This is a genomic window from Micromonospora sp. DT62, assembly GCF_049847285.1.
Classification (GTDB): domain Bacteria; phylum Actinomycetota; class Actinomycetes; order Mycobacteriales; family Micromonosporaceae; genus Micromonospora; species Micromonospora reichwaldensis.
In genome coordinates this window covers 334,609-448,424 of sequence record NZ_JBNCOB010000001.1, presented here as the reverse complement: position 1 = coordinate 448,424, position 113,816 = coordinate 334,609, and the positions used below count along the sequence as shown (strand labels likewise).

The window sequence follows — 113,816 nt, the reverse complement described above, 5'->3', positions numbered from 1 at the left end:
CGTCCGGCGGCAGCGGTCCTGGTTCCGCCGCGACCCGCGGATCCACTGGCTGGACTCGTCGGCGCCGGAGCTGGTCCCGGCCGCCCTGCGACTGCTCCCCGCCGCTGCGCGATGATGGGGGCGTGCAGTTCACCAAGGGCCACGGCACCGGCAACGACTTCGTCATCCTCCCCGATCCGGACAACCGGCTCGACCTGACCCCGGGGCTGGTCGCGGCCCTCTGCGACCGGCGGCGCGGCCTCGGCGGCGACGGCGTGCTGCGGGTGGTCCGGGCGGCCGCGCACCCGGAGGGCGCCGCGACGGCCGGCGAGGCCGAGTGGTTCATGGACTACTGGAACGCCGACGGGTCGTTCGCGGAGATGTGCGGCAACGGCGCCCGGGTCTTCGTCCGCTACCTGGTCGCCTCCGGGCTGGCCGAGCCGGCGGAAGGGGCGCTGCCGGTGGCCACCCGGGCCGGCGTCGTGCGCGCGCTGGTCACGGCCGACGCCATCGCCGTCGAGATGCGCCGCCCCCGGCTGTACGACACCGCGACCGCCACCCTCGGCGGGCTGACCCTGCCCGGCACGGCCGTGGACGTGGGCAACCCGCACCTGGTCTGCGCGCTGCCGGCCGGGCTGGAGCTGACCGCGCTCGACCTCACCCGGGCCCCCGACGTCGACCCGGCGGTCTTCCCCGCCGGGGTGAACGTGGAGTTCACGGCCCCCGGCGAGCCCGTCGACGACACCGACGGCCACGTGCTCATGCGCGTCTACGAGCGCGGCTCCGCCGAGACTCTCTCCTGCGGCACGGGCGCCTGCGCGGTGGCCGCGGTGGCCCTGCGCGACGCCGGCCGGGACACCGGCGTGCTGGCGGTGGACGTCCCGGGCGGACGCCTCTCGGTCACGGTGACGGAGGACTCCTGCTGGCTGGCCGGCCCGGCCACCCTGGTAGCCACCGGCACCCTGGACCCCACCACCCTCACCACGTCCCCCTGACCCACCCTGGCCCCGGCCCCCGCGCCGCCCTCGACCCCCCCTGACCCCGTTGATCATGAAGTTATTGCCGGGGAGAGCGTTTTCCTAGGGCAATAACTTCATGATCAACGCGCTCGGGGCGGGCCGGGCGGAGCGGTTGGGTGGGTGGGGTGGGTGGAGCGGGCGGGGTGGGCGGGGTGGGTGGGTGGGGTCAGGGGGTGGCGCTGGCTTCGGCGGCGATCTCGGGGAGGTCGGCGGGGCCCGGGTCGGCGGCGGGGGCGGGGGCCGGGTTCTGGGCGGCGGCGCGGACCGCTGCGGCGACCGCCGGGGAGACCCGGGAGTCGAAGACGCTGGGCACGATCACCGTCGGGTTGATCTTGTCCTCGCCGACCACGTCCGCGATGGCCCGGGCCGCCGCGATCGCCATCTCCTCGGTGAACTCCTCGGCGTGCGCGTCCAGCATGCCCCGGAAGACACCCGGGAAGGCGAGCACGTTGTTGATCTGGTTCGGCTGGTCGGAGCGGCCGGTGGCGACGACGGCGGCGTACTTGCGTGCCTCCCGCGGGTCGACCTCCGGGTCCGGGTTGGCGAGCGCGAAGACGATCGAGTCCTTGGCCATCGTGGCGATGTCGTCGCCGGTGAGCAGGTTCGGCGCGCTCACCCCGATGAAGACGTCCGCGCCGCGTACCGCCCCGGCCAGGTCGCCGGAGTAGTTCTCCTTGTTGGTGTTCTCAGCCAGCCACTGCCAGGCCGGGTTGAGCCCGCTCTGGCCGCGGTGCAGGGCGCCCTTCCGGTCGTACGCGATGATGTCGCCGACGCCCTGGCGCAGCAGCAGCTTCATGATCGCGGTGCCGGCCGCGCCCGCGCCGGAGACCACGACCCGGACGTCCGCGAGCTGCTTGCCCACGACGCGCAGCGCGTTGGTCAGCGCGGCCAGCACGCAGATCGCGGTGCCGTGCTGGTCGTCGTGGAAGACCGGGATGTCCAGCGCCTCGCGCAGCCGCGCCTCGATCTCGAAGCAGCGCGGCGCGGCGATGTCCTCCAGGTTGATCCCGCCGTACGCCGGGGCGATCGCCTTGACGATCTGCACGATCTCGTCGGTGTCCTGGGTGTCGAGCACCACCGGCCAGGCGTCCACCCCGCCGAAGCGCTTGAACAGCGCGGCCTTGCCCTCCATCACCGGCAGCGACGCCGCCGGCCCGAGGTTGCCCAGGCCCAGCACGGCGGAGCCGTCGCTGACCACGGCCACGGTGTTGCGCTTGATGGTCAGCCGGCGGGCGTCGGCCGGGTTCTCCGCGATCGCCATGCAGACCCGCGCCACCCCCGGGGTGTACGCCCGGGACAGCTCGTCGCGGTTGCGCAGCGCCACCTTCGAGCTGACCTCGATCTTGCCGCCGAGGTGCAGGAGGAAGGTCCGGTCGGAGACCTTGCGCACGTCCACGCCGTCCAGCGCCGTCAACGCGTCGACCACCTGGTCGGCGTGGCTGGCGTCGGCGGTGTCGCAGGTCAGGTCGACGAGCACGTGGGTCGGGTCGGAGTCCACCACGTCGAGCGCGGTGACGATCGCCCCGGCCTCACCCACGGAGGTGGTCAGCCGGCCGATCGAGGACGCGTCCGCCGGCACGGCGATCCGAATCGTGATCGAGAATCCGGCACTTGGAAGTCGGGTGATGGCCACGGGGTCCCTCCGTCGACGCTGAACGGCTGCCCCGCCTTTCTACTCGCCCCGGCGGGCCCCTCCGGCATCCGCCCCCACTTTTGTGGCCCGTTCGAGCGGGCATATAGCGGGTGCGTTCCGCGTTGGCACATGTCAGGATTGCTCGGTACGTGACAGAACGGACAGGAGACCGGCTTGCACAACCAGGAGACCCTTCTTCCCTACGAGGACGACGAGCTCGACGCCACCACCGGTGAGTTCGAGCTGTCGGAGCGGCAGGCGCTGCGGCGGGTCCCCGGCCTCTCCACCGAGCTCGCGGACATCACCGAGGTCGAATACCGCCAGCTGCGCCTGGAGCGCGTCGTCCTCGTCGGCGTCTGGACCGAGGGCTCGCAGAGCGACGCCGAGAACTCCCTCACCGAGCTGGCCGCGCTGGCGGAGACCGCCGGCTCGCAGGTGCTCGAGGGGCTGATCCAGCGGCGCAACCGCCCCGACCCCGCCACCTACGTCGGCCGGGGCAAGGTCGACGACCTCGGCTCGGTGGTGCTCTCCACCGGCGCCGACACGGTGATCTGCGACGGTGAGCTGTCGCCGTCCCAGCTGCGCAACCTGGAGCAGCGCACCAAGGTCAAGGTGGTCGACCGCACCGCGCTGATCCTCGACATCTTCGCCCAGCACGCCAAGAGCAAGGAAGGCAAGGCGCAGGTCGAGCTGGCCCAGCTCGAATACCTGCTGCCGCGCCTGCGCGGTTGGGGTGAGACCCTCTCGCGGCAGACCGGTGGTAGCGGTCGTGGCGGCGGCGCCGGCGGCGGCGTGGGTCTGCGCGGCCCCGGTGAGACGAAGCTGGAGACCGACCGGCGCCGGATCCGCCACCGCATCTCACGGCTGCGCCGGGAGATCAAGGGCATGCGGACCGTACGCCAGACCAAGCGCGCCCGGCGTTCCCGCAACGCCGTGCCGGCCGTGGCCATCGCCGGCTACACCAACGCCGGCAAGTCGAGCCTGCTCAACCGACTCACCGGGGCCGGCGTGCTGGTCGAGAACGCGCTCTTCGCCACCCTCGACCCGACCACCCGCAAGGCCACCACGGCCGACGGGCGGCTCTACACCCTCTCCGACACGGTCGGGTTCGTCCGGCACCTGCCCCACCAGATCGTCGAGGCGTTCCGCTCGACCCTGGAGGAGGTCGCCGAGGCCGACCTGGTGGTGCACGTCGTCGACGGCACCCACCCGGACCCGGAGGAACAGGTCCGGGCGGTCCACGAGGTGCTCGCCGAGGTGGGCGCCGACCGGCTGCCCGAGCTGCTGGTGGTCAACAAGACCGACGCGGCCGACGAGGAGACGCTGCTGCGGCTCAAGCGGCTCTGGCCGGAGGCGGTCTTCGTCTCCGCGCACACGGGTCGCGGGATCGACGGGCTGCGCGAGGCCGTCGAGACACGGCTGCCCCGCCCGGCTGTGGAAATCCGCGCGGTGCTGCCGTACGACCGGGGCGACCTGGTGGCCCGGGTGCACCGTCAGGGCGAGGTGCTGAGCACCTCCCACCTGCCGGAGGGCACCCTGGTGCACGTGCGGGTCGGCGAGGCGCTCGCCGCCGAGTTGGCGCCGTTCCGGGCGGACGAGGGCCAGGCGGTCGCGGGCGCCCGGTGACGCCCTCCCGGCGTCACGCGTCGGAAACGCCCGGCATGCGACACTGATTCAATGCGCCGCGCTGTTTCTTCGGTCACGGTCGCCCTCGGCTTGCTGGGGGCGACCGTGGCGTGTACCGGAGTCGCCCTGGCGGCGGCGCCCGCCTCGGCCGCGTCCCCGCTCGCGGCCGCCCCCGGCAAGAAGCGGTGCACGGTCACCGACGAGCGGCTGCGGGAGCTGTCGGGCCTGGTGGCCACCAAGAGCGGCTACATCGTGATCAACGACGGCACCGACGTGGAGAGCCGCAAGCGGGTCTTCTTCCTCGACACCAAGTGCGGGATCGCGAAGGAGCCGGTCCGCTACTCGGGTCAGGGGCCGTTCGACACCGAGGACCTGGCGCTCTCCCCGGACGGCGCGACGATCTGGATCGCCGACACCGGTGACAACGTCACCAGCCGGGAGCGTCGCCCGCGGGTGGCGCTGTGGAGCATGCCGGTCAACGGGTCGAAGCGGCCGGTGCTGCACCGCCTCTCCTACCCGGAGGGCAAGCCGCACGACGCCGAGGCGCTGCTGATCGGCGACGACGGCAACCCGTTGATCATCACCAAGGTGATGTCCGGCAAGGCCCAGATCTTCACCCCCGCCGAGAAGATGAAGAGCGGGGACACCCCGGCCGTACCGATGAAGAAGGTCGGCGAGATCAGCCTGCCGGAGACGGACACGGACAACCGGCTCGGCGCCCCCGGCCGCGTCGCGATCACCGGCGCGGCCCGGTCCCCCGACGGCTCCCGGGTGGTGGTGCGCACCTACGCCGACGCCTTCGAGTACGACGTGACCGACGGCAACGTCGTGGCGGCCCTGACCGGCGGCAAGCCCCGGGTGACGGCGCTCGCCGACCCGTTCGGTGAGGCGATCAGCTACAGCCCCGACGGCAAGACCTTCCTGACCGTCTCCGACGGCGGCCAGCTCGACGAGGACGCCCCGATCGACATCCTCGGCTACACGCCCTCTGCGGAGGGCGCGAAGCCGGTGGCCGGCGGGGGCGACGCCCCGAAGAAAGCCAGCCAGTCCTGGGTCGACGGCCTGAGCCTGAGCGACATCACGTACCTGATCGCGGCCGTGGGGGTGATCGGCGCGCTGATGGTGGCGGCGGGTGTCTTCGGCATCCTCCGGTCCCGGCGCAAGCCGGCGCCTCTTCGCGACGACGACGGTGCCGACCGCGACGACGTCCTCGCCGACGACCGGCGTGGACCGGCGGACGACGGCTTCGGTCCGCCGGGCGACCGGGGCCGGGGCGTCTACGGCGGTGCACCGGCGGCCGGCGTCTACGGCGGCCCGGCCGGTGGGCGCGGCGGTCCCGCGCCGGCCGGCGGGGGACCCGGTGGCGCCCGCCCGGCCGGCGGTGGCGTCTACGGTGGCGCCCGTCCGGTTGCTGGCGGCGGGGTCTACGGCGGCGGTCGCCCGCCCGTGGACGGGCCGCCCGGCCCGGGTGTTCCGCCGCCGGGTGGCGGCGGACGTCAGGGTGGTGGCGGACGTCAGGGTGGCGGACGTCAGGGTGGTGGCGGTGGTCGTCAGGGTGACGGTCGTCCGGGCAGCGGTGTCTACGGTGGCGGCGGACAGCCGGGCGGCAGCGTCTACGGCGGTGGCCGGGCGGAGCCGCCGCGTCGGGGCGACGAATCGGACCCCCGCGGCCAGCGGCCGGTCCGCCGGCGCGACGACGGCCCCGACGACGGTCGCGGCTACGGTCACGTACCCGGTGGTGGCCGGGGCTACCGGGGCGACCGCTACTGAGGCTGGGCCTGCTGGAGACGGCTGGGCCTGCCGGATAGGGCAACGACGGACACTCAGGGCCCGCAGTCGAGCGGCACGGCGCCCGGGTGACCGCCGAGGGCGGCCACCCGGCGCGGTGGCGGATCAGATGCGGCGCAGCACCGCGACGACCCGGCCCATGATCGTGGCGTCGTCGCCGGGGATCGGGTCAAAGGCCGGGTTCTGCGGCATGAGCCAGACGTGCCCGTCGCGGCGGCGGTAGGTCTTCACGGTCGCCTCGCCGTCGAGCATGGCGGCGACGATGTCGCCGGCCTCGGCGGTCGGCTGCTGCCGGACCACGACCCAGTCGCCGTCGCAGATCGCCGCGTCCAGCATCGAGTCGCCCTTGACCTGGAGCATGAAGACCTCGCCCTCACCCACCAGCTCGCGGGGGAGGGGGAAGATGTCCTCCACGGCCTGCTCGGCCAGGATCGGGCCACCGGCCGCGATCCGGCCCAGCATCGGCACGTAGGCCGGGGTGGGACGCTGCGAGCGGGCCAGTTCGTCGTCGACCTCGGCGGGCGCCCGGACGTCCACGGCGCGCGGCCGGTTGGGGTCGCGGCGCAGGAAGCCCTTCTTCTCCAGCTCCTTGAGCTGGTAGGCGACGCTGGACGGCGAGACCAGGCCGACGGCCTCGCCGATCTCGCGCACGCTCGGCGGGTAGCCGTGCCGCTCGACCCAGCTGCGGATGAACTCCAGGATCCGGCGCTGCCGGGCGGTGAGATCCACCGTCGCGGGGTCGGGGAAGGCACTGACCACCGGGGTGACCGGGCGCACGGCGGGCTGCCCGGTCCGGCTGCGCGCGGCGCCCCGGCGTCGGGTGGCCGGCGGTCCCGCCTCGGTGATCTGCTGCGGGCTCTTCGGCCGGCTGGCCCGATCCTCGGTCACGTCCGTCCTCCCTGGTCGGCGCTGGGTGCCTTGGCGGCTCGTGGTGCGTGCGGTGGTGCGGTGCGTGCGGTGGTGCGCGGTGACCGGCGGACGGAGGATTCCGCGCCCGGTTGTTCAAGACCGTATAGGTGAGATCGGTCATTTTCAAACATCTGTACGACCTTGCTCGGCGTGTCGGGGTGAAAAACCGCTCCACTCGTACTCGTGTTCTGATAAATGGTACGCCGGGTCGAACGGGTGTTCGACTTTCGTCCGATCGTCGGCCGTTTCGCACCGGCCGGACCGGTAACCCGCGGGGGCGTCGGACGGTTGGTCCTGCGGCGGGCGGCGGTGCCGGTCGACCCGGGAGTCGGGTGACGCGCCGGACACGCCGGCCAACTTGACCTCCGATCCGCAGCGGCCTACGGTCAACCCCTAGATGTAGTAGTCACACGGGCGTAAGTCGCCTACAGGTTGGGTTCGACTACCCACCGCACTCCGGCACCGTCGACACGGCGAAGACCATCGGCAGATGGCTCCGTCGCGCTGACGCGTGCCCGGCGAGCGGTCGGCGGACCCGCGATCGATGAAGGAGGTCGGGTGCGATGCGGTGTCCGTACTGCCGACACGCCGACTCCCGGGTGGTCGACTCGCGGGAGGCCGACGACGGCCAGTTGATCCGCCGGCGGCGATCCTGCCCGGAGTGCGGCAAGCGGTTCACCACCGTCGAGGAGGCGGTCCTCGCGGTCGTCAAGCGCAGCGGGGTGACCGAGCCGTTCAGTCGTACGAAGATCGTCGGCGGGGTGCGCAAGGCGTGCCAGGGCCGGCCCGTGGACGACGACTCGCTCGCGCTGCTCGCGCAGAAGGTCGAGGAGACCGTCCGGGCCAAGGGGGCCGCCGAGATCCCCAGCCACGAGGTGGGGCTGGCCATCCTGGGTCCGCTACGGGACCTGGACGAGGTCGCCTACATGCGGTTCGCCAGCGTCTACCGGTCGTTCGACTCGCTCGCCGACTTCGAGCGTGAGATCGAGACGCTGCGAGCCGGCGCGCGCGCCCGGGAGGGCGCCGGGGCCGACGCGGCTGAGGCCGCCGGCCGTACCAGTTGAATTCTTCGCAGTTTGTTGACAGTCGGATCGGGCGGCGGGTGGCCGTGCGGACGAGGGGGCGGATGAGATGTCGGGGGACGGTGTGACAACCAGCAGGGCACGCAACAAGGCCGGCGCGGGGCTCAAGATCGAGCGGGTCTGGACGACCGAGGGGGTGCACCCCTACGACGAGGTCGCCTGGGAGCGCCGCGACATCGTCATGACCAACTGGCGGGACGGCTCGGTCAACTTCGAGCAGCGCGGCGTCGAGTTCCCGGAGACGTGGAGCGTCAACGCGGCGAACATCGTGACCACCAAGTACTTCCGGGGCGCCGTGAGCACCCCGGAGCGGGAGTGGTCGCTGCGGCAGCTGATCGACCGGGTGGTCACCACCTATCGCACGGCGGGTGAGGAGTACGGCTACTTCGCCGGCCCGGCCGACGCCGAGATCTTCGCCCACGAGCTGACCTGGATGCTGCTGCACCAGGTGTTCAGCTTCAACTCGCCCGTCTGGTTCAACGTCGGCACGCCCTCGCCGCAGCAGGTCAGCGCCTGCCTGCCGTACGACTCGCTGGTCAGCACGCCCGCCGGCCTGGTGCCGATCGGCAAGCTGGTCGAGGAGAACGCCGTCGGCACCAAGGTGTACGACGGCAACGGCGGCCTGACCAGCATCGTCGCCGTCAAGGCCAACGGGGTGCGTGAGGTCATCCGGCTGCACACCAAGGCCGGCTACCAGCTCGACGTCACGCCGGACCACGTGGTGTGGAAGAGCACGGGCCAGGGCACGGGAAGTTGGGTCGACGCCGGCACCCTCGAGCCCGGCGACCAGCTCGAGTGGCACCGCACGTACGCGTACGGCGAGAGCGAGATCGACCTGCGGGAGATCCGCGAGGCCGCCCTCGCCGGCTGGTTGCAGTCCGACGGGTTCGTGGGCCAGTACGACGAGGGCACGAACCGGTCGCTGACGATCGAGGCAATGACGGTCAACGACGACGAGTCGGACTGGGTCAACGTCGCGCTCGACGAGGTCTTCGGCACCGCGCACCGGCACGAGCGCGTGGTGCCGACGCAGAGCGACGAGTTGGACTGCCGGCGTACCCGACTCTACGGCGAGCACCTGCGTCCGTTCGTGGAGAAGTGGGACCTGCTGACGCGCGGCGTCGACATGGAGGTGCCGCAGCGGCTCTTCACCGCGCCGCTGCCGGTCGTCGCGGCGTACCTGCGCAGCATCTTTCAGGCCGAGGGCTACGTCTCGGCGCGCGAGCACTCGACGCTCGTCGCGGCGGACATGGTCTCGGAGAAGCTGATCCGTGGCGTGCAGAGCCTGCTGCTACGGTTCGGGATCTTCTCCCGCGTGGGGCGCAAGGCGGACCCGCGCCCGGACCGCAAGGACTGCTGGTCGGTCCGGATCCAGAACGACGGCGACCGCGACCTCTTCGCCACGCACATCGGGTTCGTGGGCGCGGAGAAGATGGCCAAGCTCGAGGCGAGCTTCGCCAAGCCCGGCCGCTCGGCTGGCGACGTCAAGCGGCTGGAGATCGACCACGTCGAGCCGCTCGGCACGATGGAGGTCTACGACATCCAGACGGAGAGCGGCGAGTTCCTGGCCGGCAATCTTCGGGTGCACAACTGCTTCATCCTGGCCGTCGACGACTCGATGGACTCCATCCTGGACTGGTACAAGGAGGAGGGGCTGATCTTCAAGGGCGGCTCCGGCTCCGGCGTGAACCTGTCCCGGATCCGCTCCTCCCGCGAGCTGCTCTCCTCCGGCGGCAACGCCTCCGGCCCGGTCAGCTTCATGCGCGGCGCGGACGCCTCCGCCGGCACCATCAAGTCTGGCGGCGCCACCCGGCGCGCGGCGAAGATGGTCATCCTCGACGTGGACCACCCGGACATCCAGGAGTTCGTGGTCACCAAGGCGCGCGAGGAGGACAAGATCCGCGCGCTGCGCGACGCCGGGTTCGACATGGACCTCGGCGGCGCCGACATCGTCAGCGTGCAGTACCAGAACGCCAACAACTCCGTCCGGGTCTCCGACGAGTTCATGACCGCCGTGGAGAACGGCGGCGGCTTCGACCTGCGCGGCCGGCTCGACGGCGCGGTCATCGAGACCATCGACGCCAAGAACCTGTTCCGCAGCATCTCCCAGGCCGCCTGGGAGTGCGCCGATCCCGGCCTGCAGTACGACGACACCATCAACGACTGGCACACCTGCCCGGAGACCGGGCGGATCACCGCGTCGAACCCGTGCTCGGAGTACCTGCACCTGGACAACTCCTCGTGCAACCTGGCCTCGCTCAACCTGATGAAGTTCCTCCGCGCCGACGGCGGCTTCGAGGTGGAGAAGTTCGTCCGGTCCGTCGAGTTCGTCATCACCGCGATGGACATCTCGATCTGCTTCGCCGACTTCCCGACCGAGAAGATCGGCGAGACCACCCGCGCCTACCGGCAGCTCGGCATCGGCTACGCCAACCTGGGCGCCCTGCTGATGGCCTCCGGCCTGCCCTACGACTCGGAGCAGGGCCGCTCGGTCGCCGCGGCGATCACCTCGCTGATGACCGGCACCGCGTACCGCCGCTCGGCCGAGCTGGCCGGAGTCGTCGGCGCGTACGACGGCTACGCCCGCAACGCCGAGCCGCACAAGCGGGTCATGCGCAAGCACGCCGCCGCCAACGACGAGATCAAGCCCTCGGGCACGGTGGCCACCGCGATCGTCCGTGAGGCGACGAAGCAGTGGACCCAGGGCAACAAGATCGGCGACAAGTTCGGCTGGCGCAACTCCCAGGCCAGCGTGCTCGCACCGACCGGCACCATCGGCTTCATGATGGACTGCGACACGACCGGCGTGGAGCCGGACCTGGCGCTGGTCAAGTTCAAGAAGCTGGTCGGCGGCGGCTCGATGCAGATCGTCAACCAGACCGTGCCGCGCGCCCTGCGCAGCCTCGGCTACCCCGAGGAGCAGGTCGAGGCGATCGTGGAGCACATCGCCGACCAGGGCCACGTGGTCGACGCCCCGGGCCTGAAGCCGGAGCACTACCCGGTCTTCGACTGCGCGATGGGCGAGCGGTCCATCGCCCCGATGGGCCACGTGCGGATGATGGCGGCCGTCCAGCCGTTTGTCTCCGGCGCCATCTCCAAGACGGTCAACATGCCGGAGCAGGCGACCGTCGAGGACGTCGAGAAGATCTACTTCGAGGGCTGGAAGCTGGGCCTCAAGGCGCTGGCGATCTACCGCGACAACTGCAAGGTCGGCCAGCCGCTGTCGGTGGCGAAGTCCAACAAGGCCACCGAGGCCGCCCCCGCCGAGGTGGAGAAGGTCGTCGAAAAGGTCGTCGAGTACCGCCCGGTGCGCAAGCGGCTGCCGAAGAAGCGCCCGTCCCAGACGGTCAGCTTCTCCGTCGGCGGCGCCGAGGGCTACCTCACCGCCTCGTCCTACCCGGACGACGGCCTCGGCGAGGTCTTCCTCAAGATGTCGAAGCAGGGCTCGACCCTGGCCGGCGTGATGGACGCCTTCTCGGTGGCCATCTCCATCGGTCTCCAGTACGGCGTCCCGCTGGAGACGTACGTCAGCAAGTTCACCAACATGCGCTTCGAGCCGGCCGGCATGACCGACGACCCGGACGTGCGGATGGCCGCCTCGGTGATGGACTACATCTTCCGTCGCCTGGCGCTGGACTTCCTGCCGTACGAGCGCCGCGCGGAACTGGGCATCTTCACCGCCAGCGAGCGGGCCGCCCAGCTCCGGGCCGAGGCGGAGGCGGAGGCGAGCGGTGCGGACCTCACCGCGATGGCCTCCTCCGCCCCGGTCGAGGCGCCGACCGAGCCGAAGACCGGCCCGATCGCCCAGCCGGCGCAGGAGACCGCCGACGTCGCCGCCGCCAAGCCGGCGCCGTCCGTGGGTTCCAGCACCGAACTGCTGGAGGCCGTGATCGGCAAGGCCGCCGACGCGCCGCTCTGCTTCACCTGCGGTACGAAGATGCGCCCGGCCGGTAGCTGCTACGTCTGCGAGGGCTGCGGCTCCACCAGCGGCTGCAGCTGACGTACGAGTGACAAGGTGGGCCGGTGGACATCCGCCGGCCCACCTTGCTTGCTCCGCGACAAGCAGGCCCAGCCACAAGGCCCGCGCGTCGGCGGCACGGCGTTAGCATCGAGTCCCATGATCGTATGGATCAATGGCACCCACGGCGCAGGCAAGACAACGACCGGTGCCCTCGTGCAGCAACTGATCCCCGACTCGCGGGTGTTCGACGCCGAGAAGGTCGGCGAAACACTCATGGACATCACGCCGGGGCTGCCCGAAACGGACAATTTCCAGCACTGGCCGCCGTGGCGGCAGTTGGTCGTCGAGACCGCTCGACGCGTCCTCGACTACACCGGCGGCACCCTGGTGGTGCCCATGACTGTCCTGGTCGAGCAGTACTGGCGTGAGATCAGCGCTGGCCTCGCCCAACATGCCATCCCGGTGAGGCACTTCGTCCTCCACGCCGACCGCGACACACTCCGCGGGCGCATCGAGGGGGAACATCCCGTCCCTTCACCATTCCGCCTCAGGTACCTCGATGCCTATTCGGAGGCGGCCCGCACGTGGTTGCACGCCGAGGCCGAGGTCGTCAACACCACGCATCTCACCCCCGCACAGGCCGCCCTACACATCGCAGTGGCAGTCGAGGGTGAGAGCTGAGGGAGCGCGAGGGCGCGCCGGGTCCCGGTCGTGAGGCGTCGACTGCGATCATCCGAACATGACGATCGCCGAGAGCTACGTCGAGTTCGCCACCCGGGAGGCGCGCGGCGTTTCCCTGACGTACGAGCGACTGTCCCTCGCCGTCTCCCGTGACGAAGAGGTGCTGGCCCTGCTCGCCGCGCTCCCGCAAGCAAAGCGGCAGCCGAACCTGCTGTTCGGCGTCGTACGGCTGCTCGGCGGGCCGGTCGACGACCCGGCGGCCTTCCGCGACTTCGCGCTGGCGAACTGGCCGGCGATCGAGGCGGAACTGCGCACCCGCGCGACCCAGACGAACGAGCCCGGCCGGTGTGCCGTACTGCTGCCCGTGCTCGCCGCGTTGCCGCAGCCGCTGGCGTTGCTGGAGGTCGGCGCGTCCGCAGGGCTCTGCCTCTACCCCGACCGGTACGCCTACCGCTACGGCGACCACGCGCTCGGCGTGGGCGAACCGGTCCTCGGTTGCGCGGCGACCGGCCTGACCCCGCCGGACCGGCTACCGGACGTGGTGTGGCGGGCCGGCCTGGACCTGAATCCGCTGCGGGTGACCGAGCCGGCGGACGTGGCCTGGCTCGATGCCCTCATCTGGCCGGAGCACACGCACCGCCGCGCCCGGCTGCGGGCCGCCGCGGCCGTCGCCGCGGCCGACCCGCCGCTGCTCACCCGCGGCGACCTGGCGGACGACTTGCCCGCACTGGCCGCGCGGGCGCCGGCGGGCGCGACGCTGGTGGTGTTCCACACCAGCGTGCTCTACCAGGTGCCGGCGCCGCGCCGGGCGGTGTTCGCCGACGCGGTACGCCGCCTGCCCGGCCACTGGATCTCCAACGAGTCCCCGGACGTGCTGCCCCACGACGCGTTGCCGGAGCCGCCGGACGAGGCGCTGTACAACGTGCTCGCGCTGGACGGCCGGCCACTCGCCTGGACGAGCCCGCACGGGCAGGCGATGACCTGGTTCGGGTGACCCGACGGGCTGCCGTGCCGTGCGCCGGCACGGCAGCCCGCGTACGTCACTGCTGCTTCTGCTGGCAGGGCACGCAGAAGCGGGCGTGCGGCAGCACCTCCAGGCGCTCCCGGGGGATCGCGGCGGAGCAGCGCTCGCAGATGCCGTAGCGGCCCTCGGCGAGGCGGCGCAGCGCCCCGCTGACCTGCTCGATGCTCCGCCGGGTGGCGGCGATCAGCGCGCTCTGGGTGTGCGCCTCGCCCGGGTCGCCGGTGTCGGCGGTGAGCTGCGTCAGCCGGACGGTCTGCGCCTCGAAGTCGTTGGCCAGTGTCGTACGCAGGTCGTCGAGCCACTTCTGCTCGCTGGACTGGGTGGGCGTGGTCATGGCGTAGCTCCTCGGGAAAAAGAAAAAGGGCCGAAGCCGGATAGCTTCGCCCTGGTGGCCGTTCGCAAGAGTTGCAATCGGTTCACGGAGGGCCACGTCCGGCGGGGCTCGGCAGTCGGGAGGCGACCGAGCCGGCGCACGACGGTGCGACCGCGGATCGCACCACCCGGGTCGCCACGGTCACCCGCAGGGCACACCGGCAGGCAGCAGCGGGCGCCGCCGTCACCACGACGGCGGTGCTGATCTGCTGACCGGTCGAACACATGCAGCCACCATAGGCCGGGCGGGGCGGAAAGCCAACGTGCTTCCGTGCGGCCCGGTGCCCGGGGCCACCCGGCGGGCGTGCGACCTGATCGGCCGGCGTCGGGTTCCGCCCGGGAACCAGGGCCGGCATCGACCGGTCAGGCCGCCGGCATGTCCCGCATCCGCCGCAGCGGGGAGAGGACGACGAAGAGCGCGGCGCTCCACGTGCCGAGGACGCAGATCCACAGCGTCGGCCGCAGCCCGAGCTGGCTGGCGAGCGTGCCGCCGGTGAGCGCGCCGAGCGGGATCACGCCGAAACAGACCCAGAGGAACGCCGCGTTCACCCGGCCCAGCAGGGCGGGCGGTGTGATCCGCTGCCGGTACGTCAGGGTGGCCACGTTGTAGAGCACCGCGTTGGCGGAGAACGCGGCCAGGCCGATGCCGTAGAGCAGCATCCCCCAGCCGGGCCGAGCCAGGGGCATGAGCAGGTAGAGCGGGCCCGGGGCGGCCATCGCCACCCAGATCACCCGGGCCGAGCCGAGCCACGCGGTCAACCGACCGGCGAACGCGCCGACCACGAGGCCGCCCACCGCGCTGACCGAGAAGACGAGCCCGACCAGCGCCGGCGTGGCGTGCAGCTCCTCGAGCAGGAAGACCACCTCGATGGAGCCGGACGCCATGACGAAGAAGTTCGAGGCGGTGGTGCAGGCGAGGATGCTGCGCAGGATCGGCTGGCGGCGGATGAAGCCCAGCCCCTCGGTCATCTCCACCCGCAGGGGCACCCGGTCGCGCTGGGGCGCGGGCTCGCTCGGGGCCTCCCGGATCAGCAGCAGGGTCAACCCGCTCACGGCGAAGGCGAGGCCGGTGACGACGAAGGTCCTCGCGGCGCCGACGAGCCCGACGAGCACGCCGCCGATCGTCGGGCCGACGAGCTCGGCGGAGTCCTGGCTGACGGTGAGCTTCGCGTTGGCGTCCACGAGCCGGTCCGGCGGCACCAGCCTCGGCAGCATGCTCTTGTGGGCCACGGTGAACAGGACGGTGAGCACACCGGAGAGCCCGACCACCGCGTACAGGAAGCCGAGGGTGAGCAGGTCGGCCAGGGCGACCACCGGCACCGACAGCAGCAACGCCGCGCGGCCCAGGTCGCAGGCGACCATCAGCCGCCGTTGGTCGACCCGGTCGGCGAGGATCCCGGCGGGCAGGGAGAAGATCAGGTACGGCAGCCAGGCGAGCGCGGTCAGCAGCGCGACCTGGAAGACGCTGGCGTCGAGCGTGCCGACGGCGAGCAGCGGCACCGCCACGTTGGAGATCCGGGTGCCCAGCTCGCTGACCGTCTGCCCGGCCAGGAGCAGCCCGAAGTTGCGGCTGCGCAGCAGTGAGGGCCGTTTCGGGGCGGCACCTCCGGTGGGCCTGGCGGCCTGCTGCGTCACGTCGGCTCCCCGGACCCCGTCGGTGTACGCCGGGACGCCGACGGCATCGTGCGGGCTGCTGCGGAGGGCGGGCACCCGGCCCGTTGATGGCCCATCGGGTCAGCCTGGCGGTCCCGTCCGGATCGGCGCCACCGGTTATCCGCTTGGTGGGGCGCGGGACCCGGCGGTTCCTAGAATGCGTCGATGACCGGAGAACGACGACCGCTGGCGGACCGGCCGTTGACTGAGCCGCACCCGTCCCGGCTGCCGCCGGAGTACCCGGACCGGGAGCGGATCCTCGCCGCGCACGCCACCGCCCTGGCCGCCGGTGAGGCCGGCTACCCGGACCCGGCCACCGGTCTCTTCGTACTCAGCGCGGGGTTCCTGGCCCGGCGCGGCACCTGCTGCGGTCGTGGCTGCCGGCACTGCCCGTACGTCGACGACTGACGCACCACGACAGGCGTCGATGGGCGGTAGTCTGCGGTCCAATGGTTGATGATGACGAATACGCGTTCCGCATCCTCGGCCCGGTGCAGGTCCACGCCGCCACCCACCAGGTGACGTTCTCCCGCCGGCAGCAGCGGGACCTGCTCGCCCTGCTCCTCATGCGGGCCGACCGTGTCATCCCCGTCGGGCACATCGTGGACGCGATGTGGGGCGAGGACGCTCCGCGTACTGCCGGTACACAGGTCAAGAACATGGTCTCCAGGCTGCGGGCCGTTCTGTCCGACGACGCGCAGCCACTGGCCACCGTCGAGTGGCAGCCGGCCGGCTACCGGCTCCGGATCCGGCGTGGCCGGTTCGACCTCGCCGACTTCGACAGCCTGGTGGTCCACGCCCGCGCCGCCCCACCGCTGGAAGCCGTCCCGTTGCTACGGGAAGCCATGCGGCTGTGGCGGGGCAGCCAGGCGCTCGCCGGGGTACGGGCGAACTATGCCAGTGACGCCCGCGCGCACCTCGACGAACGGCGTACCGAGGCGTTGGAGGCACTGTTCGACGCGGAACTCGCCTGCGCGAACCACATGATGATCGTCTCCGAGTTGACAGACGCGGTGGCGCAGCATCCCAGCCGCGAAGGACTGGTCGCCCAACTGATGACCGCCCTGCATCGCGGCGGGCGAACCTCGGACGCGCTCGACGCGTACCGGCGGGCCCGTCGTGTGCTGATCGACAACTATGGGCTGGAGCCCAGCCCTCGGCTGCGGGACCTGGAACGACGCGTCCTGCTCGGCGATCCGGCGTTGGACGCGCCGGCCCCGCCAAGCGTACGGCCCACCCTGACCGCTGGTGGACACGGCCGGGACGAGCCCTCGACCCCGCCCGCCGGGGTGCCGGCGCCCGGGCCCTGTGTCGCCCCGGGCAGCGACCTGGCGGCACCGGGCGCGCCGGCACCAGCCCAGTTGCCGCTTGGCATCCGCAACTTCACCGGCCGGGATGACGAGTTGGCCGACCTGGACGCGCTGCTCGACGACCCTTCGTCGACCACTGTGGTGATCTCCACGTTGGTAGGGGGCGCGGGTGTGGGCAAGACTGCGCTGGCTCTGCACTGGGCGCACCGGGTCGCCGCCCGGTTCCCCGACGGGCAGCTCTATGTGAACCTGCGTGGCTTCGACGCCGATGCCGACCCGATGAGCCCGACCGAAGCCCTCCGGGGGTTCTTCGAGGCGTTCGCCGTCCCGCCGCACCGGATTCCGGTGGGCGTGTCAGGTCAGGCGGCGCTCTACCGCAGTCTGCTCGCCGGGCGACGCGTCCTGGTGGTACTCGACAACGCGGCCGGTGTCGACCAGGTCCGTCCGCTGCTGCCGGGTGCCCCCGGCTGTCTCGTCCTCGTGACCAGCCGTGACCGGCTGACCAGCCTGGTCGTCGTCGAGGGTGCCCATCCGATCACCGTCCCTCTGCTGACGACGCAGGAGGCACACCGTCTGTTCTCCGCCCGTCTCGGCACCGCGCGCGTCGACCCGCAGGCCCACGCGGTCGACGCGATCGTCGTCCGCTGCGCCCGGCTGCCCCTGGCGCTCGCCGTGGTCGCCGCGCGTGCGGCGCTACGGCCGCGGCTCCCGCTGGCCGCGATAGCTGAACAACTCGACCAGTTGGGTCCGCTGGAATCGCTGAGCACCGCCGGTTCCGGCGTCGACGTACGGGCCGTCTTCTCCTGGTCCTACGGCCGGCTCACGCCGGGGGCCGCGCGGCTGTTCCGATGGCTCGGCCTGCATCCCGGTTCGGAGATCACGGCTGCCGTGGCGGCGAGCCTGCTCGGCCAGCCGCTGGACGCGGTACGCGCGCCGCTGACCGAACTCGTCGACGCCCACCTGGCGGAGGAGTGCGCTCCGGGCAGGGTCGTGCTGCACGATCTGCTACGGAGCTACGCGGCTGAACTGAGCGCGGCGATCGACCCGGCGCCAGCACGGCGAGCAGCCGTGGGCCGGCTGCTGGACCACTACCTGTACACCGGCGACGCCGCGGCCGGCCAACTGCATCCGCACCGGTACCGGATCCTGCTACCGCCGCTGGATCCCGACGTGACCGTCGAGCCGATCGTCGACCGTGGGCAGGCCCTCGCATGGTTCGACCGGGAACGCCACCTTCTGGTGCAGGCGGTGGAGCAGGCCGCTGCCGCCGACCGTGGCGAGCACACCTGGCGGCTGGCGACCACGATCGGGATCTTCGTGGACCGCCGTGGGCGCTGGGACGACTGGATCGGCGCTCTGCGCACCGCGCTGGCCACGGCGGAGCGACTCGACGACGCGGTCGGGCGGGCACACGCCCACAGTGGACTGGGTCTGGCCGGCAGCCGGCTGGGGCACCGGGAGGAGGCCCATCGCCACCTCGCGAAGGCGCTCGCGCTGTTCGACGGGCTCGGCGATGCCCTGGGGCTGGCCTACACGCACCTGCGGATGTGTGCCGTCTGCGATGGCCTGTCCCGGCCCGGGGACTCCCTCACCCACGCGCGACTGGCCCATGATCTGTTCGTCGCCGAGGGCCACGACGCTGGTCGCGCGCAGGCGTTGAACAATCTCGGCTGGTACCTCGCCGAGCTGGGCTCCTACCGTGAGGCTGCCGATCGGTGTGCGGAGTCGGTGGCACTGCACCGGAGGCTCGGTGACCGGCAGGGTGCCGCGCATGCCCTCGACAGTCTCGGTAACGTCCACCACCGGCTCGGCGAACTCACCCGGGCGGCCACGTACTACGCGCAGTCGGCACAGGTGTTGCGGGAGACCGGCGACCTGTCCCACGCGGCGTTCGCGCTGGTCCATCTCGGCGACGTACGCGAGGCGGCGCGGGATGTGCCGGGGGCCCGGGCCGCGTGGTCCACGGCGCTGCGGCTGTTCGTCGAGTTGTGTCATCCCGAGGGCGACCGGGTCGCGGCGAAGCTGCGCGGTGTCGGTGGGCCGATCCCGTAGACCGTCGGGGACGGCTGACCCGCCTCGCCGGGTGCCGGCTGTGTGAGCGGTGGGCCATCGGTCGTGTGCCGCCTGTGTAACCGGTTGGCCTGACGCTGGGGAGAGAGGGCGCCGTGCCCTCGGGCGCCGGGTTGGTCCACCCGTTCGCCCACGGGGAAGTCCGTCGACGGAAGGCACACATCATGACAGCACTACGTCGTGTGGTCGCGGTGACCGTGATCGCGCTGCTGGGCCTGGCTCTGCCGGCCACCGCGGCCCATGCCGACTACACCTTCTATCGCACTTCGCCCCACGTGGGTGCCTGCTGGAACAAGGTCACCGCGTACGGCGGCGTCTACCAGGTGAACAACAACCTGCTCAACGGTACGTCCGGCACCCACTCGGTCCGGGTCGAGGTCCACCGACCCGGGGTCGGGCTGATGTCCTCCCAGACCTACAGCGCGGCTGCCGGCGTGTGGAAGGTGGGTGCGGTTGCCAGCGTCGGCATCTACCACAACGACTCCTACCGGGTGTACCTCAACGGCACCAAGATCCTCGACCTGGCCGCCGCCGGGTTCCCGCACTACATGCAGAACTGCCAGACGGTCGAGTCGCCGTCGACGAAGGTCCGACTGGCGATCAGCTATGGCATGGCCCAGCTCGACGCGCTCTACGTCGGCTGCGCCGCGGGCACGTACCGGATGGGCACCGTGGCCCCGACGACGCTCTACCACGACGGCACCACCTGCGGGCAGAGCCGGGTGTACAAGCAGCCCGCCGGAACGAAGGGCTACGACTGCTCGGGTCTGATCTACAAGATGTTCCAGCACGCCGGCGTGTACTTCCCGTGGAGCAGTTCCAGCGCGATGAAGAGTGGCGTGCCGCAGGTCGCCAAATCCCAGATCCGCGTCGGCGACCTGCTTGTCACGAACGGCCACGTGGCGATGTACCTCGGTGACGGTGACGGTGACGGCGTTCCGTCGGTGCTGGAGGCGACTCCCAAGTGGCAGAACCCGGACGGCTCGTGGACCGGGGTGATGATCAGTGACGCCCGCCCGTACCTGACCAGTTCCTCCTACACCGCGCACCGCGTCTCCGGCACCTGAACCGACTGGGGCACCCCGAGACGGTCCCGCCCAGCCGAGCCGGCGGGGCGGGACCACCGTCGGGTGCGGGATCCAGGTGACGGGAACCAGCGGGAGACGCCGCCCCGGCGACGCCGGGCCGAGACTCTTGCATCGCCGGTGGAAGGCCGTACGGTTTCCGGCGGGTGTCAGGCCGGGCGACGGAGGAGTGAGTGTGGGCGGGCGGATCGTGGGCGCCGGGGTGGCGGTGCTACTGGTGACGGGTTGCGGTGCGGAGGCGGAACCGGTGGCCGTGCCGCCGCCTGGGCCGGCCGCGGTCGACGTGGCCGCCGCCTCGTCCGGCGGGGCGTGTCGGCTGCTGGACTTCGGGGTCATCGAGCAGCACGCGGGCTTCCGCTTCGACGTCGCCGCGGCCAGCAGGACGGGCGACAGCCACACCTGCGTGGTGCGCGCCGGGCAGACCACCCTGCCGGAGCTGACGCTGACCGTCACCGAGACGTCGATCGACGCGGCGACCTTCACCGCCGACGTGGTGCCGGAGAAGGCGGCCAAGGTCTCCGGGCTCGGCCAGAAGGCGTACCAGCGGACCACCTCGGCGAAGGGCGCTTCTGGTCCGGTCGTGGAGGTGTGCTGGCTGGCGGCCGGGGGCAGCCTGGCCAGCCTGCGTTACGCCACCTCCGGCGCCACCGACAGGAGCGAGGCCGAGAAACTCACGACGGCCCTTGTCACCCTGGCTCGGACCCTGGACACCCGCGCCCTCTGACCCGCGCCCGGGGCGGCGCGGGCCGGGTCGAGGACAGCGCGGGGGCGGAGGCGGATCAGTGGGCGGCGACGAAGACGCGGGAGGCGATCTCGCGGGGGAGCCTGATGCGGTCGCCCGAGCGGTCGATCGACACCCCGTCGCGCTCCTGCGCCACCGTGACGGTCGCGCCCGGGTCGACGCCGGCGGCGTGCAGCTGCCGGAGCACGTCCGCGTCGGTCTGCACGCTCTCGCAGATGCGCCGCACGACGACCGGCCCCGACAGCCCGGGGAACGCCAGGTTGCGCTCACCCTCGATCGGGGCGGCGGTCGTCTGCTCCGGTGTGCCCAGCTGGTCCAGCCCAGGGATCGGGTTGCCGTAGGGGGAGCGGGTCGGCCGGTTCAGCAGGTCGTAGACCCGCTTCTCGACCGCGTCGCTCATCACGTGCTCCCACCGGCAGGCCTCCTCATGGGCCTCCTCGTAGGGCATCCCGATCACGTTGACCAGCAGCAACTCGGCGAGGCGGTGCTTGCGCATCACGGAGACCGCGTTGCTGCGGCCGTGCGCGGTGAGCGCCAGGTGGCGGTCGCCCTCGACGGTCAGCAGGCCGTCGCGCTCCATCCGGGCGACGGTCTGGCTGACGGTCGGCCCGCTCTGCCCCAACCGCTCGGCGATGCGGGCACGCAGCGGCGGAACCCCCTCCTCCTCCAGCTCGAGGATGGTCTTGAGGTACATCTCGGTCGTGTCGACCAGATCATGCTTCACGTCAGCGGACCTCCGGCCAACGATGCTACCTCGGCGTTCACCGAACGACCCACGGCGAACCGCCAGGTCGGTGCCGGGATGGTGTTGACTGGACGCCATGTCCGCCTCCGATGATCTCCTTGTCGAGGCCGGTCGGCTCGCGGTCGAACTCGGCCAGGCCGACCCGCCCACGCTGCTCGACGTGCGCTGGCGGCTCGTCGGCGCGCCTGGTCGGGAGGACTACGCCGCCGGTCACCTGCCCGGCGCGGTCTTCGTCGACCTGGACACCGCGCTCTGCGGGCCGCCCGGCCCCGCTGGCCGCCACCCGCTGCCCGACGCCGCCGCCCTCCAGGCCGCGCTGCGGGCCGCCGGCGTGCGCGCCGGTCGTCCCGTGGTGGTGTACGACGGCGGCGACGGCATGGCCGCCGCCCGCGCCTGGTGGACCCTGCGCTGGGCGGGCCACCGGCCGGTACGGCTGCTGCACGGCGGCTTCCCGGCGTGGCTGGCGGCCGGGCTGCCCGTCAGCACGGCGGTGCCGACCCCGGAGCCGGGCGACGTGGAGGTGCGCCCCGGAGCACTGCCGGTGCTCGACGCGGGGGAGGCGGCCCGGCTGGCCGCGGCCGACGACGGTGTCCTGCTCGACGTGCGCGCCGCGCCCCGCTACCGGGGCGAGACCGAGCTGATCGACCCGGTCGCCGGTCATGTCCCCGGCGCGGTGAACCTGCCCGCCGGCGAGTACGTCGCCGAGGGCCGGTTCCCCGCCGCCGAGGCGCTGCGCGAGCGGTTCGCCGCCGCCGGGGTGGGCTTCGCCGCCGCCGAGGTGGGCGAGGATCGGCCGGTGGGGGCGTACTGCGGGTCGGGGGTGACCGCCGCGCAGGCCGTGTTCGCGCTGCACCTGGCCGGCCGGCCGGACGCCGCGCTATACGTCGGCTCGTGGAGCAACTGGGTCGCCGACCCGGCCCGCCCGGTGGCCACCGGAGCGCCCCCGGCCGGCTGAGCGCGCAACGGGGACCGGGCGACACCCGGCGGCTGAGCAGCGCGTGCGCGGGCGTGCCGGGGTGCGCGTGCGACGATGGGGCCATGTCCGACGACACGGTGGTGGTGTGGGACGAGTCGCTGCTCGCCTACGACATGGGGGACCATCCCCTCGACCCGGTACGGCTGGAGTTGACCTTCGCCCTCGCCCGGGAGTTGGGCGTCCTCGCGCGTCCCGGGGTGCGGCTGGTGAAGCCGGAGCCGGCCGACGACGCGCTGCTGAGCCGGGTGCACGATCCGCGCTACCTCGCCGCGGTGAAGGTCGCCCCCCGCGATCCGCTCTTCGCCGGCTTCGGGCTGGGCACCTCCGACAACCCGGTCTTCGAGGGGATGCACGAGTCCAGCGCGCTGGTCGCCGGCGCCACGGTGGCGGCGGCCGAGGCGGTCTGGCGGGGCGAGGCCAGGCGGGCGGTCAACGTGGCCGGCGGCCTGCACCACGCCATGCCGGCCAGGGCCTCCGGGTTCTGCGTCTACAACGACCCGGCGGTGGCCATCGCCCGCCTGCTCGACCTGGGCGCCGAGCGGGTCGCGTACGTGGACGTGGACGTGCACCACGGCGACGGGGTGCAGCAGGTCTTCTGGAACGACCCCCGGGTGCTCACGGTCAGCGTGCACGAGACGCCGCTGGCGCTCTTCCCGGGCACCGGCTTTCCCGACGAGACGGGCGGGCCGGGCGCCGAGGGCAGCGCCGTGAACCTTCCGCTGCCGCCCGGGGTGGGCGACGTCGGCTGGCAGCGCGCCTTCCACGCGGTGGTGCCGTCGGTGCTGCGCGCGTTCCGGCCGCAGGTGCTGGTGACGCAGTGCGGGGCCGACGCACACCGGCTCGACCCGCTCGCCGACCTGAACCTCTCCGTGGACGGGCAGCGCGCCACCTACCTGGCCCTGCGGGCGCTCGCCGACGAGCTCTGCGAGGGCCGCTGGGTGGCCACGGGCGGCGGCGGGTACGCGCTGGTCGAGGTGGTGCCCCGGGCCTGGACGCACCTGCTCGCGGTGGCGGTAGGGGAGCCCATCGACCCGGCGACGCTGACCCCGCCGGCGTGGCGGGAGTTGGCCGCCGCGCGCCGGCCGGGCCGGCAGATCCCGCTGCGGATGACCGACGACGCGGACCCGGCGTACGAGCCGTGGCAGCCGACCGGCGAGCCGAGCGCCGTGGACCGGGCGATCGCGGCGGCCCGCAAGACCGCCTTCCCGCTGTTCGGGCTCGATCCGCACGACCCGCGAGACTGATCCGGCGGGCGGAGGGGACCGCACAGGTGACCACGGTGGAACAACCGATGGACGTGCTGCTCAGCGACGGCAGCACCGTGCAGTTGCGGCCGATCCACCCTTCGGACGCGCCGGGCATCGTGGCGATGCACTCGCGCTTCTCGGAGCGCACCCGCTACCTGCGCTACTTCTCGCCGTACCCGCGCATCCCCGAGCGCGACCTGCAACGCTTCGTCAACGTCGACCACCGCGACCGGGAGGCGTTCGTGGTGCTGGTCGGCGACCGGATCGTCGCCGTCGGCCGCTACGAGCGGCTCGGCCCGCAGGCCCCCGAGGCCGAGGTGGCGTTCGTGGTCGAGGACGCCTACCAGGGCCGGGGCATCGGCTCGGTGCTGCTGGAGCACCTGGCCGACGCGGCCCGCCGCAACGACATCGCCAACTTCGTGGCGGAGGTGCTCCCGGCCAACGGCGCGATGCTGCGGGTCTTCTCCGACTTCGGCTACCAGGTGCAGCGGCAGTTCGCCGACGGCGTGGTGCACCTGAGCTTCCCGATCGCCCCCACCGACGCGACGCTCGAGGTGCAGCGCGGCCGGGAGCACCGCACCGAGGCACGCTCCGTCGCCCGGCTGCTCGCCCCGCGCGGCGTTGCCGTCTACGGCGCCAGCGCCACCGGGCAGGGCGTCGGCGCGGCGGTGCTCGGGCACCTGCGCGACGGCGGCTACCTCGGCGCGGTGGTCCCGGTGCACCCGGGCGCGACGACGGTCGCCGGGCTGCCCGCGTACTCCTCGGCGGCCGATGCCGGCGTGCCGGTCGACCTGGCCGTGGTGGCGGTCCCACCGGAGGCGGCGACGGAGGTGGTTGCCGACGCGGCGGCCGCGGGCGCGCACGGCCTGGTGGTCATCTCGGCGGGCTTCGCCGAGGCCGGCGGCGAGGGCGCGGCCGCGCAGCGCGCGCTGGTCCGCGCGGCGTACGCGGCGGGCATGCGTGTGGTCGGCCCGAACTGCCTGGGGGTGGCCAACACCGACCCGGCGGTACGCCTCAACGCCACCCTCGCCCCCCGGCTGCCGGTGCCCGGCCGGGTGGGCATCTTCAGCCAGTCCGGCGCGTTCGGGGTGGCGCTGCTGGCCGAGGCCGACCGGCGGGGGCTGGGCCTGTCGAGCTTCGTCTCGGCCGGCAACCGGGCCGACGTCTCGGGCAACGACCTGCTCCAGTACTGGCAGGACGACCCCGGCACCGACGTGATCATGTTGTACCTGGAGACCTTCGGCAACCCGCGCAAGTTCGCCCGGCTGGCGCGCCGGATCGGCCGGGACAAGCCCGTCGTGGCGCTCGCCTCGCCGGCCCGGCCGCCCGGGGTGGGCGACTCCGCCGGCCCGGACGAGGTGGCGGTCGCCGCGCTGTTCGCCCACTCCGGCGTGATCCGGGTGGACACCGTCGCCGAGCTGCTCGACGTCGGGGTGCTGCTGGCCCACCAGCCGCTGCCCGCCGGGCCGCGCGTCGGCGTGGTCGGCAACTCCTCGGCGTTGACGGGGCTGGCGGCCACCGCCTGCGCCGGGCAGGGGCTCACCGTCGCCCGGGGCTACCCGCGCGACGTCGGCCCGCGCGCCGGGGTGGCCGAGTTGACCGCCGCGCTCGCCGAGGCGGGTGCCGACGGCGAGGTGGACGCGCTGGTGGTGGTGTTCGCCCCGCCGCTGCCCGGCCAGCTCACCGACACGGAGGCGGACTTCACGGCCGCGCTGCCGAGCGCGTTCGCCGCCGGCAAGCCGGCCGTGGCCACGTTCCTGGTCGGCCGTACGCCCGCCGGGGTGCCCGCCTACCCGAGCGTGGAGGAGGCCGTGCGCGCACTCGCCCGGGTCACCGCGTACGCCGACTGGCTGCGCCGGCCCGCCGGGGTGCCGCCGGAGCTGCCCCGGGTGGACCGGGAGGCGGCGCACGCCGCCCTGCGCCCGGAGGCCCTCGACCCGGCGGAACTGCTCGCGGCGTACGGGATCGACGTGGTCGAGTCGGTGCCGGCGCGCTCCGCCGCGGAGGCCGTCGACGCGGCAACCCGGCTGGGTTTCCCGGTGGCCCTCAAGGCCGCCGCCCCCGGCCTGCGGCACCGCCTCGACCTCGGCGCGGTCCGGCTCGACCTGCCCGACCCGGCCACGGTGCACCGCGCGTACGCGGAGATGTCGGTGGTCTTCGGCGTGGACGTCCTGGTGCAGCCGATGGTCCCGCCCGGTGTGGCCTGCGTGGTCGAGCTGGTGGAGGATCCGGCGTTCGGCCCGGTGGTCGGCTTCGGGCTGGGCGGCGTCGCCACGGAGCTGCTCGGCGACCGGGCCTGGCGGGCGGTGCCGCTGACCGATCTGGACGCGGCCGAGCTGGTGGACGAGCCCCGGGCGGCGCCGCTGCTGCGCGGGCACCGCGGCGCGGCGCCGGTGGACCGGGCGGCCCTGGCGGACCTGCTGCTGCGGGTCGGCCGGCTCGCCGACGAGCAGCCCCGGGTCCGCGCGCTGAGCCTCAACCCGGTGCTCGCCCGACCCGACGGCATCTCGGTGCTGCACGCCACCGTGCGGGTCGGCTCCGCCGCGGCCCGCCCCGACACCGGCCCCCGCCGCCTGTGAGGAAGGGCACCTTCCTCACCTCTGGAGCAGCGGAAGTGCCCTTCCTGGCACGTCACGGTGCGGTGGCCGGACCGGTCAGGCCGCCCGGTCGGAGATCTGCTGCACGGACCAGCCGTTGCCGTCGGGGTCGGCGAAGTGGACGAAGCCGACGTTGTCCAGCGGGTCCGGCACCGGGCGCGGATTCTCGCCGAGCACCTGGATCTCGCTGACCTCGACGCCGCGCTCGACCAGCTCCGCCCGCGCCCGGCGCAGGTCGGGCACGACCAGTTGGAGGCCCTTGAGCGAGCCGGGTGGCATCTCGGGCAGCGGCCCCCTGCCGATCACGATCGAGCAGCCGGAGCCGGGCGGGGTCAGCTGCACGATCCGCGCGTCGTCGCCGAACGTCGTGTCGTGGTCGACGGCGAAACCGAGCCGGTCGGCGTAGAAGGCCTTGGCCCGGTCCACGTCGGAGACCGGCACGACCACCACTTCCAGGGTCCAGTTCATGGCTATTGGTAGCCTGTCGGGCACCCGGGATCAAGGACCACGGCCCGGACGTCACGCGAGGCCCCGGCGAACCGCCGGGGCCTCGCGTGGTCCAGGAAACGTCAGCAGGCGTACGCCTCCAGGCGCTGCGCCCGCTCCGGGTCACGCAGCTTCAGCAGGGTCACCTTCTCGATCTGCCGGATCCGCTCCCGGGACAGGCCGAACTCCCGGCCGACCTCGTCGAGGGTGCGCTGCCGGCCGTCGTCGAGGCCGAAGCGGAGCCGGATCACGGCCTGCTCCCGCTGGGACAGGGTGGACAGCACGATGCTGACCTCGTTGCGCAGCTCGCCCTGCGCGGCGGCGTCGCCCGGCTCGGCGCTCGGGTCGACGGCGGCGACGAAGTCGCCGAGGGCGCTCTCGCCATCCTCACCGACCGCCTGGTCGAGGCTCACCGGCTCCCGGTCGTACGAGATCAGCTCGATGACCTGGAACTCCGGGATGTCCATGGCCCGGGCGACCTCGGCGACGGTGGGCTCGCGGCCCAGCGAGACGGAGAGCTCGCGGCGGGCCCGGACCATGCGGTTGACCTGCTCGACCATGTGCACCGGGATGCGGATGGTGCGGGCCTGGTCGGCCATGGCCCGGGTGATCGCCTGCCGGATCCACCAGGTGGCGTACGTGGAGAACTTGTAGCCCTTGGTGTAGTCGAACTTCTCGACCGCGCGGATCAGGCCGAGGTTGCCCTCCTGGATCAGGTCGAGGAACGCCATGCCGCGACCCGTGTACCGCTTGGCGATGCTGACCACCAGGCGCAGGTTCGCCTCCAGCAGGTGGTCCTTCGCGGCGCGGCCCTGCGCGACGATCAGCCCCAGGTCGGCCCGCAACTCCCCCGAGACGGGGGTGCAGGTCGCGAGTTTCTCCTCGGCGAACAGCCCGGCCTCGATCCGCTTGGCGAGGTCGACCTCCTGGGCAGCGGTCAGCAGCTTCGTCCGACCGATCCCGTTCAGGTATGCCCGGACCAGGTCCGTGGAGACGCCGCGCTCGTCGGTGGCGTCGAGGTCGGTCAGGGTGTCGGTGGCGCTCGCGGCCTCGGTGGTGCCGGCCGGGCGCGTCCGGTGCTCCGTCATCTGCAGGGCCATCTCAGTTTCTCCCCGTGTCCACGTCTGTGCCGTTGGATCCGGCCCAGTGGTGCCGGTGTGACACACAGCTTGGCGGGCGGGGCGTGAAACGGGAGTGAGGCGATCGGGGACCCGACACGAATTCCGTCGATCCCCTGCTCAGCGTGGGCGGCTCGTCGCCGAGCGCTGGTTGCCGCCGGCGGTTACCGTGCCAGCGGTCGGCCCGCACGGCCGGCCCGCCGGCGACGTCGGCGTACCGAACAGGTTGTGGAGGGTGTCGTGGTCTTCAAGCGGCTCATGCAGGCGATGGGTGTGGGTGGCCCGTCCGTGGAAACCGTGCTGACGAATCCGAACTGCCGCCCCGGCGGCCAGCTGGAGGGCGTCATCCACGTGGCGGGCGGCGACCACCTCGTCGACGTGTCGTACGTCGCCCTGGGCCTGGTCACCCGGGTCGAGGTCGAGAGCGGCGACAACGACTACGAGACCACGCAGGAGTTCCACCGGCAGGCCGCGACCGGCGCCTTCCAGCTCGCCCCGGGGCAGCGCCACGACATCCCGTTCCGCTTCGCCGTGCCGTGGGAGACGCCGCTCACCGAGCTGTACGGGCAGCACCTGCACGGGATGACGATGGGGCTGCGTACGGAGCTGGAGGTGGCCCGCGCGGTGGACAAGGGCGACCTGGACGCGGTGGCGGTGCACCCGCTGCCGTCCCAGCAGAAGATCCTGGAGGCGTTCCTGCGGCTGGGCTTCCGGTTCGCCCGGGCCGACGTGGAGCGGGGCCACATCTACGGCGTACGGCAGACCCTGCCCTTCTACCAGGAGATCGAGTTCTACCCGGCGCCGCAGTACGCCGGGGCGATCAACCAGCTGGAGGTCACCCTCGTCACCGACCCGCAGCAGATCCAGGTGGTGCTGGAGCTCGACAAGCGCGGCGGTCTGTTCACCGAGGGCCGGGACGCCTTCGGCCGCTTCACCGTCGACCACGCCACCGCCGAACGCACCGACTTCACGCCCCAGCTCGACGGCTGGATCCGTCAGTCGCTGCAACGCCGCGGCCTCTTCTCCTGACGCCTGCTGCGGTCCCCTCCGACCGGGCTCGGGAACGACGGGTGCCCGCCGTCGTCCCGTGCCCGGCGAGGAGAGGCCGCAGCGCGGGCGTTCAGAGTTCGAGCAGCACCGTGCGGGGGCCGACGTTGACGCTCTCGACCAGCATGTGGGCGCGGAAGCGGCCGGTCTCCACCTTCGCGCCCCGGGTGCGCAGCGCCGTCACGACCTCCGTCACCAGGGGCTCCGCGACCTCGGCCGGTGCCGCCGCGGTCCAGCTCGGACGGCGGCCCTTGCGGGCGTCGCCGTAGAGGGTGAACTGGCTGACCACCAGGACCGGCGCGCCGGTGTCCGCCGCGGACCGTTCCTCGTCGAGGATCCGCAGCTCGTGCACCTTGCGGGCCATGGTCCGGGCGGTCTCGACGGTGTCGGTGTGGGTCACCCCGAGCAGCACCAGCAGCCCGTCGTCGATCGCGCCGACCACCTCGCCGTCGACCGTCACGGCGGCCCGGCCGACGGTCTGTACCACGGCCCGCATCAGTCGGCGACCGGCTCGATGAAACCGCGCTCGACGAGGTGCGCGACGATGGGCCCGGCCGCCTCGGCCAGCTCCCCGGGAGCGACGCCGTGCGCGGCGGCGAGCAGGGCGAGCTGGTCGCGCAGCGGCAGCCGCCCGTCGGCCCCGCCGACCAGCGCCAGGACGAGCGGGTCGATCTCCTCGGTCCAGCGCAGGCCGTGCGGCATGGCCAGCACCTGCCGGTCCACCGCCCAGCCCTCGTCGCCGATGGTGGCCTCCTGCCGCAGCTGGAGGCCCTCGGCGGCCCGGAAGCGGGCGGCGAGCAGCCCGTCGGTGTCGCGGGCGCGCAGCCAGTCCTGGCGGTCGAACCACGTGCCGACCCGGTCGCCGAGCGGCGCCTCCACCCGCTGGCGCAGGTCCTCCACCCGCACGATCGGGTCGTCGTGGCCCGCGCGGCGCAGCGAGACGATGCCGAAGCCGACCGCCTCCACCTTGTGCGCGTCGAACCAGTCCAGCCAGTCCGCCATCCGGCGCGGGTCGGCCGCCTCGCCGACATCGGTGAGCCACAGGTTGACGTACGCCATCGGGTCGGCCACCTCACGCTGGATGACCCAGGCGTCCAGCCCCGTGCCGGCGAACCAGCCGGTCACCCGCTCGCCCCAGTCCTCCCCGGCGACGTGCACCCAGTTGGCCAGGTACTGCATGGTGCCGCCCTCGGTGAGAAGGCCCGGCGCGGCGGCGGCCAGTTCCGCGCCGATCGCGTCGCCGACCCGCCCCGAGTCGCGGTAGACGTGCGTGGTGGTGCCGGGGCCCACCACGAACGGCGGGTTGCTCACCACCAGGTCGAAGCGCCGCCCGGCGACGGGGGCGACCATGTCACCGCGGAGGAGTTCCCAGTCCTGGCCGTTGAGCGCGGCGGTGGTGGCGGCGAAGCGCAGCGCCCGCGCCGACAGGTCGGTGGCGGTGACCCGCCGCGCGTGGCTGGCCAGGTGCAGGGCCTGCACGCCGGATCCGGTGCCCAGGTCCAGCGCGGACTCCACGGGCCGGCGGACGGTCGCGCCGATCAGCGTCTGCGTCGCCCCGCCGATGCCGAGCACGTGCTCGGCGTGCAGCGGGCGGCCGGGCCGGGCACTGGCGGGCACGTCGGCGAGCACCCACCACTCGTCGCCGTACGGCTCCAGGTCCACGCCCATCCGCAGCCCGTCGCCGTGCCGCTCGACCAAGCCCCCGGCGAGCGCCTCGGCCAGCGACAGCGGCGCCAGCGCGGCGGCCACGGCGGCCTCCGGCTCGGTCTGCTCGCAGACGAACACCCGGATCAGGGTGCCGAGCGGATCGCGGTCCTCGGTGGCGCGCAACGCGGCCCGGAAGTCGTTGCGGGCCACCCCGCCGGTGGCCTGCGGGCCGAGCCGAGTGGCGATGCCGTTCGAGGTGAACCCGGCCCGCGTCAGCGCGGTCCGTAGCGCCTCGACGCCGGCGGGGGAGAGCAACATGTCGTGTCCGTCCACGTTGCCATCCTGCCTGGTGCCCGGCAGCGGGGTCCGGCCACCCGGCGGATCAGAGCCGGGCCCGGGCCGCACGCAGTCGGGTCACCTGCGCTCCGTCGCTGGCACGCGCATGTCGACACGTGCGTCGCCAACTGCGGCCTACGCGCCTCCGCCGGTCGCCGGGCAGGGCAGGATGGCGCCATGACGCTCGCACTGCCCATCGACCCCGAGGCCAACGAACTCGTCAACCGGGATCCGCTGGCCCTGTTGCTGGGGATGGTCCTCGACCAGCAGGTGCCGATGGAGAAGGCGTTCTCCTCGCCGTACGTGCTGGCGCAGCGCCTCGGGCGCGACCTGGACGCCCGGGAGCTGGCCGACCACGACCCGGAGGCGCTGGTCGCCCTGTTCGCCCGGCCGCCGGCACTGCACCGGTTCCCGAAGGCGATGGCGGCCCGGGTGCAGGAGGTGTGCCGGGCCCTCGTCGACCGGTACGCCGGCGACGCCGCCGGGCTCTGGTCGGACGTGGCCGACGGCCGGGAGCTGCTGCGCCGGGTCGGTGAGCTGCCCGGCTTCGGCAGGCAGAAGGCGCAGATCTTCGTCGCGCTGCTCGGCAAGCGGTTCGGGGTCACGCCGAAGGACTGGCGGGAGGCGGCCGGCGACTACGGCGACCCGGACGCCCACCGGTCGGTGGCCGACGTCACCGACGCGGACTCGCTGCGCCGGGTGCGCGAGTACAAGCAGCAGATGAAGGCGGCGGCAAAGGCGAAGTCCGTCGGGGGCTGACGCAACCGCGCCCTCGTGGCGGTCGTTGTAGCCAGGATGGCGACGACGGGCAGCCGATGACGGACGAACGCGGCGGGCGGTTGCTGCGGCCGGAGGACAGCTCGCCCCGGGCCACCTTCCTGGAGCTCTTCTTCGACCTGGTCTTCGTCTTCGCGCTGACCCGGGTCTCGCTGCGCCTGGTCGACGCCGCTGGAGACCCCTTCGGTGAATTGATCCTCGATATCGTGCGCACCGGCGCGCTCTTCCTCGCCCTCTGGCTGCTCTGGTCGATCACCGTCTGGGTGACCAGCCGGTACGAGCCGGAACGGGCGGTGATCCAGTTCGTCGTGGTGGGGTCGATGTTCGGCGCCATGGTGATGGCCGTGGCGCTGCCCCGCGCGTTCGAGGAGCGGGCCCTGTCGTTCGTGCTCGGGTACCTGGCGGTGATGGTCGGCCGGCCGCTGGTCATGGCCGTTGCGTTGCGGCACCACCCGCGCCGCACGGTCCCGCTGCGACTCGGCACTTGGGCGATCATGGGCGCCGCGCCGTGGCTGGCCGGGGCTTTCGCGCCGGAACATCTGCGCCTGCCGCTGTGGGTGCTCGCGCTGGCGGTCGACGGCTTCGGCCTCGTGCTCGGCTGGCCGTTACCCCGGCTGGGCCCGGCGCGCGCGTCCGGCTGGCTGATCGCCGGAGAGCACCTGGCCGACCGCTACCAGCAGATCTTCCTCATCTCGCTGGGGGAGAGCATCCTGGTCATCGGGCTGACCTACAGCGGCGTGGACTTCACCGCCGACCGGGCCGGCGCCTTCGCGATCGCGTTTGTCACCACGGCGCTGCTCTGGCGGATCTACTTCCACCGGGCGGGGCACCTGCTCGCCGAGGCACTACGGGTGGCCCGGGCGCCCGGCCGCCTCGGCGCCTCCGTCGCCGGCACCCACCTGGCCATCGTCGTCGGCGTGCTGAGCACCGCAGTCGGCTACGAGCTGGTGATCGACCACCCGTACGGCCGCATCGACCCGGCCTGGTTGGCCTTCGTCGTCGGTGGTCCGGCGCTCTTCCTGGCCGCCCGGGCCCGCTTCGAGTACGAGATCTTCGGCCGGCTGTCCTGGTCCCGGGTGGGCGGCCTGCTGGCGCTGCTCCTGCTGACGCCGATGCTCACCCTGGCCCCGCCCATGGGGGCGCTCACGCTGGTCGCCGCCGTACTGGCCGGGGTGGCGGTCGCCGACGCATGGCGCAGCCGAGGCCGTGCCCCCGAGACGTCTGCTTCGCCCTTCGGGCAGGGTGAGGCGGGGGACCCGGGCTTCCACCGGGCCCCGTGAGCGGGCGCGGCTCAGGCGGCGGTCGGCCGGGAGAGGGCGGCCAGCGCCCGCCGGACGTCGGCGAGGGAGACCGTGGCCGAGTCGTCCAGGTCGGCCAGACCGGCCTCGATCCACTGCCGCATGAGCGTGGTGACCCCGATGCCGCGCGCGTCGGCGGCGGCGCGGACCCGCTCGTACGTCTCCAGCGGCAGGCGCACCGAGCGGCTGACCATGGGGGTGTCGGTGTCGGGGGTGGGAAGCTCCACCTGCTGGCTCCCGTCGATCAGCTCCGCGAGCCGGTCACCGCCGCTGTGGAACTGCTTGGTCGCGTCGTTACGGTTCATCGTCACCGCCTCCTCATCGGCGAGATCTCCGCACGGCCTCGTCGTAGCGTTTCGCCTCGACGTCGCTCAGCTCGCGGGCGGAGAGGATGTCCCAGTCGTTGTCGGTGCCGTCGGCCTCGGCGAGCAGCACGGCCAGCCGGCGCCCCCGGCGGGCGGCGGCGTAGACGACCATCACGTCGTCGCCGAGGTGCCGGATGACCCGGCGGGTGCTGTGCAGCGCCTCCCAGACTTCCCCGGGCGTGACGTCGTAGACCCTCAGGTTGGCCAACGCCTCGTCGGTGAAGCTGAACCTGCTGCCCACGGCGCGAGCGTACCACGCAGGTAACACGGGGCCGGGTCGAGCGATTTTCGCTGATCACGCGCCGCAGGTGACAGGATGGGGCGTAACCCCCTCGAGGAGGTCCGTGGTGAAGCGTCAGGCGTACCAGCCGATCCTGATCACCGACGCCTCGCGCAGCCAGGACGACCAGCTCACCAGCCGTCAGAAGCGCTACGTGCTGATGATGGGCATCCGGGTGGCCTGCGTGATCGTCGGTGCCGTCCTGGTCGGCGCGCAGGCCCCGCTGCTCTGGCTCTGGCTGCCGATGGTGGCCCTGGGCATGGTGCTCATTCCGTGGCTGGCGGTGCTGCTGGCCAACGACCGCCCGCCCAAGGAGGAGCACCGGCTGGCCAACCGGTTCCAGCCGCGGCACCGGGACGAGACCCCGCCGATGAGCCTCACCGCCGAGGAACGTCCCCACAAGGTCATCGACGCCGAGCCCTGATCCGACCTCCCGCCGCCCCACCGGTCAGGGGGAGGGGCGGGCGCCGATCTGGGAGACCGCGAGGGCGCCGAGGTCGCCGGCGCGGCCCAGCGCCACCGCCGGCTGCGCGCCGTCGAGCCAGGCGGCCAGCAGCCCGGCCGCGAACGCGTCCCCGGCCCCCGTGACGTCGACCACCGCGACCCGGCGGGCCGGCGCCACGGCCACCGAGGCGTCCCGGTCCACCCAGACCGCCCCGGCCTCGCCCTGCTTGACGACGATCCGCCGGGCGGAGGCCGACAGCGCCCGCCCCTGCGCCGCCGGGTCCAGCCCGCCGGCCAGCACCGTCGCCTCGTCGGCGTTGACCAGGAGCAGGTCGACCCCGCGTACCCAGGACAGGAAGGCCGCCGCGCCGACCCGCCGAAGCGGGGCCGCGGAGGCCGCGTCGACACTGGTGGTGAGCCCGCGCTCGCGGGCGGCGGCCAACGCGCGCAGCCCCGCCGGTCGGGACTCGGCGTCCAGCAGGGTGTACCCGGACAGGTGCAGGTGCCGCGCGTCCGGCGCCGCCGTCAGGGCCGCGTCGACGTCGCCCGGGGTCAGCCGCAGGTTCGCGCCCCGCTCCGTGATCATCGACCGCTCCCCGGCCGTGGCCAGCACGATGACCGTCCCGGTGGCGCGGTCGGGGCACACCCGCGTCGCGCAGTCGACCCCCGCCCGCTCCAACTCGGCCACCCGGTCCCGCCCGGCGTCGTCGTCGCCGACGGCACCGACCAGCGTGACAGGTACGCCCTGCGCGGCGAGCCAGGCTGCGGTGTTGGCGGCCTGCCCGCCGCCGCTGAACCGGATCGCCGCCGGCGTGTCCGATCCGGTGGCCACCGGCCCCGCCAGCACCGCCACCACGTCGGTGATCAGGTCACCGACGACGAGGACGCGGCCTGCGGTCATGCCCCGGCGCGGCGGGCGGCCGCGGCGACGGCGATGCGGGCCGCGAGGTCGGCGTTGCGCAGGATGATCCGGACGTTCACCGCCAGGCTCGCCCCCTCGGTCGCCGAGTGGAAGTGCGCGAGCAGGTAGGGCGTCACGGCCTTGCCGGTCACCCCGTCGCGCTCCAGCAGGGCCAGCCCGTCGGCGAGGGTCCGGTCGTGCAGTTCCGGGTCGAGCTGCTCGTCGCTCGGCAGCGGGTTGGCCACGATCAGGCCGCCGTGGTGTGCGCCGTGCTGCTCGCGGGCCGCCAGCACGTCCGCGACCTGCTCCGGGGAGTCCAGCGACCAGTCCAGGTCGAAGCCGCCGTCGGTGATGAAGAAACCGGGGAAACGCCGGGTCCGGAAGCCGACCACGCCGACGCCGAGGGTCTCGAGCCGCTCCAGGGTCGCGCCCACGTCGAGGATCGACTTGACCCCCGCGCAGACCACCGCGATCGGCGTACGGGCCAGGGTGACCAGGTCGGCGGACTCGTCGAAGGTCTGCGCCGCCTCCCGGTGCACCCCGCCGAGGCCACCGGTGGCGAACACGCCGATCCCGGCGGCGGCGGCCACCGCGCTGGTCGCCGCCACGGTCGTGGCGCCGTCCGCACCGGTCGCGGCGGCGACGGCGAGATCGCGTACGGAGAGCTTGGCGACCCCGTCGACGGTGGCGAGCCGGGTCAGCTCCGCGTCGTCCAGGCCCACCACCAGCCGCCCGCCGACCATGCCGATGGTCGCCGGGACCGCGCCCGCGTCCCGGACGGCCTGCTCGATCTCGCGGGCCACCCGCAGGTTGTCCGGCCGGGGCAGGCCGTGCGAGACGATGGTGCTCTCCAGGGCGACGACGGGACGCCCGTCGCGCAGGGCGTCGGCAACCTCGCTGCCGTAGCGGATGTGAAAGTCGGTCACGTCACCACCGTACGGCCCCCGTCCGGGCGACCTGAAGTGGACCGGAGCGGGGGTGACCTGCCAGACTTGACGGTCGGAGGTGCAGAAGTGAGCACAGAGGTTCTCGAGCGTCCGGAGTTGAAGGACGCCGACACCGGTCCCGAGATGTTCCACTACGTGCGCAAGGAGAAGATCGCCGAGAGTGCCGTCATGGGCACCTTCGTCGTCGCGCTGTGCGGAGAGACCTTCCCGGTCACCAAGGCCGCCAAGCCCGGCTCGCCGGTCTGCCCGAAGTGCAAGGAGATCTACGACTCCTGGGGCGAGTGAGCGTGGGCGACCCTCCCGGTCGCGCACGTAGCCTTCGCCGGTGACCACCTCCACCAGCCTGCTCCTCGCCGACCTCACCGGGGTGGCGGTCTTCGCCGCCTCCGGGGCCTCCGCGGCGGTGGCCAAACGGCTCGACCTCTTCGGCGTCGTCTTCGTCGGCTTCGTGGCCGCGCTCGGTGGCGGGATCTTCCGGGACCTGGCGATCGACGAGGCGCCGCCGCTGGCCTTCGGCGACTGGCGGTACGCCGCCACGGCCGCCGTCACCGCCGCCGCCGTCTTCTGGCTGCACCCCCAGTTCGCCCGGCTGCGCACCACCGTGCTGGTGCTGGACGCGGCCGGGCTGGCGCTGTTCACCGTCACCGGCACGGTCAAGGCCCTCGACGCCCAGGTGCCGGCGGTGGGGGCCTGCGTGATCGGCATGCTCACCGCGATCGGTGGCGGTCTCGGGCGGGACCTGCTCACCGCCGAGATCCCGGTGGTGCTGCGGCGGGAGATCTACGCCGTCGCCGCGCTCGCCGGCTCGATCCTCGTGGTGCTGCTGGACGCCCTCGGGCACGCCAACGCCGGCTGGCTCACGGCCGCGGCGGTCTTCGTCTTCCTGCTGCGCCTGGTGTCGCTGCGCCGCCGGTGGTCCGCGCCGGTGCCGACCACGCGGCCGCCCAGGACGGGCATGCGCGGCCCGCGGGAGTGACGGCAGGCCCGTCCCGCGATCCACACCCAGTTGCGCTGTGGTGGGAAGCCGCCGGTCGCTCGTGGCCCGGGCGGAGGCGGGTGGGACCGGCGTGGCCCGTATGTCGCCTGGGCCCGGCGGGGCGGCGCTGGTTATGCTGAGTCGGCCTTCGCGGCACCCACTGCGCGGAGGCGTTTTCATGGGCGGCGGTACCCGTGGCCCTCGCCCGGGGTCCGCCGTCAGGCGGTCGGAGAGGAGCTTCCCGTGGCGGCCCGGATGCCGGCGATCGAGACGTTTCCGGCACTGCGCGCATGGCAGCGCAAGGCACTCGTGGAGTACCTGCGTCGGCGGGACCCCGACTTCACGGCGGTCGCCACCCCCGGCGCCGGAAAGACCACCTTCGCCCTGCGGATCGCCGCCGAGCTGCTCGCCGACGGCACCGTCGACGCGGTGACCGTGGTGGCACCGACCGAGCACCTGAAGACCCAGTGGGCGCAGGCGGCGGCCCGGGTCGGCATCCAGCTCGACGCCGCCTTCCGCAACGCCGACCTGCACTCCTCCGCCGACTTCCACGGCGCGGTCGTGACGTACGCGCAGGTGGGCATGGCGCCGCACGTGCACAAGCGGCGCACCCTCACCCGGCGCACCCTGGTCGTCCTCGACGAGATCCACCACGCGGGGGACAGCCGCTCCTGGGGCGACGGGGTGAAGGCGGCCTTCGAGGGCGCCGAGCGCCGGTTGATGCTCACCGGGACCCCGTTCCGCTCCGACGACAACCCGATCCCGTTCGTCGAGTACGAGCGGGGCGGCGACGGGCTGCTGCGCTCCCGCGCCGACTCGGTCTACGGCTACGCCGACGCGCTGCGCGACAGCGTCGTCCGGCCGGTGCTCTTCCTGGCGTACTCGGGGGAGACCCGGTGGCGCACCAACGCGGGGGAGGAGTTGGCGGCGCGGCTCGGCGAGCCGATGACCCAGGACCTCGTCGCGCAGGCGTGGCGTACCGCGCTGGACCCGGCCGGCGACTGGATGCCGCAGGTGCTGCGGGCCGCCGACGCCCGGCTGACCGTGCTGCGCAACGCGGGGATGCCCGACGCCGGCGGGCTGATCATCGCCAGCGACCAGCAGACCGCCCGCTCGTACGCGAAGCTCATCGAGCAGGTGACCGGCGAGCGCGCCACGGTGGTGCTCTCCGACGACGTGGGCGCCTCGGCGCGGATCGCCACGTTCGCGGCGTCCGAACAACGTTGGCTGGTGGCGGTCCGGATGGTCTCCGAGGGCGTCGACATCCCCCGGCTGGCGGTCGGCGTGTACGCGACCAGCGCCAGCACCCCGCTCTACTTCGCGCAGGCGATCGGCCGGTTCGTCCGCGCCCGCCGCCCCGGCGAGACCGCCTCGGTCTTCCTGCCCAGCGTGCCGCACCTGCTCGGGCTGGCCAGCGAGATGGAGGCCGAGCGGGACCACGTCCTCGGCAAGCCCAAGGACCGCGAGGGCTTCGACGACGAGCTGCTGGAGCGCGCCCAGCGCGACGACCAGGCCAGCGGCGAGCTGGAGAAGCGCTTCGCCGCGCTCTCCGCCACGGCCGAGCTGGACCAGGTGATCTTCGACGGCGCCTCGTTCGGCACCGCCGCCCAGGCCGGCACCCCCGAGGAGGAGGAGTACCTGGGCCTGCCCGGGCTGCTCACCGCCGACCAGGTGGCCCTGCTGCTGACCAAGCGGCAGCAGGAACAGCTCGCGGCCCAGCGCCGCCGGGCCGCCAGGCCGGCTGAGGCGGCCGCTGCGGCGTCCACGGCGCCGCCGGTACCGATGAGTGCCGCCCAGCGTCGGGTCGCCCTACGCCGCCAACTGAACGCCCTCGTGGCCGCCCGGCACCACCGCACGGGCCAGCCGCACGGGAAGATCCACGCGGAACTGCGCCGCCTCTGCGGCGGCCCGCCGAGCGCCCAGGCCACCATCGAGCAGCTCGAGGAACGCATCGCCACCGTGCAGACCCTCTGAGGGGTGTCGACCGGCCCGCCACCGGTGCCCGGGATCGGGCGTGCCGAGCGGACCGGGCGGGGGACGCAAAAAGCCGGCCGGAGGCCCCCTCAGGGGGCCTCCGGCCGGCTATGTCGTGGGTTTGGGATCTCAGTTCGCCATCAGATCGGCGCCACGCCAGCTGAACTCCGGGTCCGTCGCGAACCGCACGGTGATCTTCACGAGATCCTCCGCGTACTTGTTCGCGTGGTGCCCACAGAACACCAGCTCGCTCCCACCCGCCAGAGTGATCCGGAGCTTGCCGGCAGCATTGCAGCGGTCGCACCGTTCATCGGCGGCTGGGGGAGCCGCCGTCTCGGGCGGCGGCGTGAGGGTCGGGGTCATCGCCTTCCTCCTCTGGTCGTCACCGATGAACACTCTCTTCGGTCTTTGCTCACCTATCGTGCAACACCCTGTCCCGGCGCTGCCTTCCCTGTGTGCCCGCGGGGGACCGAGGTCACACATGGCAGGGACAGTGTGCCGTGCACCAAGGGTGCCACGTCAACGATCACAATCGTGCAACCGAACGATCACCTTCCGACGTTGCACGCCAGGTGGTCAAAACGACACGTTCGGTTGACGATCGCGATCAGTCCAGGTAGTCCCGGAGCACCTGCGAACGCGACGGGTGACGCAACTTGGACATCGTCTTGGACTCGATCTGCCGGATGCGTTCCCGGGTCACCCCGTAGACCTGGCCGATCTCGTCCAGCGTGCGCGGCTGGCCGTCGGTCAGCCCGAAGCGCAGGCGTACCACCCCCGCCTCACGCTCGGACAACGTCTGCAGCACCTGCTGGAGCTGATCCTGCAGGAGCGAGAACGAGACCGCGTCGACCGCGACCACGGCCTCGGAGTCCTCGATGAAGTCACCGAGCTGGCTGTCGCCCTCGTCGCCGATGGTCTGGTCCAGCGAGATGGGCTCCCGGGCGTACTGCTGGATCTCCAGCACCTTCTCCGGTGTGATGTCCATCTCCTTGGCGAGCTCCTCCGGGGTGGGCTCGCGGCCCAGGTCCTGGAGCAGCTCGCGCTGGATGCGGCCGAGCTTGTTGATGACCTCGACCATGTGCACCGGGATGCGGATGGTGCGGGCCTGGTCGGCCATGGCCCGGGTGATCGCCTGCCGGATCCACCAGGTGGCGTACGTGGAGAACTTGTAGCCCTTGGTGTAGTCGAACTTCTCGACCGCGCGGATCAGGCCGAGGTTGCCCTCCTGGATCAGGTCGAGGAACGCCATGCCGCGACCGGTGTAGCGCTTGGCCAGCGAGACGACCAGCCGGAGGTTGGCCTCCAGCAGGTGGTTCTTGGCGCGCTCCCCGTCGCGCGAGATCCAGCCCAGGTCCCGCTGCATCTCGCGGGTGAGCTTCTCCTCGCCCTCGTCGGCCGCGCGCAGCCGCTCCGCGGCGTAGAGCCCGGCCTCGATCCGCTTGGCCAGCTCCACCTCCTGCTCGGCGTTGAGCAGCGGGACCTTGCCGATCTGCTTGAGGTAGGCCCGGACCGAGTCGGCGGAGGCGGTCAGCTCCGCGTCGCGACGCGCCTGCTTGAGCGCCTCGGACTCCTCGTCGTCCCACTCGAAGTCGTTGTCGCTGGCCGAGTTGGCGGCGTCGGTCTCGGCGGCGCGGGTCAGCTCCGCCGGCTCCTCGACGACCACGTCCTCGATCGCGGCGGCGAGCTCCTCCGGGTCGATGTCGCCCTCGGCGCCCTCGCCCTTGGCCTTGCCGCCGGCCTTGGCCGGCTTGGCGCCGGCCGCCGCGACCGTCGCCTTGGTGGCCCGGGTCGCCTTGGTCGCCTTCGCGGGCGCGGCGGCCTTGGCGGCCACCTCGGCGGTGGTGCCGGTGGCCTTGCGCGGGGCGGCCTTGCGCGGAGCCGGCGCCGGGGCCTCGTCCGCGGCGGGCGCCTGCTTCGGGGCGGGCGCGACGGCCTTCTTGGTGGTCTTGGCGGTGGTGGCCCTGGACGCGGGGGTGGCCGATCGGGCGGCGGCGACGCGGCGGCGGGTGCTCGCCGAGCCGTCGACCACCACGGTCACTCCCGCCTCGGAGAGCGCCCGCAGGATCTTCTTGGCCTGGGCCGGAGTCACCTCGGCGGACTCGACGGTGCGCGCGAGCTGAGCCGACGTGAGCTGGCCGCCGGCGCTCTGCGCGTGGGCGATCAGAGTGTCGGTGAGCGAGCGAACGTCGGCGCCGGTCTGGCGGGGTTCTGTCACGAATGACCTTCCGGAGGCGAAGAGCGAGCACGGCCGGGTCGTCCGACGCAGAGCGGGGCACGTTGCCGGGCGATGTGGTTGAGGTACCCCCGTGTCCCGGGCCAGCCGGTCGTTGGCGGTCCGTCGCAGCGTGGGCAGGGGTGAATTGTAACGCCGTCTGCGGCGATCATCCCGCGCCGCACGGCGGACCGGCGGCGGGGACCGCCGATTCGACGTAGATGTGGACTTTGTAAGGATGGTACAGCGCGTGACCCGGAACACCCCGGCCGTGCGGGAAGGGGACGAACGATGGATCGCTCGGCGCCGGCGGAACTGCTGGACATCGCGGTCGAGGTGGCCCGGGACGCGGCCGCCACCGCGTACCGGATGCGGGTCGAGGGCGTGTCGGTGGCGGCCACCAAGAGCACGGTCACCGACGTGGTGACGGCCGCCGACCGGGCGGTCGAGCGGCAGGTGGTCGACGCGCTGCGCCGGCTGCGGCCGGGCGACGCCGTCCTCGGCGAGGAGTACGGGGCGGGGGAGACCGGCCCGGTCGCCCCCGGCGGCGTCCGCTGGATCGTGGACCCGATCGACGGCACGGTCAACTACCTCTACGGGATCCCGCACTGCGCGGTGTCGCTCGCCGCCGAGGTCGACGGCGAGGTGGTCGCCGGGGTGGTGCGCAACGTCAGCACCGGCGAGGAGTGGACGGCCACCGCCGGCGGGGGCGCCTGGCGCGATGGCGAGCGGCTGCGCTGCTCCACGGAGACCGATCTCGGCCAGGCGCTGGTCGCCACGGGATTCGGCTACGACCCGGGGCGCCGGGCGCACCAGGCCCGGGTGGTCGCCGAGCTGATCCCGCACATCCGGGACATCCGCCGGTTCGGCGCCGCCGCGCTGGACCTCTGCCTGGCGGCGGAGGGGCGGGTGGACGCCTACTACGAGAAGGGGCTCGCCGCCTGGGACCAGGCCGCGGGTGCCCTGGTGGCGACCGAGGCCGGGCTGCTGGTCGCCGGGCTGGGCGGGCTGCCGGCCGGCCCGGACCTGGTGATCGCCGCGCCGGCGGCGCTGTTCAAGCCGCTGCACGACCGCCTCGCGGACCTGGACGCCTCGGGCGGTCCCTGACCGGCCGGCGCCGTGCCCCCGGCGGGACCGGGGGCACGGCGTGGTCAGTCGTCCTCGGACATCGGGCAGGACTCGGCCGGTGCGACCGGCGCGCCGAGGTCGCCCAGGGACTGGTTGACCTCGGTGGTGGTGGCGAGCTGCTGGAAGCCGCCGCCGAGCACCACGTCGACGACGTCGTCGGTACGCTTGGCGTCGTAGTCCCACTCGGCGTTGTCGAGGAAGTACGCCCGCAGCAGGTGCGCCGAGCCGACGCCCTTCGGGCCGTAGCGCAGGACCGCGATGTCGTCGATGTGCTTCTTCTCGTTGCCCACCTTCTTGACCTGGAACTTGCGGTTGCGGAAGTCGTCCGCGACGGTGCTGGCCCGACCCGGTTCGTCGGTCGCGTTGTAGACGTTGATCTTGACGTCCTTGGGTTCCCGCAGGGTCACGTCGGCCATCGGCCAGCCCTCGGGGCAGCCTCCGGCGAGGCCGGCGCTGCTCTGGGTGTCGCGGACCAGTGCGACGACCACGAAGACGAGGGCCAGCACCGCCAGCAGGCCGACGACAACGAGTGCTCGCACTCGTGCAAAGCTCATCAGGGTGCTCCCCGGACAGTGGGTGGGTGGTGGCGGCCGCCGGTGGTCGGGCCGCCCCGCCGGCCGTCGAGTACGCCGCTGAGGTTAACGGTTGTCCGGCTGTCGCGTGGAAACAGCCGGACATGCCGGCGCGCCATCCGGGAACCGGGTAGTACTACCCCTATCTTCGTGTCGCCTGAGTCACATTGGGAACAACTTCGCGTGCGGGGGCGTACATCTCAGCCGCGAGGGCGGTATACATGCCTCGCCAAATGGGGGGTATGGTTCCGCGCTCGTCGGGTGTTCCTTGGGGATGCCTCCGTCCGTGCTGTCTTCGGGTCGGGTGACCGACACAAGTGGTGGCCGGCCAGCGGAACCGAAACAGCGTCGTCCGGCGTTACAACCGGAAGCGACAACATCGATATGGGAGAGTGAAACCGATGGCCACCGACTACGACGCCCCGCGTCGCGACGAGGTCGACCTCGGCGAGGACAGCCTGGAAGAGCTCAAGGCCCGACGCGTCGACTCACAGTCGGGCGCCGTGGACGTCGACGAGGCCGAGGTGGCCGAGAGCTTCGAGCTGCCCGGCGCCGACCTGGCGGACGAGGAACTCACGGTCAAGGTGCTGCCGATGCAGCAGGACGAGTTCCGGTGCGCCCGTTGCTTCCTGGTGCACCACCGCAGCCAGTTGGCGGTCGAGCGCAACGGCGACCTGATCTGCCGCGAGTGCGTCTGACACCGTGCGTCCGCACCAGCGGCGGCTCCCTCGTCGGGGCCGCCGCTGCCTGAGTCGCCGTGCGGCATTCCCGGGGACCTGCTTGACTCGTTGACGGGTGACCGTCATGACGACGTCGGTCCATTCGGGAGGTCGGACCATGAGCGAGCGGAGCGAGTCCGGCGGCACGCGTGGCGCGGACCAGGGCCGGGCCGACGGCGCGGACGCCCCCGTCGCGCGGGACGACCCCGCCGACGCGGTGCCCGCGCGCGGCACGGACGAGCTGGGTGCCACCGTCGCGGCCCTGACCGCCGACGACGTCGAGCCGGCGCGCCGGCGGCAACTGCTCGGCCGGCTCGTCGGGCAGGCGCGGGCGCGTGGGCTGACCGACCTGTTCAAGCCGAAGAGCGCGGTGCGCTGGATGGTCGACACGGTCGCCGAGGTCGCCCCGCACGTGCCCGTACGCGACCTGGCCACCCTGCGCCGGCACTTCGACGGCCTGGACGGCGAGGCGTTGGCCGAGCGGCTGGTCCGCAACGCCGCGCGGACGACGGCCGGCATCGGCGCCGCCGGCGGGGGAGTGGCGGCGGTCGAGTGGGCGGTCGCCCCGACCCTGCTCTCCGCGCCGGTCCTGCTGGCCGCCGAGACGGTCGCCGTGGTGGCGGTCGAACTCAAGCTGATCGGCGAACTGCACGAGGTCTACGGGGTCCCGGTGCCGAGCGGCGGCACCCAGCGGGCGGTCGCGCTGGTGCAGTCCTGGGCCGGCCAGCGGGGGATCAACCCGATGATGCCCGGTGTCGGGGTGAGCGCCGTGCTGGGCACCGCCGCGCGCAAGGAACTGCGGGACACGCTGCTCAAGCGCTTCGGCCGCAACCTGACCACCCTCGGGCCCTTCCTCACCGGGGCGGCGGTGGCCAGCTACCTCAACCGCCGGGCCACCCGGACCATGGCGGACCAGCTCCGCAGCGACCTGCGTCGCCAGGCCAAGGCCCTGCCGGCCGCCCCGCCGGCCCTCCCCGGCACCCGCTGAGCGGGCGGGCGGCCGGCACCGAGCACGGGCCGGTCCACCCCGGCAATCACGCCGTTGCCGATGGACGGCGCGGCGCCGAGGCCCGATCGCCGCCGGACAGCGCCGGGCGAACGGGCGGGCAGCAGGGCAGGGGCCCGAGCAGGGGACCGGCGTCGGGCAGGGGGACGGCGCGACCGGGCGCCGGACGACTCAGGGCCGGGCGGCGTCGCGGGCGGCGAGGACCGCCTCGGCCAGCTCGACCGGGCGCCGGGTGCTGACCACCCAGAACGGGGTGGGGTCGGCCGGGTCGTCGAGGACCACCTGCACGGCGCCGGGGATCCACGGCCGCTGCACCACGAACGCCAGCGGGTCGGCGCCGACCCCGAGCACCTCACGTCGGCCGGCGGCGTCCAACGGGACGACGTCGGCGACGAACCGGACCGGCAGCCGGGCGTCGTCCACCCGCAGCTCGTCGTCGCGTACGGCGATCCGGATCCGGCCCAGCCAGGCCAGGCCGGCGACGGTCGCCGGGAGCAGCACGACGAAGGGCAGCCAGGCGCGGACGCCGGGGGCGCCCATCCAGACCTCGATGGCCAGCAGCGTGGCCGCGGCCAGGCCACCCAGCCACAGCCACCAGGGCAGACCGAGCCGCTCGGCGTGCTGCGGGGGCACCGCGGCGGGCGGCGCCGGGGACGGCGAGGATGGTGACAGGCTCACTCCTGCGAGGGTACGGCGCACGACGGGCGACGGAACCGGCAGGATGGCAGGGGCACCCCTGGAAACGGACGGAAGAGGAGAACCGTGACCGACGTCGTACCCGTGCCCGTACGGCAGCTCGACCCCGAGCTGCCGCTGCCGGCGTACGCCCATCCCGGCGATGCCGGCGCGGACCTGGTGGCCGCGGCGGACGTCGAGCTGCCACCCGGCGGCCGGGCCCTGGTCCCGACCGGCGTGGCGATCGCGTTGCCGGAGGGGTACGTGGGCCTGGTCCACCCCCGTTCGGGGCTCGCGGCCAGACTCGGCGTGACGGTGCTCAACGCGCCCGGTACGGTCGACGCCGGCTACCGGGGTGAGATCCTGGTCAACCTGATCAACCATGATCGGGAGACACCGGCGAAGATCTCCCGTGGTGACCGCATCGCGCAGCTCGTCGTGCAGCGGGTGGCACGGGCGGACTTCCGGCCGGTGGCCGAGCTGCCCGCGTCCCGGCGCGGGACCGGCGGCCACGGCTCCACGGGCGGCCACGCCGGCCTGGTGCCGTCCCCGACGGACGGCGGGCAGGACGCGGCCCCGGAGGTACCGGACGGACGGCGGGCGCCGGACGTGCGACGGGAAGAGCGGGACCGGGCAGGCGGCCGGACGGAAGAGGTGGCAGGGTGAGAGCGAACAGCGGAGGGTTGGCGCAGTGATCTTCTCCCGGAAGCGGGACAGTGCCGGACGGCACGCCCGTGACGAGCGGACGACCGAGGTCCTCGACTCGCAGGAGGAGTCGACCCCGGATCGCGGCCCGTACGACATCTCCGAGGCGCCCGAGGGGGTGCAGCGGCTCGACCTGGGCAGCCTGCACATCCCGGCGGTGCGCGACGTCGAGGTGCGGGTGCAGGCCGACCCGGAGGGCGTGATCCAGCAGGTCGTGCTCGTGCACGGTCCGAACGCGCTCCAGCTCGGTGTCTTCGCCGCGCCGCGCTCCGAGGGCATCTGGGACGAGGTGCGCGAGGAGATCCGCCAGTCGCTGTTCAACGACGGCGCGGCGGCCCAGGAGGTCCAGGGCGAGTACGGCATCGAGCTGCACGCCCGGGTGCGCACCCCGGACGGGCTGACCGACCTGCGGTTCGTCGGCATCGACGGGCCGCGCTGGATGGTCCGCGGCGTCTACCAGGGCGAGGTGGCCACCGACCCGGCCGCCGCCGGCCCGCTGACCGAGTGCCTCGACGGCCTGGTGGTCGACCGGGGCCAGGAGGCCAAGCCGGTGCGCGAGCCGCTGCCGCTGCGGCTGCCCCGTGAGGTGGCCGACCAGGCGGTCGAGGGGGCACCGGCCGACGGCAACCCCGCGCCCGCGCCCCGCGAGGCCTGACCGTCCGTCGCGACGCGCCGGGACCGGCCCTGTCGGCGTACGCTGGCGGGACGGTTCCGGCGTCGCCGGGGTCGTCCCGGGCGCCGGCGACGCGTCGGCCCAGCGTGGAGAGGGTGACGCGGAGGTCATGACGACCGACGAGGGCCGGGGTCCGCTGCGCCGCATGCTGCGACGGCTCACGGCGAGCGAGGCGGAGATCGAGGCGCAGGAGCTGCGCCGGGAGAGCGCCGAGCACGGCGGTGTTCCGGCCGGGCAGTGCACGCGGGGCCAGGTGGTCTCGGTGGCCGGCCGGCTGCGTACGGTCGTCTACACTCCGCGGACCAACCTGCCCACGCTGGAGGCGGACCTCTACGACGGCAGCGACGTGGTCACCCTGGTCTGGCTGGGCCGGCGGCACATCGCCGGGATCGAGCCCGGCCGGCACCTGACCGCGCGCGGCCGGGTGGCGGTACGCGACGAGCGCAAGGTGATCTACAACCCGTACTACGAGCTGGAACCGCCGAAGTGACCCGGTGGCCGCGGCGGACGGAAGGCGTGCGATGACGACGGGACAGCACCGGGCGGCACAGCCGGAGAGCGACCCGCAGGGCGAGGAGCCGCTGCCCACCCTCGCCGAGCAGATGGCCGACCAGCTCGGCGGCTGGCGGGGCCTGGTCGAGTCCAGCATCCCGGTGGTCGTCTTCGTGCTGGCCAACATCATCGGCGAGCTGCGACCCGCCGTGATCGCCTCGGTGGTGGTGGCCCTCGCGATCGCCGGTCTGCGGCTGGCGCAGCGCCGCCCGGTCCGGCACGCGGTCAACGGGCTCTTCGGCGTCGCCGTCGGCGCCGCGATCGCCTGGCGCACCGGCGACGAACGTGACTTCTACCTCCCCGGCATCCTCTACGGCATCGGCTACGGGTTGGCCCTGCTGCTCTCGGCGGCGCTCCGGCAGCCCCTCGTGGGGTGGATCTGGTCGGTGCTGGTGGCCAAGGGCCGCTCGGAATGGCGCGACGACCCACGCCTGGTGCGCACCTTCACCGGGCTCACCGTGCTGTGGGGCGTGGTGTGGCTGGCCAAGGTGGGCGTGCAGGCGGGGCTCTACCTCGCCCACCAGGACACGGCGCTCGGCGTGGCGCGGCTGGTGCTGGGTTACCCGCCGTACGTGCTGCTGCTGCTGATCACGGTCTGGACGGTCCGGCGGGTGACCCGGGAGGCGGAGTCCGAGGCGCTGCCCGGCGGCTGAGGCCGCCGCCTCAGCGCTGCCCGCGGGTGCGCTCGACGCTGTCCGCCCCGAGCACCACCGCGCGGACCGCGTCCTCGACCTCCGCCGTGCACACGAAGATCAGCTCGTCGCCGGCCTCCAGCGGGTCGTCCGGCGTGGGCACCAGCACCCGCTTGCCGCGCAGGATCGCCACCAGCGCCGAGTCGCGGGGCAGTGGGACCGCGCGCAACGGCTCCCCGACGTACGGGGCGGTCGGCGGCAGAGTGATCTCCACCAGGTTCGCCTCGCCCTGCCGGAACGTCATCAGCCGGACCAGGTCGCCGACGGTGACCGCCTCCTCGACCAGCGCGGCCATCACCCGCGGCTTGCTCACCGCGACGTCGACGCCCCACTGCTCGGTGAAGAGCCACTCGTTCTCGGCCCGGTTGACCCGGGCCACCACCCGGGGCACCGCGAACTCGGTCTTGGCCAGCAGCGAGACCACCAGGTTGACCTTGTCGTCCCCGGTGGCCGCGACCACCACGTCGCAGCCGGCGATGTCGGCCTCCTCCAGGCTGGCCAGCTCGCAGGCGTCGGCCAGCACCCAGTCGGCGGCCGGCACCCGGTCGGGCCGGAGCATCCTGGGCTGGCGCTCGATGAGCATCACCTGGTGGCCGTTGTCGATCAGCTCCTGGGCGATCGAGCGGCCCACGTTGCCCGCGCCAGCGATGGCGATGCGCATGCTCACAGCCCTCCTTCCGGCGGCGCCGCCGCCACCGACGTGACCGTCTCCGCGATGTCGTCGGTGACCAGCATGAAGAGCTGGTCGCCCTCCTGGACGACGCTGGAGCGGGTCGGCAGCGTGCCGATGCCGAAGCGGATCAGGTACGCCACCCGGGCCCCGGTCGCCCCCTCGAGGGCGCGCAGCGGCCGAGCGACCCAGTCCTTGTGCACCGGCACCTCGATGATCGACACCGTGCTCGTCGGGTCGCGGAAGATCTCCACGTTCCCCTCCGGCACCAGGTGCCGCAGCATCCGTTCGGCGGTCCACCGGACGGTGGCCACGGTGGGGATGCCGAGCCGCTCGTAGACCTGCGCGCGGCGCTGGTCGTAGATCCGCGCCGCCACCCGGGACACGCCGAACGTCTCCCGGGCGAGCCGGGCCGAGATGATGTTGGAGTTGTCGCCGCTGGAGACGGCCGCGAAGGCGTCCGCCCGCTCGATGCCGGCCTGCCGCAGCACCTCCCCGTCGAAGCCGGCGCCGGTGACGGTGATCCCGGCGAAGTCCGGGCCGAGCCGGCGGAAGGCGTCGGCGTCATGGTCGATGACCGCGACCGAGTGCCCCCGGGACTCCAGGCTGTAGGCGAGGGTCGAGCCGACCCGGCCACAACCCATGATCACGACATGCACCGCGTCCCTCCTCAAGGTGCGCAACACCCGGCCGGTGAGCGTGCCGTCTGCGAGCCTGCCACGTTCCCGGCGCGAGTGCGGACCGACGGTACTCCGCCGGTCCGCCCCGCCGCGATCGACCACCCCACGACGCCCACCCGGGTGGTCGTACGCTTGGCCGTTGTGGCCAGACCCACCTCGCTGCTGAAGCGGCTGCTCCTCGGTCGACCGTTCCGGTCCGACCGGCTCAAGCACACGCTGCTGCCCAAGCGCATCGCGCTGCCCGTCTTCGCGTCCGACGCGCTCTCCAGCGTCGCGTACGCGCCCGACGAGATCCTGCTGACCCTCTCCATCGCCGGCGCCTCGGCGTACTTCTTCTCGCCGTGGATCGCCCTGGCCGTCGTGGTGGTGATGCTCACCGTCGTGGCCAGCTACCGGCAGAACGTGCACGCCTACCCCTCGGGCGGCGGCGACTACGAGGTGGCCACGGTCAACCTCGGGCCCCGGGCGGGGGTCGCGGTGGCCAGCGCGCTGCTGGTGGACTACGTGCTCACGGTCGCGGTCTCGGTCTCCTCCGGGGTGGCCAACCTGGGCTCGGTGGTGCCGTTCGTGGCCACCCACAAGGTGCTGATCGCGGTCACCGCGGTGGTGCTGCTCACCGCGGTGAACCTGCGCGGCCTGCGGGAGTCCGGCACGGCCTTCGCCATCCCCACCTACGGCTTCATCATCGTGATGGTCGGGATGCTGCTCACCGGCCTGGTCCGGGTCTTCGTGCTCGGCCACGACCTGCGTGCGCCCAGCGCCGGCCTGGAGATCCAGGCCGAGCACAGCGTCACCGGCTTCGCCCTGGTCTTCCTGCTGCTGCGCACCTTCTCCTCGGGCTGCGCGGCGCTGACCGGCGTGGAGGCGATCTCCAACGGGGTGCCGGCGTTCAAGGCCCCGAAGAGCCGCAACGCGGCCACCACGCTGCTGCTGCTCGGCACCATCTCGGTGGCGATGCTGGTCGGCATCATCTGGCTGTCCCGCCTCACCCGCCTGCAGTTCGTCGAGGACCCGAGGCTCCAGATCATCTCCGGCCCCGAGGGGTACGTGCAGAAGACCGTCACCACCCAGCTCGGGGAGACGGTCTTCGGCTCCGGCTCGGTGCTGCTCTTCGTGGTCGCCGGGGTCACCGCGCTGATCCTCTTCCTGGCCGCGAACACCGCCTTCAACGGCTTCCCGGTGCTCGGCTCGATCCTCGCCCAGGACCGCTACCTGCCCCGGCAGCTGCACACCCGCGGCGACCGGCTGGCCTTCTCCAACGGCATCGTCTTCCTGGCCGTCGCCGCGATCGTGCTGATCGTCGGCTTCCAGGCCGAGGTGACCAAGCTCATCCAGCTCTACATCGTGGGCGTCTTCGTCTCGTTCACGCTCTCCCAGGCCGGCATGATCCGGCACTGGAACCGGCACCTGAGGACCGCGCGGGACCCGCAGGCGCGCCGGCGGATGCTCCGCTCCCGGGCGATCAACACCTTCGGCATGGCGATGACCGGCGCGGTGCTGATCGTCGTGCTCGTCACGAAGTTCCTGCTCGGCGCATGGATCGCCATCGCCGCGATGGCGATGATCTACGTGCTCATGCTGGGCATCCGCCGGCACTACGACCGGATCGCCGCAGAGCTGACCCCGCCGGACGAGGGCCGCGCCGTGCTGCCCGCCCGCAACCACGCCGTCGTGCTGGTCAGCAAGCTGCACAAGCCGACGCTGCGGGCGATCGCGTACGCCCGGGCCACCCGGCCGGACACGCTGACCGCGGTGACCGTCAACGTCGACGAGAAGGACACCCGGGAGTTGCAGGCGGAGTGGGAGCGGCGGGACCTGCCCGTCCCGCTGACCGTGGTCGACTCGCCGTACCGGGAGATCACCCGCCCGATCCTGAACTACGTGGCCGGCGTCCGCCGGGAGTCGCCGCGCGACGTGGTCACGGTCTTCATCCCGGAGTACGTGGTGGGGCGCTGGTGGGAGCACCTGCTGCACAACCAGAGCGCGCTGCGCCTGAAGGGCCGGCTGCTCTTCGAACCGGGGGTGATGGTGACAAGCGTGCCGTGGCAGCTCGCCTCGACCGCCGGCAAGGACCTGGACCGGCTGGACGCCACACTGAGCCGGGGGCCGGCACGCGGCCCCCGGGTCGCGCCGCGCGGCACCCTGCCGCCGAGCGTCCCGCCCGTCGTGTCCGCGCCGCCCGGCGGGAGCGGCCCGAGTGGTGGAGGTGAACGGTGAGCGCGCACGGTGACGACCGCGGGCTGGAGGAGGCCGAGCGGGTCGAGCTGATTGTGGGGGCGGTCGCGCCCGGCGGGCACTGCGTCGCGCGGGTGGATGGCCAGGTGGTCTTCGTCCGGCACGCGCTGCCCGGCGAGCGGGTGGTCGCCGAGGTCACCGAGGTGCACAAGGGGTTCGTCCGGGCCGACGCGGTGAGCGTGCTCGAGGCCGCCCCGGACCGGGTCGAGCAGCCCTGCCCGTACGCGAAGCCGGGCCGGTGCGGCGGGTGCGACCTGCAACACGTCGCCCCGGCCGCCCAGCTCGACTGGAAGGCGGCGGTGGTGCGCGAGCAGCTCACCCGCCTCGGCGGGCTCACCGACGCCGAGCTGGACGCTCTCGGCGTCCGGGTCGAGGCGCTGCCCGGCGGGCCGCTCGGCTGGCGCTCCCGGGTCCGCTACGCCGTCGACGGGGCGGGCCGGGCCGGCCTGCTCAAGCACCGCTCGCACGAGGTGGTCCCGATCGACCGCTGCCTGATCGCCCACCCGGCGATCCGCGAGCTGCCCGTGCTGGCCCCGACCGGCGCGCGCTGGCCGGACGCGGACGCGGTCGAGACCGTCGCCTCCACGGGCGGGGACGTGGCCGTGACCGCCGTCGCCGACGGGGCGCCCCGCACGGTGAGCGGCCCGGACCGGGTCCGCGAGCTGGCCGCCGGCCGGGAGTGGACGCTGCCGGCGTCGTCGTTCTGGCAGGTCCACCCGGCCGCCGCCGACACCCTGGTCGACGCCGTCCTGGAGTTGGTCGACCCGCGCCCGGGGGAGCGGGCCTGGGACCTCTACGGCGGGGCGGGGCTCTTCGCCGCCGCGCTCGCCGGCCGGGTCGGCGACGCGGGCCGCGTCACCCTGGTCGAGTCGGCGGCCCAGGGCGTCGCCGCCGCCCGGGAGAACCTGCGCGACCTGCCCCGGGTGGAGGTCGTGCCGGCCCGGGTGGAGACCGCGTTGGCCCGCCGCCGGATCACCGGGCCGGTCGACGTGGTGGTGCTCGACCCGCCGCGCTCCGGCGCGGGCGCCCGGGTGGTGCGCGACCTCGTCGCCGCCGGTCCCCGCGCGGTGGCGTACGTGGCCTGCGATCCGGCCGCCTTCGCCCGCGACGTGCGCACCTTCGCCGGGCTGGGGTGGCGGCTGACCGTGCTGCGCGGCTTCGACCTGTTCCCGATGACCCAGCACGTCGAGCTGGTCGGTCTGCTCCTGCCGCCCGACGGAGCCGCCCGCTAGCCTGACGCCATGAAGATCGTCGGACTGATGTCGGGGACCTCCTACGACGGGGTGGACGTGGCAGCCGCCGAGTTCACCCTCGACGGGGACACGCTGCGGCTGCGCCCGCTGGGGCACCGCGCCCTCGACTACGACGACGGGCTGCGCGAGGCAATCGGCGCGCTGCTGCCGCCCGGGAGCACCACGATCGAGGCGGTCTGCCGGCTGGACAACCGCCTCGGCGAGGTCTTCGCCGAGGCGGCGGCGATCGGCGTCGAGCTGGCCGGCGGGGCGGTCGACGCGGTGGTCTCGCCCGGGCAGACGGTCTTCCACTGGGTCGCCGACGGGCGCGCCCGGGGCACCCTGCAACTGGGCGCGGTGGCCCGGGTGGCCGCCCGGGTGGGCGTACCCGTGCTCAGCGACCTGCGCTCGGCGGACGTCGCGGCCGGCGGGCAGGGCGCGCCCCTGGTCCCGGCGTTCGACGCGCTGCTGCTCGACCCGGCGGACAGCGCGGCCCCGCGCGCCGCGCTCAACCTGGGCGGCATCGCCAACCTCACGGTGGTCGCGCCGGGCGCGCCGGTGCTCGGGTACGACGTCGGGCCCGCCAACGCGCTGCTCGACGCCGCGGCCCGCCGCCTCCTCGGGCGGCCCTGCGACCTCGACGGTGCCCGCGCGGCGGCCGGTCGGGTGCACCCCGGCCTGCTCGACGCGCTGCTCGCCGAGCCGTACTACGCGGCGCCGCCGCCCAAGTCGACCGGCAAGGAACTGTTCCACGCCGGCTACCTGGACGCCCGGCTGGCCGCCCTCGGCGAGGCGGTGCCAGCCGACGATGTGCTCGCCACCCTGACCGAGCTGACCGCCCGCGTGGTGGCCGCCGAGTGCGACCGGCACGGCGTGGCGGAGGTGGTGGCGGCCGGCGGCGGGGTGCGCAACCCCACCCTGACCGCCCGGCTGGCCGCCCTCGGGGCGGGGCGCTGGCGGCTGCGCACCACCGACGAGCTGGGGGTGCCCGCGCAGGCCAAGGAGGCCTACGCGTTCGCCCTGCTGGGCTGGCTCTCCTGGCACGGGCTGCCCGGCGCGCTGCCCTCGGTGACCGGCGCCGCCCGGGCCGCCGTGCTGGGCTCCTGGACCCCGTCCGGGCCGGCGTACCGGGGCGCCCCGGCCGTCCCGGCGCCCCGGCGGCTGCGGATCGCGGCCTGACTCCCGCAGTCGCGCCCCGGCCGCCCGCGATCCATCCGGGGGCTGACCAGGCGCTCAGCACCCCCGGTCGGTGGGCGGGCGTCCGGGCCAGCCTGCGGAGTGTCGGACGGCCGATAGACTCTTGCGTCATGAGCGTTGAAGAGGGCACGGTCCACCACACCGGGCTGCTGGCCACCGTCCGGGGTCCGCAGGACGTCAAGCGGATGTCCGCCGAGGAGTTGGACGTCCTCGCCGCCGAGATCCGTGACTTCCTGATCGCCAAGGTCTCGCGCACCGGCGGGCACGTCGGCCCCAACCTGGGTGTGGTCGAGCTGACCCTGGCCATGCACCGGGTCTTCGACTCCCCGCGCGACCGGTTCCTGTTCGACACCGGCCACCAGGCGTACGTGCACAAGATCGTCACCGGGCGGCAGGCCGGCTTCGACCGGCTGCGCCAGCGCGGCGGCCTCTCCGGCTACCCGAGCCAGGCCGAGAGCGAGCACGACCTCATCGAGAACTCGCACGCCTCCACCGCCCTGTCCTACGCCGACGGCCTGGCCAAGGCGTACGCGCTGCGGGGCGAGCAGCGCAGCGTGGTCGCCGTGGTCGGCGACGGCGCGCTCACCGGCGGGATGTGCTGGGAGGCGCTGAACAACATCGCCACCGCCCGCAACCCGCTGGTGATCGTGGTCAACGACAACGGCCGGTCCTACGCGCCGACCATCGGCGGCCTCGCCGACCACCTCTCCTCGCTGCGGCTCAACCCCGGCTACGAGAAGGTGCTCGACACCGTCAAGGAGGCGCTCGGCTCGACGCCGCTGGTCGGCCGGCCGATGTACGAGGTGCTGCACGCGGTCAAGCGGGGCATCAAGGACGCCGTCGCCCCGCAGGCGATGTTCGAGGACCTCGGCATCAAGTACGTCGGCCCGGTCGACGGGCACGACGTGGCGGCGGTCGAGTCGGCGCTGCGCGCGGCGAAGAACTTCGGCGGCCCGGTGATCGTGCACGCCGTCACCCGCAAGGGCTACGGCTACCGCCCGGCCGAGGAGGACGAGGCCGACTGCCTGCACGGCCCCGGCAGCGCCTTCGACATCGAGACCGGCAAGCTGGTCGCCGCCCCGTCGGTGAAGTGGACGCACGTCTTCGCCGACGAGCTGGTCGCGATCGCCGACGAGCGGCCCGACGTGGTGGGCATCACCGCCGCGATGGCCGAGCCCACCGGCATCGCCAAGCTGGCCCGCAAGCACCCCGACCGGGTCTACGACGTGGGCATCGCCGAGCAGCACGCGGCCACCTCGGCCGCCGGCCTGGCCCTCGGCGGGCTGCACCCCGTGGTGGCGGTCTACGCGACCTTCCTCAACCGCGCCTTCGACCAGGTCCTGCTGGACGTGGCGATGCACAAGCTGCCGGTGACCTTCGTGCTGGACCGGGCCGGGATCACCGGGCCGGACGGGCCCAGCCACTACGGCATGTGGGACATGTCGATCTTCGGTGTCGTGCCGGGCCTGCGGATCGCCGCGCCCCGCGACGCCGCCACCCTGCGCGAGGAGCTGCGCGAGGCGGTGGCCGTCGACGACGGCCCCACCATCGTCCGCTTCCCGACCGGCACCGTCGCCGCCGACCTGCCGGCCGTGCGCCGGGTCGGCACCGTCGACGTGCTGGCCGAGGCGGCGCGCAAGGACGTGCTGCTGGTGGCGGTCGGCTCCTTCGGCCACCTGGGCATGGAGGTGGCCACCCGGGTCGCCGGGCAGGGCTTCGGGGTGACCGTGGTCGACCCGCGCTGGGTCCGCCCGGTCCCGGCCGAGCTGGTCGAGCTGGCCGCCGGGCACCGGCTCGTGGTCTCCGTCGAGGACGGCGTCCGGGTCGGTGGCGTCGGCGACGCCCTCGCCCAGGCGATGCGGGACGCCGATGTCCGGGTGCCGCTGAAGGACCTGGGCGTGCCGGCCGACTGGCACCCGCACGGCACCCGCGCGCAGATCCTCGCCGACCTCGGCCTGACCGCGCAGGACGTGGCCCGTGACGTCACCGGCTGGATCTCCCGGCTGGACGTCGAGCCGGTCGAGCCGGTGATCGCCGCCGACGACGCGACCGCGCAGAACTGAGTTCCAGACCGCCGACGGCGGGTGCCCCGGGAGACCGGGCCACCCGCCGTCGGCGTCTCACGTGCCGGTCAGCGGACGCCGACGCCGGGTCAGCGACCGCCGAGGCGACGCCGGGTCAGCGACCGCCGAGGGAGCGGTAGTGCGTCTTCTCCGCCTCGGCGAGGCTGAACGTCTCCGACCGGGTCGGCGCCGGCATCACGACCAGCCCCGGCCGGTCCACCAGCCGGGGCGTGTCCGGCGGCGTGGACAGCGAGCTGTCGGCGGTCGGCCGCCAGCTCACCACGGCCAGCGGCTGCCCCGGCACCGGCAGCGTGTACGTCTGCAACGGGTTGGCGCGGTCGGCGGGGGAGACCACCGGCGTGCCCCCGTCGGCGGGGCGGTAGACCACGGCGGTCATCGTGCCGTCGGCCGTCTCCCAGCTCAGCTGCTCCAGCTCCGCCGGCTCGCCGCCGCCGAGGGCGACCTCGCCGAGGGTGCGTACGGTCAGCTTGGTCATCGGCCAGGACGACGGCACCGAGCGCGGCGCGTCCCGGTCGCCGATGCGCCGGGGGACGCTGCCGAACGGGCCCTCCTCGCTGGCGAGCGCGCAGGTGTCCAGGCCCGTGAGGGCCCGCTTGCCGGAGCCGCTCTCGTCGCGTACGAGGGGGTAGCGCGGGTCGGTGGTGCCGGTGCCGAGGTCCAGCAGCCGGTCGGCGGCGCGGCCCCGGGGCAGCGCCTCGGTGGCCCTGAGCGTGGCGGTCACCGGCACCGCCCGGCAGGCCGGCACGGTCACCGGCTCGGTGAGGCCGTCGGTGTGCCGCAGGGCGCGGCCGTCCGGCCCGAGCAGCCGCTGCACCCGGCCCGACGTGAGGTAGCGCCGCCCGTCGGAGGTGTGCACGGGGAGCACGTCGGAGTAGACGAGGTAGCCGGGGTCGGTGTACTCGGCGGCGCGGGTGACCGCGTACCGGCCGTCCTCGGTGGTGACCTGGAGCAGCCAGGAGGCGCTCTCGCCAGGCACGTCCGCGGCGACCAGGGCCAGCGGCGCGCCGCCGACCTCGCCGGACCAGAGGATCCCGGACGTGGGCAGGTGCACCCGGTCGTCGGCCGGTGACCGCCAGTCGCGTACCGCCTGCGTCACCGCCGACCTGACGGCGGCGTCGCCCGCCAGGGTGCCGCGTGGCGGCCAGACCGTCAGGTCGCCGTCCAGGCTGTCGTAGCCGACCCGCAGGTCGCCCGGCTGCCGGTCGGCCACCGGCCCGCAGGCGGTCGCGGTGAGCAGCAGGGTCAGCAGTGCGGTGGCCGTGATGCCGCGCCGGCGGACTGGAGCCACCTGTACGCCCCCTCGATCGCCTCAGCCGTCGTTCAACGGAAAGCGCCATAGTACGAGATGTCGGATCACCGGGACGCGCCACCTCGCCCACCGTCCGTGCGCAGGTCGCGGGCGGTGGGCGACGCCGACCACAGAGGACACCGCCGTGGTTTCAGGGTGAATGTCCCGCTCGGGTAGACTCCGCCGACTGTGACGCCTGCCGAGACCCGCGCCGAATCCTGGTCGGAATCCGACGCCGCCGCGGCCCCCGCGTCCGAACCCGTGGCGCCGCCCGTGGGCGGCGGCGCCGGTGACCGTACGCCGGGCGGGGCCGCCCGCGCCGATGAGGCCGACGCCCCCGGCGCGGCCGTGGCCACCGCGGCGACCGAGGCCACCACCTCCCCCGGTGAGGACGGCCGGGCGGACGGCGCGGCCCGGCCCCGGCGGTGGACCCGGCGACGGCAGGATCTCACGGTCTTCGGCCTGTTCCTGCTCGCCGCGGTGTGGGTCACCAGCCAGATCTGGGTGGACCCGGCCGGCCGGGTGGCCTCGCTCTACAGCAGCGACCCGGCCCAGGTGCAGTTCTTCCTCGCCCACTCGGTACGCGTGGTGCTGCACGGCGAGTTCCCGTTCTTCACCGAGCAGTTCAACTACCCCGACGGGGTCAACCTGATGGCCAACACGGCCATCCTCGCGCTGGGCATCCCGATGGTGCCGGTGACGCTGCTCTTCGGGCCGGCCGTGACCTTCGTGGTGCTGGTCACGCTCGCGCTCGCCGGCACCGCCTCGGCCTGGTACTTCGTGCTCTCCCGGCACGTCGTGCGCAGCCCGCTGGCGGCGGCCGTCGGCGCCTGGTTCTGCGGGTTCTCGCCGGCGATGCTGTCGCACGCCAACTGGCACCCCAACATCATCTCGCAGTTCCTGCTGCCGTTCATCGTCTGGCGGGTGCTGGTCATCACCCGGTCCCGACGGCCCTGGCGCGACGGCGTGCTGCTCGCCCTGATGGTCACCGCCCAGGCGTTCATCAACGAGGAGATCCTGCTCTTCACGGCGCTCGCCTGCGGGGTGTTCCTGATCGCCGTGCTCGCCCAGCGGCCCGCGCTCTGGTCGGCGGCGTGGCGACCGCTGGCCAAGGCCCTCGCGATCTGCACCGTGCTCGCCGGGGCGCTGCTGGCGTACCCGCTCTACGTCCAGTTCGCCGGGCCGATGGCGTACCACGGCCTGAGCGACGCGGTCCGCGACTACGGCAACGACATCGCGGCCTTCTTCGCGCCCGGCTCGCCGACGATCGGCGGCGACGAGCGCGCCAACGTCAACCTCGCGCCGAACTACTCGGAGGAGAACGCCTTCTTCGGTTGGAGCCTCGCCCTGATGGCCGTCGGCATCGTGGCCTGGCTTCGCCGGGAGATGCTGGTCCGGGCGCTCGCCGCGACCGGGGCGTTCTTCGCGGTGCTCTCCCTCGGCGAGCGGGTGTCCTGGTGGCACCGGGAGCTGTTCACCGGGCCCTGGGAGTGGCTGGTCCGGCTGCCGCTGCTCGACGCGGTGGTGCCCACCCGCTTCGGCCTGATCACCAGCGTGGTGGTGGGCATCCTGCTGGCGCTCGCCGTCGAACGTTCCCAGACGCTGCCGGTCGAGCGGCGGACGCTGCGTACGCTCACCGTGGCCGGGCTCGTCCTCGCGCTGCTGCCGATCGCGCCGATGCCGCTGAAGGTGACCTCCCGCCCGCCGGTACCGGACTTCATCACCGCCGACCGGTGGCGCGGCTACGTCGGTGAGGACCAGACGCTGGTGCCGATCCCGGTGCCGAACATGGGGCACACCCACGGGATGCGCTGGGCCGCCTCCACCAACCTCGACTTCAAGATCCCCGGCGGCTACTTCCTGGCGCCGCGCAACGGCAACACCGGCGACCCCGGCCGCTTCGGCGGCCGGCCCAGCGGCGTCGGGCGGCTGCTGGAGGAGGTCGCCTCGACCGGCCGCATCCCGAAGCTGGACGACCGGCAGCGCCGCCGCTCGCTCGACGAGCTACGGCACTGGCGGGCGGCCATCCTGGTGCTCCCGGTCGGCCAGCACCACTCCGAGCCGCTGCGGCGCACCGTCGAGCAGCTGGTCGGTCCCGGCCGCCGGGAGCTGGACGTCTGGGTCTGGGACGTCCGGGCGCTGACCGACCAGCCGACCTGATGACCGCCCCGGCGGCGACCGGCACCGCCGAGGCGGCACCCGCCCGGCGGTCCCGCCGGCTCCCGGTGCGCGCGCCGGACGCGTTGGTCGTCGCCGGCTACCTCGCCCTGGCGGTGCTGCTGACCCTCGGTCAGTGGGGTCGCCCGGGGCGGCTGTTCCACCAGGCGGGGGACCAGGTCCTCTTCGAGTGGATGCTGGCCCACGCGGCCCGGGCGGTGACGGGCCTGGAGAACCCGCTGTACAGCGGGGAGCTGAACGCCCCGGACGGGGTGAACCTGATGGCCAACACCTCGGTGCTGGGCCTGGGCGTGCCGCTGACGCCGGTCACCCTGCTCTTCGGCTCGCAGGTCGCCTTCCTGGTGGCCGTGGTCTGCTGCCTCGCCGGCACCGCGACCGCCTGGTACGCGCTGCTGCGCCGCCGGCTCGTCGACTCCCGGGCGGCGGCGGCCGTCGGCGGGCTCTTCTGCGGCTTCGCCCCCGGCATGGTCGCGCAGGCCGGGGCGCACCTGCACATGGCGGCGCAGTTCCTGGTGCCGGTGATCCTGGCGCTGGTGTTCCATCCGGACCCGCGCCGGGTGTGGCGGCACGGGACGCTGCTCGGGCTGCTGGTGGCGTACCAGCTCTTCCTCGGCGAGGAGGTGCTGGCCTTCCTGGTCCTCGCCGCCGGAACGTTCGCGCTCGCGTACGCGGCGGCCGACCGGGAGAGCGCGCGTCGGCGGGCGCCGGCGCTGCTCGGCCGCCTCGCGGTCGGGGTGGCGGTGGCGCTGCCGCTGCTGGCGTACCCGCTGTGGTTCCAGTTCTTCGGCCCGGGCCACTACCGGGGGATGCCCTTCCACGCGTACGGCTACCAGCTCGACGCCGCGTCCTTCACCGCCTCGGCGCGGCAGACGGTGCTCGGCGACGACCACCTGCCCGGCCTGCTCGCGCCGAACCCCACCGAGGAGAACTCCTTCTTCGGCCCGGGGCTGCTGGTGCTCGCCGTGGTGATCGTGATCTGGCTGTGGCGCCGGCCGCTGGTCCGCGCGCTGGCCGCCTGCGGGCTGCTCTTCGCGCTGCTCTCGCTGGGCGAGCAGGTCCGCCTGGACGGCACGTCCACGGGCATCCCCGGGCCGTACCGGCTGGTCGCCGAGCTGCCGCTGCTCGACCACGCGGTGCCGGCGCGCTTCCCGCTGGTCTGCGTCCCGGTGCTGGGCATCCTGCTCGCCCTCTCCCTGGACCGGCTGCGCCCCGCCGCCGGGGCGGACCAGCTGCGCGCCGATGCCGAGGCCGGGGCGGACCGGCCGCGCGCCGATGCCGGGGTCGGGGCGGACCGGCCGCGCCCCGATGCCGAGGCCGGGGTCGAGGCCCGGGTGGGTGCCGTGCCGGTGCGGCTGCTCTGGGGCGGGGCGGTGGCCGCCGCGCTGCTGCCGCTGATCCCCACCCCGATCCGGACCGTGCCGGCCTGGCCCGTGCCGGCGTTCGTGGCCGAGGGCGGCTGGCGGGCCCACGTCCCGCCGGGCCGGACCCTGGTCCCGGTGCCGCCGGTGACCGGTGCGGGGCTCAGCCCGGCGATGCTCTGGTCGGCCCGCACCGGGCTGGCCTTCCCGGCCCCGGGCGGCTACTTCATCGGCCCCCGGGGCGCCGACGACCCGGCCGCCCGGTGGGGCGCCCCGGACCGCCCCACCGCCGAGCTGCTGCGCCGGGTGGCCGAGACCGGCGAGGTGCCGGTGGTCACCGACGAGCACCGCCGGCAGGCGGTCGAGGACCTGCGGCACTGGCGCGCCGCCCTGGTGGTGCAGGGCGGACTGCGCCACGGCGACCCGGTGCGCCGTACGCTCGACGCGCTGCTCGGGCCCGGCCGGGAGGTGGCCGGCGCCCACGTCTGGGACGTCCGCCCGCTGGTGGGCTGACGGCTCAGCCCCGCCCGCCGATCGCCCGGCGGCCGCCCGAGCCTCGACGGTCGCCGGCTCAGTCGACGAGCGGCCGGACGTCCCAGAGCCACACGTCGTCGACGCGCTGGGGCGGGCCGATCAGCGCGGTCATCAGCTCGCGCAGGACCGCCTCCCGGGGATGCGCGCCGAGGACCACCACGGACGCCCGCCAGAAGCGCAGGTCCTCGACCGCCTGGCGGCGGTTCTCGTCGGTCAGCGCGGGAACGGCGTTCTTGTCCATCGTGGAGTAGACCAGGGTGCTGGTCGGACGGTTGGGCGCGCCGAAGACGCCCTCGCCCAGCTCGTTCGGCCCGATGAAGTAGCCGCCCGGGATCGGGAACGCGTGCTGCGTCAGCGCGCTCCAACGCAGCGTGGGCAGGCCGTGCACGTTGCTCGGGATCGGCACCGGCACCAGGGTCCGGCCCTCCGGCACGTACGGGCGCCAGCCGCCGGCGGTGATGAAGTGCGGCGGCGGGTCGACGGGCTCCGCGGGCAGCGGACGCGGGAACAGCGGCAGCACGGCGAGCGCGACGGCCGCGTACCCGACCGGCCGGAGCCAGCGGCGGCGCGGCCCGGCGGCGTCGGCACCGGCCGTGCGGTCGTCGCTGTCGGAGCCGGCGCGGGGGGCCGGCACCGGCGTGCGGCCGCTGCCGGCGACGGTGTCCCAGGCCAGGGCGAGCAGCACGCCGAGCGCCGCCGCCACCACCAGGGCCAGCCGGGTCGGCATCATCATCTCGACCAGCGGCAGGTCGTCGGAGATGTAGGCCCACGGGCCGTCCGTCTCCGTCTCCACCCCGTTGAGCCGCACCTTCGGGCCGATCGAGGCCACCGTGAAGACCACCACCAGCACCGCGAGGATCCGGGCGACGAGCGAGCGGCGGACCAGCAGCACCAGCGCCACCACCGACAGCAGCACCAGCGGCCAGCCGAACCAGGTGTTCTGCTCGGTCAGCCCGATGGTCTTCTCCACGGCCTCGTCGCCGGCCACCGTGTCGCGGGCGAAGGTGACGAAGGCGGCCAGGTCCTCGCCCCAGTTGTGGAACACCCCGCCCTGCAACCCCCGGTAGGACTGCGGGCCGTTGAACTGGAACCAGATCGGGTAGGCCGCCAACAGCAGCGCCAGAGCGCCGCCCACGCCGAGTGCGGCGGCGAAGGTGCCGGCCACCGCCCGCGTCCGCGCCGGCCGCATGATCGCGTACGCGACCACGACGACCAGGCAGGCCAGCGCGGTGAGCAGCAGCATCTCCTCGTTGATGAAGATCTGGTACGCCACCAGCAGGCCGAGCACGATCCCGTTGCGCCGCCACCGGCCGGGCTCGCCGAGCCGGAGCACCCGCACCACGATCAGCGGCAGCAGGAAGTTCGAGACGAAGTTGGGCTGGCCGTTGGCGTGGTGCACGATGCCCGGCGCGAAGCCGAGGAACGCACCGCCGACGAAGGCCGCCGCGCGGGAGCGCACCAGGTGCCGCGACAGCATCCAGTACGACGTGCCGGCGGTCGCGGCCAGCGCGCCGCCCAGGTAGAGGGCGTACATGACCTGCGGGCCGAGCAGCATGGTCAGCGGCGCCAGCGGCAGCGTCACCCCGAGCAGCGAGGTGTTCGCCATCATGTTCACCCCGTCCGGGGCGTTCTGCCGCGCGGTGAACAGCGGGTTCTCCAGGTGCCGCACCGAGTATGCGCCGTGCGAGAAGAGCCACTCGAACCAACTGTGGTCGGTGGGCAGGTGCGACGACACCCGGTTCTGCACGTCCACCCAGTAGTTCAGGCACACGAAAAGGCCGAGCAGGACATAGGCTCCGATGGCCAGTACGTCGGCGCGGGAGGGCCTGCGCCGGGGCCGGCGCGTCGGCTCGGCCGCGACGGGCTCGGAGACGGAGTTCAGCGAGGGGTCTACCACCGGCACAGCCACGACGCGCCATCGTACAGGCGCTCCGGCGTCGCTTTTGCCGGGCCGGTGTGCCCACGGCCGATTTGCCGGTACGCCGGAGGCCAGGGTGTGACGGGGAGGACGCCACGTGACGGTCATCGACCTGGGCGAGCGACGGGACGTCGACGGGGCCGCCGGGCCCGGCCCGGGCCGGTTCCTCCGCCGCTGGGCCCCGGCCCTGGTCGCCCTGCTCTGCCTGGTGACGTCGGCGGCCGCCGCGCCGTGGCCCGCGCAACCGCCGGGCGTCACGGTCCCGGCCGGCCCGGACGCGAATCTTCTGTTCGTCGACGGGGTCCTGCTGGTGGCGGAGCCGTCGGGCCCCGGAACGGTGGCCGACGGGGACCCGGTGTCGCGACTGGCCGCCCACCGGCTGCCCTCCGGCCGTCCCCTGTGGCGGGTGCCGTTGCCCGCGCCGGGGCGGGTGTTCCACGCCGTCCGGGCCGGCGACCTGCTGGCGGTCGGCCTGGCCGGGGACCGGACGGCGTCCGAGGTGGTCGGGCTCTCCCTCGCCGACGGCGGGGTGCGCTGGCGGGGCGAGGGGCAGTTGCACGGCGCCACGGCGGCCGGGCGCCTGCTGCTGTCGGGCTCCACCGGATCGGGCGCGTCCGTGCTGCGCTCGGTGGACCCCGCCACCGGCGCCGTCCGGTGGTCGCAGCCGCTGGCCTTCGAGGACGCGCACCTGTCGCGGCGGGACCAGCGGATCAGCCTGCTGACGGTGCTCGCCGGCGGGCGGCTGGAGCTGCGCGACCCCGACACGGGCGCGGCGCGTGCCGCGATCGCCGTGCCCGACCGCTCCCGCGTGCTGACGGTCACGGAGGAGCTGGTGCTGCTCACCGACGCCAGCGGCGTCCTCAGTGGCTACGAGATCCCCGGCCTGCGCCGGCGGTGGAGCGTGCCCCGCGGCCCGGCCGACCAGCCGGACGTCTACGACTGCGGCGTCCTGATCTGTGTCGACGACGGGTCGCCCGCCACGCGGCTGCTCGATCCCGCCACCGGCGCCCTGCGGTGGCGGAGCGAGGACGCGGCGCTGGGGCCGGTCGCCGTCGAGGGCCGGCTGCTGGCCGTCCGGCGCGCCTCCGGTGGTGCCGCGGAGCACGTGCTGCTCGACGCGGCGACCGGCCGGCCGGTGCGGCAACTGGGCCGCTGGCGGGCAAGCGCCCCGTGGCTCTTGGCCGACGCGACGACCGTGCATCGTCGGCAGCGCGACGGGCGGTACCTGGTCGGCCGGATCGACGAGCGCGGGGAGGGCGTGCGGGTGCTGGCGGCGCTGCGCGGCGTGGTGGGGGAGTGCGGCGCCCACGGGTCGTTCGTCGCCTGCCGGCGCGAGGGCGGTGGGTTGGGCGTGTGGGAACTGCCCGGTGACCGCGACCGGAAGGGGCGGGCGTGACGCTCATCGACCTCGGCGAGGTGCGCGACGAGCCGGGCCGCGAGGCGCCGCCGCCCCGCCCGCCGCGTGCCGTCGGTCGCCCGTTGCGGGTCGCGCTGGTGCTCGCGTTCCTCGTGGGCACCGTGGCGGCGGCCGCTCCGGTGCCGGCCCGGGTCGGGCTCGTCGTGCCGGCCCGGCTCGGGTCGGAGGCGTTCCTGCACGGTGACCGGCTCTACGTCGTCGAGCCGGCCGAGGGGGAGCCCGAGGGGACCGTCGAGGTGCGCGCGTACGCCCTGCCCGAGCGGGCGCCGGCCGACGACGCCCCGCCCACCCCGGTGTGGCGCTCCCGCGTGGTGGGGGCGGGCCGGTTCTGGCAGGTCCAGACCGGGCCGGGGTCGGTGCTCTTCTCGGTCACCGGGGACGAGGACGACGGGCAGACGATCGCCCTGGACGCCGCGACCGGCCGCGGGCTCTGGCGGCAGCCCGGCTACCCCTGGTGGGACCCGGCCGGGATCCTGCTGATGCAGACCGGCGGGGAGGAGGGCGGCGCCGTGCGGTCGGTGGCTCCGGCCTCCGGGCGGGCACTCTGGTCGGTGCCGACGACGCGCGGGGGCGCGACGTACAGTCTCCGCGACGGGCGGGTCGAGCGGATCGTCCTGGTTCCCGCCGAGGGGCGGGTCGAGGTGCGCGACCCCCGCTCCGGCGCCCTGGTGCACGCGGCGGACCTGGGCCTCGACGAGGCGTCCGGGCACGTGGTGGTGGCGTACGACCTGCTGCTGGTCGTCCGGCCGAGCGCGGGCGTGGTGACCGCCTACGGGCTGGACGGGCTGCGGCGGCGGTGGGAGGCGCGCGTCCCCATGGTGGAGCACGTCACCGAGTGCGGCGAGCTGTTGTGCGTGCCCGGGGGGAACAGGCTCGTCGCGCTCGACCCGGCGACCGGCGCGCTCCGGTGGGTCGGCGAGCGGTGGTTCGGGGTGCTGTCGGCGCAGGGCGGCCGGCTCCTGGCGGTCGCGCCCGGGCCCCTCGGCGACCGGTTGGGCGTACTCGACGCGGCCACCGGTCGGGAAGTGGCCGACCTGGGCACCTGGCAGCTGATGACCTGGCGCGCGGACGAACGGCTCCTGGCCGTGCGGCCGGCCGTCGCCGGTGGCGGGGTGGTGGTCGCCGAGCTGGACGTCGCCGCGGGCCGGGCCCGGGTGCTGGACGTGCTCCGCGGCGCGACCGGGGACTGCCGCAGCCGGGCCGGCACGGTGGTGTGCCGGCTGCAGACCGGCGAGCTCGGCGTCTGGCGCTATCCCGGTTGACCCGTCGCGCGTCCGGTGCCGCGGACGCCGTCGGGGTCACCAGTTGGGCTGCTCCGGCGCCGGGGGGAGCGGCACGCCGGGCGGCCGGAGCACGTACGCCACCCCGCCGCTGCCACCCTGCCAGGCGGCCTCGAACCGGTCCCGGTCGACGGTCCGGCGCACCGCGTCGTCGTCCGGGGCGTACGGGTCGTTGAGCACCGGCGCGCCGGTGGCGGTGAAGCCCACCAGCACCATCAGGTGTCCGGCGGTGTCGTAGTCCAACCCGGGCACCTCGCCCGACTTGAACGCGGCGGAGACGATCAGCGGGATGCCGGTGGCCACGAACGCCTCCGCCTCGGCCAGCGACCGCAGCCGGGTGACGAAGGCGTCCACCCCGTGCAGGCCCGCGTACGCGGTGTTGAACGGCCAGTTCCCGGCTCCCGCGAAGGCGTGGTCGTAGCAGTGTCGCGCGGCGTGCACCACCACCGGGCGAGGGCCGGCCGGAGCCACCCAGGCGTACCGGGTCGGGGCTGGGGCGGCGTCCCAGAAGGCCAGCACCATCGAGGTGCAGGTGGGGCTGCACCAGGCGTCACCGCCGCCACCCCACTGCGGGTGGGCGCCGGCGTGCAGCCGCTGCGAGTAGCGCGGCACGTCCAGCACCGTGCCCCAGGCGGCCGGGGCCGTCGCGGCGGACCCACCGGCAGGGGCCGGACCCGGGGCGCGGGACTCGGGCCCGGTGACCGGGGCGGGCCCGGCCGCCACCGGCGGGGAGCCCGCTCCGGTGGGCCGGGACGGCCCGGCCGCAGCCGTCGGGCGCGGGCCTGCGGCGACCGCCCCGACCGCGCGCAGCACCGGGGTCGCGTCGGCGTCCTCGGGCCGGAGCAGGGTCACCCGGACCTGCCAGCCGGTGACGGTCGCGCCCGTCACCACCAGCGTGTCCGTGTCCACCCGGGCGTCGGCGTCGCGCTGCCCGGGCACGGACGTCCGGCGGATCGCGTGGTCGTCGGCCGCCCAGTCGGCGAGGACGTACCACCCGGTGGCCGGCGCGTCGTCGTGCCAGCCCCGCAGCTCCACCCGCAGCCAGCAGTCGCCGGGGGTGTCCCCGGTCCACGAGGGCACCACGTCGCGCACGGCGAAGCCGACCGGCACGGGCGGGGACGTCCAGCTGCCGGCCGCGTACCGGTGGGTGCGGCCGTCGGCGTCGGTGTGGTCGAGCCGGTCGGCCGGGTCGGCCAGTTCGAGGCCCCGTCCGCCCGCGCGCAGCCCGGACAGGCTGCCCAGCCCGGCGTCGCCGGGAAGGCGGAAGCCCCGGTAGGTGACGTCCCGTCGGATCGTCGGCGCCGCGTCGGTCATGCGTCTTCCCGTCCGTCGTGAAGGTTGCCGCCAAGAGCATTGCGTACGACGAAGGTTTTCTGCAACGGGGCGGGGCCGGGACGGCGGGTGCGGCCCGGTTTGGCTGCCGGCACTAGGTTGTGGGTGGTCAGGGGCGCGAGGAGGCCGGAATGCGGGTACTGGTGGTCGAGGACGAGCGCAACCTCGCCGACGCGATCGCGCGGGGGCTGCGCAAGCGGGGGATGGCGGTGGACGTCGCCTACGACGGCGACAGCGGCCACGAGATGGCGTTCGTCACCCGCTACGACGTGGTGGTGCTCGACCGGGACCTGCCCGGCGTGCACGGCGACCAGATCTGCGCCGAGCTGGCCGCCTCCGGCACGCTCACCCGGGTGCTGATGCTGACCGCCAGCGGCACCGTCGCCGACCGGGTGGAGGGGCTGCAGCTCGGCGCGGACGACTACCTGCCGAAGCCGTTCGCCTTCGACGAGCTGGTCGCCCGGGTGCAGGCGCTCGGCCGCCGGGCCACCCCGGCCGCGCCGCCGGTGCTCGAACTCGCCGATCTGGTCCTCGACCCGGCCCGCCGGGTGGCCACCCGTAGCGGCCAGCCGGTCGACCTGACCAACAAGGAGTTCGGCGTGCTCTGCGAGCTGCTCAAGGCGCGCGGCGCGGTGGTCTCCAGCGAGGAGCTGCTGGAGCGGGTCTGGGACGCCAACACCGATCCGTTCACCACGATCGTCCGGGTCACCGTGATGACGCTGCGCAAGAAGCTCGGCGACCCGCCGCTGATCGAGACGGTGGTCGGTGCGGGCTACCGCACGGCGGAGGCAGGGGCATGAGCGCGAGGAGTGAGCCGGTTTTGCGAGCCCCGCAGTCGCGAATGAAGGTGGCGCTGTGAGCGCGAGGAGTGAGCCGGTCCTGCGAGCCCCGCAGGCGCGGACGAAGGCTGGTGCCGCGACCCGGCGGGCCCGGCTGCGGCCCACGCTGCGGCTGCGGCTGACCCTGCTCAACGGGGTGCTGCTGGTCGGCGCGGGCGCGATCCTGGTGCTGCTGGCCTGGCTGCTGGTCCGCGACGCGCTGCGCCCGACCGACGAGCTGCTGCCCGGCACCATGGTGGTGCTGGCGGACGGCCGGTCGCTGGACGCCGCGCAGTGGCAGCGCCAACTGGTCGACGCCGCCAGCGCGGAGCTGCTGGCCAAGGGCCTGGTGGCGCTGCTGGCGATCAGCGTCGTCGGGGTGGCCGGCGCGTACGCGGTCGCCGGCCGGGCGCTGCGCCCGCTGCACCAGGTCACCGCCACCGCCCGCCGGTTGGGCGAGACCACCCTGGACCAGCGGATCGGCTATTCGGGCGCCGACGACGAGGTGGCCGAGCTGGCGGAGACCTTCGACGAGATGCTGGACCGCATCGCTGCCGCGTTCGAGGCGCAGAAGCGCTTCGTGGCCAACGCCTCGCACGAGCTGCGGACCCCCCTCGCGGTGATGCGTACCGAGATCGACGTGACGCTCAGCGACGACGAGGCGGACGCCGCCGAGTACCGCCGGATGGCCACCGTGGTCCGGGACGCCTCCGAGCGGGCCAACGGGCTGGTCGACGCCCTGCTGGTGCTCGCCCGCAGCGAGGCCCAGGCGGGCCGCCGGCTGGGCCGCCGCACCGAGTGCGACCTCGCCGCCGGCACCGCCAACGCCCTGTCGGCGGTACGCCGGGAGGTCGAGCGGATCAAGCTGCGGGTGCAGACCTCGCTGGAGTCCGCACCGGTCGTCGGCGATCCCGGGCTGCTGGACCGGCTGGCCGGCAACCTGATCGAGAACGCGATCCGCTACAACCACCTGCACGGCCGGGTCTGGGTGCGTACCGGATCGGACGGGTGCCGGTCGTGGCTGGTGGTGGGCAACACCGGTTTCGAGGTGGACCAGGCCGACGTGCCCGGCCTGTTCGAGCCGTTCCGGCGCGGCGGCCGGGAGCGTACCGGCGCGCGCGGCTCGGGCCTCGGGCTCTCCATCGTCCGGGCGGTCTGCGACGCGCACGGCGGCACCGTGAAGGTGGTCGCCCAGACCGGTGGTGGGCTGGAGGTCACGGTGACCCTGCCGGCGGCGGAGGCGGCCCCGGCGGTCACCGCTCAGGAGCCGGCCGCCCGGCGGTGACGGGCCCACCCCGGGGTTGCGGGGAGTACGGGCCCGATGGAAGGATCACGGCGTCAGCTCGAGGACCGGAGGGGGGTGCGTCGATGTTCACCGTCATGATCTCCGCGCCCCGTCTCGCCGGCTGACCCTCACGCACGCGGGGCGCCTCATCCCCAGCGGAGGAACTCCGTGTATCCACGGACCCACGACACCAGTTTCGACTGTCACGACACCTACGCCCTCTCCGGCTCCTGGCCGGCGGTGCCCGGGTACGCCCGGCACGCCGACGACGCCCCCGGCGACCCGGAGGCTGCGCTGCCGGCGCCGGACGGCACCACCCCGCACGTCTTCTTCCCACCGGTCCCCGAGACGGGGACGGTGAAGGACCGGGCGCACGTCCGTCTCGAACCGGCCGGGCGGACCCGGGCGCGGGAGGCCGAGCGGGTGCTCGGCATCGGCGCGACGGAGCGGGCGGGTACGACCACCGAGGAGGAACACCCGTGAGCGCACGGATCCACAACGTCTGCATCGACTGCCGCGACACGTACGCGCTGTCCGGCTTCTGGGCGCAGGTCTTCGACTGCCCCCGCCAGCCGGACGACTTCCCCGGCGACCCGGAGGCCATGCTGCTGCCCCCGGGAGGACCGGAGGTGCTCTTCGTGGCGGTGCCGGACGGCAAGGAGGTGAAGAACCGCCTGCACCTCGACGTGGAGCCCACGGACCGGACCCGGGACGAGGAGGTCGCGCGCCTGGTGGGCATCGGTGCCACCCAGGTCGCCGACCAGCGCCGCCCGGACGGTTCGGGCTGGGTGGTGCTCGCCGACCCGGAGGGCAACGAGTTCTGCGTGCTGCGCAGCGCCGCCGAGCGGGCCGCCACGGCGGGCTGACGCGAAAGGGGCCCGCCCATCCTCGTGGGCGGGCCCCCGCGCTGCCGTACGGGTCAGGACTTCTGCTCGACCTGTCCCCGGATGGTGGCGAACTCGGCGTGGGCCTGCTGGCCCGTCTTGAAGTAGATGATGACCATGCCGACGCTGCCCTTGTCGCTCCACACACAGACGCCGAGCGGCACGTCCTGCGCCTTGGCGTCGCCGCACTTGGCCTCGCCGCCGAGCGGTCCCGGATCCACGGTCTTCATCTCGCCGAGCCGTACGTCGCTGGTCCGCGCGCCCCTGATGGTGTCCTCGAGCGTCTTGGCCGGGTCCGGGTTCAAACCGGACGCGGCGGCGATCATCACGAGGTTCCTGCCGGTGAGGGTGCCGTAGAACTCGCCGACGGTGCTGCTGGCTCCGGGGATCGTCTTGTTGAGTTCCGCCTCGAGCTCCCGGGCGCCGGCCTGGAGGGTCGGGTCCGTCGCCCTGGGCCGCCCGGCGAGGGTCGCCGGAGCGACGACCCGGGTCCGGGTGGCGTCGACGGTCTCCTTGACGTCGTCCTTGACGGCGAAGGCGATGATCGCCGCGCCGCCCAGGCAGAGCACCAGCACCACGGCGAGCGAGATCAGCACGATCTTGCCGGCGTTCGACTTCCGCGGTGCCGGCGGGCCGCCGTACGCCCCCGACAGGCCCCCGTACGGTGGCCCGTACCCGCCGGCCTGTGCTGGTGGCGGTCCGTACCCGCCGGGCTGCGACGGTGGTGGCCCGTACCCGCCGGCCTGCGGCCCGTATCCGCCGGCGTGGGGCGGCGGCCCGTATCCGCCGGGCTGTGCCGGCGGCGGTCCGTACCCGCCGGGCTGCGGCGGCGGGTACGAGCCGTACGGGCCGCCCCCGCCGTCCGGCGGCGGGTAGGAGTTGGCGGGTGGGTAGGACATCGGTCAGCTCCGGGTCTGCGCGAGGGAGATGGTGGTCCGTGCGGCCCCCGCCATGCCCGACGTCCCGCGTCGATCGTGGACGGCGGCGCGCACCGGGCGGGTGCCGGTCAGTACTTCTGCTCGATCTGGCTGCGGAAGGCGACGAACTCCGCCGCCGTCGCTGCCGAGGAGGAGAAGAACATCACGATGAGCCCGACGCTGCCGTGGTCGGCCCACGCGCAGACGCCCAGCGGCACGCCGGCGGACTCGCCGTCGCCGCACTTCGCCAGGCCGCCGAGCGGCCCGGGGGCGATGGTGGTCAACCGCTTGACGGCCAGGTCCTTGGAGATGCCCTTGACCGCGTCGTCGAGCTCCCGTTCCGGGTTGAGCACGAAGGTGCTGGCGGCGATCACCATGACCATGTTCCGCTCGTCGGCGCTGCCGTAGAAGGCACCGGCGACGCCGGTCGCGTCACGCACCGAGGACCGCAGCTCGCGGACCATGTCGTCGGCGGCCTTCCGCAGGGTCGGCTCGGTGCTCTTCGGGCGGCCCCCGAGGGTCTCCGGCGTGACGACCTTGATCTGCGGGGCGTCGCTGGACTCCGGCGACGGGGCGGCTTCGGACGAGGTGGCGGCGCTCGGCGTGGCGCTCGGCGCCGCCACGGTCGGGGACGCGGTCGGCGTGGGCCTGGGGTCGGCGCCCTGATCGCCGTCGTAGGCGAGGTAGGCGATGCCACCTCCGCCGAGGCAGAGCACCAGCAGCCCGACGATGCCGAGGGACAGCACCAGCTGGTGGGGCCTCGCCGGCCGGCCCGCGCCGGGAGGGGGCGGCGGGTAGCCGGCGTACGGGCTGGCCTGGAACCCGCCCTGCGGCGTTACGGGATAGCCGCCGTACGGCTGGGTGGGGTGCGGCTGGCCCGACGTGGGCCCGGGGTACGGCTGGCCCGACGTGGGCCCGGGGTACGGCTGGGCCGAGGTGGGCCCCGGGTACGGCTGAGCGGACGTGGGCCCGGGGTAGGGCTGGCCCGAGGTGGGCCCGGGGTGCTGTTGGGCCTGCGGGGGGTGGGGGTGCGGCGTGGTGGGCCAGCCGCCACCCGCCGGCGGCTGCCCGCCCGGCGGGGAGGCCCAGCCATCGGCGGGCGGTGCCGGGTAGCCGTCCGGTCGCGGCGGATGGTAGTCGTAGTGGGTGTCGTGCTCCGGCTGCCCGGACCAGGGATCGACCGGTGGTGAGGACATGATCAGCTCCAGGCGAGGGTGCGAACGGGTGATCGTAGCCAGCCACGGCACGGTACCGCTGTCCCGACCCTGACCGTATCGGCCGCAACGACGAACGCGGTGGCCACCTCCATCCAAGCTGGACGGGGCAACCACCGCGAACGCGGGGGGCGATGTGGATCAGGCGGGCAGGCTGGCCACCCCGTGCGGCAGGAACCGCCGGCCGGCGACCCGCTCCGAGGTGCCGGTCCGGTCCAGGTACGGCGTGATGCCGCCCAGGTGGAACGGCCAACCCGCGCCGAGGATCATGCACAGGTCGATGTCCTGCGCCTCGGCGACGACGCCTTCGTCGAGCATGAGCCGGATCTCCTGCGCCAGCGCGTCCAGCGCGTTCTGGCGCACCTGCTCGGCGGTGAGCGGCTGGTCGCCCACCACGAGCAGCTTGGCCACCTCGTCGTTGATCTGGTCGTCGACGACGATCGGCTGACCGGAGTCGGCGATCCGCTTGAGGTTCTCGCTGACGCCGAAGCGGTCCGGGAACGCGGCGTGCAGGGTGCCGCCCACGTGGTACGCGACGGCCGGCCCGACGAGCTGGAGCAGGGCGAGCGGGCGCATCGGCAGGCCCAGCGGGTCCAGCGCGCTGTTGGCCACGTCCAGCGGGGTGCCCGCGTCCACGGCGGCGAAGACGGTGCCGAGGAAGCGGGTGAGCAGCCGGTTGACCACGAACGCCGGGGCGTCGGAGACCAGCACGGAGGACTTCTTCAGCTGCTTGCCGACCGCGAACGCGGTGGCGAGCGTGGCGTCGTCCGTCCGCTCGCCCCGGACGATCTCCAGCAGCGGCAGCACCGCCACGGGGTTGAAGAAGTGGAAGCCGACCACCCGCTCGGGGTGCTCCAGCTCCTCGGCCATCGCCGTGATCGACAGGGAGGAGGTGTTGGTGGCCAGCACCGCCTCCGGCTTGACGATCTTCTCCAGCTCGGCCCAGACCTGCTTCTTGACGGCCAGGTCCTCGAAGACCGCCTCGATGACGAAGTCGGCGTCCGCGAAGGCGCCCTTGTCGACCGAGCCGCTGACCAGGCCGTACAGCTTGGCGGCCGTGCCCTTGTCCATCCGGCCCTTGCTGACGGCCTTCTCGATCTGGGTGTGCACGTAGCCGACGCCCTTGTCCACCCTGGCCTGGTCCAGGTCGGTCATGACGACCGGCACCTGGAGGCGGCGGGCGAAGAGCAGGGCGAGCTGGCTGGCCATCAGGCCGGCGCCGACGATGCCCACCTTGGTGACCGGGCGGGCCAGTCCCTTGTCCGGCGCGCCAGCCGGCCGCTTGGCCCGCCGCTGCGCCAGGTCGAACGCGTAGAGGCCGCTGCGCAGCTCCTCGGAGAAGACCAGGTCCGCGAGGGCCTCGTCCTCGGCGGCGGTGCCGGTGGCGAAGTCGGCGTCCTTCGCCGTCTCCAGCAGGTCCAGCGCCTTGTACGCGGCCGGGACCGCGCCGTGCAGCCGCTGGTCGAGGGTCTGCCGGGCGAAGTAGAGCACGCCCGCCCACATGTCCTTGTCGACCTCGGGCCGGGTCACGGTGACCTCGCCCCGGACGACGCCGGCGGCCCACTCCAGGGACCGCTCCAGGAAGTCCGCCGGCTCCAGCAGCACGTCCGCGATGCCCATCTCGGCGGCCTGCTTCGGCTTGAGCATCTTGTTCTGCATGAGCGGGTTCTGGATGATCACCTGGGTCGCCGCCGGGATGCCGATCAGGTTCGGCAGCAGCTGCGTGCCGCCCCAACCGGGGACCAGGCCGAGGAAGACCTCGGGCAGCGCCAGCGCCGCCACCCCGCCGGAGAGCGTCCGGTAGTGGCAGTGCAGCGCCAGCTCCAGGCCGCCGCCCATCGCCGCGCCGTTGACGAAGGCGAAGGTCGGGACCTCGCTGTCCTTGAGCCGGGCGAAGACCCGGTGGCCGAGCCGCCCGATCTCCAGCGCCTGCTCGCGGTCGGCGAGCTGCGGGAGGCTGGTGATGTCCGCGCCCACGCAGAAGACGTACGGCTTGCCGGTGACCGCCACGAACGCCGGGTTCGCGGCCAGGGCGGCGGTGATCGCCTCGTCCAGGCTGGTCAGGCCGCCCGGGCCGAAGCTGTTGGGCTTGGTGTGGTCGAAGCCGTTGTCCAGGGTGATCAGGGCGGCCGGCCGGTCCAGCCCCGGTACGTTCACCTGGCGCAGCAGCGCCCTGGTGACGACCTCGTTCGGTGCGGCGAGCGCGCTCACTTGTTGCCCTCCCAGTGCGGGTTCTCCCAGATCACGGTGCCGCCCATGCCGATGCCGATGCACATGGCGGTGACGCCGTAGCGGACCTCGGGGTGCTCGGCGAACTGCCGGGCGAGCTGGGTCATCAGCCGCACGCCCGAGGAGGCGAGCGGGTGGCCGATGGCGATCGCGCCGCCCCACGGGTTGACCCGAGGGTCGTCGTCGGCGATGCCGAAGTGGTCGAGGAAGGCGAGCACCTGCACGGCGAACGCCTCGTTCAGCTCGAACAGGCCGATGTCGTCGATGGTCAGGCCGGCGAGGCGCAGCGCCTTCTCGGTCGACGGGATCGGGCCGACGCCCATCACCTCGGGCTCGACGCCGACGAAGCCGAACGACACCAGCCGCATGGCGACCGGCAGGCCCAGCTCGCGGGCGACGTCCTCGGAGGCGAGCAGGCTGGCGGTGGCGCCGTCGTTCAGGCCGGCCGCGTTGCCCGCGGTGACCTTGCCGTGCGGGCGGAACGGGGTCTTCAGGGTGGCGAGCTTCTCCAGCGAGGTGTCGCGGGGGGCCTCGTCGACCGTGGCCATGCCCCAGGCGTTCTCCTCGTCGCGCACCGCCACGGACACCAGGTCGTCCTGGAGCTTGCCGTTGGCGTACGCCTTGGCGGTCTTCTGCTGCGAGGCGAGCGCGAACGCGTCGGTGCGCGCCTTGGTGATGTGCGGGACCCGGTCGTGCAGGTTCTCCGCGGTCGCGCCCATGACCAGCGCGGACGGGTCGACCAGCTTCTCGGCGACGATCCGCGGGTTGGGGTCGACGCCCTCGCCCATCGGGTGGCGGCCCATGTGCTCGACACCGCCGGCGATGGCGATGTCGTAGGCGCCCATGGCGATGCCGCTGGCGACGGTGGTCACCGCGGTCATGGCGCCGGCGCACATCCGGTCGATCGCGAAGCCGGGGACGGTCTTGGGCAGGCCCGCCAGCAGGGCGGCGGTCCGGCCGATGGTCAGGCCCTGGTCGCCGATCTGGGTGGTGGCGGCGATCGCGACCTCCTCGACCCGCTCCGGCGGCAGCTGCGGGTTACGGCGCAGCAGCTCGCGGATGCAGCGGATCACCAGGTCGTCGGCGCGGGTGTTGGCGTACATGCCACCCGCCTTGCCGAACGGGGTACGGACGCCGTCGACGAAGACGACATCTCGAACTTCACGGGGCACTTGAGCCTCCTCTTCGACCTGATCCGGCCTGCGTGCCGGCAGGCGGCACTACGGACCGGACGAAGGTCGCCGGCACGGGCGTGTTCCTCCGGATGCTACTCGCCAGTAACCAGCGCTGGCACCCGCCCCCGTGTGGCCCACCCCACACCGCCGGGTCAAGGGGCGGGGGGTGGATCGGTGAGGGCCTCCGTGAGGGTGGGAAGGAGCAGGGTGATCTGCCACTCGCGGGCGTTGAAGCCCCGGAGGGCCTCCGCGACCGCCGCCTCCGTGACCTCCTCCGGGGGCACCCACGCCAACCGGCGGATCGAGTCCGGGGCGATCAGGTTCTCCGGCGGCAGCTGGTGCGCGCCGGCGATCCGGACCACCACCTCCCGGCAGCGGGCCAGCCGGGCCGCCGCCACCGGGTCCCGTTCCGCCCAGCGGTGCGGCGGCGGGGGACCCTCGACCGTCGGGGCGACCGGCAGCGAGTCCTCGGGCAGCTGCCGCGCGTCGTCGAGCGCGGCAAGCCAGGTGCGGGCCAGCCGGCGCACCGAGCGGCCACCGAAGCCGGGCAGGGTGAGCAGGGTCTTCTCGTCCTTCGGATCCAGCTCCGCCGCCGCGACGATGGCCGAGTCCGGCAGCACCCGCCCCGGGGCGGCGTCCCGCCGCGCGGCGATCTGGTCCCGCGCGTACCAGAGGGAACGGACGCGGGCCTGGGCCCGCGCGCCGCGGACCCGGTGGATGCCGGACGTGCGGCGCCACGGTTCGGCCCGCACCTTCGGCGGCCGGGCGCCGGTGCGCACCAGCGCGGCGAACTCCTCCGCCGCCCACGCGGACTTGCCCTGCCGGGTCAGCTCCTCGACGAGCGCGTCCCGCAGGTCGACCAGCATCTCCACGTCGAGCGCGGCGTAGGTCAGCCAGGACTCCGGCAGCGGGCGGCTCGACCAGTCGGCCGCCGAGTGGTGCTTCTCCAGGCTGTAGCCGAGTAGCTGCTCGGTCAGCGCGGCCAGGCCGACCCGCTCGAATCCGGCCAGCCGGGCGGCCAGTTCGGTGTCGAACAGCCGGCGGGGCCGCAGCCCCAGCTCGGCCAGGCAGGGCAGGTCCTGGCTGGCGGCGTGCAGCACCCACTCGGCCTCGCCGATCACCGTGTCGAGGGCGCTCAGGTCGGGCAGCGGCAGCGGGTCGATCAGCGCCGTGCCGGAACCGGCCCGGCGCAGCTGCACGAGGTAGGCACGCTGGCTGTAGCGGTAGCCGGAGGCGCGTTCGGCGTCGAGGGCGACGGGGCCGGTGCCTGCGGCGAAGCGGGCCACGACGTCGTCCAGCTCGCCGGGCGTGGCCGCCGGCTGGGGTGTGCCCTCGCGCGGGGCGGTCAGCGGAACGGGCCCGTCGGCGGTCGGTTCGGTCCCCGCGGCCTCCGGCACCGGTCGGGCCGACGGCGGGTGGTGCGCATCGTTTCCCGTACGGCTTTCGGCGGGCCGACGGCGCAGGGGTGGTTCGTCGGTCACCTGACAACCCTAGTGCGCGACACGACGCGGTGGGTGAAGCCGGTCCGGTGTTGTCGCCGGGCGACCGCCGGATGTCCTTCCGAGGGCCGGACATAGGGGAAGACAAAGCCCGTTGACGCAGGTACGGTCCATCGGGCCGTTGCGCGGGTACGGCATCATCAGGGTCCCGCGTGCGGAGCGGGGTGTCTACGGGAGGGCAAGGCGATCATGACTGGCTACGGGTCGGCGGACAAGGGCCCGACGGGACCAGGTGACGGCGGGTTCCCGCCGGGGACGGCCCGCCCCGGACCACTGCCGCCCCGGATCGAACCGGTCGGCTCCGCGTACCTGCCGCCGGGCGCCCCCGGGCAGCCCCCGGCCCCCCGCCCCGCCTGGTCGCCGCCGGCGCAGCCGGGCCAGTGGGGCACGGCCCCGGCCAACGCGCCCGCCCCCGCCGCCACGCCCGCCGCCGGCGGCTGGGGACACGGCGGCGCGCCGTCCACCACCCCGGGCCCGTCGACGCCGCCCGGGGTCACCCCGGGACCCGGCTGGCCCCCCGCGTCCGGGTCGACGCCGCCGGGTGTCCCCGGCCAGCCGCCCGGCCACGGCCACCCCCAGGGCCCCGCGCCGGGCCAGCCGTACCCCGCCGGGCCGGTGCCGGCGACGAAGGGGCGCGGGCTCACCATCACCGCGCTCGTGCTCGCCGGCCTGCTGGCCGTGGTGACGGGCGTGCAGGCGTACCAGATCAACCGGCTCTCGAACCGGCTGGGCGACACCGACAGCAGGGTGGCGGCGGCGCAGGCGGCCGACGGCACCCGGCTCGACGGCCTGGAGTCCCGGGCGGGGGCGCTGGAGAAGCAGGCCGGCGCCGCGTTCAACCCGGAGGCCGTGGCCAGCGCCGTGCTGCCCAGCGTGTTCCGGGTCCGGGCCGGCAACTCCACCGGCACCGCGTTCGCGATCGGCAAGCCGGCCGCGGGCGGAGGCACCAACCTGTTCACCAATTACCACGTGGTGGACGCGCTCTGGCAGACCGGCGAGCGGGAGGTCTTCCTGGAGCGCACCGACCAGCGCTTCCCGGCGACCATCGTGCGCGTCGACGAGGCCAACGACGTCGCCCACCTGCGGACCAACGGCAAGTTCACCGGCCTGGTCGCGGCACCCGCCGCGGTGAAGTCCGGGCAGCAGATCGTGGTCGTCGGCGCGCCGCTCGGCCTGGAGGACAGCGTCACCACCGGCGTGGTGAGCGCCTTCCGCGAGGCCGGCGGCGGCGAGGGCCCGGTCATTCAGTTCGACGCCCCGATCAACCCCGGCAACTCGGGCGGCCCGGTCATCAACGGCAGCAAGCAGGTCGTCGGCATCGCCACCGCCAAGGCCCGCAACGCCGAGGGGATCGGTCTCGCCGTACCGATCAAGGTCGCCTGCGACGGTTTCAAGATCTGCTGACCCCGTCAGCGCCCAACCACCCCCTCGGCCCGGCGGCTCACGCGCCGGACCAGCACACGTGGAGGAAGAACGCATGTCCCAGCCACCGACCGGGCCGGAGGGCTATCCGCCGTACCCGCCGGCCGCGCCCGGTCAGCCGCCGTCGGGCGGCGCCCCGCACGGCACCACCTACGGCAGCCCGCGCCCGTACACGCCCGAACAGCAGGACGCCGGCCAGCAGTACGCCCCGGCGCCGCAGCAGTACAACCCGGCCCCGTCCGCCGGTTACCCGCAGTCCGCGCCGCCGGCCGGGCCCTCGGGCTACCCGCAGTCCGCGCCGCCGGCGTCGTCCGGCTACGGCCCCGGCAGCGCGTCGCCCCACGCCGGGCAGGCCTCCGGCGGGCCGGCCTTCGGGCAGCCGATGTCCGTGCCCCCCGCCTCCGGCCCGGCCTTCGGACAGCCGTTGTCCGCCCCGCCCGGCTCCGCCCCGCCCTTCGGCGCCCCCGCGCCCGGCGGCCCCCGCAAGAGCCACAAGGTGCTCGTCCTGGCGGTCGTGACCGGGCTGCTCTTCGTCCTCGGCGGGGTGATGACCGGCCTGTTCGTGTCGACCACCAACGAGCTGGACCGGACCGAGAAGAAGATGGCCAGCGAGGTCAGCCAGCGCGACGGCACCATCACGGCGAACGGCAAGGAGATCGAGAAGCTCAAGACCGACCTCCAGGCGGTCCGGGACAAGCTCGGCGACACCGAGCAGGACCTCACCGGCACCCGCAACGACCGGGACGAGCAGGCCCGGCAGAAGAAGGTCATCGCCAACTGCCTCGACAAGCTCACCACCGCGCTCGCCGCGGCGGCGAACGGCAACAAGGCGGCCTACGACAGGGCCATCCAGGGCATGGACAAGGTCTGCAACGAGGCCGAGAAGTATCTGTGAGGTGACCCGTCGCGGGGTCAGGCCGCGCCGGCGGGGCGACGCTCCGGCAGCGCGGTCACCCCGGGCGGGGGAAGCCCGGCGGTCGAGGCCAGCAGCGCGCACCAGGCCAGCAGGTGCGGGGCGAGGTCGTCGTCGACCGGCGTCCAGGAGGCGCGGATCTCGATGTCGCCGGCGGCGGGCGGCCCGGCCAGGTCACCGAAGCGCGTCGACATGGTCTGGGTGATGGTGCCGCCGATCGCTCGGTGCTCCGCGTCCTGCGCCTCCAGCGCGTCGGTCAGCCACGTCCAGCCCACCCCCGGCAGCAGCGGGTCGGCGGCCAGGTCGACCTCCAGCTCCGCCGTCACGTAGGTGACCAGCCGCAGGGTGCCCTGCCACGCCTCGTGGCCGGCCGGGTCGTGCAGCAGGATCAGCCGCCCGGAGGCCACCTCCTCGCCGTCGCGCAGGACGATGGCGGAGAGCGCGAAGGCGTACGGGGCGAGTCGCTGCGGCGCGCCGACCTCCTCCAGCACGATCTCCGACCGGGGCGCCGCGGACCGCAGCCCGGTGACCGCGCGGGCGAAGGTCTCCGGGAGCGCGATCGGGGGGGCCATGCCGGCAGCCTATGCCGCCGGCCGCCCGCCCGCCCGAGAGGCGCGCCGATGCCGTCCCACGCCGGGGCCGCCGCCACCGCCCGGGCGGGCCCCGCCATCACCGCCCGGGCTGGCCCCGCCATCACCGCCCGTCCGGGCCCCGCCATCACCGCCCGTCCGGGCCCCGCCATCACCGCCCGTCCGGGTTCCGCCGCCACCGCCCGGAGCGGGCATCCCGTGGGTGCCCGCCGCCAGCGGGCTGACCCGGGTCACAAAAGGCGGCGCTGCCCGCTGCCGGTCGCGTCCCCCGTGGCACGATGGCCGCGATGAGCACCACGACGACGGGCGCCGACGCCCGAGACGAAGACCCCCGCCCCGGCGGACCGGCCGACTCGCCCTTCGTCCGGGCCTGCCGGCGCCAGCCCGGCCCGCACACCCCCGTCTGGTTCATGCGCCAGGCCGGCCGGTCGCTGCCGGAGTACCGCGCGATCAGGGCCAACGTGGCGATGCTGGAGTCCTGCCGCCGCCCCGACCTGGTCACCGAGATCACCCTCCAGCCGGTACGCCGGCACGGCGTGGACGCCGCGATCCTGTTCAGCGACATCGTGGTGCCGGTCGCCGCCGCCGGGGTGGACCTGGACATCGTGCCCGGCACCGGCCCGGTGGTCGCCGAGCCCGTACGCACCCTGACCGACGTGGAGCGGATCCGGCCGATCACCCGCGACGACGTGTGGTACGTGGACGAGGCGGTCCGGATGCTCGTCGCCGAGCTGGGCGACACCCCGCTGATCGGCTTCGCCGGCGCGCCGTTCACCCTGGCCAGCTACCTGGTCGAGGGCGGCCCGTCGCGGACCCACGCGAAGACCAAGGCGATGATGTACGGCCAGCCGGAGCTGTGGCACGCGCTCTGCGGCCGGCTGGCCGAGGTGACGCTGGAGTTCCTGCGGGTGCAGGTGGCCGCCGGGGTGTCCGCGGTGCAGCTCTTCGACTCGTGGGCCGGCGCGCTGTCGGAGGCCGACTACCGCCGCTTCGTGCTGCCGCATTCGGCGGGCGTGCTGGCCGGGCTGGCCGACGCGGGCGTGCCCCGGATCCATTTCGGCGTGGGCACCGGGGAGCTGCTCGGCGCGATGGGCGAGGCCGGCGCCGACGTGGTGGGCGTCGACTGGCGTACGCCGCTGGACGCGGCGACCCGGCGGATCGGGCCGGAGCGGGCGGTGCAGGGCAACCTCGACCCGTGCGTGCTGTTCGCGCCGTGGCCGGTCGTCGAGGGTGAGGTGCGGCGGATCCTGGAGCAGGGCCGGGCCGCCCCCGGGCACGTGTTCAACCTGGGGCACGGGGTGCTGCCGGAGACCGACCCCGACGTGCTGACCCGGGTGGTCGCCCTGGTGCACGAGCTGTCCGCCGAGTCGGGCGACCGGGGCTGAGCGGCATGCGGGCGCCGTGGCGGGTGGCGGTGGTCGGCGGCGGGATCGCCGGGCTGGCCGCCGCGGTCCGGTTGCGCGACCGCGCTCCCGCCGGCACCGAGGTCACGGTGTACGAGCAGTCCGGCGCCCTCGGCGGCAAGCTGCGCACCGGCGAGCTGGCCGGCTCACCCGTGGAGTTCGGCGCCGAGTCGTTCCTGATGCGCGACCCGGCCGGGGGCGAGTCCGCCGCCGTGGCCCTGGTCCGCCGGCTCGGCCTGGGCGAGCGGATCGTGCACCCCACCGTCGGGCAGGCCGCGCTCGTGGTCGACGGGGGGCTGCGCCCGATCCCGGGCGGCACGCTGGTCGGCGTACCCGGGGACCTGGAGCGGGTGGCCACGGTCGCGCGGCCGGCGGCGGACGCCGACGTCGACGCCGGCCGTCCGCTGCTCGGCGCGGACGAGGACGTCTCCGTCGGCGCGCTGGTGCGGGCCCGGTTCGGCGACGAGGTGGTCGACCGGCTGGTCGACCCGATGCTCGGCGGCGTCTACGCCGGCCGAGCCGACGACCTCTCCCTGGCCACCACGATGCCGGCGCTGGCCCGGGCGGCCCGGGTGGAGCACACCCTGGTGGGCGCGGTGCGTGCCGCGCAGGCGGCGGCCCCCCGCGCGCCGGGCGCGCCGGTCTTCGGCACCCTGACCGGCGGGCTCAGCACGCTGGTCGAGGCCGCGGCGGCGGCCAGCGGGGCGACGGTCCGGCGGGGCGCGGCGGTGCGCGAGCTGACCCCGGCCGGGGCCGGGTGGCGGCTGACCGTCGGCCCCACCCGCGAGGCGGAGTCGGTCGACGTCGACGCCGTGGTGCTGGCCGTGCCGGCCCGTCCGGCGGCCCGGCTGCTCGCCGGCCCGGCCCCGCAGGTGGCCGAGGGCGTCGGCGGGCTGGACTACGCCAGCGTCGCGCTGGTCACCCTGGCGCTGCCCGAGCCGGAGCTGCCGGAGCTGTCCGGTTTCCTGGTGCCGAGCAACGAGGGTCTGCTGATCAAGGCGTCGACCTTCTTCACCACGAAGTGGGGCCACCTGCGCCGCACCGACGGGCTGGCGCTCGTCCGCGCCTCCGTGGGCCGCTACGGCGAGGAGCGGCAGGTGCAGCGCACCGACGAGGACCTGGCCGCCACCGTGCACCGGGAACTGTCGGCGGTGCTCGGCGTGCCGCTGCCCGCACCGGTCGCCGGCCACGTGCAGCGCTGGGGCGGGTCGCTGCCGCAGTACACCCCGGGGCACGCCGACCGGGTGGCCGCCGCGCGGGCGGCCCTGCGGGCGAGCCACCCGACCCTGGCCCTGGCCGGCGCCGGGTACGACGGGGTGGGCATCCCGATCTGCGTCCGCTCCGGCGAGACGGCGGCCGAGGAGATCATCACAGCACTGGGAGGACCGGGGACATGACCGAGCAGACCAACGCGGCCCGGCTGCGGGAGCTCAACGACAGCATCCGCTACACGATGTGGTCGGTGTACCGGGCCACCAGCCCGCTGCCGTCGCTGCGCGACAACGTCACCGGCGAGGTCGAGGGGCTCTTCGCGGAGCTGGCCGGCAAGGACGTGGTCGTCCGCGGCACGTACGACGTCTCGGGGCTGCGCGCCGACGCCGACCTGATGATCTGGTGGCACTCCGCCTCCAGCGACGACCTCCAGGACGCGTACCTGCGGTTCCGCCGCACCACGCTGGGTCGGGCGCTCACCCCGGTCTGGTCGCAGATGGCGCTGCACCGGCCGGCGGAGTTCAACAAGAGCCACATCCCGGCGTTCCTGGCCGGCGAGGAGGCGCGCTCCTACGTCTGCGTCTACCCGTTCGTCCGCTCCTACGAGTGGTACCTGCTGCCGGACGCCGAGCGGCGCGAGCTGCTCGCCGAGCACGGCAAGATGGCCCGCGGCTACCCGGACGTGCGGGCCAACACGGTCGCCTCGTTCGCGCTCGGCGACTACGAGTGGATGCTCGCGTTCGAGGCCGACGAGCTGCACCGGATCGTCGACCTGATGCGCGACCTGCGGGCCTCCGGCGCCCGGCGGCACGTCCGGGAGGAGATCCCGTTCTACACCGGTCGTCGCCGCTCGGTCGCCGACATCGTCAACTGCCTGGTCTGAGGCACGCCTGCCCGCCGCACCGCCGCACCGCCGCTCGGGTGGGCGGCGGGGCGGCGCGTCCGGCGGCGGTCTGACCGGTGGGGCAGCTCGACAGCGGCCTGAGGGTGCCGACGCGGGCCGGCCGGGGTCGCGCCCGGAGGGAGTGGGCTGCGACCCCGGCCGGGGTTCCGGTGCGGATCAGACCACGGTCGTGCAGGTGGGTGTCGGCGCGCTGTTGGTGCCGGACCACGAGCCGAGGAAGCCGAACGTGGTGCTCGCCCCGGGGGCCAGCGAACCGTTGTGCTCCGCGTTGCGGGCGACGACCCGCGTGCCGCTGGTGGTCACGGTCGCGTTCCACGCCGACGTGACCTGCTGGCCGTTGGCGTAGGTCCAGGTCACGGACCAGCCCTTGACGGCCCCGCCACCGGCGGTCACCGTCACCTCGCCCTGGAAGCCTCCGCCCCACTGCCCGGTCACCCGGTACGTCGCCGTGCAGGCCCCGGCCGGCGGCGGGGTCGTGGGCGGGGGAGTGGTCGGCGGCGGCGTGGTGGGCGGGGGAGTGGTGGGCGGCGGCGTCGTCGGCGGCGGGTTGGTCGGCCCGCCGGAGAAGTCGACGTCGCTGCACAGGTAGTACGACTGGTCGAGGTGGCTGGCCTGCCAGATGGTGTAGACGACGTGCCGCCCGGTCCGCCCCGGCGCGTTCGCCGGGATCTCGATGGACACGCCGGTGGGCTCCGGCTTCCACCCCGACGCCGGGGTGTTGCCGATCTGGCCGACCAGTTCCAGGTCGTCCCAGCCCAGCGGCTCGGTGAGCGCGTCGAAGCCCTGCCTGGTCACGTACACCCGGATGTAGTCCGCGCCGTGACTGGCCTGGTCGTAGAGGCGGACCCGGAAGTTGCTGGAGACCGGGGCGGTCTTCCAGGCGCCGACCGTGTCGAGGGCGTTGTAGCGACCGCCCTCGGTCCGGCCGCCGGAGCAGAGCTGGCCGTTGGGGACGGCGGCCTGGTGGTTGCCGGCGACGCCCTCGCGGAACAGGCCGTTCCAGTTCCACATGGCGTTCGGGTTGGCCTGCCAGGCCTGCCAGCACATCGGGTCCTCGGTGGCCATCCGGGGATTCTGGAAGTCGCTGCCCCAGCGCTGCCAGCAGCCGTAGTTGCGTGACGCCGGGTCCACCACGGAGCCGTGCGCCGACACGGGGTTGGCCAGGGCCGTGGTCAGCAGCAGCACGGCGGTCGCCGCGACGGCGAGCAGCCACGCCAGGCGGGAGGTGCGAAGTTGAGTGGACATGGGGAGCCCCCGGGAGGAGAGGTCGGACGACGACGCCCGGACGGCCCGGGAGTTGCCCCTCCCGTGCGCGCTGCGTGGCTTCCGCGACGGCTCTGCCCGGAGGCTGTCATATTTATCGGCTTCGGTCAATGCCTTCCCGGCGCATCGGGGTGTGCGGGATGCCGTCCTCGACGTACTCGGGCCCGGCGACGGCGAAGCCGTGGCGGGCGTAGAGGCCGACCAGGTGGGACTGGGCCTCCAGCACGCAGGGGCGGTCGCCGACCAGCTCCAGCGCCGCGGCCATCAGCCGGCCCGCGTGCCCGCCGCCGCGCGCCTTCGGCGCCACCACCACCCGCCCGATCCGCGCCAGGCCGCCCGGGTCGGCGAGGATCCGGAGGTACGCCAGGGGCGCGCCACCGTCGTCGAGCCAGAGGTGGCGGGTGCCCGGCTCGACGTCACGCCCGTCGAGTTCCGGGTACGGGCACGCCTGCTCCACCACGAACACGTCGATCCGGAGCCGGAGCAGGTCGTGGAAGGTGCGGGCGTCGAGGTCGGCGAACGAGGCGGTCCTCGGCACGGGGAGCTGTGGCACTCCCCGATGGTAGGCCGGGCCCGTGGGTCAGCTTCCCTGCTGCCCCGCCGACCGCCGACCGCCGACCGCCGACCGCCGATCGTCGGGCTCAGGCGGGGCGGGCGCCGACCGCGTCGCGGATCTCGGCGCCCTGGGCGCCCTCCTCCGCGCGGGCGCAGTGCGCGCAGCAGAAGAACCGGCCGGACACCTCCACCCCGTGCCCGACGATCTTGACCTGGCAGTGCTCGCAGATCGGCGCCAGCTTGTGCGCGGCGCACTCGAAGCAGTCGAAGGTGTGCACGTCGCCGCTGACGGTCCGCACCTCGAACGCCATCCAGTAGTCGTTACCGCAGACCTCGCACGTCGCCACGACAGAACCCCCCGAAGGCCGACACATTTCCTCGAGCGTGCGGCAACCGGACCGTGCCGGGCGGGCGGAACGGCCCAGGTCACTCCGGGGTGGCGGCGTGTCGCCCCCGGCGTGTCGGGCGTTGTACCGGGTGACCGCGCACGACCCCGGAGGAACACGACATGATCAAGCGGAACAAGCTCTTCGGCAACCAGGTACGGGTCACCTTCAGCCTGCCCCGCGACACCCCGCCCGGCCCGGTCAGCGTGGTCGGCTCCTTCAACGGCTGGGAGCCGGGGCGGCACGAACTCCTCCCGCGTCGGGACGGCACCCGGACGGTCACCGTGCGACTCGGCCCGGGGGAGTACCGCTTCCGCTACCTCGCCACCGGTGGCGTCTGGCTGGACGACGAGTCCGCCGACCGGGTGGACGAGCGGGGCAGCCTGTTGCTGCTCTGACGGTCACCCTGCGTGTGCAGAAGGTGCGATATTTCTATCGACAGGAGTCTTTACTGTTAACAAGCTTTAATTTATGTTGATGGCACCTCACCAGGCCGAAGTCCGAAGGAGCTGCCACCATGCGTCGAAGAATCACCATCCCGCTCATGGCGACGGGCGCCGTCGTCTCCGCACTCGCCGTCGCGGCGCCCGCCCAGGCCCACGGCTACGTGTCCGGCCCGCCGAGCCGCCAGGCGCTCTGCGCCCAGGGGCGGGTCCCCGACTGCGGGCAGATCAAGTACGAGCCGCAGAGCGTCGAGGGGCCGAAGGGGCTGCGCAGCTGCCACGCGGGGATCGCCCAGTTCGCCGTCCTCAACGACGACAGCCGGGGCTGGCCCGCCACCTCGGTCGGCAGCTCCGTCACCTTCACCTGGACCAACACCGCCCGGCACGCCACCAGCAACTGGGAGTACTTCATCGGCGGGACCCGGGTGGCCGTCTTCAGCGGCGGCGGGCAGCAGCCCGGCGCCACCGTCTCGCACACCGTCAACCTGGGCGGCCACCCGGGACGGCAGAAGGTCCTCGCCGTGTGGAACATCGCGGACACCGCCAACGCGTTCTACTCCTGCGTCGACCTCCAGGTCGGCGGGGGCGGCAACCCGTCGCCCACGCCGAGCCCGACCCCGCCGGCCCCGTCGCCCACCCCGACCCCCACCGCCGCCCCGACCACCCCGCCCGCGCCGGGCGGCAGCTGGACGGCGGGCCGGGCCTACCAGGTCGGCGACCAGGTCACCTACGGCGGGCTGACGTACCGCTGCCGGCAGGCGCACACCGCGATCCCCGGTTGGGAACCGCCGCACGTGCCGGCGCTCTGGACGCAGGTCTGACCGGACGGGTGCGGCCCGTCCCCCCGGCGTCCGCACCCGTCACCCCTCCCCGGATCGGAGTACGCCATGCGACGGCTGCCCACGGTCGCCCTGCTCGCCGTCCTGCTGACCGTCCCCGGCTGCGCCGCGCGGAGCGCCCCGGCGTCGTCCGTCCCCGCGCCGCCGGGGCCGGCCGCGGCCAGCGCGACCGAGATGAACGGCCTGGACGTGGTCTTCCTGGCCACGTTGGCGGCACACACCGAGCAGACGCTGGAGATGGTGCGGCTCAGCCGCGACCGGGTGACCGACCGGAAGCTGCACACCCTCGTCGCCGCCATCGAGGTCACCGAGACCGACGAACTCGCCACGATGCGCGGCTGGCTGCGCGACGCCGGACCGGCCGCCGCCGAGGCCGCCCGCCGGCACGACCACGGACAGCACGGGACCGCCGCCGAGGACATGGCACGCCTGCGGGCCGCCCCGGACGGCGAGGTCGATCGCGTCCTGCTCGGCCTGTTCGTCCCGCACCAGGAGGCGGCGGCCGACCTGGCCCGGGCGCACCAGACGGTCGGCGCCGACCCGCGCGTACGCGACTTCGCCGGCCGCGTCGAGCGGTCGCGTACGGCCGAGGTCTCGCTGATGGCGGGGCTGACGCCGGCCCGGGCGGCCTGAACCGGGCGCCGGATCAGGCGTCGGCGCGCGGCTCCAGCCGGATGGAGACGGAGTTGACGCAGTGCCGGGTGTCCTTCGGGGTGAAACCCTCGCCCCGGAAGACGTGACCCAGGTGGCTGTCGCACCGGGCGCAGCGGATCTCGGTGCGGCTCATCCCCAGGCTGCGGTCCTCGATCTCCTTGACCGCGCCGGGGATCGCGTCGTCGAAGCTGGGCCACCCGCAGTGCGAGTCGAACTTCGTGTCGCTGGGGTAGAGCTGCGCGCCGCAGGCCCGGCAGTGGTAGGTCCCGGGCGTCTTCGTGTCGACGTACTCGCCGGTCCACGGGCGCTCGGTGCCGGCCTCCCGCAGCACCCGGAACTCCTCCGGGCTGAGCCGGACCCGCCACTCTTCCTCGGTACGGGGCAGTTCACTCTCGTCAAGACTCACCCGCCAACGGTACGTCGGACGTCGGAGGTGTGGCATATGGTCGCGCAATGGGTGGCACGAAGGCTGCGGCCGAACTGATCGAGGTGGCCGGGCACGACGTCCGGCTGACCAGCCCCGACCGGGTGATCTTCCCGCAGCGCGGCTTCACCAAGGCCGACGTCTTCCACTACTACCTCGCGGTGGGTGACGGCATCATGCGCGCCCTGCGCGAGCGTCCCACCACGTTGCAGCGCTTCCCGGAGGGCGTCGAGGGCGAGGCGTTCTTCCAGAAGAGGGTGCCCGCGCGGGGCGTGCCGCCCTGGGTGCGCACGACCACGATCAGCTTCCCGAGCGGTCGCAGCGCGGCCGAGCTCTGCCCCGCCGACCTGGCCCACGTGGCCTGGGCCGCCCAGATGGGCACCATCGTGTTCCACCCGTGGCCGGTGCGTGCCGCCGACGTCGACCGCCCCGACGAGTTGCGCATCGACTTCGACCCGCAGCCCGGCACCGACTTCGCCGACGCGGTCTCCGCCGCCGGGGAGCTGCGCGGGCTCCTCGACGAGTTGGGCGCCACCGGCTGGCCGAAGACCTCCGGCGGCCGTGGCGTGCACGTCTACCTGCGGATCGCGCCGCGCTGGACGTTCACCGAGGTGCGCCGGGCCACCATCGCGTTGGCCCGCGAGCTGGAGCGGCGCCGGCCGGAGCTGGTGACCACCGCCTGGTGGAAGGAGCAGCGGGGCGAGCGCGTCTTCGTCGACTACAACCAGATGGCCCGCGACCGCACGATCGCCTGCGCGTACTCGCTGCGGGCCAACGCCCGGGCCACCGTGTCCACCCCGGTCACCTGGGACGAGCTGCCCGACGTCGACCCCGACGACTTCGACCTGCGCACCGTCCCGGCCCGGCTGGCCGAGCGCGGCGATCCGCACGCGGGCATCGACGACACCGCGTGGGACATCAGCCCGCTGCTGGAGTGGGCCGACCGGGACGACACCGCCGGCCAGGGCGACATGCCCTACCCGCCGGACCACCCGAAGATGCCCGGCGAGCCGAAGCGCGTGCAGCCCTCCAAGGACCGCGACCGCCCCCGCTGACCGGCCCGCCCGACGCCGCCGTCCCGCCGGCACGGACGGGACGCGTGCCTGCCGTCACCGGCGGTCGCCGTACGCCTCCACCGCCTCCTTGGCCGAGCGCAGGTCCGCGCCGGTCGCCTTCCGGTACGCGGCGATCGCCTTGATCTTGTCGCCCCGGGCCAGGTGCTGTCCCACCTCCGGCGGCACGGGCGAGGCATCCACCACGCCCAGGTGGTCCATCATCAGCCGGAGCCGGCGCTCGATCTCGGTGAGCCGGTACGCGGTCCGCGCCCGCTCGGCCCTGCCCGGCAACTGGGCGGCGAGCAGCGCGACGACGGCCACCATCAGGGCGGTGAGGGCGATCTCCATCCGGTGATCGAAGCACATCCGCGCCACCGCGCCACCGCGCCGGGTCGCCGGGTCGCCGGCCCCGCCCACCGGTCGAATGCTTCCGGATAACGATCAAGTAACGGGCGCGAACCTTTCCCGGCACGTCACCGCTCTCCCTGACCGTCGGCCCGACAACGGGCCAGGGGAGGGCATCGGATGAAGCTGGTGTGGAGGCGGGCCCGTGAGGCGCAGGGGCTGCTGCTCGCCGCGGTGGTCGCGGCCCTGGTGGCGGTCGCGCTGGTCACCGGGCTTTCTGACTACAACCGGCGGGCCGTCGAGGCGGGCCAGCGTGCCCTGCTCAGCGGGGCGTCGTTCGAGGAGCGCAGCCTCCTGGTCAGCGGCGCGGCCGGCCGGGACGCGGCCGAGTTCGCCGCCCGGGACCGGGCCGTCCGGGACGGGTTCGCCGCCGGCCTCGGCGGCGCGCCGGTCACCGTCGACGCCGCCCGGTACGGCGGTGGCCGCGAGCTGACCGGCGACCTCGGTCCCGTGGCCCGCGACGGCGACGACCCGGTCTTCGCCACCCTGGCGGCCCTCGACGACCTGCCCCGCCACGCCGAACTGACCGGCGGCGCCTGGCCCGCCCCGGGAACCTCGCCGCTACAGGTCACCCTGCCGGAGAAGGTCGCCGGCGTGCTCGGGATGAGCGTCGGTGACCGGGTGCCGATGCTGGACCGCCGGTCCGACGAGGCCAGCACCGTGCTGCTCGTCGGGACCTGGCGCCCCCGCGACGCGGCCGACCCGTACTGGCGGCTGGCCCCCGGGGTCGGGGCGGGCAGCGCCGCGGACGCCGGCACCTCGTACGGGCCGTTCGTGCTGGACCCGGCGGACTTCGTCGCCACCTACCCGGGCTCGGTGTCGGCGTCCTGGGTCGTCGAGCCGGACCTCGCGGCGGCGGCCGGCGCGGGCCGGCTGTCCGACGTGCGGCAGGCGCTCACCGCGGCCCTTGCCGAGGTGCCCGAGGCGGCCGGGCTGGGCTCCTCCGGCCAGACCGTCACGGCGATCGACCGGCTCCTCGACCGCGTCACCCGGGCCGACCTGGTGGGCCGTTCCTCGCTGGCCACCCCGCTGCTGCTGATCGTCGTCCTCGGCGGGTACGCGCTGGTGCTCGTCGCCGCCCTGCTGCACGAGGACCGGCGCGGCCAGACCGCCCTGCTGAGGGCCCGGGGCGCCGCGCGGCGGCAACTGGCCGGCCTGGCGGCCCGGGAGGCGGCCCTGGTCGTCCTGCCCGCCGGCGTGCTGGGGCCCCTGATCGCCGGGGAGGCGCTGCGGCACGTGGGTACCGGCGGCGCCACCCCGCTGACGCTCGCCGCCGGCAACTCCACGCTGATCTGGGCCGCCGCGGCCGCCACCGCCGCCGGCTGCCTGGTCGCGATGGTCGTCCCGACGTTGCGGGGGGCCGGCACCTACGTCGCCGACATGGCGGCCCGGTCCCGGCCCACCCGCGCCGCGAGCGTCCAGCGGGCCAGCCTCGATCTGGTGCTGGTCGGCTTCGCGGTGCTGGCCTGGACCCAGCTGCGCCAGTACTCGTCGCCGGTCGCCGGGGCGGCCGGCCGGCTCGGGGTGGACCCGCTGCTGGTCGCGGCGCCGACGCTGGGCGTGCTGGCCGGCGCGGTCGTGGCGTTGCGGCTGCTGCCGCCCGCGACCCGCTTCGCCGAGCGGTTCGTCGACCGCAGACCGTGGACCGCGACCATGTTCGGCATGTGGCAGGCGGGGCGGCGTCCGCACGCCGGCCCGGTGCTGCTGCTCGCCCTCGCCGTCGGCGGCAGCACCCTGGCGTGGTCGCTGGTGACCACGGGCGAGCTGTCGCAGGCCGACCAGGCCGACCACACCGTCGGCGCCGACCTGCGGGTCGTCGAGCGCACCGGCGCGGCACCCGACGGCCGCGCCGGACAGCTCGCCGCGCTGCCCGGCGTCCGCGAGGCGCTGCCGGCCTGGCGGGACGAGATCCGCCTCGGCCGCGCCGACCTGCCGACGACGGTGGTGAGCCTCGACGCCGCGGCCGCGGCCGACGTGCTGCGACTGAACGAGAGGCTGACCGACGAACCCGCGCCGGCACTGCTCGACCGGCTGACCCGGGCACGCGGCGCGCCGGCCGGGGTGGAACTGCCCGCCGGCACCCGATCGCTCACCGGCACGGTACGCACCCCCGTGCGCGACGCCGTCACGCCGCACCAGATCGGCCTCTGGGTGCTGCTGACCCGGGCGGACGGGCTGGCCTTCCGGCTTCCGGCTGGCAGCAGCGGCAGCGACGGCCGGCCGGCGCCGTTCACCGTCGCCGTCCCCGCCGGGGAGGGCACCCTACGACTGTCCGGGTTCGAGGCCGACGGCGGGAGCGCGCGCGGGCGGGCGTACCGCCTGGAGGTGTCGGACCTGCGGCTGGTCGGCGCCGACGGCGCGGCCCGGCCGGCGTCGCTGGACGGCGGGTGGGTGGCCGTCGACGGCCAGGGCAAACCGGTCGGTGCGTCGGCCACGGCCGCCGGGCTGAAGGCCGACTGGGAGGTCGAGTACCGCGAGGGCGGCCGGTTCGCGTTCCAGCCGCCGAGCCGTTTCGCCGTGGTGCCGGCCGGCGAGAACCGGCCGGTACCCGCACTGATGACCCCGGCCGCACGCGACGCGTTGAGCCTGCGCGTCGGCGACACGGTCAACCTCGTGCTGTCCGGCGCGACGCTGCCGGTCACGCTGGTCGGTGAGCTGGACGCGGTGCCGTCCGCGGCCGGCGAGGGCGTGCTGCTGGACCTGCCGGCGGCGGCGGACTGGCTGGTCCGGGACCGGGGCGGGGTCCGGCCGGTGCCGGAGTGGTGGCTGGGCACCGAGGGCGCCGGCCACGCCGAGGCGGCCCGCGCGGCGGCCGACCTGACCGGCGCCACGCTGCTCGACCGGCGGGAGGTGGCCGAGCGGGCCGCCGGCGACCCGTACTGGCAGGGGGCCCGCACGGGGCTGCTCGCCGCCGCGCTCGGCTCGGTGCTGCTGGCCCTGGTCGGGCTGATCGTCGACGTCTGGGCGACCGCCCGGCACCGGCTCGGGGAGTTCGCCGTGCTGCACACGCTCGGCGCGAGCCCCCGGCTGCTGGCCCGCGCGCTGCTGGCCGAGCAGACCTTCCTGGCCGGGATCGGCGTCGGCGTGGGCCTGCTGCTGGGTGCCGCGGTCGGCGCGACCATGGCCCCGCTGGTCATCCTCACGCCGTCCGCCGGCCGGCCGGTGCCGGAGGCTGCCTTCGTGCTGCCCTGGCTGCCCATCGGCCTGACCGCGCTCGGCCTGCTGCTGGCGGCACTCGCCTTCAGCGCGTTCATCGCCCTCGGCATCCGGCAGCGGGTGGCCGTGGCGCAGCTGCGGATCGAGGGAGACCGGTGACCGGGTGGAGCGTAGGGACGACCAGGAGCGGAGACGGGGCGTGGTGAGCATCGGGGCGGTGGTCCGCCGGATTCGGGCGTACGGCGGGCAGTTCCTGCTCCTCGCGGCGCTGACGCTGGTCGCCACGCTGGTCATCAGCGGCGTGCCCAGGATCGTCAACGCGTACGCCGAGCAGGGCCTGCGGGCCCACCTGGGCGCCGTGCCGGCGCAGCAGCGGGACGTGACGTACTCGACGGGGCCGCTCCTCGCGAAGAGCGACGGCTATTCCCCGGTGGCCGCGCGCCAGCGCGACCTGGCGACGCTGGAGGCCGAGATGCCGCCGGTCGTGCGGGGGCTGGTCGAACAGCGGTGGTTCACCGCGGAGACCGCGGCCAGCCGGCTGAGCGGCCCGGACCTGGCGGCGAAGAACCTCCTGGTCCACCTGGGCCTGCGCACCGTGTCCGGGATCGAGACGGCCGGCACGCTGGTCGAGGGACGCTGGCCGGCCGATGCGGCGGAGGACCAGCCGGTGCAGGTGGCGCTGGCCGTGGACGTCGCCCGCAAGCTGAATCTGCGGCTCGGCAGCCGGCTCACCGTCGCCCCACCGGAGACGCCCGAACCCCCGCCCCCGCTCCGGGTCGCCGTGGTCGGTCTCTTCCAGCCCCGCGACGCCGCCGACGGATTCTGGGACGGACTGCCGCCGCTGCTGCGGGCCGTCGAGCCGGTGGGCGACGGCGAACCCTTCATCGCCGTCGGGGTCGTCGACGGCGCCGTGCTGAACCGCCAGGCCGCCGACGGCTGGACGATGTCGTTCAGCTGGCGCTACCGGACGGGCGCCGAGGGGATCGACGTCCGAGAGCTGGACCAGGTGATCGACGGACTCCAGCAGCTGACCCGGGAGGCGGAAGGCCGCAACTTCCTGCAGGGGCTGGACATCCCGCTGCGGGAGTTCGCGGCCGAGGTGGACAGCGCCCGGACGGTGCTCGGGGTCATCGCCGCGGGCGTACTGGGCACCCTGGCCGGCCTCGTCGTGCTGGCCGCCGGGCTGCTGGTGCGCCGCCGCCGCTCGGAGTTCACCCTGCTGCGGGCCCGGGGCGGGGCGGCCACCACGAGCGCGGGCCGCAGCCTGACCGAGGCGTTGTTGGTGGTGCCGCCCGCCGGCGCGCTCGGCTGGCTGGTCGGTGGCCTCGCTCCGGGGGCACCGGGCGAGACCCTGTGGTCCGCCGTCGCCGCGACCGTCCTGGTGGCCCTCGCGCTGCCGGTGGCCACCCTCGCCGCGTCCAGGGGCGGTGCCGGTCGGCGCGACCTGATCCGGTCGCGCCCCTCCGCGCGTCGCCTCACGGTGGAGGCGGGGCTGCTGGTCCTCGCGGGTCTCGCGGTCGTGCTGCTGCGCCGCCGCGGCCTCACCCCGGGGGAGGTCGACCCGCTGCTGGTCTCGGTCCCGGTGCTGCTGGCCGTCGCCGCGGCGGTGGTCGCGATGCGGTTGTACCCGTGGCCGCTGCGGCTGGTCAGCCGGCTCGCGGCCCGGGCCCGGGGCAGCGTCGCCTTCCTGGGTACCGCCCGGGCCGGCCGGTCCGTCGTCGCCGTGCCGCTGGTGGTCGTCGTGCTGGCCATCGCCACCGCCGCGTTCTGCGCGGTGACGGCCGCCGGGATCGAGGCGAGCCGGGACCGGGCCGCCAGCCGGGTGGTCCCCGCCGACGCCCTGATCCTGGGGGACCGGATCGCCCCGGACACGGGCGCCGAGCTGGAGCGGCTGCCGGGGGTCCGTGCCGCGAGTCCGGTGCTGCACGAGGCGGGCCAACGCCTGGCGAAGGACGCCATCGGCACCGAGACCCGGCTCGGCGGGGTGACCGTACTCATGGTCGACGGTCCGGCCCTGGCCCGGATCGTCCGCGAGTCCGACGTCGACGTGACCGTGCCGGCGGCCCTGCTCGCCCCCGCCGGGAGAGGCGGCCCGCTGCCCGCGGTGGTCTCCCCGACGGTCGCCGCCGAACTGGCCGACGCCGGCCTCGACAGCTCCGCCTTCGTCAGCGCCCAGGGCCAGCGGTACGAGTTCCGGGTCGCCGGGCAGGCGGAGAGCTTCCCGCTGCTGCGCGCGGACAGCAGCCGGTTCGTCGTCCTGCCCTGGCAGTCCCTACCTCGGCGGGACTACGCCGCCGTGCCGACCGGCTTCCTGGTGGCCGGTGACGACCTGGACGGCGAGGCGCTGCGCAGGGCCGGCGACGCGGGACAGTCCCGCTTCCAGACCGGCGGGGCCGTCACCGGCCGGGAGCGCCCGCGCGGCGTGGAGTTGTTGACCTTCGCGGACACCCGTCGACAGGTGGGTGAGGGCGGCGCCAACGGGGTGCTCGCCTTCGGCTTCACCGCCGGCGCCGCCGGTGGGACGGCGCTCGGCCTGCTCGCGATCGCCTTCACGGTGCTCGCCGGTGCCCGCGAGCGCGGCCAGGTGCTCTCCCGGCTGCGCACCCTCGGCCTGTCCCGACGCCAGTGGCGCGGGCTGCTGCTGGTGGAGCTGGCCCCGCTGGTGGGCGTCTCGGTGGTGACCGGTGCGCTGGTCGGCACGGTCCTGCCGCTGTTGCTCACCCCGGTGCTCGGCCTGTCCGCCTTCACCGACGGGGTCGAGGTCCGGGTGGCGTTCGAGCCCGGCCTGGCGGCCGCGGTCGTCGCGCTCGGTGCGCTCGCCCTCGGCTTCGCGGTCGCTGTCGAGGCCCTGAACAACCGCCGGATGCGCCTCGGTGAGGTGCTCCGGCTCGGAGAGGAGAACTGACAATGACCGCTACCGCGGAGACCACCGCCGTGCCGGACCTGGCCGCCCTGCAACAGCGGGCCGCCGAGCGTGCGGCCGAGCGGGCCGGCGGCCGGGACCGGTTGCGTGGGCACATCGTCTGCGACGGGCTGGTCCGGATCTTCAAGACCGAGGGGGTGGAGGTCGTCGCGTTGCAGGGGCTCGACCTGGTCATCGACCGGGGCGAGCTGGTGGCGATCGTCGGTGCTTCCGGTTCCGGGAAGTCGACGCTGCTGAACATCCTCTCCGGGCTGGACACGCCCACCGCCGGCATCGCCCGGGTCGGCGACTACGACCTGCTCAACCTCTCCACCCGGCGGCGACTGAGCTACCGGCGGAGCATGGTCGGATTCGTCTGGCAGCAGACCGGCCGCAACCTGCTGCCGTACCTGACCGCGCTGGAGAACGTCGAGCTGCCGATGCGGCTCGCCGGGCGGCGCGGCGGCAGGCGGGCCCACCGCGAGCGGGCCCGGGAGCTGCTCGACCTGGTCGGGGTCAGTCACTGCGCCGACCGGCGGCCGGGGCAGCTCAGCGGCGGCGAGCAGCAGCGCTGCGCGGTGGCGGTGGCGGTGGCCAACGACCCCGAGGTGCTCTTCGCCGACGAGCCGACCGGTGAGCTGGACGAGGCGACCGGCGCCGAGGTCTTCGGGGCGCTGCGCACCATCAACGCCGAGCTCGGCGTCACCATCGTGGTGGTCACCCACGACCAGGCCGTGGCCACCCAGGTCCGCCGGACCGTCGCGATCCGCGACGGCCGGACCGCCTCCGAGGTACGCCGGACCGCGCGGATCGGCGCGGACGGCAGCACCGAACTGGTCAGCGAGGAGTACGCCGTGCTCGACCGCAGCGGCCGGATGCAGCTGCCGGCGCCGTTCGTGGACGCGTTGTCGCTGCGCGACCGGGTGCGGCTCAACCTGGAGCTGGACCACGTGGAGGTACGCCCCGGCGACCGGCCGCAGGACGAACGGGAGCCGACGCGGTGAGCGGCCAGGGCGTGGCCACGGTGAGCGGGTGGGAAGCCTGCGCGGTCGGCGGGCGGAAGGACGTCGCCGTGGGCGGGCGGGGCATCGGTCGGTACCGCGTGGTCGATCCGGTCGACCGCGCCGAGCACAGCGGGGCGGGATCATGAACGAGCACGACGTGACGTCGGACGGACGGTCGGCCGGGGCGGTGGCGGGCGCCACGGTCACCGACGAGGTGGTCCGGGTGGAGGAGGTCAGCCGCACGTTCGGCCGCGGCGAGCACGCGGTGCACGCCGTACGGGACGTGTCGTTCTCGGCCGGGCGGGGCGAGCTGGTGGCCGTGCGCGGTCGCTCCGGGGCGGGCAAGACGACCCTGCTGAACCTGGTGGGCGGGCTGGACCGGCCCGACTCGGGCCGGGTGGTGGTCGCCGGGCACGACGTCACCGGCGCCGGTGAGAAGGAGCTGCTGGAGCTGCGCCGCGGCACGGTCGGCTTCGTGTTCCAGACCTTCGGCCTGGTGCCGATCCTGTCCGCCGCCGAGAACGTCGGCGTGCCGCTGCGGTTGGCGCGGGTCCCGGCGGCCGAGCGGGAGGAGCGGGTGGCGGTGCTGCTCGAGCTGGTGGGCCTCGGCGGGCACGCGGGCCAGCGCCCGTACGAGCTCTCGGGCGGCCAGCAGCAGCGGGTGGCGGTGGCGCGGGCCCTGGCCAACGAGCCGGCCCTGTTGATCGCCGACGAGCCCACCGGCCAACTCGACTCCGAGACCGGCCGGTCGATCATGGACCTGCTCCGGGCGGTCGTGCACGCCCGCGGCATGACCGCGCTGGTCGCCACCCACGATCCGGCCCTGATCGACCTCGCCGACCGCGTCCTCACCCTCCGCGACGGCCACCTCCTCCCCACCTGACCCCCGCCCGCTCCGCCCGCCACCCCTCGCGTCGCGCCCGCCGCCCCGCTCGCGTCGATCATGCAGTTGTGGTGGGAGTTGTTCGCCGCTTCGCCCCTTTTGCGGGGCACCACAACTGCATGATCGCCGGGGCGTGGCTCAGAGGGTTGTTTGCTGTAGCCAGTTTTGTGTGCGAATGTTGGTGGACGTGGGCTAACGTTGGCGCATGAAGCTTGCCGAGTGGGCGCGCCGTAACGGTGTGCACCCGCACACCGCTTACCGGTGGGTCCGTGAAGGAACCATGCCGGTACCGGTCCGCAAGCTTCCCTCCGGCACGATCATGGTCGACGTCGACACTCCCGCCAGTCGCGCGGAAACCGTCGTGGTGTACGCCCGCGTCTCGTCCGCTGACCAGCGCGCCGACCTGGACCGGCAGGTTGCCCGGGTAACCGACTGGTCCACCAAGCAAGGCTTGCCCGTCTGCCGCGTGGTCACTGAGGTCGGGTCGGCGCTCAACGGCAAGCGGAAGAAGTTCCTTGCGCTGCTGGCCGACCCGAGCGTCACGACGATCGTGGTAGAGCACCGGGACCGGTTCGCGCGCTTCGGTGCCGAGTACGTCGAAGCGGCGCTGACTGCACAAGGCCGGCGGCTGCTGGTGGTCGACCCCGGTGAAGTTGACGACGACCTGGTACGCGACATGACCGAGATCCTGACCAGCCTTTGCGCACGCTTGTATGGACGCCGTGCCGCCGCTGACCGGGCCAAGCGTGCTGTGGACGCGGCCACCGGGGGCGACCAGTCGTGAAGACGATGCAGGCGTATCGGTTCGCGCTCGACCCCGCCCCGGTGCAGCAGCGGGACATCCTCGCCCACTGTGGTGCGGCCCGGGTCGCGTACAACTGGGGTCTAGCCACGGTCAAGGCCGTCATGGACCAGCGGACGGCTGAGCGAACCTACGGTGTCCCCGATGAGTTGCTGACCCCTTCGATCGGATGGAACCTCCCGGCGCTACGCCGAGCGTGGAACGCTGCCAAAGGTGATGTCGCCCCTTGGTGGGCGGAGTGCTCCAAAGAGGCGTACAACACGGGTCTAGACGGTCTGGCGCGCGCGTTGAAGAACTGGGCCGACTCCCGTGCCGGTAAGCGTGCCGGCCGCCTGGTGGGCTTCCCCCGATTCAAGTCGAAGCGTCGCGCTACGCCGTCCGTGCGGTTCACCACCGGTGTCATCCGGGTGGAGCCAGACCGTAAGCACGTGGTGCTGCCTCGGCTGGGCCGGATCAAGCTCCACGAGTCGGCGCGGAAGCTGGCCCGTCGGATCGACAACGGCACCGCCCGGATCAGGTCCGCCACTGTGCGCCGCGAGGGTGGCCGCTGGCACGTGTCGTTCACCTGCGAAGTTGAGTGGACCGTACGGGCGCCACAGCGGCCGAACGCGACGGTCGGCGTAGACCTGGGCGTGAAGACCCTGGCGGTGTTGTCCACCGGCGAGATGGTCGTCAACCCGAAGCATCTGGCTGGTGCGTCTCGGAAGCTGCGGCGGCTGTCCCGGTCCGTATCCCGGAAGGTTGGCCCGGACCGCCGTACCGGCCAGCGGGTATCGAAACGGTGGGAGCGTGCCAACCGGGCTCTCGGCAAGACGCACCACCGGGTCACCAGCCTGCGACGGGACGGCATCCACAAGCTGACCACCCGGCTCACCAGCGAGTACGGCACGGTCGTCGTGGAAGACCTGAACGTTGCCGGAATGGTCCGTAACCGGAAGCTTGCCCGTTCGATCTCCGATGCCGGGTTCGGGGAGATCCGCCGGCAGTTGGCGTACAAGACCGAGTGGAGCGGCGGCCGGCTGGTGACGGCTGACCGCTGGTATCCGTCGAGTAAGACCTGTTCGGGCTGCGGCGCGGTGAAAGCCAAGCTGCCGCTGCATGTTCGAACGTACGTGTGTGAGTCCTGCGGCATGTCCCTTGACCGGGATGAGAACGCGGCACGGAACCTCGCGAAGCTGGTAGTCGCCGGGAGTGGCCCGGAGACGCTAAACGGACGTGGAGCCGACCGTAAGACCCCGCTTGCGGGGCGGGTGGCGACGAAGCGTCAACCTCGCGCCGCGCAAGCGGATCAGACGAGGACCGTTGGCCGGCAACGGTCAGCTGTTGATCATGTGCCTATATTTGCACACTGATCGGCAACGGGAGCTTCATGCCCTCGTGGGTGGGGAGGAAGCCGAGGTCGAGGTAGAAGCGGTGGGCGTCGTGGCGGGTCTTGTCGGTGGTGAGCTGGACCAGGGCGCAGCCACGCTGCTTCGCCTGGTCGACCGCCCAGGTGATCATCTGCCGGCCGAGGCCCCGCCCGCGTAGGTCGGAGCGGACCCGGACCGCCTCGATCAGCTGCCGCTCCGCGCCGTGCCGGCCCAGGCCGGGGATGTAGGTGAGCTGCATGCAGCCGAGCAGTTCACCGTCCGCGTCGGCCACGATCAGCTGGTTGCGTGGGTCGGCGTCGATGTCGGCGAACGCCTTCTCGTACGCGGCGTCGACCTCCGTGAAGTCGCGGGTCCTGCCGAGCACGTCGTCGGCGAGCAGGGCGACCACGGCCGGCAGGTCGGCTCGGACGGCCTCGCGGAAGATCACGTCACTCATGCCGCCCAGCGTGGCACAGTGAGCCGGACCGATGGGCGGGCAGCGCCCGCGTACGAGGGGCAACATGACTGTCCATGGACGCCCTGCTGCTGCCGTTCTGGTTGATCCACCGGGGGCTGGTCTGGTTCGCCAACTCGACGACGCCTTCGAGCACGAGGAGCAGGAGCAGTTGAAGGCCGACGTGCGCCGGATGCGGGCGTTGCTGGAGGAGATCGCGGCCCGGCAGGGCATCGACCTGCCCGACCTGCCGCCGGAGCGGCCGGTCAGCGGGCCGGGCAGCGCAGCCCCTCCCTGGGCACGGTCAGGTCGATCAGGTAGGCGTCGACCGCCTCGGTGATGCAGGAGGTCTGCGGGTACGCGGTGTGCCCCTCGCCCTCCCAGGTGAGCACCCGGCCCACGCCCAGCATCGCGGCCAGTGCCGGGGTCTGCTCGTACGGCGTCGCGGGGTCGCCGGTGGTGCCCACCACCAGGATCGGCGGCGCCCCGTCGGCCCGGCCCGTCGGGTACGGGTCGCGACCGCCGGGCCACTCGGTGCAGGAGAGCAGGCCGACGGCCAGAGCCGGCCCGAACAGCGGGTACTTCGCCCGCCACTGCGACTGGAGCTGCCGGATCCGCTCCCGGCTCGGCTTCTCCTCCTCGTCGGCGCAGTTGACCGCCAGGTTGGCGTCGAACATGTTCGAGTAGTGCCCGTCGGCGTCCCGGTCGGCGTACGCGTCGGCGAGGCGGAACACGTCGCCCGGGTCGCCGCCCTCCAGCTTGTCGATGGCGCCGGCCAGCTCCTGCCACCCCGACTCGGTGTAGAGCGACGAGATGATCGCGTAGAAGACCCAGCCCGCGGTGGCCTCCCGGCCGTCGTCCCCGCGCACCGGGGACACCCGCGCCTTGTCGATCGCCGAGGTGACCGCGGCCCGGGCGTCCGGGGCGATCGGGCAGCGCCCGGCGTTGGCCGCGCACCACGTGGCGAAGTTGCCGAAGGCCCGCTCGAAGCCCTTGGCCTGGCCCTCGGAGCCGGCGATCAGGCCCTGTCGCGGGTCGACCGCGCCGTCGAGGACCAGTGCCCGTACCCGCTGCGGGTAGAGCTGGGCGTAGGTGGCTCCGAGCAGGGTGCCGTAGGAGTAGCCGAGGTAGGTCAGCTTGTCGTCGCCGACGGCGGCGCGGACCGCGTCCATGTCCCGGGCGGCCTGCTCGGTGCCGTAGAGCGGCAGCTGGTCGCCGTAGCGGTCGCCGCAGCCGCGCCCGATCTTCCGGCTGAGCGCGACGAAGCCGTCGAACGACTCCTGGCTCTCCGGGTCGGGGTCGTAGCCGAAGCTGGCGTCCAGCTCGGCGTCGGGGATGCACTTGACCGGACTGGAGCGGGACACCCCGCGCGGGTCGAAGCCGACGATGTCGAACCGGTCGGTGACCGAGGCGGGCAGGCCGCCGAGATTCGGGCCGAAGGAGAGGTAGACGGCGGTGTCCACGCCGGAGCCGCCGGGCCCGCCCGGGTTGATCACCAGCGAGCCGATCCGGTCGCGCTGCTTGGTCGACCGGGCCCGCAGCAGCGCGATCTCGAAGGTCTGCCCGGCGCCCGGGCCGGCGGTCGCCCCGCCGCCCGCACCCGTGCCCCAGTCGCGCGGCACCTTGATCCGCGCGCACTCGTAGCGCATGCCCGGCGCGCCGCGCCCGACCAGCTCCTCGGCCACCTCCGGGCAGGCCCGCCAGGTGGGCGCCGTGCCGGGGGCGGCGGCCTCGCCGCCGGCCTCCGTCCGGGGCGCGATCGCCGGCAGGGTGCAGCCTGCGGCGACCAGCGCGGCGGCGGCCAGCCCGGCGAGGGTGAGCCGGAACCGGCGGATCCGGTCGGGGGTGCGGGTCACGAGCGAGCCTCCGTGATCGGGTCGACGGCCAGGCTACGCCGGACCGGCGGCGGACCCCACGGTCACCGTGGGATCGCCGCGCAGCACCTGGTCCACATCGAACCGTACGGGCCGGTCGAGCTGGTCGTAGCGGCAGGATTGCGGTTCGCGGTCGGGCCGCCAGCGGACGAACCGGGCGGTGTGCCGGAACCGGTCGCCCTCCATGGCGTCGTAGCCGACCTCGACCACCAGCTCGGGGCGCAGCGGCTCCCACTCGAGGTTGCGGGCGCCCGTCCAGCGGCTCACCCCGCCGGGGAGGCGCTGGCCGCGTTCGTGGTCGCCGTGCACCCACGGGTGGTCGGCGCCGACGTCACGGTAGGGCTCCAGCTCCTCCAGCAGCTCCGCGCGGCGGGCCATCGTGAACGACGCGCTCACCCCGACGTGGTGCAGGACCCCGTCGTCGTCGTGGAGGCCGAGCAGGAGCGAGCCGACCACCGGGCCGGACTTGTGCCAGCGGAAGCCGGCCACCACCACGTCGGCCGTGCGGGCGTGCTTGACCTTGAACATGAGCCGCTTGCCAGGCTCGTAGGGCAGGTCGGCCGGCTTGGCGATCAGGCCGTCCAGGCCGGCGCCCTCGAAGACGTCGAACCAGCGGTGGGCGGTGTCGACGTCGGTGGTGACCTGCGTGACGTGCACCGGCGGCCGGACCCCGGCCAGCGCCGACTCCAACCGGGCCCGGCGCCGCGGATAGGGCTCGTCGAGCAGCGTCTCGTCGTCGAGGGCGAGCAGGTCGAAGGCGACGAAGTCGGCCGGCGTGGTCTCGGCCAGCATCCTCACCCGGGACGCGGCCGGGTGGACGCGCTGGGCCAGCAGCTCGAAGTCCAGCCGGGGCTGCCCGCCCGGCCCGTCGCGCCGGATCACGATCAGCTCGCCGTCGACCGCGCACCGCTCGGGCAGCTGACGGCGGGCCTGCTCGACCACCTCGGGGAAGTAGCGGGTCATCGACTTGCCGCCCCGGCTGGAGAGCTCCACCTCGTCGCCGTCGCGGAACACGATGCACCGGAAGCCGTCCCACTTCGGCTCGTAGGTCATCCCCGGCGCGGTGGGGACCCGCGGGACGCTCTTGGCCAGCATCGGCTCGACCGGCGGACTGATCGGCAGCTTCACGGCGACCAGTCAACCAGACCGCACCGACAGTCGTGAGGCAGATCACGTCCGCGCGGCGGGCGGCGTGTCCGGCCGCGCGCCGCTCGTACCGCACCGGGCGAATGATGAAACCGCAGGTCAGAGCTACCTTCGCGGGGTGTCGGAGTGGGTTTGCGGGTGCTGCGGGCGGTGGCGGGTGAGCGTCGAGCTGATCCGGGGCCGCTACCGGTACCGGCTGGTGCGCCGCTATCCCCGCCAGTTCGGCGGGGGCAAGGACGTGCTCGGCGAGGCCGGCTCCGTGGCGGAGCTGGAGGAACTGCTGCGCCGGCGTACCCCCCTCGGGCTGGCCGACCTGCGCGAGGCCGCCTGACCCGGCGGCGACCGGGCCCGGCGGACATCCGGCGTCCGCCGACCCGGCACCCCCGCGCGCCGGCGGACACGGACCGGCCGGCGGGTGCCTCGTCACGATCCCGCACGCGGCGTCGTCGAGACTGGCAGCGGCGCCGCCGGGCGCCGACACGGGGAGGGGGCGCGATGCGGTTCGAGGCCGGTACGGAGGTGGCCGCCGAGGCGGGACGGGTCTGGGCGGTGCTGGTCGACGTCGAGCGGTGGCCGGAGTGGACGCCGTCGGTGCGTCGGGCGCAACGGGGGGAGGCGGGACCGCTCGCGGTGGGCGCCACCGTCCGGCTCGCGCAGCCGAAGCTGCGACCGGCGGTGTGGCGGGTCACCGAGCTGGCCGAGGGCCGGTCGTTCTCGTGGGTCTCGGGCAGCCCGGGGGTGCGCACGCTCGGCGAGCACCGGGTGCTGCCGCTGCCCGACGGGCGCAGCCGCGTCGAGTTGGCCCTCACGCAGTCCGGGCCGCTCGCCGGGCCCGTCGGCTGGCTCTACGGCGACCTGATGCGCCGCTACCTGCGGATGGAGGCCGACGGGCTCAGGCGTCGCTGCGAGCGGGACTGACCGCCTTCTCCAGCAGGGCGAGCCGGATGCCGTTCGCGTCCGGGCGGTGCCCGACCACCCGGTAGCCGTGCCGGTGGTAGAACCGCAGGTTCTGCCCGGTGTCCGCGCCCGTGAAGAGCGCGAAGCGGCGCACCCGGGCGGCGCAGGCCGTCTCCACCGCGCGCAACAGCCGCCCGCCGACGCCCCGGCCGTGCTGGTCCGGGGCCACGGAGAGCCGGCTGACGTGCGCGGTGTCGCCGTCGACGTGCGCCCGCACCGAGCCGACCAGCCGGTCGCCGAGCCGGGCGGTGAGCACCGTCGCCGGGCCCGCCAGCGCGGCCCGCACCTCGTCCAGGGTCTCGGTCAGCGGGGGCAGGAACGGGTCGGCGTAGCGCTGTGCCTCGGTGACGTACGCGGCGCGCTGCACGGTGAGGATCTCGCCGGCGTCCGTGACGTCGGCGGGGGCGATGCGCGGCTCGATGATCACTCCGACAGCCAACCACAGGCCGTCGGGCGGGCCGTCCGCGCCGCCCGTACGCTGGCGGTGTCCCGTCGAGCCGTGGGGGTGCGCCGTGCCGGCACTGACCTATCCGCACGTCGGCGCCACCGAGACCGGCGAGCTGCCGGCCGGCTGGCGGCACGTGCGGCACCGGGTCCGGCTGCCCGACTCCTGCTTCCCGGCGGCCGGGGACGCCGTGCTCGGCTGGCGCCTGCACCGGGCGGCCGGCATCCGGATCGACGCCGCCGCCGAGCGTGCCGCGCCCGGGGTCCGGGTGGTCTCCGGGCTGGGCGTCGGCCCGCTGCGGTTGGCCGCGCCCTGCGAGGTGGTCTGGGCCGTCGACGACGGGCGGCGGGCCGGCTTCGGGTACGGCACGCTGCCCGGGCACCCGGCGCGCGGCGAGGAGGCGTTCGTGGTCAGCCGCGACGCCGCCGGCCACGTCTGGTTCGAGGTGCTCGCGTTCAGCCGGCCGGACCGCTGGGTCATGCGCGCCGCGGGGCCGGCCGGTCGGGCCTTCCAGCGGGCGTACGCCTGGTGGCTCGGCCGCACCCTGCGCCGCCTCTGCGCCCGACCCTGACCCGCACCGTCGTCACCCGTCGGCGTGCGGCCTCCGCCGCCGCGACACCTGCCGGGCGGCGGGACCCCGGTCAGAACCGGGCGAAGGAGCGGATCGGCATCCGCGGACCGTACTTCGGCGCCTGGACGCCACCGGCCGCCAGCAGCACGCAGACCCGCCCCCGATGCCCCCGGAACGGCTCCAGCAGGGCCAGCATCCGGGCGTCGTCGCCGCGCGGCTCGCCCGCGAGGGCCCAGGCCACCGTGTTCGGCACGTGGAAGTCGCCGACGCTGACGGCGTCCGGGTCCCCGTACGCGATGCGCACCACCTCGGCGGCGGTCCACGGGCCGATGCCGGCGACGGCGGTGAGCCGGCGGGTGGCCTCGGCGGAGTCCGCGCAGCGCTCCAGCCGGTCGGCGACGGCCGCCACGCGGCGCAGCGTCTCGGCCCGGCGCTGCTCCACGCCGAACGGGTGGAACACCCAGTACGGGGTGGCGGCCACCGCCGCCGGCTCGGGCGGCAGCAGCAGCGGCTGCATCGGCCCGGGCGCCGCCTCGGCGAAGTGCCGCACCGTCGCCGCGTACGCCCGGTAGGCCTCCTTGCCGGTCACTTTCTGCTCGAAGACCGCCCGCAGCAGCTGGCGGAAGACCTGCCCGGTGGCGGGCATGCGCAGCCCCCGGTGCTGGGCCGCGAGCCTCGCCACCACGGGGTGGGCGGCGGCGAGCGCCCCGAACCCGCTCACGTCGTCGCGGAGCCCGGCGACCGCGTCCGCCCACTGCACCACCCGGTCGGCACCCGGGCCGTAGCCCTCGGCGAGCAGGACGCCGCCGGCCGGCCGCAGGGCGAGGGTGGCCGGACCGTCCGGGGTGCGGGCGGCCCACCAGAACGTGCCGGCCGCGACGCGCGCGCAGGGGTCGTACGGGCTGAAGGTCAGCGCCCGGACCGACGCGGCCAGCCGGTACCCGGCGGGCGGGCGCAGCTCCCGACGCGCGGTGGGTTCGGTCCCGGTCACCCGCACATGCTGTCACGTCCCCGCCCCGTGACCGGCGACACCGCCGGGCGCACGCCCGGCCCCGTGCCGTCGCCGGTCCCGGGGCGGCGACCGGCCGCGCCGGGACCGGCCGCCGGGACCGTGCCGTCAGTACGAGTAGTTCGAGTCGCCCTGCCCGGCCTTGTCGTCGGACGGCGGGGCGACCGGCTTCGGGGTGCCCGGCGGCAGGCAGCTGAGGTTCTTCTTGCCGTCCGGCGCGACCACGAACCAGGTGCCCCCGACGCCCTGGCCCTTCCACTGGCCGGGCTTCTTGTCCCCGACGTAGCGGTAGAGCGGCCAGCCGCCGAGGGTGATCTGCCGGGTGCCGTCCTGGCGGGTGACGGTGCCGACCTTGTCGTCGGAGACGCCGTTGAGCTCCGGGTCGCCGTCAGTCAGCGCCGGGGGCCACAACCGGGCGCACTTGTCGACGCAGTTCGACGAGGGCGGGTCGTTGGTGTCCTTGTCGAAGCGGTAGAGGATCCACCCGTCCTGGTCGGTGACCACGCTGCCCATCCGGGCGACCTTCCGGCCGTTGAGCTCCTCGGTCAGGTCCGCGTCGGCGGGCGGCGCGTCGGCGGCCGGGGACGGCGAGACCGAGGGCTCGGCCGCCGCGGTGGGTTCGGCGGCGGTCACGGCGACCGGGTTGGCCGCGCCCGGGTTCGCCCCCTCGTAACCGGCGGGAGCGCAGGCCGTCAACGCGACCATCGCGCTCGCCACGATGACGGTTCGCTTCATCTGTGCCACGTGCCCTCCTCGTTGATGCGGTTCACCGGTCAATACGGATGGAGCGTTGTCAAGGTTGAATGCGAAAGCGTGGTCGATGTCACGGGAAACCGTTGAACCGGACGGGCCGGAAATCCGTTTCCCGCGACGAGTGCGGTTTCTGCCCACGGCATTCGTGGAAACGGCACGCGGAATCGGCGCCGGTCGTATTGGCTGACCGGCGCCGATTCCGCGACGGGTGCTACATCTGCACCGTGACCAGCGGGCTCGCCACCCCGCCGGCATCCACCGACTGCACCTGGAACTGCTTGATGTCATCGAGTCGCGTCGACGTCGACGCCGACAGGCTCAGCTTGTCGGGGCGGGCGTTGGTGCCGTACCCGGTGCCGGGCACCGACCAGGTGGAGATCACCTCGGTGCTGTTGTTCTTCCGCACCACGACGAGCCGGCACGTCCGGGGCCCGGGCAACTTGGCGAGGATGAAGTCCACGCCCGTGCCAAAGTCCTTCGACACGACGAAGAAGGTCGCCTCGACGCCGGTGGTCGGGTCGACGACGTTGACCGGGTCGCCCTCCGGCAGCGTCCCGCCGATGTCCGGGTCGTTCGGATCGCTGGAGCGGCTGACCGTCGGCGGGGCGACCTGCGCGGTGGCGGTCGGCTCGGCCACCACCTCGGGGGCACTGTCGCCGGCGATGCTGGCGAAGCCGAGCCCGGTCGCCCCACCAAGAACCAGCACCGCCGCCGCCGTGGCGAGCAACTGCCGGAACCGGTTGCGCCGCCGGTGGGCGCGGACCGCGACCAGCGTCCGGTCCAGCAGCGCCGGGTCGGTGCGGGTCTGCTCCAGCGCGGCCATCGTCTCGCCGTCGATGTCGGAGAGCAGGCCCACGACCGGCACCATCGTCTCCAACTCGGCGGCGCACGCCCAGCAGGTGGCGAGGTGCTCCTCGAACCGTTCCGTGTCGCGCTCGTCCAGCACGCCGAGCGCGTACGCCGCGACGTCCATGTGGTCCGCCCGGCTCATTCCGTCACCCCCCGTTCCTGCAGAGCCGTGCGCAGCGCGCGCAGCGCGTAGTAGACCCGCGACTTGGCGGTGCCGAGCGGAAGGCCCAGCTCCTCGGCCGCCTCCGGCACCGTCCGACCCCGGAAGTACGTGGCCACCAGGATCTCCCGGTGCGACTGGCTCAGCGTACGCAGCGCGTCCGCCACCGTCATCGTGCGCAGCACCCGGTCGGTGCTGTCCGCCTCGGCGAACGCCGTCAGGTCCCGGTCGTACGTCTCGGCGGGCCGGGCCTGCACGCTGCGGTGCTCGTCGATGGCGATCCGCCGGGCCACCGTGACCAGCCACGGCCGCAGCGAGCCCTGCCCCTGCACGCCCAGCCGGTGCGCGTTGCGCCACGCCCGCAGCAGCGTCTCCTGGACGATGTCCTCCGCCCGCTGCCGGTCGCCGCCGGTGAGCCGCATGACGAACGCCAGCAGCGGCCCGGCGTGCTCGGCGTAGAGCAGCCGGATCAGTCGATCCGAGTGACCCGCCTCGGTGGACGGTGCCGCCTGGTGGCGCCCCGGGGCGGATTTCGGCGTCACCGGCCCATTCTGGCGAGGCGCCTGGCGGGCGTCGACCCCGCGTGCCGCCGCGTCCGGCCGGGACTGGGACCGCGCGGACATCCAGTCCGGTCGCGCCCTGTCGCCGTGCCAACCGGCCGCCACCGCGTGCATGCAGACCTCCGGGTGTCCGATGACATCGGCCGCCTCCCACGGGCACGGCCGCCCGTTGGTACGCAGCGCCCGCGCGAACGGATCAACGGCACGCGGAAAAGATTCCGCTCCCGCACCCGCCGGACCCGCACCCGGCGTGGGCACCTCGCCCGACGGCGCACGGAGCGGACTCCGGTCAGCGGCGCACGGAGAAGATCCCGGGCGGCGGCGGGGTGGAGTCGGTGGCGTCGGCGTCGCGGACGACCGGCGCCCCGCCCGCGAAGCGGTCGAGTTCCCCGCCGGCCAGCACCCGGCCGGGGAACCAGTCCCCGGCGGCGCGCCGGGTCAGCTCCGGCACCGGCGGCTCGACCCGGCCGGCCACCAGCACCAGGTTGCCGTAGCGCCGCCCGCGCAGCACCGCCGCGTCGCCGACGAGGCAGGCCCGGGGCAGCACCGACCGGACGGTCGCGACCTGCGCCCGGGCGTGGCGCAGCGGCGGGCCATCGGCGACGTTCGCCAGGTGGAAGCCGGTGGGCCGCAGCACCCGGGCCACCTCGGCGGCGTACTCCACCGAGGTCAGGTGGGCCGGGGTGCGGGCACCGGCGAAGACGTCGGCCACCACGACGTCGTAGCTGGCGTCCCGGCTGGCGGCGAGCACCGCGCGGGCGTCGGCCACCCGTACCTTGAGCCGGGGATCCGGCTGCCACGGCAGGGCCTGGCGGACCAGCTCCACCAGCGCACCGTCCACCTCGACCACCCGCTGGGTGGAGCCGGGCCGGGTGGCCGACACGTAACGGGGCAGCGTCAGCGCGCCGCCGCCGAGGTGCAGCACCCGCAGCGGCGCGCCGGCCGGCGCCACCAGGTCGATCGCGGCGGCGAGCCGCCGGACGTACTCGAACTCCAGGTGCGTGGGGTCGGCCAGGTCCACGTGCGACTGCGGGGCGCCGTCCAGCAGCAGGGTCCACGATCCCGGGCGGTCCGGATCGGGCACCAGCTCGGCCTGGCCGGTGTCCACCCGCGCGGCCACGGTGTCGGCCGCCCGCTTGCGCCCCATCAGCGCCGTCCCCGGGCGGCGGCGGTGAGCACCCGGTGGAGCAGCCGCGCGTCGCCGAGCAGCGCCCGCAGCCGGCGCTCCAGGCCGGCGATCGGGATCAGGTTCTGCGGCGCCCGCGGGTCCTTGTAGGGGGTGGAGGCGAAGCGGGGCAGCGTGACCAGCGACAGGTCCGCCAGCCCCACCGCCTCGTCGATGCTCAGCTCGGCGGAGCACTCCATCCGGACGATGCCCGCCCACGGCGCGCCGAGGGCCACCGGCAGCCGCATATACCACGACCAGCCGCCCCAGGCCGTGCCGAGCTTGAACACCGGGGAGCGCTCACCGGCCGCCAGCCCGGTGACCACGGCGGTCAGCCGGGCGTCCAGGTACTGGCTGTGCTGGGTCTTGATGTAGCCGAGCGTGCGCGGCAGCTGCCGCCGGTTGCGCAGCGGGCCGTCGACCACCAGCAGGTCGCCGTCGGTGCGGGCCGCCCCCGAGACCTCCACCTCGAGCGCGGTCAGCGGCCCCTGCACGGCGGCCGGGAGCTTGTTCAGCTCGCCCGTGCCGCTGACCCGGTGCACCGGGTAGCGGACGCTGCCGGCCACCACGTCCACCGCCGAGGGACTGGCCGTGAACAGGCCCCGGCCGACCCGCGCGCCGGCCAGCTGCGCCGCGCCGCGCTCCAGGTCGCACCGGACCACCCCGGCGGCGTACGAGGCGGCCAGGCCCGGGAAGGACGCCCCGTCGTCCTCCGCCGTCCACACGCTCGCGTCGATCCGGCGCACCCCGTCGACGAGCAGCACCACGTCGGGGGCCCGTACGCCGGGACGCGGCCCGATCGCCCGCCAGTCGACCGCCGGCAGCTCGGCGTCCGCGTCGACCTGGGCGCTGCTCGGCGCCGCGGGACCGCCGCCGCCCGCCGCCTCGAACGAGGCGCCGTACGCCGGATCCCACGCATCGACGAAGAACCGGGGATCGGTCACCGCAGCGATCCTTCCGTCGCGGACGCCGCCGCCCCGCCACCGGGCCGGCCGGGCGGGGCACCGCGTAGGGCCCCGCTCACCGGCCGGTCCGTTCGACGCGCGCCGACCGGGCGTCCTTGCTGACCTCGAAGCGGACCGGGATGCGTTCGGCCAGGGCCGGCACGTGGGTGACCACCCCGACCATCCGGTCGCCCCGGGCGGCCAGGTTCTCCAACGTGGCGGCCACCGTGTCGAGGGTGGCCGCGTCGAGCGTGCCGAAGCCCTCGTCCAGCACGATCGACTCCAGGCTCGCCGCCGTCGTGGACAACCCGGCGAGCTGCTCCGACAACGCCAGCGCCAGCGCCAGCGACGCCTGGAAGGTCTCGCCCCCCGACAGGGTGCGCACGCCCCGGCGCAGCCCCGCGTCGTGGTGGTCGACCACGAAGAACTCGCCCTTGTCGTGCACCAGGTCGTACTGCCCGCCGGAAAGCTCCCGCAGGATGCCCGAGGCGCCGTCGACCAGCAGGTCCAACGCCTCGGCGAGCAGCCACCGCTCGAAGTTGTTGGCCCGCAGGTGCCCCGCGAGGGCCCGCGCCACATGCGCCTCGCGCTCGTACCCGGCCCGCTGCTCGCGCAGGTCACCCGCCTGCTCCCGGCGCCGCTCCAGCTCGCGCAGGTCGGCCTCGGCCCGTTCCAGGGCGCGGTCGGTGGCGCGTAGCGGATCGTCGGTGGGCGGCAGCCCGGCGGCGGCGAGGTCGCCCGCGATGCGCTCGCCGACGCCGGCGGCCACCGCCTCGGCCTGCGTCACCGCCGCGGCCCGCCCGGCCCGCTCCGCGCGGCGGCGTGCCGACTCCTCGCCGGCCCATCCGGTCAGGGCGGCCCAGGCGACGCCCAGGTCCTCCCGGTCCGCCGTCGGCGGCCCGAACCGGGCCAGCCCGTCGCGGGTCGCGTCGAACGCCCGCCAGGTCGCCCGCAGCCGCTCCTCGGCGGCGTCCACCGCCGCCCGGGCCCGCCGGGCGGCGTCCCGGCCGCCCCGCACCGCCGCCGCCGACTCCTCCAGCGCCCGGCGCAGCCGCGCGTGGTCGTCCAGCTCGCGGCGCAGCACCGCCGGCTCGGCCGCCCCGGCCAGCTGGTCGTCCAGCTCGGCCAGCCGGGCCTGCACCTGGTCCTGCCGGGCCCGCGCGTGCAGCAGCACCCGCTCCAGCTCCCGGGCCGCGCCGTCGCGCTCCTGCACCACGGACTGGGCGGCCTTGCTGGCGGCCCGCGCCGCCCGTCCCGCCGCCGTCGCGGCGGCCACCGCCGAGTCGGCCGGCACCGCCGGCACCGACGCGACGGTCTGCTCGCAGACCGGGCAGGCGGCCCCGGCGCGCAGGTGCGCGCGCAGCGCCACCGCCTGGTCGGTCGCCTTCGCCTCCTCGTGGGCGCGGAAGGCCGCCTCCAGCTCCGCCTCGGCCCGCTCGGCCGCCGCCCGCGCCTCGGCCACCGCCGCCACCGCCGCGCCGTGCTCGGCCTGCGCCCCGGTCACCGCCGCGCGGACCGCCGCCGCCTCGCCGGCCAGCTTCTCCCGATCGGTGTACGCCCGCAGCAGCAGCCGCAGCGCGCTCTCGTCGCCGGCGGCGGCCAGCTCGCCGCGCAGCTTCTCCTCCCGCTCCTCGGCCAGCGACACCGCCGTCGCCGCCTCGTCCGCGCCGGCCCGCGCCGCCGCGACCGCCCGGGTCACCTCCGCCACCCCGTCCGGCGCGCGCACGGCAACCAACACCGCCAGGTCGGCGTCGAGGGCCGCCAGGGCCGCGCCCGCCTCCCGCGCCGTCGCCCGGGCGGCCGCCAGCTCCGGTACGGCGCCCGCCACCGCCCCGGCCAGCTCCCGCATCCGGTCGACCTGCCCGGTCGCCGCCTCCAGCGCGGCGTCATCGACGCCGGTGAGTCCGGCGAGCGCCTGGTCGACCGCCTCCAGCTTCGCCTCGGCCTGCGCGGCCCGCGCGGTCGCCCGCTTCTGCACGTCCTCGTAGACCCCGAGGCCGAGCAGGTTGACCAGGATCTGCTGCCGGGTGGCCGGCTTGGCGTGCAGGAAGTCCGCGAACTGCCCCTGCGGCAGCACCACGCAGCTGGTGAACTGCTCGTACGGCAGCCCGACCGCCTCCAGCACCGCCAGCTCCATCTCGGCGGGGGTGCCGGCCACCACCTCGCCGAGATCGTCCGGGCTCAGCCCGGTGTCGAGCTTGGTCACGTCGAAACCGGCCGGCATCAGCTGCAACCCGGCGTTGGCCGTCTTGACGTTGCCCCGGCCGTCCCGGCGGACCACCCGGGTCGCCACGTAGCGGGAACCGGCGGACTCGAAGACCAGCCGGACCCGCGCCTCCGTGGCCGATGGCGCCAGGGCGTTGGTCAGGCCCCGGGTCCCGCCCCAGCGGGGCACCGTGCCGTAGAGGGCGAAGCAGATGGCGTCCAGCACCGTCGACTTGCCGGAGCCGGTCGGTCCCACCAGCGCGAAGAAGTCGGCGTCGGTGAAGTCGATAGTGGTCTCGTCGCGGAAGACGGTGAAGCCCGCCATGTCCAGCCGCATCGGCCGCATCAGTGGTCGACCTCCTCGAAGAGCTCGTCGAAGAGCTCCCGCACCCCGTCGTCGGTGTGCCCCCGGCTGTCGAGGTAGTCGGCGAAGAGCTGCCGGGGCGAGCGGCCCGCCCGCTGCGCCACCCGGGTGCCGCTGCCCGGGGCGGGCATCAGCTCCGGGTCGATCCGGATCTCCAGGGCCTGCGGTAGCAGCTCCTGCACCTCCTCGCGCAGGCCCGCGCGCGGCTGCTCCCGGACGAACACGCGCAGCCAGGCGTCCGGCACGTCCATCTCGGCGAGCTGGGCCAGGGTGCCCCGGACCGTCCGCAGCGTGGTGGCGGCGGTCACCGGCACCTCGCGTACCTGCGCCGCCGTGGTCG

Annotated in this window: 103 protein-coding genes and 3 pseudogenes (2 of these 106 only partly in view); 61 read left to right on the top strand and 45 right to left on the bottom strand. The window is 74.3% G+C overall.

Annotated elements, in window-relative coordinates; translation table 11 throughout:
* Positions 1–115, top strand: the final stretch of a protein-coding gene (miaA, locus tag ACPXCB_RS02005; RefSeq protein ID WP_425871581.1) for a tRNA (adenosine(37)-N6)-dimethylallyltransferase MiaA. It extends 812 nt beyond the left edge of the window; 115 of the gene's 927 nt are visible here — the last part of the coding sequence; its start codon lies beyond the left edge, outside the window; the stop codon is at positions 113–115.
* A 7-nt stretch (positions 116–122) separates the two neighbouring features.
* Positions 123–974 carry a diaminopimelate epimerase gene (gene dapF / locus ACPXCB_RS02000; RefSeq protein ID WP_327030860.1) on the top strand — a complete coding sequence of 284 codons (852 nt, stop codon included), beginning with the start codon at positions 123–125 and terminating at the stop codon, positions 972–974.
* Positions 975–1,164: 190 nt separating this feature from the next.
* Here dapF and ACPXCB_RS01995 read toward each other — a convergent pair whose 3' ends face one another.
* A complete protein-coding gene (locus ACPXCB_RS01995) occupies positions 1,165–2,631 on the bottom strand; it encodes an NAD-dependent malic enzyme (RefSeq protein WP_425871579.1) in 1,467 nt (488 codons plus the stop codon).
* 174 nt (positions 2,632–2,805) lie between these two features.
* Here ACPXCB_RS01995 and hflX point away from each other — a divergent pair, with 174 nt between their 5' ends.
* Positions 2,806–4,257, top strand: coding sequence for a GTPase HflX (gene hflX, locus ACPXCB_RS01990; protein WP_425871577.1), 1,452 nt, complete (start codon positions 2,806–2,808; stop codon positions 4,255–4,257).
* Positions 4,258–4,308: 51 nt separating this feature from the next.
* Positions 4,309–6,027: a hypothetical protein gene (locus ACPXCB_RS01985; protein ID WP_425871575.1), complete on the top strand. Its 1,719-nt coding sequence runs from the start codon at positions 4,309–4,311 to the stop codon at positions 6,025–6,027.
* Between the two features lie 123 nt (positions 6,028–6,150).
* On the opposite strand, the gene lexA is transcribed toward ACPXCB_RS01985, so the two are convergent.
* The gene (gene lexA, locus ACPXCB_RS01980) at positions 6,151–6,933 is read right to left on the bottom strand and encodes a transcriptional repressor LexA (RefSeq protein ID WP_327030863.1); all 783 of its coding nucleotides are present in this window, start codon (positions 6,931–6,933) and stop codon (positions 6,151–6,153) included.
* A gap of 584 nt (positions 6,934–7,517) precedes the next feature.
* Between lexA and nrdR the strand changes: the two genes are divergently transcribed.
* The 6 genes and pseudogenes from nrdR (at position 7,518) to ACPXCB_RS01950 (ending at position 13,672) form a co-directional block, all read left to right on the top strand.
* Positions 7,518–8,018 carry a transcriptional regulator NrdR gene (nrdR, locus tag ACPXCB_RS01975; protein ID WP_425871573.1) on the top strand — a complete coding sequence of 167 codons (501 nt, stop codon included), beginning with the start codon at positions 7,518–7,520 and terminating at the stop codon, positions 8,016–8,018.
* 67 nt (positions 8,019–8,085) lie between these two features.
* Positions 8,086–8,553: pseudogene (locus ACPXCB_RS01970) on the top strand (vitamin B12-dependent ribonucleotide reductase); the annotation flags it as partial.
* Positions 8,554–9,438 (top strand): annotated as a pseudogene (locus tag ACPXCB_RS01965) (LAGLIDADG family homing endonuclease); the annotation flags it as partial.
* 177 nt (positions 9,439–9,615) lie between these two features.
* A pseudogene (locus ACPXCB_RS01960) lies at positions 9,616–12,036 on the top strand (vitamin B12-dependent ribonucleotide reductase); the annotation flags it as partial.
* A 117-nt stretch (positions 12,037–12,153) separates the two neighbouring features.
* Complete coding sequence (locus ACPXCB_RS01955) at positions 12,154–12,678, top strand: AAA family ATPase (protein ID WP_425871571.1); 525 nt, start codon at positions 12,154–12,156, stop codon at positions 12,676–12,678.
* A gap of 58 nt (positions 12,679–12,736) precedes the next feature.
* Positions 12,737–13,672, top strand: coding sequence for a DUF2332 domain-containing protein (locus ACPXCB_RS01950; protein WP_425871569.1), 936 nt, complete (start codon positions 12,737–12,739; stop codon positions 13,670–13,672).
* 46 nt (positions 13,673–13,718) lie between these two features.
* On the opposite strand, the gene ACPXCB_RS01945 is transcribed toward ACPXCB_RS01950, so the two are convergent.
* Both ACPXCB_RS01945 and ACPXCB_RS01940 read right to left on the bottom strand, forming a co-directional pair.
* Positions 13,719–14,036 carry a TraR/DksA family transcriptional regulator gene (locus ACPXCB_RS01945; protein ID WP_425871567.1) on the bottom strand — a complete coding sequence of 106 codons (318 nt, stop codon included), beginning with the start codon at positions 14,034–14,036 and terminating at the stop codon, positions 13,719–13,721.
* Between the two features lie 401 nt (positions 14,037–14,437).
* Positions 14,438–15,709, bottom strand: coding sequence for an MFS transporter (locus ACPXCB_RS01940; protein WP_425871565.1), 1,272 nt, complete (start codon positions 15,707–15,709; stop codon positions 14,438–14,440).
* A gap of 183 nt (positions 15,710–15,892) precedes the next feature.
* Between ACPXCB_RS01940 and ACPXCB_RS01935 the strand changes: the two genes are divergently transcribed.
* From ACPXCB_RS01935 to ACPXCB_RS01920, 4 genes are all read left to right on the top strand, one after another.
* Complete coding sequence (locus ACPXCB_RS01935; RefSeq protein WP_425871563.1) at positions 15,893–16,135, top strand: DUF5522 domain-containing protein; 243 nt, start codon at positions 15,893–15,895, stop codon at positions 16,133–16,135.
* A 41-nt stretch (positions 16,136–16,176) separates the two neighbouring features.
* Positions 16,177–19,089, top strand: a complete 2,913-nt coding sequence (locus ACPXCB_RS01930) for an AfsR/SARP family transcriptional regulator (protein ID WP_425871561.1) — start codon at positions 16,177–16,179, stop codon at positions 19,087–19,089.
* A 182-nt stretch (positions 19,090–19,271) separates the two neighbouring features.
* Positions 19,272–20,174, top strand: coding sequence for an NlpC/P60 family protein (locus tag ACPXCB_RS01925; protein WP_425871559.1), 903 nt, complete (start codon positions 19,272–19,274; stop codon positions 20,172–20,174).
* Between the two features lie 193 nt (positions 20,175–20,367).
* Positions 20,368–20,916: a hypothetical protein gene (locus ACPXCB_RS01920; protein WP_425871557.1), complete on the top strand. Its 549-nt coding sequence runs from the start codon at positions 20,368–20,370 to the stop codon at positions 20,914–20,916.
* Between the two features lie 55 nt (positions 20,917–20,971).
* Here ACPXCB_RS01920 and ACPXCB_RS01915 read toward each other — a convergent pair whose 3' ends face one another.
* The gene (locus ACPXCB_RS01915) at positions 20,972–21,658 is read right to left on the bottom strand and encodes a metal-dependent transcriptional regulator (protein WP_425871555.1); all 687 of its coding nucleotides are present in this window, start codon (positions 21,656–21,658) and stop codon (positions 20,972–20,974) included.
* A 97-nt stretch (positions 21,659–21,755) separates the two neighbouring features.
* Here ACPXCB_RS01915 and ACPXCB_RS01910 point away from each other — a divergent pair, with 97 nt between their 5' ends.
* From ACPXCB_RS01910 to ACPXCB_RS01900, 3 genes are all read left to right on the top strand, one after another.
* Positions 21,756–22,634: a sulfurtransferase gene (locus ACPXCB_RS01910; RefSeq protein ID WP_425871553.1), complete on the top strand. Its 879-nt coding sequence runs from the start codon at positions 21,756–21,758 to the stop codon at positions 22,632–22,634.
* An 83-nt stretch (positions 22,635–22,717) separates the two neighbouring features.
* Positions 22,718–23,899 carry an acetoin utilization protein AcuC gene (locus tag ACPXCB_RS01905; protein ID WP_425871551.1) on the top strand — a complete coding sequence of 394 codons (1,182 nt, stop codon included), beginning with the start codon at positions 22,718–22,720 and terminating at the stop codon, positions 23,897–23,899.
* 47 nt (positions 23,900–23,946) lie between these two features.
* Positions 23,947–26,481, top strand: a complete 2,535-nt coding sequence (locus ACPXCB_RS01900; RefSeq protein WP_425872121.1) for a GNAT family N-acetyltransferase — start codon at positions 23,947–23,949, stop codon at positions 26,479–26,481.
* 75 nt (positions 26,482–26,556) lie between these two features.
* Here ACPXCB_RS01900 and ACPXCB_RS01895 read toward each other — a convergent pair whose 3' ends face one another.
* The gene (locus ACPXCB_RS01895; RefSeq protein ID WP_425871549.1) at positions 26,557–26,967 is read right to left on the bottom strand and encodes a VOC family protein; all 411 of its coding nucleotides are present in this window, start codon (positions 26,965–26,967) and stop codon (positions 26,557–26,559) included.
* Between the two features lie 101 nt (positions 26,968–27,068).
* Complete coding sequence (gene sigB / locus ACPXCB_RS01890; RefSeq protein WP_425871547.1) at positions 27,069–28,085, bottom strand: RNA polymerase sigma factor SigB; 1,017 nt, start codon at positions 28,083–28,085, stop codon at positions 27,069–27,071.
* A gap of 258 nt (positions 28,086–28,343) precedes the next feature.
* Between sigB and ACPXCB_RS01885 the strand changes: the two genes are divergently transcribed.
* Positions 28,344–29,132, top strand: coding sequence for a sporulation protein (locus ACPXCB_RS01885; protein ID WP_327031171.1), 789 nt, complete (start codon positions 28,344–28,346; stop codon positions 29,130–29,132).
* Positions 29,133–29,223: 91 nt separating this feature from the next.
* Here ACPXCB_RS01885 and dtd read toward each other — a convergent pair whose 3' ends face one another.
* Positions 29,224–29,646, bottom strand: a complete 423-nt coding sequence (gene dtd / locus ACPXCB_RS01880) for a D-aminoacyl-tRNA deacylase (RefSeq protein WP_425871546.1) — start codon at positions 29,644–29,646, stop codon at positions 29,224–29,226.
* A complete protein-coding gene (locus ACPXCB_RS01875; protein ID WP_425871544.1) occupies positions 29,646–31,130 on the bottom strand; it encodes a DUF7059 domain-containing protein in 1,485 nt (494 codons plus the stop codon). Before ACPXCB_RS01875 ends, dtd begins: the two co-directional genes overlap by 1 nt.
* Before the next feature lie 180 nt (positions 31,131–31,310).
* On the opposite strand from ACPXCB_RS01875, the gene ACPXCB_RS01870 reads away from it, so the two are divergent.
* Positions 31,311–31,892 carry an HhH-GPD-type base excision DNA repair protein gene (locus tag ACPXCB_RS01870; RefSeq protein WP_425871542.1) on the top strand — a complete coding sequence of 194 codons (582 nt, stop codon included), beginning with the start codon at positions 31,311–31,313 and terminating at the stop codon, positions 31,890–31,892.
* A gap of 56 nt (positions 31,893–31,948) precedes the next feature.
* Positions 31,949–33,190 (top strand): low temperature requirement protein A, encoded by a 1,242-nt coding sequence (locus ACPXCB_RS01865; protein ID WP_425871540.1) that lies wholly within the window; start codon positions 31,949–31,951, stop codon positions 33,188–33,190.
* A gap of 11 nt (positions 33,191–33,201) precedes the next feature.
* Here the strand turns inward: ACPXCB_RS01865 and ACPXCB_RS01860 are convergent, their stop codons facing one another.
* Together ACPXCB_RS01860 and ACPXCB_RS01855 are read right to left on the bottom strand one after the other, a co-directional pair.
* Complete coding sequence (locus ACPXCB_RS01860) at positions 33,202–33,513, bottom strand: hypothetical protein (protein ID WP_311413457.1); 312 nt, start codon at positions 33,511–33,513, stop codon at positions 33,202–33,204.
* Between the two features lie 13 nt (positions 33,514–33,526).
* Complete coding sequence (locus tag ACPXCB_RS01855; protein ID WP_225851882.1) at positions 33,527–33,814, bottom strand: hypothetical protein; 288 nt, start codon at positions 33,812–33,814, stop codon at positions 33,527–33,529.
* A 106-nt stretch (positions 33,815–33,920) separates the two neighbouring features.
* On the opposite strand from ACPXCB_RS01855, the gene ACPXCB_RS01850 reads away from it, so the two are divergent.
* Positions 33,921–34,277, top strand: a complete 357-nt coding sequence (locus ACPXCB_RS01850; RefSeq protein ID WP_425871538.1) for a DUF3099 domain-containing protein — start codon at positions 33,921–33,923, stop codon at positions 34,275–34,277.
* A gap of 24 nt (positions 34,278–34,301) precedes the next feature.
* Here ACPXCB_RS01850 and ACPXCB_RS01845 read toward each other — a convergent pair whose 3' ends face one another.
* Both ACPXCB_RS01845 and ACPXCB_RS01840 read right to left on the bottom strand, forming a co-directional pair.
* Positions 34,302–35,198 carry a carbohydrate kinase family protein gene (locus ACPXCB_RS01845; protein ID WP_425871537.1) on the bottom strand — a complete coding sequence of 299 codons (897 nt, stop codon included), beginning with the start codon at positions 35,196–35,198 and terminating at the stop codon, positions 34,302–34,304.
* On the bottom strand, positions 35,195–36,124 hold the full coding sequence (locus tag ACPXCB_RS01840) for a pseudouridine-5'-phosphate glycosidase (protein ID WP_425871536.1): 930 nt from the start codon (positions 36,122–36,124) through the stop codon (positions 35,195–35,197). Before ACPXCB_RS01840 ends, ACPXCB_RS01845 begins: the two co-directional genes overlap by 4 nt.
* A gap of 87 nt (positions 36,125–36,211) precedes the next feature.
* Here ACPXCB_RS01840 and ACPXCB_RS01835 point away from each other — a divergent pair, with 87 nt between their 5' ends.
* The 3 genes from ACPXCB_RS01835 (at position 36,212) to ACPXCB_RS01825 (ending at position 39,095) form a co-directional block, all read left to right on the top strand.
* Entirely contained in the window at positions 36,212–36,430 is a 219-nt protein-coding gene (locus tag ACPXCB_RS01835; protein ID WP_089001394.1) for a DUF3039 domain-containing protein, read from the top strand.
* 40 nt (positions 36,431–36,470) lie between these two features.
* Positions 36,471–37,121, top strand: a complete 651-nt coding sequence (locus ACPXCB_RS01830) for a trimeric intracellular cation channel family protein (protein WP_425871535.1) — start codon at positions 36,471–36,473, stop codon at positions 37,119–37,121.
* 243 nt (positions 37,122–37,364) lie between these two features.
* The gene (locus tag ACPXCB_RS01825) at positions 37,365–39,095 is read left to right on the top strand and encodes a DEAD/DEAH box helicase (RefSeq protein WP_425871534.1); all 1,731 of its coding nucleotides are present in this window, start codon (positions 37,365–37,367) and stop codon (positions 39,093–39,095) included.
* Positions 39,096–39,224: 129 nt separating this feature from the next.
* Here ACPXCB_RS01825 and ACPXCB_RS01820 read toward each other — a convergent pair whose 3' ends face one another.
* Together ACPXCB_RS01820 and ACPXCB_RS01815 are read right to left on the bottom strand one after the other, a co-directional pair.
* A complete protein-coding gene (locus ACPXCB_RS01820) occupies positions 39,225–39,458 on the bottom strand; it encodes a DUF7455 domain-containing protein (protein WP_425871533.1) in 234 nt (77 codons plus the stop codon).
* Between the two features lie 244 nt (positions 39,459–39,702).
* Positions 39,703–41,313 (bottom strand): RNA polymerase sigma factor, encoded by a 1,611-nt coding sequence (locus ACPXCB_RS01815; RefSeq protein ID WP_151452447.1) that lies wholly within the window; start codon positions 41,311–41,313, stop codon positions 39,703–39,705.
* Between the two features lie 288 nt (positions 41,314–41,601).
* On the opposite strand from ACPXCB_RS01815, the gene ACPXCB_RS01810 reads away from it, so the two are divergent.
* A complete protein-coding gene (locus ACPXCB_RS01810; protein ID WP_425871532.1) occupies positions 41,602–42,417 on the top strand; it encodes an inositol monophosphatase family protein in 816 nt (271 codons plus the stop codon).
* A gap of 44 nt (positions 42,418–42,461) precedes the next feature.
* Here ACPXCB_RS01810 and ACPXCB_RS01805 read toward each other — a convergent pair whose 3' ends face one another.
* Positions 42,462–42,977 carry a LytR C-terminal domain-containing protein gene (locus ACPXCB_RS01805; RefSeq protein ID WP_421458669.1) on the bottom strand — a complete coding sequence of 172 codons (516 nt, stop codon included), beginning with the start codon at positions 42,975–42,977 and terminating at the stop codon, positions 42,462–42,464.
* A gap of 434 nt (positions 42,978–43,411) precedes the next feature.
* Here ACPXCB_RS01805 and ACPXCB_RS01800 point away from each other — a divergent pair, with 434 nt between their 5' ends.
* Both ACPXCB_RS01800 and ACPXCB_RS01795 read left to right on the top strand, forming a co-directional pair.
* Positions 43,412–43,708, top strand: coding sequence for a DUF4193 domain-containing protein (locus tag ACPXCB_RS01800; RefSeq protein ID WP_013284790.1), 297 nt, complete (start codon positions 43,412–43,414; stop codon positions 43,706–43,708).
* 139 nt (positions 43,709–43,847) lie between these two features.
* Complete coding sequence (locus ACPXCB_RS01795) at positions 43,848–44,717, top strand: hypothetical protein (RefSeq protein ID WP_425871531.1); 870 nt, start codon at positions 43,848–43,850, stop codon at positions 44,715–44,717.
* Positions 44,718–44,906: 189 nt separating this feature from the next.
* Here ACPXCB_RS01795 and ACPXCB_RS01790 read toward each other — a convergent pair whose 3' ends face one another.
* Positions 44,907–45,407, bottom strand: a complete 501-nt coding sequence (locus ACPXCB_RS01790; protein ID WP_425872119.1) for a DUF3093 domain-containing protein — start codon at positions 45,405–45,407, stop codon at positions 44,907–44,909.
* A gap of 90 nt (positions 45,408–45,497) precedes the next feature.
* Here ACPXCB_RS01790 and dut point away from each other — a divergent pair, with 90 nt between their 5' ends.
* The 4 genes from dut (at position 45,498) to ACPXCB_RS01770 (ending at position 47,993) form a co-directional block, all read left to right on the top strand.
* Positions 45,498–46,076: a dUTP diphosphatase gene (gene dut / locus ACPXCB_RS01785; RefSeq protein WP_425871530.1), complete on the top strand. Its 579-nt coding sequence runs from the start codon at positions 45,498–45,500 to the stop codon at positions 46,074–46,076.
* Between the two features lie 25 nt (positions 46,077–46,101).
* Entirely contained in the window at positions 46,102–46,770 is a 669-nt protein-coding gene (locus tag ACPXCB_RS01780) for a DUF3710 domain-containing protein (protein ID WP_425871529.1), read from the top strand.
* A 127-nt stretch (positions 46,771–46,897) separates the two neighbouring features.
* The gene (locus ACPXCB_RS01775; RefSeq protein ID WP_425871528.1) at positions 46,898–47,278 is read left to right on the top strand and encodes an OB-fold nucleic acid binding domain-containing protein; all 381 of its coding nucleotides are present in this window, start codon (positions 46,898–46,900) and stop codon (positions 47,276–47,278) included.
* Positions 47,279–47,309: 31 nt separating this feature from the next.
* Positions 47,310–47,993, top strand: coding sequence for a DUF3159 domain-containing protein (locus ACPXCB_RS01770; protein WP_357578750.1), 684 nt, complete (start codon positions 47,310–47,312; stop codon positions 47,991–47,993).
* A gap of 10 nt (positions 47,994–48,003) precedes the next feature.
* Here ACPXCB_RS01770 and ACPXCB_RS01765 read toward each other — a convergent pair whose 3' ends face one another.
* Positions 48,004–48,693, bottom strand: coding sequence for a potassium channel family protein (locus tag ACPXCB_RS01765; protein WP_425872117.1), 690 nt, complete (start codon positions 48,691–48,693; stop codon positions 48,004–48,006).
* A 2-nt stretch (positions 48,694–48,695) separates the two neighbouring features.
* Positions 48,696–49,361 (bottom strand): potassium channel family protein, encoded by a 666-nt coding sequence (locus tag ACPXCB_RS01760; protein WP_425871526.1) that lies wholly within the window; start codon positions 49,359–49,361, stop codon positions 48,696–48,698.
* A 162-nt stretch (positions 49,362–49,523) separates the two neighbouring features.
* On the opposite strand from ACPXCB_RS01760, the gene ACPXCB_RS01755 reads away from it, so the two are divergent.
* From ACPXCB_RS01755 to dxs, 4 genes are all read left to right on the top strand, one after another.
* The gene (locus ACPXCB_RS01755) at positions 49,524–51,599 is read left to right on the top strand and encodes an APC family permease (protein WP_425871524.1); all 2,076 of its coding nucleotides are present in this window, start codon (positions 49,524–49,526) and stop codon (positions 51,597–51,599) included.
* Positions 51,596–52,849, top strand: coding sequence for a class I SAM-dependent RNA methyltransferase (locus ACPXCB_RS01750; RefSeq protein ID WP_425871522.1), 1,254 nt, complete (start codon positions 51,596–51,598; stop codon positions 52,847–52,849). Before ACPXCB_RS01755 ends, ACPXCB_RS01750 begins: the two co-directional genes overlap by 4 nt.
* Positions 52,850–52,858: 9 nt before the next feature.
* The gene (locus tag ACPXCB_RS01745; protein ID WP_425871521.1) at positions 52,859–54,028 is read left to right on the top strand and encodes an anhydro-N-acetylmuramic acid kinase; all 1,170 of its coding nucleotides are present in this window, start codon (positions 52,859–52,861) and stop codon (positions 54,026–54,028) included.
* Between the two features lie 128 nt (positions 54,029–54,156).
* Complete coding sequence (dxs, locus tag ACPXCB_RS01740) at positions 54,157–56,109, top strand: 1-deoxy-D-xylulose-5-phosphate synthase (RefSeq protein ID WP_425871519.1); 1,953 nt, start codon at positions 54,157–54,159, stop codon at positions 56,107–56,109.
* Between the two features lie 115 nt (positions 56,110–56,224).
* Here dxs and ACPXCB_RS01735 read toward each other — a convergent pair whose 3' ends face one another.
* Entirely contained in the window at positions 56,225–57,418 is a 1,194-nt protein-coding gene (locus ACPXCB_RS01735; protein ID WP_425871517.1) for a hypothetical protein, read from the bottom strand.
* A 189-nt stretch (positions 57,419–57,607) separates the two neighbouring features.
* Here ACPXCB_RS01735 and ACPXCB_RS01730 point away from each other — a divergent pair, with 189 nt between their 5' ends.
* Together ACPXCB_RS01730 and ACPXCB_RS01725 are read left to right on the top strand one after the other, a co-directional pair.
* Positions 57,608–59,578: a hypothetical protein gene (locus ACPXCB_RS01730; protein WP_425871515.1), complete on the top strand. Its 1,971-nt coding sequence runs from the start codon at positions 57,608–57,610 to the stop codon at positions 59,576–59,578.
* Complete coding sequence (locus tag ACPXCB_RS01725; protein ID WP_425871513.1) at positions 59,578–61,467, top strand: hypothetical protein; 1,890 nt, start codon at positions 59,578–59,580, stop codon at positions 61,465–61,467. Before ACPXCB_RS01730 ends, ACPXCB_RS01725 begins: the two co-directional genes overlap by 1 nt.
* Positions 61,468–61,525: 58 nt before the next feature.
* Here ACPXCB_RS01725 and ACPXCB_RS01720 read toward each other — a convergent pair whose 3' ends face one another.
* Positions 61,526–63,397 carry a hypothetical protein gene (locus tag ACPXCB_RS01720; RefSeq protein ID WP_425871512.1) on the bottom strand — a complete coding sequence of 624 codons (1,872 nt, stop codon included), beginning with the start codon at positions 63,395–63,397 and terminating at the stop codon, positions 61,526–61,528.
* 106 nt (positions 63,398–63,503) lie between these two features.
* Here ACPXCB_RS01720 and ACPXCB_RS01715 point away from each other — a divergent pair, with 106 nt between their 5' ends.
* Positions 63,504–64,802 (top strand): PQQ-binding-like beta-propeller repeat protein, encoded by a 1,299-nt coding sequence (locus tag ACPXCB_RS01715; protein ID WP_425871510.1) that lies wholly within the window; start codon positions 63,504–63,506, stop codon positions 64,800–64,802.
* A complete protein-coding gene (locus tag ACPXCB_RS01710; RefSeq protein WP_425871508.1) occupies positions 64,799–66,085 on the top strand; it encodes a PQQ-binding-like beta-propeller repeat protein in 1,287 nt (428 codons plus the stop codon). Before ACPXCB_RS01715 ends, ACPXCB_RS01710 begins: the two co-directional genes overlap by 4 nt.
* A gap of 36 nt (positions 66,086–66,121) precedes the next feature.
* Here ACPXCB_RS01710 and ACPXCB_RS01705 read toward each other — a convergent pair whose 3' ends face one another.
* Positions 66,122–67,417 carry a C39 family peptidase gene (locus ACPXCB_RS01705; protein WP_425871506.1) on the bottom strand — a complete coding sequence of 432 codons (1,296 nt, stop codon included), beginning with the start codon at positions 67,415–67,417 and terminating at the stop codon, positions 66,122–66,124.
* A gap of 149 nt (positions 67,418–67,566) precedes the next feature.
* On the opposite strand from ACPXCB_RS01705, the gene ACPXCB_RS01700 reads away from it, so the two are divergent.
* The 4 genes from ACPXCB_RS01700 to ACPXCB_RS01685 all read left to right on the top strand — a co-directional run bounded on the left by ACPXCB_RS01700 (position 67,567) and on the right by ACPXCB_RS01685 (position 70,404).
* Complete coding sequence (locus tag ACPXCB_RS01700) at positions 67,567–68,235, top strand: response regulator transcription factor (RefSeq protein WP_425871504.1); 669 nt, start codon at positions 67,567–67,569, stop codon at positions 68,233–68,235.
* Between the two features lie 133 nt (positions 68,236–68,368).
* Positions 68,369–69,538, top strand: a complete 1,170-nt coding sequence (locus ACPXCB_RS01695) for a sensor histidine kinase (RefSeq protein WP_425872116.1) — start codon at positions 68,369–68,371, stop codon at positions 69,536–69,538.
* A gap of 168 nt (positions 69,539–69,706) precedes the next feature.
* On the top strand, positions 69,707–70,021 hold the full coding sequence (locus tag ACPXCB_RS01690; protein ID WP_425871502.1) for a VOC family protein: 315 nt from the start codon (positions 69,707–69,709) through the stop codon (positions 70,019–70,021).
* Positions 70,018–70,404, top strand: coding sequence for a VOC family protein (locus ACPXCB_RS01685; protein ID WP_311413430.1), 387 nt, complete (start codon positions 70,018–70,020; stop codon positions 70,402–70,404). Before ACPXCB_RS01690 ends, ACPXCB_RS01685 begins: the two co-directional genes overlap by 4 nt.
* A gap of 53 nt (positions 70,405–70,457) precedes the next feature.
* Here ACPXCB_RS01685 and ACPXCB_RS01680 read toward each other — a convergent pair whose 3' ends face one another.
* The 5 genes from ACPXCB_RS01680 to ACPXCB_RS01660 form a co-directional block, all read right to left on the bottom strand.
* Complete coding sequence (locus ACPXCB_RS01680; RefSeq protein ID WP_425871500.1) at positions 70,458–71,321, bottom strand: hypothetical protein; 864 nt, start codon at positions 71,319–71,321, stop codon at positions 70,458–70,460.
* A gap of 107 nt (positions 71,322–71,428) precedes the next feature.
* Entirely contained in the window at positions 71,429–72,535 is a 1,107-nt protein-coding gene (locus tag ACPXCB_RS01675; protein WP_425871498.1) for a hypothetical protein, read from the bottom strand.
* 159 nt (positions 72,536–72,694) lie between these two features.
* Entirely contained in the window at positions 72,695–74,764 is a 2,070-nt protein-coding gene (locus ACPXCB_RS01670) for a 3-hydroxyacyl-CoA dehydrogenase NAD-binding domain-containing protein (protein WP_425871496.1), read from the bottom strand.
* Positions 74,761–75,954 carry a thiolase family protein gene (locus ACPXCB_RS01665; protein WP_132233073.1) on the bottom strand — a complete coding sequence of 398 codons (1,194 nt, stop codon included), beginning with the start codon at positions 75,952–75,954 and terminating at the stop codon, positions 74,761–74,763. Before ACPXCB_RS01665 ends, ACPXCB_RS01670 begins: the two co-directional genes overlap by 4 nt.
* Positions 75,955–76,109: 155 nt before the next feature.
* Positions 76,110–77,438: a ribonuclease D gene (locus tag ACPXCB_RS01660; RefSeq protein WP_425871495.1), complete on the bottom strand. Its 1,329-nt coding sequence runs from the start codon at positions 77,436–77,438 to the stop codon at positions 76,110–76,112.
* Between the two features lie 207 nt (positions 77,439–77,645).
* On the opposite strand from ACPXCB_RS01660, the gene ACPXCB_RS01655 reads away from it, so the two are divergent.
* Together ACPXCB_RS01655 and ACPXCB_RS01650 are read left to right on the top strand one after the other, a co-directional pair.
* Positions 77,646–78,860, top strand: coding sequence for a trypsin-like peptidase domain-containing protein (locus ACPXCB_RS01655; protein WP_425871493.1), 1,215 nt, complete (start codon positions 77,646–77,648; stop codon positions 78,858–78,860).
* A 73-nt stretch (positions 78,861–78,933) separates the two neighbouring features.
* Positions 78,934–79,773 (top strand): hypothetical protein, encoded by an 840-nt coding sequence (locus ACPXCB_RS01650; protein ID WP_425871492.1) that lies wholly within the window; start codon positions 78,934–78,936, stop codon positions 79,771–79,773.
* Between the two features lie 17 nt (positions 79,774–79,790).
* On the opposite strand, the gene ACPXCB_RS01645 is transcribed toward ACPXCB_RS01650, so the two are convergent.
* Positions 79,791–80,363, bottom strand: coding sequence for a DUF3000 domain-containing protein (locus ACPXCB_RS01645; RefSeq protein WP_425871491.1), 573 nt, complete (start codon positions 80,361–80,363; stop codon positions 79,791–79,793).
* Positions 80,364–80,668: 305 nt separating this feature from the next.
* Here ACPXCB_RS01645 and hemE point away from each other — a divergent pair, with 305 nt between their 5' ends.
* From hemE to hemQ, 3 genes are read left to right on the top strand one after another with little or no spacing between them, the layout of a single operon-like run.
* Positions 80,669–81,766 carry a uroporphyrinogen decarboxylase gene (gene hemE / locus ACPXCB_RS01640; RefSeq protein ID WP_425871489.1) on the top strand — a complete coding sequence of 366 codons (1,098 nt, stop codon included), beginning with the start codon at positions 80,669–80,671 and terminating at the stop codon, positions 81,764–81,766.
* A gap of 5 nt (positions 81,767–81,771) precedes the next feature.
* On the top strand, positions 81,772–83,181 hold the full coding sequence (hemG, locus tag ACPXCB_RS01635) for a protoporphyrinogen oxidase (RefSeq protein WP_425871487.1): 1,410 nt from the start codon (positions 81,772–81,774) through the stop codon (positions 83,179–83,181).
* Positions 83,178–83,879: a hydrogen peroxide-dependent heme synthase gene (gene hemQ, locus ACPXCB_RS01630; RefSeq protein WP_425871485.1), complete on the top strand. Its 702-nt coding sequence runs from the start codon at positions 83,178–83,180 to the stop codon at positions 83,877–83,879. The genes hemG and hemQ overlap by 4 nt, the downstream gene beginning before the upstream one ends.
* Before the next feature lie 177 nt (positions 83,880–84,056).
* Here hemQ and ACPXCB_RS01625 read toward each other — a convergent pair whose 3' ends face one another.
* From ACPXCB_RS01625 to ACPXCB_RS01615, 3 genes are all read right to left on the bottom strand, one after another.
* Positions 84,057–85,145, bottom strand: coding sequence for a lytic polysaccharide monooxygenase auxiliary activity family 9 protein (locus ACPXCB_RS01625; RefSeq protein WP_425871484.1), 1,089 nt, complete (start codon positions 85,143–85,145; stop codon positions 84,057–84,059).
* A gap of 112 nt (positions 85,146–85,257) precedes the next feature.
* Entirely contained in the window at positions 85,258–85,716 is a 459-nt protein-coding gene (locus ACPXCB_RS01620; protein WP_425871482.1) for a GNAT family N-acetyltransferase, read from the bottom strand.
* A gap of 88 nt (positions 85,717–85,804) precedes the next feature.
* Positions 85,805–86,065 carry a Prokaryotic metallothionein gene (locus ACPXCB_RS01615; protein WP_357880167.1) on the bottom strand — a complete coding sequence of 87 codons (261 nt, stop codon included), beginning with the start codon at positions 86,063–86,065 and terminating at the stop codon, positions 85,805–85,807.
* A 161-nt stretch (positions 86,066–86,226) separates the two neighbouring features.
* Here ACPXCB_RS01615 and ACPXCB_RS01610 point away from each other — a divergent pair, with 161 nt between their 5' ends.
* From ACPXCB_RS01610 to ACPXCB_RS01600, 3 genes are all read left to right on the top strand, one after another.
* Positions 86,227–86,502, top strand: a complete 276-nt coding sequence (locus tag ACPXCB_RS01610) for an isoamylase early set domain-containing protein (RefSeq protein WP_132233095.1) — start codon at positions 86,227–86,229, stop codon at positions 86,500–86,502.
* A gap of 119 nt (positions 86,503–86,621) precedes the next feature.
* Positions 86,622–87,368, top strand: a complete 747-nt coding sequence (locus ACPXCB_RS01605; RefSeq protein ID WP_425871480.1) for a lytic polysaccharide monooxygenase — start codon at positions 86,622–86,624, stop codon at positions 87,366–87,368.
* Between the two features lie 66 nt (positions 87,369–87,434).
* Positions 87,435–88,019: a DUF305 domain-containing protein gene (locus tag ACPXCB_RS01600; RefSeq protein ID WP_425871478.1), complete on the top strand. Its 585-nt coding sequence runs from the start codon at positions 87,435–87,437 to the stop codon at positions 88,017–88,019.
* 13 nt (positions 88,020–88,032) lie between these two features.
* Here ACPXCB_RS01600 and msrB read toward each other — a convergent pair whose 3' ends face one another.
* On the bottom strand, positions 88,033–88,446 hold the full coding sequence (msrB, locus tag ACPXCB_RS01595) for a peptide-methionine (R)-S-oxide reductase MsrB (protein WP_101414752.1): 414 nt from the start codon (positions 88,444–88,446) through the stop codon (positions 88,033–88,035).
* A 47-nt stretch (positions 88,447–88,493) separates the two neighbouring features.
* Between msrB and ligD the strand changes: the two genes are divergently transcribed.
* Positions 88,494–89,519, top strand: a complete 1,026-nt coding sequence (gene ligD, locus ACPXCB_RS01590; RefSeq protein WP_132233103.1) for a non-homologous end-joining DNA ligase — start codon at positions 88,494–88,496, stop codon at positions 89,517–89,519.
* Between the two features lie 54 nt (positions 89,520–89,573).
* On the opposite strand, the gene ACPXCB_RS01585 is transcribed toward ligD, so the two are convergent.
* On the bottom strand, positions 89,574–89,936 hold the full coding sequence (locus ACPXCB_RS01585; protein ID WP_425871476.1) for a hypothetical protein: 363 nt from the start codon (positions 89,934–89,936) through the stop codon (positions 89,574–89,576).
* A gap of 108 nt (positions 89,937–90,044) precedes the next feature.
* Here ACPXCB_RS01585 and ACPXCB_RS01580 point away from each other — a divergent pair, with 108 nt between their 5' ends.
* The 6 genes from ACPXCB_RS01580 (at position 90,045) to tnpB (ending at position 100,023) form a co-directional block, all read left to right on the top strand.
* Positions 90,045–93,239: an FtsX-like permease family protein gene (locus ACPXCB_RS01580; protein WP_425871474.1), complete on the top strand. Its 3,195-nt coding sequence runs from the start codon at positions 90,045–90,047 to the stop codon at positions 93,237–93,239.
* A gap of 40 nt (positions 93,240–93,279) precedes the next feature.
* Entirely contained in the window at positions 93,280–95,985 is a 2,706-nt protein-coding gene (locus ACPXCB_RS01575) for an FtsX-like permease family protein (RefSeq protein ID WP_425871473.1), read from the top strand.
* 2 nt (positions 95,986–95,987) lie between these two features.
* Positions 95,988–96,986: an ABC transporter ATP-binding protein gene (locus tag ACPXCB_RS01570; RefSeq protein ID WP_425871471.1), complete on the top strand. Its 999-nt coding sequence runs from the start codon at positions 95,988–95,990 to the stop codon at positions 96,984–96,986.
* A 142-nt stretch (positions 96,987–97,128) separates the two neighbouring features.
* Positions 97,129–97,869 carry an ABC transporter ATP-binding protein gene (locus ACPXCB_RS01565; protein WP_425871470.1) on the top strand — a complete coding sequence of 247 codons (741 nt, stop codon included), beginning with the start codon at positions 97,129–97,131 and terminating at the stop codon, positions 97,867–97,869.
* Positions 97,870–98,074: 205 nt separating this feature from the next.
* Positions 98,075–98,653, top strand: a complete 579-nt coding sequence (locus tag ACPXCB_RS01560) for an IS607 family transposase (protein ID WP_357578369.1) — start codon at positions 98,075–98,077, stop codon at positions 98,651–98,653.
* Between the two features lie 5 nt (positions 98,654–98,658).
* Complete coding sequence (gene tnpB / locus ACPXCB_RS01555; protein ID WP_425872114.1) at positions 98,659–100,023, top strand: IS607 family element RNA-guided endonuclease TnpB; 1,365 nt, start codon at positions 98,659–98,661, stop codon at positions 100,021–100,023.
* Here tnpB and ACPXCB_RS01550 read toward each other — a convergent pair.
* The 3 genes from ACPXCB_RS01550 to ACPXCB_RS01540 all read right to left on the bottom strand — a co-directional run bounded on the left by ACPXCB_RS01550 (position 100,007) and on the right by ACPXCB_RS01540 (position 103,476).
* Complete coding sequence (locus ACPXCB_RS01550) at positions 100,007–100,477, bottom strand: GNAT family N-acetyltransferase (protein WP_425871466.1); 471 nt, start codon at positions 100,475–100,477, stop codon at positions 100,007–100,009. The two genes, tnpB and ACPXCB_RS01550, sit on opposite strands and share 17 nt — an antisense overlap.
* 263 nt (positions 100,478–100,740) lie before the next feature.
* Complete coding sequence (locus ACPXCB_RS01545) at positions 100,741–102,330, bottom strand: alpha/beta hydrolase (protein WP_425871463.1); 1,590 nt, start codon at positions 102,328–102,330, stop codon at positions 100,741–100,743.
* 33 nt (positions 102,331–102,363) lie between these two features.
* Positions 102,364–103,476, bottom strand: a complete 1,113-nt coding sequence (locus tag ACPXCB_RS01540; RefSeq protein WP_393165391.1) for an ATP-dependent DNA ligase — start codon at positions 103,474–103,476, stop codon at positions 102,364–102,366.
* A gap of 136 nt (positions 103,477–103,612) precedes the next feature.
* Between ACPXCB_RS01540 and ACPXCB_RS01535 the strand changes: the two genes are divergently transcribed.
* Both ACPXCB_RS01535 and ACPXCB_RS01530 read left to right on the top strand, forming a co-directional pair.
* Positions 103,613–103,825 carry a hypothetical protein gene (locus ACPXCB_RS01535; RefSeq protein WP_132233121.1) on the top strand — a complete coding sequence of 71 codons (213 nt, stop codon included), beginning with the start codon at positions 103,613–103,615 and terminating at the stop codon, positions 103,823–103,825.
* A gap of 164 nt (positions 103,826–103,989) precedes the next feature.
* Positions 103,990–104,412: an SRPBCC family protein gene (locus ACPXCB_RS01530; RefSeq protein WP_425871461.1), complete on the top strand. Its 423-nt coding sequence runs from the start codon at positions 103,990–103,992 to the stop codon at positions 104,410–104,412.
* Here the strand turns inward: ACPXCB_RS01530 and ACPXCB_RS01525 are convergent.
* Positions 104,387–104,878, bottom strand: coding sequence for a GNAT family N-acetyltransferase (locus tag ACPXCB_RS01525; protein WP_425871459.1), 492 nt, complete (start codon positions 104,876–104,878; stop codon positions 104,387–104,389). The two genes, ACPXCB_RS01530 and ACPXCB_RS01525, sit on opposite strands and share 26 nt — an antisense overlap.
* An 85-nt stretch (positions 104,879–104,963) precedes the next feature.
* Here ACPXCB_RS01525 and ACPXCB_RS01520 point away from each other — a divergent pair, with 85 nt between their 5' ends.
* A complete protein-coding gene (locus tag ACPXCB_RS01520) occupies positions 104,964–105,467 on the top strand; it encodes a DUF1990 family protein (RefSeq protein WP_425871457.1) in 504 nt (167 codons plus the stop codon).
* A 70-nt stretch (positions 105,468–105,537) separates the two neighbouring features.
* Here the strand turns inward: ACPXCB_RS01520 and ACPXCB_RS01515 are convergent, their stop codons facing one another.
* From ACPXCB_RS01515 to ACPXCB_RS01480, 8 genes are all read right to left on the bottom strand, one after another.
* Positions 105,538–106,458: a DNA-3-methyladenine glycosylase family protein gene (locus ACPXCB_RS01515; protein WP_425871455.1), complete on the bottom strand. Its 921-nt coding sequence runs from the start codon at positions 106,456–106,458 to the stop codon at positions 105,538–105,540.
* 126 nt (positions 106,459–106,584) lie between these two features.
* Complete coding sequence (locus ACPXCB_RS01510) at positions 106,585–107,220, bottom strand: hypothetical protein (protein ID WP_425871453.1); 636 nt, start codon at positions 107,218–107,220, stop codon at positions 106,585–106,587.
* Between the two features lie 220 nt (positions 107,221–107,440).
* Positions 107,441–108,220: an anti-sigma factor family protein gene (locus tag ACPXCB_RS01505; protein ID WP_425871451.1), complete on the bottom strand. Its 780-nt coding sequence runs from the start codon at positions 108,218–108,220 to the stop codon at positions 107,441–107,443.
* Positions 108,217–108,912 (bottom strand): sigma-70 family RNA polymerase sigma factor, encoded by a 696-nt coding sequence (locus ACPXCB_RS01500; RefSeq protein ID WP_425871449.1) that lies wholly within the window; start codon positions 108,910–108,912, stop codon positions 108,217–108,219. Before ACPXCB_RS01500 ends, ACPXCB_RS01505 begins: the two co-directional genes overlap by 4 nt.
* Positions 108,913–109,087: 175 nt before the next feature.
* Complete coding sequence (locus tag ACPXCB_RS01495) at positions 109,088–109,945, bottom strand: spermidine synthase (RefSeq protein WP_425871447.1); 858 nt, start codon at positions 109,943–109,945, stop codon at positions 109,088–109,090.
* Positions 109,945–110,907 (bottom strand): hypothetical protein, encoded by a 963-nt coding sequence (locus ACPXCB_RS01490; RefSeq protein WP_425871445.1) that lies wholly within the window; start codon positions 110,905–110,907, stop codon positions 109,945–109,947. The genes ACPXCB_RS01495 and ACPXCB_RS01490 overlap by 1 nt, the downstream gene beginning before the upstream one ends.
* A gap of 76 nt (positions 110,908–110,983) precedes the next feature.
* Complete coding sequence (locus tag ACPXCB_RS01485) at positions 110,984–113,458, bottom strand: AAA family ATPase (protein ID WP_425871443.1); 2,475 nt, start codon at positions 113,456–113,458, stop codon at positions 110,984–110,986.
* Positions 113,458–113,816, bottom strand: partial view of an exonuclease SbcCD subunit D gene (locus ACPXCB_RS01480; RefSeq protein WP_425871441.1) — the 3' portion only. Its footprint extends 790 nt past the window's final position; the window shows 359 of its 1,149 coding nt (coding positions 791–1,149); its start codon lies beyond the right edge, outside the window — the gene reads right to left on this strand; its stop codon occupies positions 113,458–113,460. The genes ACPXCB_RS01485 and ACPXCB_RS01480 overlap by 1 nt, the downstream gene beginning before the upstream one ends.

Coding starts and splice junctions, on each gene's coding strand:
- ACPXCB_RS01800 (WP_013284790.1), top strand. CDS start 43,412: ATGGCCACCGACTACGACGCCCCGCGTCGCGACGAGGTCGACCTCGGC.
- hemG (WP_425871487.1), top strand. CDS start 81,772: ATGCGGGCGCCGTGGCGGGTGGCGGTGGTCGGCGGCGGGATCGCCGGG.
- sigB (WP_425871547.1), bottom strand. CDS start 28,085: ATGGCCCTGCAGATGACGGAGCACCGGACGCGCCCGGCCGGCACCACC.
- dxs (WP_425871519.1), top strand. CDS start 54,157: ATGAGCGTTGAAGAGGGCACGGTCCACCACACCGGGCTGCTGGCCACC.
- ACPXCB_RS01860 (WP_311413457.1), bottom strand. CDS start 33,513: ATGAACCGTAACGACGCGACCAAGCAGTTCCACAGCGGCGGTGACCGG.
- ACPXCB_RS01900 (WP_425872121.1), top strand. CDS start 23,947: ATGGACGTGCTGCTCAGCGACGGCAGCACCGTGCAGTTGCGGCCGATC.
- ACPXCB_RS01985 (WP_425871575.1), top strand. CDS start 4,309: ATGCGCCGCGCTGTTTCTTCGGTCACGGTCGCCCTCGGCTTGCTGGGG.
- ligD (WP_132233103.1), top strand. CDS start 88,494: ATGGGTGGCACGAAGGCTGCGGCCGAACTGATCGAGGTGGCCGGGCAC.
- ACPXCB_RS01705 (WP_425871506.1), bottom strand. CDS start 67,417: ATGACCGACGCGGCGCCGACGATCCGACGGGACGTCACCTACCGGGGC.
- ACPXCB_RS01925 (WP_425871559.1), top strand. CDS start 19,272: ATGACAGCACTACGTCGTGTGGTCGCGGTGACCGTGATCGCGCTGCTG.
- ACPXCB_RS01795 (WP_425871531.1), top strand. CDS start 43,848: ATGAGCGAGCGGAGCGAGTCCGGCGGCACGCGTGGCGCGGACCAGGGC.
- ACPXCB_RS01770 (WP_357578750.1), top strand. CDS start 47,310: ATGACGACGGGACAGCACCGGGCGGCACAGCCGGAGAGCGACCCGCAG.
- ACPXCB_RS01725 (WP_425871513.1), top strand. CDS start 59,578: ATGACCGCCCCGGCGGCGACCGGCACCGCCGAGGCGGCACCCGCCCGG.
- ACPXCB_RS01565 (WP_425871470.1), top strand. CDS start 97,129: ATGAACGAGCACGACGTGACGTCGGACGGACGGTCGGCCGGGGCGGTG.
- ACPXCB_RS01905 (WP_425871551.1), top strand. CDS start 22,718: ATGTCCGACGACACGGTGGTGGTGTGGGACGAGTCGCTGCTCGCCTAC.
- ACPXCB_RS01600 (WP_425871478.1), top strand. CDS start 87,435: ATGCGACGGCTGCCCACGGTCGCCCTGCTCGCCGTCCTGCTGACCGTC.
- ACPXCB_RS01560 (WP_357578369.1), top strand. CDS start 98,075: ATGAAGCTTGCCGAGTGGGCGCGCCGTAACGGTGTGCACCCGCACACC.
- ACPXCB_RS01580 (WP_425871474.1), top strand. CDS start 90,045: ATGAAGCTGGTGTGGAGGCGGGCCCGTGAGGCGCAGGGGCTGCTGCTC.
- ACPXCB_RS01625 (WP_425871484.1), bottom strand. CDS start 85,145: ATGTCCACTCAACTTCGCACCTCCCGCCTGGCGTGGCTGCTCGCCGTC.
- ACPXCB_RS01950 (WP_425871569.1), top strand. CDS start 12,737: ATGACGATCGCCGAGAGCTACGTCGAGTTCGCCACCCGGGAGGCGCGC.
- ACPXCB_RS01930 (WP_425871561.1), top strand. CDS start 16,177: ATGGTTGATGATGACGAATACGCGTTCCGCATCCTCGGCCCGGTGCAG.
- ACPXCB_RS01610 (WP_132233095.1), top strand. CDS start 86,227: ATGATCAAGCGGAACAAGCTCTTCGGCAACCAGGTACGGGTCACCTTC.
- ACPXCB_RS01910 (WP_425871553.1), top strand. CDS start 21,756: ATGTCCGCCTCCGATGATCTCCTTGTCGAGGCCGGTCGGCTCGCGGTC.
- ACPXCB_RS01605 (WP_425871480.1), top strand. CDS start 86,622: ATGCGTCGAAGAATCACCATCCCGCTCATGGCGACGGGCGCCGTCGTC.
- ACPXCB_RS01765 (WP_425872117.1), bottom strand. CDS start 48,693: ATGCGCATCGCCATCGCTGGCGCGGGCAACGTGGGCCGCTCGATCGCC.
- ACPXCB_RS01495 (WP_425871447.1), bottom strand. CDS start 109,945: ATGGGGCGCAAGCGGGCGGCCGACACCGTGGCCGCGCGGGTGGACACC.
- ACPXCB_RS01870 (WP_425871542.1), top strand. CDS start 31,311: ATGACGCTCGCACTGCCCATCGACCCCGAGGCCAACGAACTCGTCAAC.
- ACPXCB_RS01935 (WP_425871563.1), top strand. CDS start 15,893: ATGACCGGAGAACGACGACCGCTGGCGGACCGGCCGTTGACTGAGCCG.
- ACPXCB_RS01530 (WP_425871461.1), top strand. CDS start 103,990: ATGCGGTTCGAGGCCGGTACGGAGGTGGCCGCCGAGGCGGGACGGGTC.
- ACPXCB_RS01645 (WP_425871491.1), bottom strand. CDS start 80,363: ATGGCCCCCCCGATCGCGCTCCCGGAGACCTTCGCCCGCGCGGTCACC.
- ACPXCB_RS01845 (WP_425871537.1), bottom strand. CDS start 35,198: ATGACCGCAGGCCGCGTCCTCGTCGTCGGTGACCTGATCACCGACGTG.
- ACPXCB_RS01775 (WP_425871528.1), top strand. CDS start 46,898: ATGACGACCGACGAGGGCCGGGGTCCGCTGCGCCGCATGCTGCGACGG.
- ACPXCB_RS01895 (WP_425871549.1), bottom strand. CDS start 26,967: ATGAACTGGACCCTGGAAGTGGTGGTCGTGCCGGTCTCCGACGTGGAC.
- ACPXCB_RS01550 (WP_425871466.1), bottom strand. CDS start 100,477: ATGAGTGACGTGATCTTCCGCGAGGCCGTCCGAGCCGACCTGCCGGCC.
- ACPXCB_RS01570 (WP_425871471.1), top strand. CDS start 95,988: ATGACCGCTACCGCGGAGACCACCGCCGTGCCGGACCTGGCCGCCCTG.
- ACPXCB_RS01745 (WP_425871521.1), top strand. CDS start 52,859: ATGAAGATCGTCGGACTGATGTCGGGGACCTCCTACGACGGGGTGGAC.
- ACPXCB_RS01505 (WP_425871451.1), bottom strand. CDS start 108,220: ATGAGCCGGGCGGACCACATGGACGTCGCGGCGTACGCGCTCGGCGTG.
- ACPXCB_RS01945 (WP_425871567.1), bottom strand. CDS start 14,036: ATGACCACGCCCACCCAGTCCAGCGAGCAGAAGTGGCTCGACGACCTG.
- ACPXCB_RS01680 (WP_425871500.1), bottom strand. CDS start 71,321: ATGTCCTACCCACCCGCCAACTCCTACCCGCCGCCGGACGGCGGGGGC.
- nrdR (WP_425871573.1), top strand. CDS start 7,518: ATGCGGTGTCCGTACTGCCGACACGCCGACTCCCGGGTGGTCGACTCG.
- ACPXCB_RS01500 (WP_425871449.1), bottom strand. CDS start 108,912: ATGCACGCGGTGGCGGCCGGTTGGCACGGCGACAGGGCGCGACCGGAC.
- ACPXCB_RS01700 (WP_425871504.1), top strand. CDS start 67,567: ATGCGGGTACTGGTGGTCGAGGACGAGCGCAACCTCGCCGACGCGATC.
- ACPXCB_RS01655 (WP_425871493.1), top strand. CDS start 77,646: ATGACTGGCTACGGGTCGGCGGACAAGGGCCCGACGGGACCAGGTGAC.
- ACPXCB_RS01820 (WP_425871533.1), bottom strand. CDS start 39,458: ATGACCCCGACCCTCACGCCGCCGCCCGAGACGGCGGCTCCCCCAGCC.
- ACPXCB_RS01955 (WP_425871571.1), top strand. CDS start 12,154: ATGATCGTATGGATCAATGGCACCCACGGCGCAGGCAAGACAACGACC.
- hemE (WP_425871489.1), top strand. CDS start 80,669: ATGAGCACCACGACGACGGGCGCCGACGCCCGAGACGAAGACCCCCGC.
- ACPXCB_RS01650 (WP_425871492.1), top strand. CDS start 78,934: ATGTCCCAGCCACCGACCGGGCCGGAGGGCTATCCGCCGTACCCGCCG.
- ACPXCB_RS01810 (WP_425871532.1), top strand. CDS start 41,602: ATGGATCGCTCGGCGCCGGCGGAACTGCTGGACATCGCGGTCGAGGTG.
- ACPXCB_RS01485 (WP_425871443.1), bottom strand. CDS start 113,458: ATGCGGCCGATGCGGCTGGACATGGCGGGCTTCACCGTCTTCCGCGAC.
- hemQ (WP_425871485.1), top strand. CDS start 83,178: ATGACCGAGCAGACCAACGCGGCCCGGCTGCGGGAGCTCAACGACAGC.
- tnpB (WP_425872114.1), top strand. CDS start 98,659: ATGCAGGCGTATCGGTTCGCGCTCGACCCCGCCCCGGTGCAGCAGCGG.
- dtd (WP_425871546.1), bottom strand. CDS start 29,646: ATGCGGGCCGTGGTACAGACCGTCGGCCGGGCCGCCGTGACGGTCGAC.
- ACPXCB_RS01865 (WP_425871540.1), top strand. CDS start 31,949: ATGACGGACGAACGCGGCGGGCGGTTGCTGCGGCCGGAGGACAGCTCG.
- ACPXCB_RS01675 (WP_425871498.1), bottom strand. CDS start 72,535: ATGTCCTCACCACCGGTCGATCCCTGGTCCGGGCAGCCGGAGCACGAC.